The organism is Sphingomonas kyungheensis (assembly GCF_037120395.1).
Taxonomy (GTDB): Bacteria; Pseudomonadota; Alphaproteobacteria; order Sphingomonadales; family Sphingomonadaceae; genus Sphingomonas; species Sphingomonas kyungheensis.
In genome coordinates this window covers 55,217-170,559 of the sequence record NZ_JBBBDM010000001.1, presented here as the reverse complement: position 1 = coordinate 170,559, position 115,343 = coordinate 55,217, and the positions used below count along the sequence as shown (strand labels likewise).

Below are 115,343 nucleotides of genomic sequence, written 5' to 3'. Positions count from 1 at the left end.
TCGACCCGCGACGTGTCGGCCTGTGCGCTCAACAGCGCATCCACCACCTTCACCTGCGGCGGGTCGAGCAACACGCCTTATGGCACCTTCACCCCGCTCGCCGGTCCGGCCGCGGGACAGAAGCTGACCAACAGCATCGACGGCAGCCGCACCTGGGTTCCCTATGTCAGCTCCGTCTATGCCTATAATTACGCGCCGCTGAACTATATCCAGCGCGCCGACGACCGCTACAATGCCGGCGCCTTCCTGCACCTCAAGATCGCCCCCGCCGCAGAAATCTACGGCAGCTTCATGTATATGAAGGACAAGAGCTTCTCGCAGGTCGCTCCCTCGGCGCTCTATTTCGGGCAGACCTATACGGTCACCTGCAACAACCCGCTGCTCAGCGCCAGCCAGGCGCAGACGCTGTGCGGCACTGCCGCCGGCACCGCGGCGACGCAGAACACGCTGATCGGCTACCGGCTCAGCGGCACCGGCGCGCTGCCACGGCGCGACAGCCTGCAACATGAGGATTTCCGGTCGATGGTCGGCGTCCGCGGCGATCTCGGCAGCGGGTTCCATTATGACGCCAGCGTGCTGCGCTCGGTCGCGCATTACGACGAGACCTATCTGAACGACGTCAGCGTCGCCAAGGCGCAGCGCGCGCTGCTCGCCGTGCCCGACGGCAAGGGCGGTGCCGTCTGCCAGTCGGTGCTCGACGGAACGGATACGGCATGCGTTCCGGTCAACGTCTTCCAGGCCAATGCGATCACCAGCGCCGCGGCCAATTACCTCTACGCCCCCAAGTCGACGCAGGGCCGCTATGCGCTCAGCGTCATCTCGGGCAGCGTCACCGGCGATCTCGGCGAATTCGGTATCACCAGTCCGTTCGCGCATGACGGCGTCGGCATCGTCCTCGGCGGCGAGCACCGTCGCGAGACCTTGCTGTTCACCGGAGACGAACTGGCGTTGGCGGCCGGCACGCAGAATTCGGACGGCATCATCGCGGTCAACGAAGGCTTCGGCGAAATCGAATTGCCGCTGGTGCAGGATAAGCCGTTCATCCGCGGCCTGACGCTCAACGGCGGCTTCCGCTACTCGTCCTATAAGAACCGGCAGGATTCCACCGGCTTCCGGTCGAGCTACAACGCCTTCACCTACAAGGGCGAACTCAGCTGGCAGGTGGTCGAGCCGCTGCGCCTGCGCGCCAGCTACAACCGCGCGATCCGCGCCCCCAATATCACCGAATTGTTCTCCAACCTGTCGCTCGGCAATGCCAATGCCACCGATCCCTGCGCCGGCGCGGCCCCGACCGCCTCGCTCGCCGCGTGCCAGCTCACCGGCGTCACCGCGGCGCAGTACAACAATCGACTCGTCATCGAATGTCCGGCCGATCAGTGCACCGGCCAGTTCGGCGGCAACCGCAACCTGAAGCCCGAAAAGGCCGACACCTATACCGCCGGCGCCGTCTTCGCGCCGAACGGCGGCCGGACCCTGTCGGTCTCGCTCGATTATTATCACATCAAGGTGAAGGACTATATCGGCAGCATCGATCTCAACACGACGATCGGCCAATGCTTCTCGACCGGCAATCCCTTCTATTGCGGGCTGTTCCATCGCGACCCGCTGACCGGTTCGATCTTCGGCACCGGCTATGTCGTGTCGACGACGCTCAACACCGGCTATCTGCAGACCTCGGGCCTCGACGTCACCGGGACGGTCGTCATCCGCCTCGGCAAGTTCGGCAAGATCGCCACCGATTTCGTCGGCACCTATCTGCTCCAGCAGATCACGCAGCCGCTGCCCGGCGGCGGCACCTATGACTGCAAGGGGCTGTTCGGCTATTCGTGCGGCCAGCCCAATCCGACCTGGCGGCACAATCTGCGCGTCACCTGGAGCCCCGACGACACGGTCAGCCTGTCGGCCAACTGGCGCTACCTCGACGCCACCCGCCTGTCGTCGACGTCGAGCAACAGCTTCCTGACCGGTGATGCCGACCCGATCGACGCGCGCATCCCCGCCTACAGCTATTTCGATCTTACCGCGGCGGTCGCGATCAACGACAATCTGTCGCTGCGGCTGGGCGCGAACAATCTGCTCGACAAGAGCCCGCCGGCGCTGGCGTCGGGCGTGCTAAATCTCTTTGGCAACGGCAATACCTATCCCGGCGTCTATGATGTGTTGGGTCGGCGGATCTTCGCCGGCGCGACCATACGGTTCTAGGACGAAGGGCCCGGATGTCGATCACCCGCCTGCCCGCGCTCGGCGCGCTGTTCCTCCTCGCCGGGGCGGCACCGGCGGTGCCGGTCACGCCATTCGCGATCGGCGCGCTGCACGGTACGCTGCGCGCCGACACGCAGACGCTGGCGCAGCTCTCCCCCGCCGGCGAGCCGGCCTTCAGCTTCGTGCCGACCGCGCGCGAGGCGGAGCGGTCGGGGGATGGCTATAATTACGTCGGGGATCTCGACCTGCGGCTGCGCGTCGCGGGCGGGACGTGGCGCGACTTCGGCTCGGCGCATCGCCGCCGGCCGATCGTTGCGCTGCCGACGCCGCGCGGCACGATCGCCGCGGCGGACATCACCGCGACGATGGGCGACGGCATGCCGCTCCTCGTCGAGCGCCGCTGGCAGATCGATCGCGGCGCGCTCGCCCTGCGCTTCCGGCTAACCAACCGCAGCGCGGCCGCGGTCGAGATCGGCGGGCTCGGCATGCCGATGGCCTTCGACAATATCATCACCGGACGCGACCTCGATCAGGCGCATGCGCAGGCGAGCTTCGCCGATCCCTATATCGGCCGCGACGCCGGTTATCTCCAGGTGACCCGGCTCAACGGCCAGGGTCCGGCGCTGCTCGTCCTGCCCGGCCGCGATACGCCGTTCGAGGCCTATGCCCCGCTCGCCGATGCCGCGCATGCGCCGGCGGACGCGGTGTTCACCGAAAAGACGCGCCGCGAACAGACGTTCGAGGGCTTTTACGACTGGCTCGTCCACTCGCGCGGCTTCGCCGAACGCGAATGGCGCAACGCCGGTGGGCAATGGAATGCGCCGACCAGCCGCCTGCTCGCGCCGGGTGCTTCGCTGGAAATCGGCGTCCGCTTCGTCGCCGCGCCGACGATCCGCGGCATCGAACCGACGCTGATCGCGCAGCGCCGCCCGGTCGCGATCGGCCTGCCCGGCTATGTCGTGCCGACCGACCAGAGCGCCAGCCTGTTCGTCCGCGCGCCGTCGCGCCTCACCGGCTTCGACAGCAGCCCGGCGGACGCGCTCGCCGTCCGGCGCGCGGGCAGCATCCACGGCTGGACGCGGCTGGCGATCCGCAGCCATGGCTATGGCCCGGCGCGGCTGACGCTCCATTATGCCGACGGGCAGCAGCAGACGGTCAGCTATTACGTCACCCGGCCGCTCGACACGACGATGGCGGCGCTCGGCCGGTTTGCGACGACGCGGCAATGGTATGAGGGCAAAGGCGATCCGTTCGGCCGCTCGCCCGCGATCCTCACCTATGACCACGAGGCGCAGCGGATCGTCGATGTCGAACCGCGCGTGTGGATCGCCGGGATGAGCGACGAGGGCGGCGCGGGCAGCTGGGTCGCGGCGATGATGAAGCAGCTCGATCATCCCGATGCGGCCGAGGTCGCCAAGCTCGAGCGGCTCGTCGACGAGACGGTGGTCGGCCGCTTGCAGGTCGCCGACGGGCCGCATCGCGGCGGCGTGCGCAAGAGCCTGTTCTATTACGATCCCGCCCGCTTCCCGACGCTGTATCGCGATCCGGCGGCGTGGAAGAGCTGGACGGCGTGGGATGCCAAACAGGCCGGCGATCTCGGCCGATCGTACAATTATCCGCATGTCGCGATCGGCCATTGGGTGCTCTACCGGCTGGCGCGCAACCACGTCGGCCTCGTCACGCGGCATGACTGGCGCTGGTATCTCGACTGGGCGCAGACGACGATCGTCGCGATGATGCGCGACGCGCCTTATTATACGCAATTCGGCCAGATGGAGGGCAACGTCTTCCTCGACATCCTCGCCGATCTGCGCCGCGAGGGGATGACCGCCGAAGCCGATCGGATCGAGGCGCTGATGCGCGCGCGAACCGACCATTGGGCGGGCCTGCGCTATCCGTTCGGCAGCGAGATGGCTTGGGATTCGACCGGCCAGCCCGAGGTTTACGACTGGCTGCGCCATTTCGGCTATGGGCGGCAGGCGGTGCAGACGCGTGAGGTGATCCTCGGCTATGATCCGACGCTGCCGAGCTGGGGCTATAACGGCAATGCGCGCCGCTATTGGGACTTCCTCTACGGCGGCAAGACGGCGCGGATCGAGCGGCAGATCCACCATTACGGTTCGACCAACAATGCGCTGCCGCTGTTCGATTCATTCCGCCGCGACCCCACCGATCTGCATCTGCTGCGCGTCGCCTACGGAGGGCTGATGGGTGGGATCACCAACATCGATCGCGACGGTTTTGCCTCCGCCGCCTTCCATGCCTGGCCCGACCGGATGCAATGGGATGCGTATAGCGGCGACTATGGCATGGGCTATTTCGCGCATGCCTATGCGGTGGCGAGCTATCTGGTCGACGACCCGACCTTCGGCTGGCTCGGCTTCGGCGGCGAGGTGACACAGGCCGCCGGCAGCGTGACGATCCGGCCGCGCGACGGCGCCCGCACGCGGCTGTTCATCGCCCCCGCCGGCCAGTGGATCACGCTCGCTGCCGGTCGGATCGCCGCGGCGCGCTACGCGCCGAAGACGGGTGCGATCACGCTGACGCTCGATCCCGCCGATGCCGCCACGCCCGCCGCGCGGCTGTTCGTCGCACGCACCACGCCGGCCGGGCGGGACTATGCCGTCGCCGGCGGCACGGCGGAACGCGGCGGCGTCACGCTGCCGCTCGCAACGACGCCGGTCGAGGTGACGCTGCGCCCGCGCTGATCAACCGCCACGCAGCAACCGCATCACCAGATCGCGGATGCGGCTGCGGCTGGCCGGCTGACCATCGAGGATGCCATGTTTGGCAGGGGGCAGGAAATGCAGCGGATGCCGCTCCGGCCGGAAGACATAATGGTCGAACCATGCCCGCCACGCCGCCCGCTCCGCCGCGGGGCGTTCGGCGATCGCGAGCATCGCCAGCAGCATCGTCGTATAAGGCGCTTCGGGACCATCGGCGAAACCGTCCCACCAGTAATTGACCAGCACGTTGACCGGATCGGTCGCCTCGACCTGATGCCACCACAGTTTGGGGACATAGAGTGCATCCCCGGGTTCGAGATCGACCAGCTCGGCGCGATCCCGCCAGCGCTCGAAACGCGGGAAGCGGATATTGCCGGGCGGGCTGCCGACCGCGAGGCCGACCGGCTGGCCGGCCATCGTATGGTCTATTGGTCCGACATATAGATCGCCGATCGCTTCCGGCGGATAGAGCGTGAAGCGGCGGCGGCCCGCTGCGACGCAGGCGACATTGTCCATCGCATCGTAATGACAGGCGACGCTGGAGGCGTGCCCGATCCAAACCCGCGGCGAGACGTCGGCCGGTACGAACGGCAGCCGCACCGCCGCCGCGATCCCCGGCAGATAGGTCTCGGCCGGCAGCGAACCCATATACAGGCTCGGCCGGTCGGCCGCCTCGGCGGTCGCGACGATGCGGGTCAGCGCGTCGCGAAACGGCACCGTCTCGCGCGTGAAGTTGAACCCGGCGAGCGCCTCGTCATAGAAATAGCGCGCGCCGATCGCCGGGCGGCCGATGAACATTTCCGCCGACTGGCCGGCATCCGCCGCCAACAGTGCCGCGATCACCGCCTCTCGCCCGCCGGCGAGCATCGGCCAATGGCGTGCGACGCCGCGCAGCACGACCGGCGCCCCCGCCGCGACGACCTGCGACCGGAAGGCGGCGGGATCGGCGAGCGCCGCCGCCGGCGCCTCGGCGATCATTGCGCCGCCGCCAGCCGATCGTTGTGGATCCGCCCGAGCGTGCGCAGATGCCGCACCGAAGTGGTCTGCGCATAAGCGAGTTGCAGGTCACCCGCCCGGAACAGCGCCAGCACCGCCTCGTCGGGCAGCGCGTGCAGCGCATCGAGGCTGATGGTGTAGAGGCCGTCGAGTTGCACGCTCTGGCCATTGTCGAACTGCATCGCGACGTCGATCGGTTCGAGCAGCCAGTGATCGAGCAGCCGCCGGATGAAGGCGTCGGTCGCGGCAAGACCTTGGTCGAGCGTGTGCAGCGCCTGCTGGACGCGCTTGAGCGCAGGCGTCGCCTCGCCGGTCGCTTCGAACAGCGCGGCGCCCTCGTCCTTTGCGAACGCGGCATGCTCGCGATCGATCACGACCTGCCCCTCGGCGATGAAGAACCCCTGTCGCTCGAGGTCCGCCGGCCGATAGTCGCGGAGCGCGCCATCCGCGCTCAGCAGATTGCGCCCAGGCTCCAGCCCCATCACCACACCGGCATAAAAGGCGCCGGTCTCGGGGTGTTTGGTGAACAGGATCGGATAATAAGGCGCCGCCTTGAGGAATTCGTCCGCGACGATCTGGGCGAAGTGGCGCGGAGTGTCGATCCGGCGCGACAGGCGCAGCGCGGCATGATCCGCGCGGTTCAACATCTGCCAGTCCGGCATCGGCCCCTCCATCACCTTGCTTTTGATAGCGCTGCAATTCGCACGATCCGTCGCCGATGCAAAGCGACGATCACTCTTACAAATGCTTGCAAATCCACGGCGGCCCATTATTGTGAGCGCTACCGTTCGAGATGGTTCCTGGCGTCGTGCCGGCGAATCGCGAAAGAAATGAACACGCGCCCACGCCCCCGCCAGAAGGGGTCATGCGCATCAGAAGAGGGGATGCCTAATGTCTACGTCTACGCGCGCCCGTCGTGGAGCCCGCGGGTTCCGCCGGCTTCACGTTCTTGCCTGCGCCACCAGCCTCGCCGGTTTCGGCTGGGCTGCGCCCGCGCTGGCGCAGGACGGCAATCTGCAGAACAGCACGACCAGCCAGCCGGCCGCGCCGCAGCCTGCGGTGCCGTCGACCGCCAACACGACCACCGCGTCGGAGGCGGGCCAGCCTCAGGATGCCGCCACCGCGCAAGACGTGTCGCAGGGCAATAGCGCGGAAGGTCCCGGCGAGGATATCGTCGTCGTCGGTCTGCGCGGGTCGCTCCAGCGCAACCTCGACCTCAAGCGTACCTCGTCGGGCGTCGTCGACGTCATCTCCGCCGAGGACATCGGCAAATTCCCCGATTCGAACGTCGCCGCCTCGCTCCAGCGCCTGCCCGGCGTGTCGATCCAGCGCAACGGATCGCGCGGCGAGCCGACCGGCATCACCGTCCGCGGCTTCGGCGGCGACTTCAACACCACGCTGTACGACGGCCGCCGCATCTCGACCGCGACCGGCGGTCGCCAGATCGACTTCTCGACCGTCGGCGTCGATTTCATCGGCCAGCTCAGCGTGCTCAAGACTCCCGACGTCTCGCTCGCATCGAGCTCGATCGGCGCGACCGTCGACATCGCCTTCCCCAAGCCGTTCGACCATCCCGGCTTCCGCGTCGCCGCGACCGGTTCGGGATCGATCCAGGATCGTTCGGGCAAGATCGTGCCGACCGGCGGCCTGCTGATCAGCAGCACCAACAAGGACGAGACGTTCGGCGTCCTCGCCGACGTCATCTACACCAAGCGTGATACCGATACCAATCGTGTCTATGTGTCGGGTTGGCCCGGCGGCAACTACGCGCCCTGCCAGCTCGCCGGCTTCACCGGCACCTGCACGCCGACCGCGGACACCAATTCGGCCGCCTACGCCACCGCGAGCAACCGACAGAATCTTCCGGGCTGGTTCCCGCAGCAATATGGCGCCGAGCAGCAGCGCGTGCAGGACGAGCGTGTCGACGCGCGCATCGCCCTGCAATACCACCCCTCCGACGATCTGATGCTGACGATCGACAACAATTTCTCGCGCCAGAAAATCACGCAGGAGAATTATGCGTTCGGCGTGTGGTTCAGCCAGGGTTCGCTACGCAACGTTACGCTCGATTCGAACGGCACCGCGACCGATTTCACCCAGACCGGCACGCCGACCGACTTCACTGCCGCGCTCAACAAGCAGATCCTGCAGACCAACCAGACGGGCATGAACGTCAAATATGACGCGACCAGCAACCTGACGCTGGAAGGCGACGTCGCTTATGCCAAGAGCTGGCTCAACCCCGGCAACGTCATCGGCAGCGCCAATGGCGACATCGGTTATGGCAATGCGCTGAGCAACAACCTGCGCTTCAGCGTGCTCGGCGACAGCAAGGATGCCTTCCCGACGATCAGCGGCTACGGTCCGGCGGGCAATGCCGCCGGCTGGGCGGATCAGTCGCTGATCGGCAGCCACGTCACCGTCAACCAGACGCAGCACAATACCGACGAACTGGTCCAGTTCCGCGGCAACGCCACCTGGAAGCAGGACAATGTGACGCTGAAGGCCGGTGGCCAATATTATCAGGACACGTTCAACTTCCGCAACCAGAGCACCTTCACCAACAACTTCTGGCAGGCCTATGCGGGCTACGGCGCGCCGTCGGGCAGCACGACCGGCATCTCGCCGCTGCCGTCGAGCCTCTACCAGGGCTCGGTCAGCCTCAACGACTTCATCCCCGGCTTCAAGGGCAGCCTGCCGCCGTCGGTGTTCGTGTTCAGCCCGATCGCCTATCAGAATTACCTGACCGGCCTCGGCAATCCCTCGGCGACGCGGGTTCCCGGCTTCAATTACGGCAACGTCAACGGCTTCACCGGCACGTTCGACGAAGCGGTCGATCCCGGCAGCGTGCTGCGCGTCCGCGAGCGGACCTGGTCGCTGTACTTCAGCGCCAACTTCAAGACCGAGATCGGCAACCTGCCCTTCACGTTCAATGCCGGCATCCGCAATGAGGTGACCAATCTCGTCGCCACCGGCCAGGGCCGCCTGCCGACGTCGATCACCACCAGCACCGCCGACCCGACGCTGCTGAGCATCCCGACCTATACGGCGGTTCAGGGCGTCACCAACAACAGCTCCTATTCCTATCTGCTGCCGAGCCTGGATGCGAAACTGGAGCTGACCGACAACCTGATCCTGCGCGTCGATGCGTCGCGGACGCTGACGCGTCCGTCGCTCAGCCTGCTCAATCCGGTGCTCAACGTCGGCAACGGCCAGCGCGTCGGCGCCTTGTCGGCGAGCGGCGGCAATCCGAACCTCAAGCCCTATCTCGCCGACAATTTCGACCTCGGCGCCGAATGGTATTATCGCCGCAACTCCTATCTGGCGGTCAATTTCTTCCTCAAGAACGTCAGCAACTTCATCGTCGGCGGCGTGACGCGGCAGGCGATCAACGGGCTGATCGACCCGACCACCGGCACGTTGGCGAGCTTCGCCGTGTCGCAGCAGGTCAACGGCCCCGACGCCACCGTGCGCGGCGTCGAGCTCGCGCTGCAACAGGTATTCGGCGATACCGGCTTCGGCTTCCAGGCCAATGCCACCTTCGTCAACACCAACCGGCCGTATGACAGCACCAACATTAGCCAGACCGGCTTCGCCGTCACCGGCCTTGCCAATTCGGCGAACTTCGTCGGCTTCTATGACAAGGGCGGCTTCCAGTTCCGCACCGCGGTCAACTGGCGCGACAAATATCTGCTCCAGTTCGGTCAGAACCAGAACACCGGTTCGTTCGGGTCGGAGCCGACCTTCGTCAACCAGAGCTTCCAGATCGATCTGACGACGAGCTACGACATCAGCAAGAACTTCAGCGTCTTCGGTGAAGCGCTCAACGTCAACAACAACCAGCAGAGCACGCACGGCCGCTATTCCAACCAGCTGCTCGACGTGTTCGACTATGGCCGCCGCTATACGGTCGGCGCACGCTACCGGTTCTGATCCTCTCCCCTGGGCGGAGCGCAGCTCGACTTGCGCTCCGCCCGTTTTTTGCGAACATCAGGGTCATGCATCCGATCAGGAACATCGTCATCGTCGGCGGCGGCACCGCCGGGTGGCTCACCGCCGGGGTGATTGCGGCGCGTCATCAGGGCCAGCGGCCGCACGGCTTTACCGTCACGCTGGTCGAATCGCCGAACGTCCCGATCATCGGCGTCGGCGAAGGCACCTGGCCGACGCTGCGCACCACGCTCAAACGCATGGGCGTCTCCGAAACTGAATTCTTCCGCCAGTGCGACGCGTCGTTCAAACAGGGCGCGCGCTTCAACCGCTGGACGACCGGCGCCGTCGACGACGGCTATTACCATCCGCTGATGCTGCCGCAGCAATTCGGCAGCGTGAATCTTGCGCCGCACTGGCTCGCTGCGGGCGGGGACGACAGCTTCTGCGACATGGTCACGCCGCAGGGCCGGCTGTGCGACGAGGGCCTCGCCCCCAAGACGATGGCGACGCCCGAATATGAGGGGCAGGCGAATTATGCCTATCACCTCGACGCCGGCAAATTCTCCGCGTTTCTCCAGCGCCATTGCTGCGACACGCTCGGCGTCCGCCACGTCCTCGCCGACGTTACCGAGGTGCTCAAGGACGAGGGCGGCGACATAACCGGCCTGCGCACCGAACAGGGGATCGCCGTCGACGGGGATCTGTTCGTCGACTGCACCGGCTTTGCCGCATTGCTGATCGGCAAGGCGATGGACGTACCCTTCCGCAGCTGCGCCGACACCCTGTTCTGCGACACCGCGCTGGCGATCCAGGTCCCCTATGCGCAGGCGGACGATCCGATCGCCAGCCACACCCTCTCGACCGCGCAGTCCGCCGGCTGGATCTGGGACATCGGCCTGCCGACGCGGCGCGGCGTCGGCCATGTCTTCTCGAGCAGCCATATCGACGTCGATGCCGCCGAGCGTGAGCTGCGCGCCTATCTCGGCCCCGCCGGCGCCGATCTGCCGGTGCGCAGGCTGGCGATCCGTGCCGGTCATCGCGAACGGTTCTGGGAGCGCAACTGCGTCGCGGTCGGGCTGGCGGCGGGTTTCCTCGAACCGCTCGAAGCCTCGGCGATCGTGCTGATCGAATTGTCGGCGAAGATGATCGCCGAGCAACTGCCGCCGTGCCGCGAGGTGATGGACGTGGTCGCGCGCCGCTTCAACGAGACGACCCATTACCGCTGGGGCCGGATCATCGACTTCCTCAAGCTGCATTACGCCCTGACCCGGCGCACCGATACCGACTTCTGGCGCGACAATGCCCGGCCCGAGACGATCCCGGACCGGCTGCGCGGGCTGATGGAGCTGTGGCAGCATCAGTCGCCGTGGCTGCACGACGAATTCGACCGCGCCGAAGAGGTGTTCCCCTCGGCGAGCTATCAATATGTCCTCTACGGCATGGGCGCGCGCAGCGCGGTGCTGCCCGGCACGATCGAGGGTGAGGCGGAGCTGGCACGGCGCGCGCGGCGCGAGAATGCCATGCAGACGCAGCGCATGGTCGCCAGCCTGCCGCGCCACCGTGAGCTGATCGAGCGGATCGTCCGTCACGGCCTGCAACCCATCTGACCCCCGAAAGGCCCGCCATGCGTCTTCTCGCCTCCGCCTCGTGCCTGATGCTCGCGCTCGGTCTGGCCACTACTGCCGCCGCGGCACCGCGGCTCGACGGGGTGCTCGCCGACCATGCGGTGATCCAACGCGATCAGCCGATCGACCTCAGCGGCGATGCCGGCGCGGGCGAGACGGTGATGATCTCGCTCGCCGGCCATACCGTCACCGCCAAGGCGACGCGCGACGGGCGGTTCACCGCGCAGCTGCCGGCGCTGCCCGCCGGCGGCCCCTATGAACTGACCATCGCCGCGGCGAGCGGCGCGGCGGTGATCCGCGACATCCTGATCGGGGACGTCTACCTCTGCTCGGGCCAGAGCAACATGGAGCTCGCGGTTACCGATGCGCAGAAGCTGATCCCGGACGCGCATCCGCCGCTCGACGACCAGTTGCGGCTGCTCACCATCGCCAAGGTCGCCGCGCCCGCGCCGCTCGCCCGCCTGTCGCAGCCGCCGCGCTGGGTCGCCGCGGACAACACCAGCGCGCAGGGCTTTTCGGCGGCCTGTTTCTATATGGCGCAGGCGCTGCGCCGCACCGCCAAGGTGCCGATCGGTGCGATCCATTCGAGCTGGGGCGGATCGCGGATCAGCGCCTGGATGAGCGCGCCGGCCTTGCGCAGCGCCGGCATGGGCGCGGAGGCCGATCTGCTCGCGCTCTATGCTCGCGACCCCGCTGCCGCCGAACGTCGCGCCTCGGGCATCTGGGAGGATTGGTGGCGCGCCGGTTCGGGCGACGCGCGCGGCCGCGAACCGTGGCAGGCCGACGCCGCACTCGACTGGCAGCCGGTGCCGGCGATGACCAATTTCGAAACCTGGGGCATTCCTGCGCTCGCCGACTATAACGGCATGATCTGGTATCAGCGCACGATCGACGTCACCGCCGAACAGGCGCGCGGGGCGGCGACGCTGGTGCTCGGCATGGTCGACGATGCCGATCGGACCTGGGTCAACGGCGTCGGAGTCGGCGGCAGCAGCCTCGCCGCGCAGTCGCGTGTCTATGCGCTGCCCGCCGGCACGTTGAAGGCGGGGCGCAACGTCATCACCGTCAATGACGACGACGTCTATGCCTATGGCGGCATGACCGGCCCCGCGGACACGATGCGCGTCACCTTCGCCGATGGCTCCAGCGTGCCGATCGGCAGCGGCTGGCGCTATGCGATCGCCAAGCGTCTGCCCGGTGCCGCGCCGCGCGTGCCGTGGGACGACATCAATGGCGCCGGCACGCTGTACAATGCGATGATCGCGCCGCTGTCGCCGATGCATATCGCCGGCATCGCTTGGTATCAGGGCGAGTCCGACACCGGCATTCCCGGCTATGACCGGCGTCTCGCCGCGCTGATCGCCGACTGGCGCCGTCGCTTCGCCAGCCCGCGCGCCGCCGCGGGCATCGTCCAGCTCGCCTCCTACGGCACGCCGGAGATCGCGCCCTCCGACAGCGGCTGGGGTATCGTCCGCGACGCGCAACGCCGCGTCGCCGCCGCCGACCCGCTCGCCGGCATCGCGGTAGCGCTCGACATCGGCGACGTGCTCGACATCCATCCCGGCGAAAAGCACGAGGTCGGCCAGCGGCTCGCGCGGGTGATGCGTGCGACCGTCTATAAGGAAAGCATAGCCGCCTCCGGTCCGGCGATCGCCGGGGCGAGTGCGGCGGCGGGCGGTGGTGTCACGCTGCGCTTCGCCGGCGTCACCGGTGCGTTGCACGCGCGGGGCGCGGACCGCGCGATCGGCTTCCAGCTGTGCGACGCGGCGCCGGGCAGCTGCCGCTATGCGAGCGGCACCGTGTCGGGGATGACGGTGACGCTGCCGGGGGACGGCAAGCCGGTGACGCGCGTCCGCTACGCCTGGGCCGATTCACCGGCGACCAATCTCGCCGACGAGGCGCAATTGCCGGTCGGCACCTTCGAGGTGCCGGTAACACGATAAGCGGCAAATGCCGCGAGGGGAGAGACAATGAAGGCGATCACCATGCGGGCGACGGCCCTGGCCACGGCGGGCGTCGCGCTCGCCCTCACCCCGGCGCTGGCCCGCGAATCCACGACGCCCGCCCAGACGCCGGCGCCGGCCGCGGCGCAAGGCGACGAGGCGATCCGCCTCGCCACCGCGACGGTCGCGCGGATGACGATCGCCGAGAAGCTGCCGCAATTGCTCAACGTCGCGCCGGCGATCCCGCGGCTGCGCATCCCCGCCTATAATTGGTGGACGGAATCGCTCCACGGCGCCCTCGGCGCGCGCAACACCACCAACTTTCCCGAACCGATCGGCCTTGCCGCCAGCTTCGACGCGCCGCTCGTCCATGATGTCGCCGGCGCGATCTCGACCGAGGTGCGCGGCCTCCATACGCTCGCGCGCGAGACCGGCCGGGTCGGGCGGATCGGCACCGGACTCGACACCTGGTCGCCCAACATCAACATCTTTCGCGATCCGCGCTGGGGGCGTGGACAGGAGACCTATGGCGAGGACCCGTTCCTCACCGCGACGATGGGCGTCGCCTTCGTCCGCGGCATGCAGGGGCCGAACCCCGATCGCCCGCAGGTGATCGCCACGCCCAAGCATTTCGCGGTACACAGCGGCCCCGAGGGCACACGGCACGAGGCCAACGTCTTCGTGTCGCCGCACGATCTTGAGGACACCTATCTGCCCGCCTTCCGCGCCGCGATCGTCGACGGGCGTGCCGGATCGGTGATGTGCGCGTACAACCGTATCGATGGCCAGCCCGCCTGCGCGAGCGACCTGCTGCTCAAGGAGCATCTGCGCGGCGCCTGGGGTTTCACCGGCTATGTCGTCTCCGACTGCGACGCGGTGAAGGACATCGCCGACAATCACAAATACGCCCCCGACAGCGCCACCGCGGTCGCCGCGGCGCTGCGCACCGGTGTCGACAGCGAGTGCAACAACGCCTCGACCGCCGATATCGCCGGTCTGGAGACCCGCTATCGCGAGGCGCTCGACCGCGGCCTGATCAGCGAGGGGGATGTCGATCAGGCGCTGATCCGCCTGTTCGCCGCGCGCTACCGCAACGGCGATCTGCCCGGCCTGGCCGGCGCCCCCGCCGCGATCCCGACCGGCGCGATCGGCAGCCCGGCGCATCGCGCGCTCGCGCTCGCCGCCGCGGAACGATCGATGGTGCTGCTCAAGAACGACGGCGTGTTGCCGCTGCGCAGCGGCGTCAAGGTGGCGGTGGTCGGGCCGCTCGGCGATGCGACGCGCGTGCTGCGCGGCAATTATTCGTCGGGCCTGTCCGGGCCGCCGGTCTCGGTGCTCGAAGGCCTGCGCACCACGCTCGGCGCGAGCCAGGTGACGCTGGTGCCTTTCGGCGAGTCGATGACCGACGGTGACCGCGTGCCGACCAGCGCGTTGCGCACCCCCGACGGCAAGCCCGGCGTACTCGCCCGTTACTACAATCCGGCGACGCCGCTGCCGGCGCTGTTCGCCCCCGGGACGCGCGAGAAGACGATCGCCGCGGTCCGCTATCAGGCCAAGCCGGTGGTGACGCGGATCGAACCCGATGTCGGTGACCGCAACCTCGACCTCGCGCGCGTCGCCGACGTCCATCGCACGGTGTTCACCGGCTTCCTCGTCCCGCCTGCGACCGGCCGCTACCGCGTCGGCCTGTCGGGCTCGGGCGGGACGCTCGAGCTCGACGGGCGGATCGTCTCGGATCGGACCAAGGCGCGCTGGAACGATCTGCCCGGCATGACCACGATCGAGCTGACCGCGGGCAAGCGCTATCCGTTCACTGTCACCGGCGGCGGCGGCGACCTCGTCTGGAAGCGCGTCTCGGCGACGCCCGACGCCGATCTCAAGCGCGCCGCCGCCGCAGCCGACGTGCTCGTCGCGGTGGTCGGCCTGACCTCGGACCTCGAAGCGGAAGAGACCGGGGTGACGATGCCGGGCTTCTCCGGCGGCGACAAGACGACGCTCGACCTGCCTGCCGACCAGCTGGCGATGCTCGACCAGGCGCGCGCCACCGGCAAGCCGATCGTCCTCGTCGCGATGAACGGCAGCCCGATCAACCTCGCCTGGGCGAAGGATCATGCCGCCGCGGTGCTGGAGGCCTGGTATCCCGGCGAGGCGGGGGGGCTTGCCGCCGCCAATATCCTGACCGGCCGCACCAATCCATCGGGCCGGCTGCCGCTGACCTTCTACCGCAGCGTCGCCGACCTGCCGCCGTTCGGCGATTATGCGATGACCGGCCGGACCTATCGCTATTTCAAGGGCACGCCGGTCTATCCCTTCGGCCACGGCCTCAGCTACACGCGCTTCGCCTTCGCGCCGCTTACCGTCACCCCCGCGCCGGGCGGGGCCGAGACCGGTCTCAGCGTCGCCACCCGCATCACCAACAGCGGCGAGCGCGCCGGGGAAGAGGTGGCGCAGCTCTACCTCGACTTCCCGGACGCGCCCGGTGTGCCCCGCGTCGCGCTGCGCGGCTTCCAGCGCGTCGCGCTGCGCCCGGGCGAGGCGAAGGACCTACGGTTCGACCTGTCGCCGCGCGATCTCAGCGCGGTGACGCCCGACGGCCGGCGGATGGTGATGGCGGGGCGCTACCGCGTCACCGTCGGTGCCGGCCAGCCGGGGACCGGCGTTCCCGGCCAGTCGGCCGCCTTCACCGCCCGTCAGTCCGCGGAGCTGCCGAAATGATCCGCCGCCTCCTGCTCGCCGGCGCCGCGCTGGGGCTGTTCGCGACTCCGGCTCTCGCCGCCGATCCGCTCGCCGCCACCGGCCGATGGAGCGCCAATACCGACGGCAGCGCCCCGACGCCGCCGATGGGCTGGAACAGCTGGAATGCCTTCAACAGCGATGTCGACGAGGAGAAGGTGCTCGCCTCGGCCCAGGCGCTGCTCGACACCGGCCTCGTCAAGCTCGGCTATCGCTACGTCAACATCGACGACGGCTGGTGGCTCAAGCGTCGTCAGCCCGACGGGCGGATGCTGATCCGCACCGATCACTTCCCCTCCGCCGCGACGGGTCGCGACCCGAGCTTCCGCCCCTTCACCGACCGGCTGCACGCCATGGGGCTGAAGGCCGGCATCTATTCGGACATCGGCCGCAACAGCTGCGGCCAGATCTACACGCCCGATTTCAAGAACCAGCCCGAGGGCACCGTCGCCGAACGGGAGATCGGCCTGTACGGCCATATCGACCAGGACATCGCACTCTACTTCCGCGACTGGAACTTCGACTTCATCAAGGTCGATGCCTGCGGTATCCGCGGCCTGCCCGCCGATGCGCCGCGCGTCCGATCGGGCCTGTACCGGGCTCTGCCGCCGCTGGTCGACATGCAGTCGCTCGGCGGCTCCGACGTCGCCGGCATCCGCGGCCTGTACCAGCAGGTCGGCGGCGCGATCCGCCGTTATGCGGGGGACCGGCCCTATGTCTTCTCGCTATGCCTTTGGGGTGCGGGCGACGTGCGCGCCTGGGGCAAGGACGTCGGCAACAGCTCGCGGACCAGCGACGATATCCAGCCGATCTGGACGCGGATGCTGACCAATTTCGACACGGTGACGCATCGCGCGCTCTACGCGCACCCCGGTTCGTGGAATGATCCCGACATGCTGTTCGTCGGCACCGGCGACTTCGATACGGCGCATCCGGTCGAGGCACGCTCGCACTTCTCGCTCTGGGCGATGCTCAACGCGCCGCTGATCATCGGCTATGACCTGCGCAAGCTGACCCCCGAGCTGCTGACGATCTTCGGCAATGCCGATCTCGTCGCGCTCAACCAGGATGCGGCGGGCAATCAGGCGGTACTCGCCTATGATTCAGATGACGTGCAGATCTTCGCCAAGACGCTGGCGGACGGCAGCAAGGGCGTCGCGATCTTTAACCGCACCGCCGCCCCGACCAAGGCGGTGCTCACCGCCGACCACCTCAAGCTGCTCCCCTCGGCCGACGTGCGGCTGCATGACCTGTGGAGCAAGGCCGACAGCCGCTTCCGCGGCGAGACGACGCTGACGCTCGCCCCGCACGAGACGCGCGTGTTCCGCGCCAGCGGCACGCGGCGGCTGGCGAACGGCCTCTATCTTTCCGAACAGACCGGCCGGGTCAATCCGGCGGTCGACGGCGTGGCGACGCCACAGGCCGATCCCACCATCCATCATTCGCCGACGCCCTGGGGTGGCACCCGCGGCACCGGCGACCATCCGCAATATGGCGGCTGGGGCGGTGCCGAGGCGGATCGTGCGCCTTATGGCAAGCTGATGCGCGTCGCCGGGCGGGAGTATGACACCGGCATCGGCATCCTTGCCAATTCGCGGCTGGAGGTCCGCAACCAGGGCTTCACCCGCTTCAGCGCGCAGGTCGGCGTCAACGACTCCGGACAGAAGGCCGGCAAGATCACGTTCGAGATATGGGGTGACGGGCAGTTGCTCGGCCGCTCGCCGGCGATGGCGTTCGGCACGCCGGCCGCTCCCATGCAGGCCGACGTGCGCGGCGTGGCGATCGTCGAGCTGGTCGCGCGCGCCAGCGATGGCGCGATCCAGCCGGCAACCTGGGCCGAGGCCGCGCTGTCCCGCTAAGCACTATCCAATACCTTCCGCTTATTGACTTATCCTGTGATCCGCGCCTTGTCTGTCGGGTGGCCAGCGAAGATGAGACCGACGGGGCAGCCGTGCCCGCACCCGATCCGCGGACGCGGCGACCGGGCCGGCGTCTGCGCGGCGCGGTCGCCAACAAGCTCGGCATCGCCATCCTGTCGGGCGAGTATCGCCCCGGCGACGTGCTGACCGGCGAAATCGCCGCGGCGGAGGCGCTCGACGTCTCGCGCGGCGCCTATCGCGAGGCGGTGCAGGTGCTGACCGCCAAGGGGCTGGTCGAAAGCCGCCCCAAGACCGGCACGCACGTGCTGCCGCGCGAACGGTGGAACCTGCTCGACCCCGATGTGCTCGCCTGGGCCTTTGCCGGCGAGCCCGATCCACGGCTGATCCGCAGCCTGTTCGAACTGCGGCTGGTGGTCGAGCCCGCCGCCGCCGCGCTGGCCGCCGATCGCCGCACGCGCGCGGATCTCAGCCGGATGGGCGAGGCGCTCAAGGGCATGCGCCGCCACACGCTGGCGACCCCGGAGGGCCGCGCCGCGGATCGCGACTTCCATGATGCGCTGCTGCACGCGACCGGCAATGATGCGATGATCGTGCTCGGCGCGTCGATCGGCGCGGCGGTGGCGTGGACGACGCAGTTCAAGCAGCGCACCCGCGCGCTGCCGCGCGACCCCATCCCCGACCATGCGCGTGTCTATGACGCGGTCGCGGCCCGCGATATCGCCGGCGCGACCGCAGCGATGCAGGCGCTCGTCGACCTCGCGCTCAACGACACGCGCAGCGCGATGCCCGCCGAAACGCGGGTCTGACGGTCGTCAGGGGCGCACCGGCCCGGCCGGCGCCAGCTTCGACAGGGTGAAGTCGTCGACGTCGATCCAGCCCCGGCTCGGCGCGGCGTTATAGCAGAACAGCGCATATTGCTCGCCCTGGAAGGTGCCCGTCCGCCACGCGAAGGCGAGCGGCACGTCACCGCCGAGCGCGGTCCAGCGCCGCCCGTCGAGGCTGTAGGCGAAGCGGCTGCGATCGGTGGTGAAGTCCATGTCGGTGCGCAGCCACAGCGCCTCGCTGCGCGGCAGAGCGGCGCTCGCCTGTGTCGTCGTGACCGCGCCCTCGACGCGATCCTCCGTGGTTTCCGCCAGCAATGTGGTCCGGCCGGCGGCATCGCGCGTCACCGTCAGATTGCCGCTATACTGGCCGAGCGTCCCGAAGCCGCAGCGGTCGCCCGCGGCGAGATGGCGGATGTCGAGCTTGACCTCGCCACGGCTTGCCGGCCCCTGCCCCTTCTGGGTCAGCGTGTTGCGCGCCGACCAGAAGCGCGGCGCCAGCGTCGGGCGCAGCCGCAGCCAGCCCGGCCGCTCGGTCAGCGACCAGCGCGCGGGATCGGGATTGTGGTTCCACTGCCATTGCAGCCCGAGCCGCGGGGCGGTGAACGTATCTGAGGTGCCGGGCTCGGCGAAACGGCCGCCGGGAATCGGCTTGGCGGCGCGGCGCGGCACGCGGCCGGGCGCGGATGGCGTGCCCCAGACGGGCCAGCCGTCCTGCCAGAACACCGGGCTCATGTTGGTCATCCGCCCGATCGCGCCGCTGTCTTCCATGACGAAGCCGAACCAGCGCCCGTCGGGCAGATCGACCAGCGCACCCTGATGGCCGCCGGTCTTGTCGTCGATCTGGTCGCGCGTCTCCCACGGCCCGAACAGGCTGCGCGACCGCGACACGCTGAGCGCGAGCCGCGGCGGCAGCGCATTGAACAGATAATAATAGTCGCCGCGGCGGATGATCTTCGACCCTTCCGCCCCCTTGATATAGTGGATGCGCCGCGCGTCGGTGACATGCGCCAGCGCCGCATCGAGCGTCAGCAGCGTGATCGTGCCGTCGGCGGTGGAGGCGGTGGCGAGGTAGGCGCGGCCGTCGGGCTCGATGAACAGGCCGGGATCGAACGCCTCGCGCTCCAGCTCGTGATAGCGCCACGGCCCGCGCACGTCCTTGGCATACCAGATGCGCGTCTTCTGCCCGACCGGCGTGTTGGCGAGATAATAGGTGCCGGCATGATAGCGCAGGCTCGAGGCGAAGAGCCCCTTGCGATAGGCGTCGCCGCCCTGAAGATCGTATTGCGGCAGGCCTTCCAGCCGATCGACGAGATGCGAGACGATCGTCCAGTTGATCAGGTCGCGGCTGTGCAGGATGGTGATCCCCGGCACGTTGGCGAAGGTGGTGCTCGCCATATAATAATCAGAGCCGACGCGGATCACGTCGGGATCGGGATAGTCCGCGTAAAGCACCGGGTTGCGGAAGCTGCCGTCGCCCTGATCCGAACGCCACACCTGCGCCGACGCCGCGCCGGCGATCAGCAGCGCCGCACCCAGCAGGCCGAGCCTCATCGGCCGAACGCCAGCGCCCGGCCGAAGAAGGGCAGCATCGCCCCCTGCACCCGCCCGGCGACGCCGCTGACGTGATCGCCCGGATAGACGGTGAAGCTGTTGGCGATACCGTAGCGGTCGAGCCCATCGTGCAGCCGCGCGGCATCGTCCTTCAACCCGTCACGATCGCCGACGTCGATCCCGATCGCGGCATACCGTTTGAGATTGCCGGCATATTGGTCGAGCATCGCGAGCGGCGCATTCGCCGCCCAGCGGGCCAGCACGTCGGGCTGCGAGACGCCGTCCTTGACCGGCAGGTCGAGGAACAACGGCGGCGCCTTGGGATCGGGCGACCAGGCCGCCGCGGTGGCGAGCTGTGCCCGCAGCCCCCACGGCAGGCTCGCGCTGTCGGCGGGCGAGCGCAGCGCACGGATCGTCGCCTCGGCCGCCGCATCGGTCTGGCCGAGCGCGCGGGTGGAGAGACAGCACGGGCTCATCATGTAGAGCGCGCCGAACGTCTCGGGATGCTTCATGCCGATCCGGGCGGTGCCGTATCCGCCCATCGAATGACCGGCGAGACCGCGGCTGCGCCGGTCGGCGAGGGTGCGGTAATGGCCGTCGATATAGGCGACGAGATTGCGGGCGACGAACGTCTCGAAATCGCCGACCGTCACCGAACTCGAATAGAAGGAGCCGTTGTGCATCGTCTTGCTGTCGGGCAGCACGACGATCATCTCGCGCGTGCCTTGCGCAAAGGCGCCCTCGACCGTCTGCGGCACATGGATCTCCTTGACCCATTGCTCGACGCCGATCGAATAGCCGTGCAGCGCATAGACGACCGGATAGCGCTGCTTGGGATGGCTGCGATAGCCGGGCGGCAGCACCACCAGCACCGCGCGATCGGCGCTATTGCCTTCCAGATTGCCTTCGACGCTGGGCGCATGGACGGTGATCCGCTCGACCGTCACCGGCTTGGCGCCGGCGACCGGCGGCGGCGCGGGCGTCGCGACCTGCGCCGGGGCGGAGGCAGCGCCGAACAGCGCAAGCGCGGCGGCGAGCAGGGGAAGTCGGATCATGCGGAGTCCTCGGTTTGCGCTCATGGCCGTCGGAAGGTCCAGCGCCCGGCCGGGCTCGCCGGATCGAAGGCGGCGAGCGACGGCGTGCTCGCGCCGATCGCGACCAGCGCCAGGTCGCGGCGGCCGCCCGGCACCGTCTTGGGCTTGATGCGATAGCTGCCGTCGGTCAGTTGGTCGATCTGCCACAATTGCTCGGCCGCGCCGGTGAAGACGGGCACCGCCTCCACCTCGCCCGCGGCGGTCGCGGCCAGCGCCCGCGTCGTGCCGGCGATGGTCAGCCTGTAATAGGGTGCACCGAACCAGCCGCCCGCCCCGGCGACCGGCGTGATCGTCCAGAGCTGATGCGGCCGGACCATATAATCGGCGAGGTCGACGCGGACCCGCCCCTGCGGCCAGCCGGCGCTGTCCTGCGCGAGGCTCTGGTCGGGCAGCGGCGCGACGGGATCGCTCGGCTTGGCCATGAAGCTCGCCCGCGCGTCGAACGGGATGCGGACGAAATCGGTCGCGAGCCCCAACGCATAGCCGCTGCGCTCCGAGGCGATCTCATAGGTGCCGGGCACGACATTCTCGCCCGCCACCGGCCAGCCGTCGCGCCACAGCAGCGGCTGGATGCCGAGCACGCTGCGCCCGCTGCGATCCATGTCCGCTTCGTAATGCATCGAGAATTTCTCGACCCCGCCGTCGAGCTGGATGCGGCCGAAATGCCCCGGTCCGATCGACCGGCCGCGCGCGCTCACCACCAGCTTGCCGCCGCCGCGCAGCAACGGCACGCCCATATGATCGAGATACGGCCCGAGCGGACTGCGCGCCCGGCCGACGCGGATATGATAGGTGGAGTTCGGCCCGTCGCAGCAGGTGCCGTGCGTGCCGAGCAGATAATACCAGCCGTCGCGATACATCATCGCGGTCGCTTCCATGTCGATCGCGACATCGACCGGCTGGTTGCCGGCGACGCGCAGGCCGGTCTTCGGATCGAGCTCGACGATGCGGATTGGCCCGAAATAGGTGCCGTAGGTCAGCCACAGCCGCCCGTCGACGAGCAGGAAGGCGGGATCGATCGCATCCGCGGTCTCGACCCCGTCGCTCGACGCGACGACGCCGACGTCGTGATAGCCGAAGCGTGGCGATTTGGGGTCGAGCGACAGCGTCCACATGATCTTGACCTGGCTGGCATGGCCGCCCGACATGCCGCCGCCGCCGACCGCATAGGCGACGTAATAGCGCTCGCCAATCTTGATGACGTCAGGCGCGACGCCGCCGCCGGGGCGGACGGGCCCGCCATGCCACGTCCAGCCGTCGTCGGAGACGAGCCCGCCCTGCCGCGTCCCGAAGGTATACCAGCGGCCGTCCGACAGCGTGACGGTGGAAGGATCGTGGATGAACGGCTCGCCCGCCAGCTGCGCGGCGGCCGGAGTGGCAGATGCGAGCGCGAGCAGCAGGGCGGCGGAACGGATCATGGCGTCTCTCCCCGGATCAGCGCAGCACGGTGGACAGAGCGGTGATCGGCTTGCCGTCCGCATCGAGGAAGCGGAGGCAGAAGTCGCTCAGCCCCGGGCCGTTGATCACCGCGCCACGGATGACGTTGCGGCCCTTGCGCAGCGTCAGCCGGTCCGACAGCACGTCGTCCATCACCATCCTCCGGTCGTTGAACAGGCCGACCGCCTCCTTGCCGTTGAGCCACCAGATCGACGCGGCGTTGGACCCCACCGCCATCCGCACGTCGCGCATCTCGCGCGGGGAATCGACCACGGTATAGGCCCAGAAGATCACGCCATAGGTCGGCTTGCCGAGCCCCTGGGCGAGGTTGAACAGCTTGATGTCGAAGCTGTTCGAATCAAGCGCATGCCAGCGCAGCGGTTCGGCGGCGCGCACCGTATCGCCGTCGCGCGGCGTTGCGGTGAACTGGCCGGGGAAATAGTCGGTGGTGAGCGCGGTACGCACATAGCTGGCGGTGAAGCCGGCGTTGCTGCGATTGGGCTTGGCGATCGGTTCGAGCAACAGCCAGCGACGCAGGAAGCCGTCACCGTCCGGCGTCGCGGGGGCCGCGGCGGCGGGCGTGAAATAGGGTGCGATCCCGGCTGCCGGAGCCGCCTGTTGCCCGGCGGATGCAGGCGTCGCACCGATCAGCAGCGCCGCCGTCGCTGTCGTCAGCCAATGCGGCAGCGACGCACGCATCTGCGATCCCCGAAGGAACGAGAATCGCCAGCGGAAGCGGCGATTACTCCGAGCGTCACGGTCGATGGGCATCGCGGTCATCCCCTCCTGTCGTCACGCGGGCTGCAGTCTGCGATCGTCCGATCGCGCCGCCTCTGTCGTCCCGTGCGTGATGCGGAACCTATGCTGGTAACGCTATCGTGTCTATCGGCTGCGACGCTATTTCTTGGAGTAATAGCCTTTTACCCCGACGCACTTGCTGGCGCGCCGCCTTGGTAGCGGTATAACTCCCGCAACGGCCGACGCATCCGGCGTCAGGACGATCGGGAGAGACAAGGATGGCAAGACGAGCCATGATATTGGCGCTGGCGCTGGCCGGCAGCAGCGCGGCGATGGCAAGCGAGGCGCCGCGCTTCAGCCGCTTCACCTATCAGGGGCAATCGCAGGAGCAGGCGACACCGGCGGCAGGCGAATATCGCAACCCGATCCTGTCCGGCTATTATCCCGATCCGTCGGTGACGCGCGTCGGCGACGATTATTATCTGGTCAATTCATCCTTCGCGCACTTCCCCGGCCTGCCGGTCTTCCACTCGAAGGATCTCGTCCACTGGACGCAGATCGGCAATGCGATCGACCGCCCGGGCCAGCTCGACTTCACCGGCCGCCGCACCTCGGAAGCCGTCTTCGCGCCCGACATCACCTATCACGCCGGTACCTTCTACATCGTCAACACCTGCGTGTCGTGCAAAGGCAATTTCGTCATCACCGCGAAGAACCCGGCGGGGCCGTGGTCCGACCCGATCTGGCTGCCGTTCGAGGGGATCGATCCGTCGATCTATTGGGAGGGCGACCGCGCCTATATCGTCAACAACCGCGCCCCCGCCGAACCGCCGCGCTACGAAGGCCATCGCGCCATCTGGGTGCAGGAATATGACTGGCGCGCCGGCAAGATGGTCGGCGAGAGCACACAGCTGATCAACGGCGGCGTCGATATAGCCAAGAAGCCGGTGTGGATCGAAGGGCCGCACATCTTCCGCAAGGACGGCTATTATTATCTCACCGCGGCGGAGGGCGGCACCAGCGTCAACCATTCGCAGGTCGTGTTCCGCTCGCGGGAATTGCGCGGTCCGTATCAGCCGTTCGCGGGCAACCCGATCCTGACGCAGCGCGATCTCGATCCGGCCCGCCCCAATCCGATCACCTCGGTCGGTCATGCCGAGCTGGTGCAGACGCAGACCGGCGACTGGTGGGCGACCTTCCTCGCGGTGCGGCCCTATCAGGGCAATTACTATAATATCGGGCGCGAGACCTTCCTGCTGCCGGTGACGTGGCGCGACGGCTGGCCGATCATCCTGCCGCACGGCCAGACGATCCCCTTCACCGCCGCCGCACCCCGGCTGCCGCAGCAGCGCCCGCCGGCGCTGCCGACCAGCGGCGACTTCGCCTATACCGACACCTTCGCCGGACCGAAGCTGGCGATGCAGTGGATCGGCGTGCGCACGCCGCAGACGCCGGTCTATCATATCGACCGTCACGAACTGGTGCTCGACCGCGGCGCGGCGATGGGCGACCTCACCGGCGTGCCCGCCTTCGTCGCGCGCCGTCAGCAGCATCATAACGCGACGATCAGCACCACCGTCCGCTTCACCCCGGATGCCGATGGCGAACGCGCCGGCCTCGCGGCGATGCAGAGCGACCAGAACTTCCTGTTCTTCGGTATCACCCGCCTCGCCGGCAAGCCGATGGTCGCGCTCTATACCAGCGACAAGGGCGCCGAACGGCTCGTCGCCTCCGCCCCGCTCGCCGCGGCAGGCCCGGTGACGCTGACGATCCGCGCCACCGGCGGCACGATGGCCTTCGCCTATCAGGCGGGCGGCGCGACGCGGACGCTCGCCAGCGACGTCGACGCGCGCTTCCTCAGCACCGAAGCGGCGGGCGGGTTCGTCGGCACGCTGATCGGCCCCTACGCCTTCCGGCGCTGAAACGAAGAGGGGCGGCCCCGCAGGACCGCCCCCCCGTTCGTTGCGATGACCGGCGGATCAGCCCGCCATGTCCTCCAGTTCGCGACCCGCGGTTTCGTTGACCATCTTGCGGACGAAGAAGAACGACGCCGCCGCGAAGAAGGCGTAGCCGAAATAGGTCACCGACAGGCCCGGCGACACGGCCAGCGCCGGGAAGCTGACCGAGATCGCCGCATTGGCGATCCACTGCGCGAAGCCCGACACCGCAAGACCCGAGCCGCGGATCTGGTTCGGGAACATCTCGCCGAGCATCACCCACATCACCGGGCCCCAGCTGCCGTTGAAGAAGATCACGTAGAGGTTGGCGGCGATCAGCGCGATCATGCCGTTATGCCCCGGCAGCGAGACGGCGCCCGCCGCATCGGTGACCGCGGTCGAGAAGGCCCAGGCGACCACCGCCAGCGTCACCGCCATGCCCGCCGACCCGACGAGAAGCAGCGGCTTGCGGCCGATCTTGTCGACGGTCGCAATCGTGAACAGACACGCCGCGATCGACAGCACGCCCGACAGGATGTTGATCTGCAACGCATTGTCTTCGGTGAAGCCGACCGCTTCCCACAGCACCGCGCCATAATAGAAGACGACGTTGATGCCGACGAGCTGCTGGAAGATGGCAAGACCGATGCCCGCCCACAGGATGGGACGGATCTTGCCGGTGCGCTTGTCGCGCAGGTCCGACAGCTTGGGCTTGTGGTGATCGGCGGCGAGCGAGTTGCGGATCTCGCCGACCTTGCGATCGGCCTCGGCCTTGCCGAACAGGCGGGTGAGCACGGTGTGCGCCGCCTCCTCACGCCCCTTGGCCATCAGGAAGCGCGGGCTTTCCGGAATGACGAACAGCGCGACGAGGTAGATCGCCGCCGGGATCGCCTGCAGCCAGAACATCCAGCGCCACGCCGGATAGCCGAGCCAGAACGGCGCGGTCGAACCGCCGGCATAGCGGGCGAGGACGAAATTGGCGACGAACGCGCCGGTCAGGCCGGTGATGATCATCACCTGCTGCACGCTGGTCAGCCGGCCGCGGATCGAGGCGGGGGTGACTTCCGAGATGTAGACGGGCGAGATGACGCTCGCCGCACCGACGCCGAGGCCGCCGATGATGCGCGCGAAGATGAAGATTTCCGACCCGCTCGCCGCGCCGGCGAGCAGCGCGCTGACCAGGAACAGCAGGGCGGCGAGCATCATCACGTTGCGGCGGCCGATCGCATCGGCCATCCGCCCGGCGCCGAACGCGCCGATCGCCGAGCCGACCAGGATCGCGCCGACGTTGACGCCGATGCCGAGCCGGCCAAGCGCGAACGCTGCCTCCAGCCCCTTCTGGGTGCCGTTGATCACCCCCGAATCATAGCCGAACATGAAGCCGCCGATCGTCGCCACCGCGACGATCGCGGCGATGAAGCCGTGATTCGTGGCGGTCCCCCCCGCCCCCCTTGCCATATCCGTCATCGTCTCTCCTGTGCCGGTCACCGCCGGCGAATGAATGGACCTTAGTGGTTATGCCGTGGCGTACGCGCGGCGATACCCCGATATTTGAGTGCGAAGTCGAGGACGCCGCCCTGCCCGAGCTGGCCGGTCTTTTCCCGATACAGTTCCTCCCACGGCGTGTGGCTTTCGGCAATGGGGGGCGCATCACCGCCGCGCCGGATCGCGATCTCGGCCGCGTCGACCAGGGCGTCGCACCGTCCCGTATTGAGATCGACGCGGATCCTGTCGCCGGTCCGCAGCCAGGCGAGCCCGCTGCCGACCGCGCTTTCGGGGCTGGCGTTGAGGATCGACGGGCTGTCCGACGTGCCCGACTGCCGTCCGTCGCCGAGCGTCGGCAGCGTCAGGATACCGCGCTGGATGAGGTGATCGGGCGGCTGCATGTTCACCACCTCCGCCGATCCCGGCCAGCCGATCGGGCCGGCGCCTCGGATGACCAGCATCGAATTCTCGTCGATCCCGAGCGCGGGATCGTTGATGCGATGGTGGTAATCGTCCGATCCCTCGAACACCACCGCCTTCGCCTCGAAGACGTTCTCGCGCCCCGGCACGGTGAGATAGCGGTCGCGGAAGGCGGGGGAGATCACGCTGGTCTTCATGATCGCGAAGTCGAACAGATTGCCGGTCAGCACCAGGAACCCCGCCTGCTCCTTGAGCGGCTGGTCATAGGGCCGGATCACCTCGCGGTCGCTGGCAACGCGGCCGGCGCAATTCTCCGCGACGCTGCGGCCGGTGACGGTCAGGCAGTCGCCGTCGAGCTTGCCCGCGGCGAGCAACTCGCTCATCACCGCCGGCACGCCGCCGGCGCGGTGGAAGCGTTCGCCGAGGAACCGCCCTGCCGGCTGGACGTCGACGATCAGCGGCAGGTCGTAGCCATGATCCATCCAGTCGCTGGCGCGCACCTCGATCCCGGCATGCGCCGCCATCGCCTGGATATGCGGCTGCGCGTTGGACGATCCGCCGATCGCGGTGACCAGGCGGATCGCGTTGAGGAAGCTTTCACGGCTGAGGATGCGCGACGGGCGCAGATCCTCATAGGCCATGTCGACGATGCGACGGCCGGTCTCATAGGCGATCTGGCCGCGCTCGCGATACGGGGCGGGAATCGCGGCGCAGCCGGGCAGCGACAGGCCGAGCACCTCGGCGACCGCATTCATCGTCGAGGCGGTGCCCATCGTGTTGCAATGGCCCGCCGAGGGCGCGCTGTCGGTGGCACGCTGGAGGAACTCCTCCTCGTCGATCTCGCCCGCGGCGAGCTTCCGGCGCGAGCGCCAGATGACGGTGCCCGAACCGACCAGCTCGCCTTCATGCCAGCCGTCGAGCATCGGCCCGCCCGACAGGACGATCGCCGGAATGTCGACGGTGGCGGCGGCCATGATCCCCGACGGCGTCGTCTTGTCGCATCCGGTGGTCAGCACCACCGCGTCGATCGGATAGCCGTACAGCGTCTCGACCAGACCGAGATAGGCGAGGTTGCGGTCGAGCGCCGCGGTCGGCCGGCGGCAGTTTTCGAAGATCGGATGGACCGGAAATTCGAGCGGGATGCCGCCCGCGTCGCGGATGCCGTCGCGCACCCGCCGCGCCAGGTCGAGGTGGATGCGGTTGCACGGGCTGAGGTCGCTGCCCGACTGGGCGATGCCGATGATCGGCCGGCCCGAGCGCAGTTCCGCCGGCGTCAGGCCATAATTCATGAAGCGTTCGAGGTAGAGCGCGGTCATGTCGGCGCGGGCCGGGTCGGCGAACCAGTCGCGCGAGCGGAAGGGACGGACCGGTTGGCGTGACACGCTATACTCTCCACCTGGGCGATGCACTCGCTCACCCCTATTGGTATCGCTATCAGGCCAAGCCCGCACGTCAAGGCCGCAAACGGTCGTACCCGAGACGCCGACCTCCCCGCAACCGGCGCAATCCCGTTTCGATACGATCGATCGACGATCGATGCGCGGGCACCGCCTCCGACATCGAAATCCCCGGCCCGAACCGCTTGCGGAAAATCGATCGCCTGCATATGGTAGCGCTATCCCGCACTCGCGGCAGCTGCAGGCCTCGTCAGAAGGCCGTCATTAGGAAGGATCATCCGCCATGAGGCTTCGCCTCGCACTCTGCCTGACCGCCGCGACGATGGGCGCGACCGCCACGCTCGCCCTCGCGCAGGTCGCCAAGCCCGCCGCCAGCGAGCCACGCAGCCCGGACGGCAAGCGCTATACCGCACAGCCGCTGGTCAAGAACCTCTATTTCGCCGATCCGTCAGCGCACGTCTTCAACGGCAAGCTCTACGTCTATCCCAGCCATGATGTCGACGCGGGCATCCCCGACGACGATCTCGGCACGCAATATGCCATGCACGATTATCGCATCCTCAGCATGGATCGCCCCGGCGGCCCGGTGACGGTGCATCCGGTGGCGATCGACGTGAAGGACATCCCCTGGGCGACGAAGCAGACCTGGGCGCCCGACGCGGCCTATAAGAACGGCACCTATTATCTGTACATCCCGGCGCGCGACAAGGACGGCGTGTTCCGCATCGGCGTCGCCACCGGCAAGTCGCCGACCGGCCCGTTCAAGGCCGAACCGCAGCCGATCAAGGGCAGCTTCTCGATCGACCCGGCGGTGTTCACCGACAGCGACGGCCAGAGCTATATGTATTTCGGCGGCATCTGGGGCGGCCAGTTGCAGCGCTGGACCACCGGCCGGTTCGACCCCAATGCCGGCGACACCGACCTCAAGCAGGACGACAAGCCCGCGCTGTCGCCCAAGATCGCGCGCCTGACCCCCGACATGAAGCAGTTCGCCGAGGCGCCGCGCGACGTCGTCATCACCGACGAAGCCGGCAAGCCGGTGCTCGGCGGCGACCATGATCGCCGCTTCTTCGAGGCGTCGTGGACGTTCAAGCGCGGCGGCAAATATTATTTCACCTATTCGACCGGCGACACCCATTACCTCAATTACGCGATCGGCACGTCGCCCTACGGCCCGTTCCGTTATACCGGTCATTTCCTGATGCCGGTGCAGGGCTGGACCTCGCACCATTCGATCGTCGAGTTCAAGGGCAAGTGGTGGCTGTTCTATCACGACACGCAATTGTCGAATAAGAACTACCTCCGCTCGGCCAAGATGACCGAGCTGACGTTCAATAGCGACGGTACGATCCGTCCGATCAACCCGTTCAAGGACTAAGACCGGCATGTTCCTCGGCATCGATATCGGCACGTCCGGCGTCAAGGCGGTGGTGCTCGATACGCACGGCAGCGTCGTCGGTCAGGGTACCGCCGCGCTGACCGTGCAGCGGCCGCAGCCGCTCTGGTCCGAACAGGATCCGGACGCCTGGTGGCAGGCGACCACCGCCGCGGTCCAGGCGATCGACCCGGACGTGCGGCGCGCGGTACGCGGCATCGGCCTCGCCGGGCAGATGCACGGCGCGACGCTGCTCGACGCGGACGACCAGCCGCTGCGCCCGGCGATCCTGTGGAACGACGGCCGCTCCTTCGCCGAATGCGCCGAGCTCGAGGCGGCGACGCCCGATTTCCACACGGTGGGCGGCAACCTCGTCATGCCGGGCTTCACCGCGCCCAAGCTGCAATGGGTCCGCCATCACGAGCCCGAGCTGTTCGATTCCGTCGCCACCGTGCTGCTTCCCAAGGACTATGTCCGGTTGCAGATGACCGGCGACAAGGTCTCGGACCTGTCCGATTCGGCGGGCACTCTGTGGCTCGACGTCGCCGGGCGGCGCTGGAGCGAGACGCTGCTCGCCGCCACCGGCCTGACCGAGGCGCAGATGCCGACGCTGGTCGAGGGCAGCGCGGCGACCGGCCGGCTGCGACCCGAGATCGCCGAGCTGTGGGGCATGGCCGCGGTGCCGGTCGCCGGCGGCGGCGGCGACAATGCCGCGGGCGCGGCGGGCGTCGGCGCGGTGCGCGACGGCGATGCGTTGCTGTCGCTCGGCACGTCGGGCGTGATCTTCGTCGCCACCGATCGCTTCCGCCCCAATGTCGCGGGCGCGGTCCATGCCTTCTGCCACTGCCTGCCCGACATGTGGCACCAGATGGCCGTTCACCTGTCCGCCGCCTCGTGCATCGACTGGGTTGCCAGGATCACCGGCGCGGCGGGCGCCGCGGACCTGTTCGCGCGTGCCGAGCGCGCGGGGCCGGGTGCCGGACCGGAGCTGTTCCTCCCCTATCTCTCCGGTGAGCGCACCCCGCACAATGACGCGCAGGTCCGCGGCGCCTTCCTCCGGCTCGACAATGACACCGGTCCCGACCGGCTCGCGCAGGCGGTGCTGGAAGGCGTCGGCTTCGCGCTAGCCGACGGCCTGCGCGTGCTGCGCGACGCCGGCACGACGATCGAGCGCCTGTCGGTAATCGGCGGCGGCGCCCGCTCGCGCTACTGGGGCGAGACGCTCGCCGCGGCGATGGACGTCGAGCTCGTCTACCTCCAGGGTGGCGAGGTCGGGCCGGCACTCGGCGCCGCGCGCCTCGCCCAGCTCGCCGTCGACGGCGGCAATCCTGCCGAGGTCTGCGCCGCGCCGCCCGTCTCGCACGTCATCACGCCCCATCCGGCGCTCGTCGAGCGCCTTGCTCCCAAAGCCGCCGCCTTCCGCGACGCATACACCCGCATAAGGACCCTCTAATGGCCGACTTTTTCGCCGACATCCCGCAGATCCGGTACGAAGGACCGGACAGCGACAATGAACTCGCCTACCGCTTCTACGACAAGAACCGCGTCGTGCTCGGCAAGACGATGGAAGAGCATCTGCGCTTCGCCGCCTGCTTCTGGCACACCTTCTGCTGGCCGGGTTCCGACGTGTTCGGCGGCGGCACCTTCAACCGCCCGTGGCACCGTGGCGCCAACGACAGCGCCGCCGCGGCGGAGAAGCGCGAGGTCGCGTTCGACTTCTTCCAGAAGCTCGACGTGCCCTTCTATTGCTTCCACGACGTCGACGTGATGGCCGATGCCGCCAATGTCGGCGAGCATCGCCGCTATTTCGCCGAAGCGGTCGACCACCTCGAAAAGCTCCAGGCCTCGTCAGGCCGCAAGCTGCTCTGGGGCACCGCCAATCTATTCAGCCACCCGCGCTTCGCCGCCGGTGGCGCGACCAATCCCGATCCCGAAGTCTATGCCTTCGGCGCGATGCAGGTGCGCGACGCGCTCGAAGCGACGCATCGCCTCGGCGGCCAGAACTACGTCCTGTGGGGCGGCCGCGAGGGCTATGAGACGCTGCTCAACACCGACATGAAGCGCGAGCTCGACAATTTCGGCCGCTTCCTCAGCCTCGTCGTCGAGCACAAGCACAAGATCGGCTTCACCGGCACGATCCTGATCGAACCGAAGCCGCACGAGCCGACCAAGCATCAGTATGACTTCGACACCGCGACGGTCTACGGCTTCCTCAAGCGCTACGGCCTCGAGAACGAGGTGCGCGTCAACATCGAGGCGAACCACGCGACGCTGTCGGGCCACACCTTCGAGCATGAGATCGCCACCGCCGGCGCGCTCGGCATCTTCGGGTCGATCGACGCCAACCGCGGCGATCCGCAGAACGGCTGGGACACCGATCAATTCCCCAATTCGGTCGACGAGCTGACGTTGGCGATGATCGAGATCATCCGGGCGGGCGGCTTCACCACCGGCGGGTTCAACTTCGACGCCAAGGTGCGCCGCCAGTCGATCGACGCGGTCGATCTGTTCCACGGCCATGTCGGCGGCATCGACGTCGTCGCCAAGGGCCTGCTCAACGCCGCGGCGCTGATCGAGGACGGTCGTCTCGATGCCGCCAAGGAAGAGCGCTATGCCGGCTGGACGGGTGAGTTCGGCAACAAGATCGCCGGCCTCGACCTCGCCGGCATCGCCGATCTCGCGGTCGAGCAGAACATCGATCCGCAGCCGCGCTCGGGTCGTCAGGAGCGGCTGGAGAATCTGATCAACCGCTTCCGCTAAGAGAAGGGGGCGGGGCGTTCGTCGCCCTGCCCGCGCCGCTTATCCGTCAGGCCGGCCATGCCGCGCCTGACGGGCAAGCGCACCGAGGTCGCCGCCACGCCGATCAGCGGCGCACGCCCGCGGGACCGCATACCGACACCGGCGCCCCCAAGGGTCGCCATCCGGGACGCCGCAGACGGTGACCGGCGATTTGGGAGGATGACGATGCGCCGAGCCTTTGCCCTCGCCGCGCTGCTCGCGACCGCGCCGCTACCGGCGCAGGATCCCGCGCCGCAGCCGCCGCCGCACTATACCGCGATCCCGCTCTGGCCGGACGGTGCCCCCGGTGTCACCACGCGTCGCCGCGAGCCGGAGGTCGGCCGCGACTATTGGGTGCGCAACATCCACGATCCCTCGCTGATCGCCTTTCCTGCCGATGCGAAGAAGCGCAACGGCGCGGCGATCGTCATCATGCCCGGCGGCGGCCATAAATTGCTCGTCTGGACCAACGAGGGCACCAAGGTCGCCACCGCGCTCAACCGCATGGGCATCACCGCCTTCGTGCTCAAATACCGGCTCGCCAACGAACCGGGCTCGACCTATTCGGTCGAGGGCGACGCCGCCGACGATGCGCGCCGCGCGATCCGCTGGGTGCGCGCGCATGCCGCCGATTACGGCATCGACCCGGCACGCGTCGGCGCGATGGGCTTTTCCGCGGGCGGCGAGCTCGTCTCGCAGATCGCCGACAATCCCGAGCCCGCCGGTCGCCCGGTGCGCGACGCGATCGACCGGCTGCCCGCGCGGCCCGACTTCCAGGTGCTCGTCTTCCCGGGACCGCGCGGCATTCCCGCCAAGGCGATCGCCGCCGCGCCGCCCGCCTTCCTCGTCGCCGGCAGCCGCGATGCCTGCTGCGCCGCGCCGTCGGTCGCGCTGTACGAGCAGTTGCGCAAGGCCGGCGTCTCTGCCGAGCTGCACATGTACGCCGACAGCGATCACGCCTTCAATCTCGACGAGTCGGACCGGATCTCGATCCTGCACTGGCCCGACCGGTTGAACGACTGGCTCGCCGACAGCGGCTGGCTGTCGCCGCGCACCGCCAAATAATCCAAATCATCGGGAGAGAGACGCATGACGAAACGACTCCACGCCTTCGCCATCGCGCAATTGCTGCGCCCCCTCGCCATCGCCGGCTCCGCGTGCGCGGCCGCGACGCTGGTCGCCGCGCCCGCGGCAGCGCAGGACGACAAGATGGTGCCGATCGCCATTCCGGCGCAGCCCAACGCGATCACGCTCGCCACCGGCAAGCTGCCCGGCAATCCCGCGCCCGAGGCATGGCATCGCCAATATGGCAGCGTCTTTGCGCGCAACGTCACCGTCGCGACGCTCACCCCCTTCCTGCCCGATCCCGGCAAGGCGAGCGGGGCGGCGGTGATCGTCGCGCCCGGTGGCGGCTTCCGCACGCTGTCGATGGAGAATGAGGGCTGGGACGTGGCGCGCGCGCTCGCCGCCAAGGGCGTCGCCGCCTTCGTGCTCAAATACCGGCTCAACCCGACGCCGGCCGACATGCCCGGCTTCGAAAAGTCGATGACGGCGATGTTCACCCCCGGCGCCCGACCGCCGCGGCCCAACGCCGGCGCGATGGCGGCGACCCTCGCGCCGCAGATCGCCGATGCGCGCGCCGCCTTCGCGCTGGTCCGCCAGCGGGCCGGTGAGTGGCATGTCGATGCCGACCGGATCGGCATGATCGGCTTTTCCGCCGGCGCGATGCTGACGATGGCGACGACGCTCGACGGCGGCGACGCCAAGCCCGCCTTCATCGGCAACATCTACGGCCCGCTCGCCGCGGTCACCGTGCCCGCCGACGCGCCGCCGATGTTCGTCGCGCTCGCCGCCGACGATCCCTTCTTCGGCAACGGCGGCTTCGGCCTGATCGACAGCTGGCGCACCGCCAAGCGGCCGGTCGAATTCCATCTGTTCGAACAGGGCGGCCACGGCTTCGGCATGTATCCCAAGACGACGACGAGCACCGGCTGGTTCGACGAATTCGCCCGCTGGATGGATATGCACGGCTGGCTCAAGCCGCGCGGCTGAACGACGGCGGGGCGGATCGCATCCGCCCCGCCGGGCTGCAACGAAGACCCGCGACGGCCGGATAAAAGATGGTTAAGGATGCGCCCTTCGTGACGAGAGGGATCGCGGGTGCAGACCGGTGCAGTGTCCGTCGCCATGGCGACCTTCAATGGCGAGCGGTTCCTCGCCGAGCAATTGCGCTCGCTGGCGCAGCAGGATCACCTTCCCGCCGAACTCGTCATCTGTGACGATCAGTCGACCGATCGCACCGCGGCGATCATCGCGGACTTTGCGCGCACCGCCCCCTTCCCCGTCCGCTTCCATCGCAACGAGACGCGGCTGCGCTTCTCCGACAATTTCATGAAGGCGATCGCGCTGTGCGAGAGCGACCATATCGCCTTCTGCGATCAGGACGACGTCTGGCTGCCGGGCAAGATCGCCCGGTCGCTGGCAGCGATGACAGCGACGGGCGCGCTGATGTGCTCGCATCGCGTCGAGCTGATCGACGAAGCGGGCGCGCGGATCGGCACCTCGACCAACCTTTCGCGCCGTGCGCTGCTGGAGGGTGCGGGCTTCGAGCCGTGGGGCGTCTTCCTCGGCTTCACCTGCACGATCGATCGCCGGTTGCTGCATCTGATCGATCCGGCGATGCGGCCGCACGACCTGATCGAATATGAGCGGCCGATGTCGCACGATCGCTGGTTCTACCTCGTCGCCGGCCTGTTCGGCAGCCTCTGCTATATCGACGAGCCGCTCGCGCTCTATCGCCAGCATGGCGCCAATGTCTTCGGCCGCACCCGCACGACGAAACTCCATGGCCTCGCCAAGGCAGTGCGCAAATATCCGGCCTATATCCGGCAACGGGGGCGCATCGCCGCCGAGACCGCGAGCCTGCTGGCGCGGGTGCGCGATGCGATCGCCTCGCCCGAATTCGACGGCGCGGCGGAGCGCTGGTCGGGCGTCGCCGAATTCTATGCCGTGCGCGAGGCGGTCTTCAGCCAGCGGGCCCCGCTCACGCGGCTGCGGCGGCTGTTCGCCGCCTATCGGCGCCAGCTCTACAGCCGCGGCTGGGGACGCGGCGGGCGGTCGCTGATCGTGCAGGATGCCATCGCCGCGATCATCGCGCGTTAGCCCCGCCGGGTGGACGCGCCGGGCCGGGCACCCTAGGGGCGCGGCCATGATAGGCTTCTCCCAGGCGCGCCTCGCGCCGATCACGCGGCTGCTGTTCTGGGCCGCCCTCGTCTTCGCGCTGGTGATGGCGCTGTCGCCGAAGCCGCCGATCACCGTCACGGTGGTCGACAAATGGCAGCATATGGCGGCCTTCGGCACGCTGACGGTCTTCGCCTGCGCCGGCTGGCCGCAGGCGCGGCTGCTGCGCATCGCCGAGCGGCTGAGCTTCCTCGGCGCGATGATCGAACTGGTCCAGTCGATTCCGATGCTGCACCGCGACTGCGACATCATGGACTGGATCGCCGATACGGCAATCATCCTCGGCGTGGTCGCGGTGGTGGCGCTGGCGCGGCGCGGGCAGGCGCGGATTTTGTGAGAACACGATGGTGGGTCCGCCGGGGCTCGAACCCGGGACCTCTCGATTAAAAGTCGCTTGCTCTACCGACTGAGCTACGGACCCCCGCCATCGATCCGGCGCACCTAAGCGCGGGGGCGCGGTCGGTCAACTGCATGTGCCAATTGTCTTACGCTGCGCCCGACCGGCGGCACCCGCCAGTCGGGCGCGATCGCCGCCAGCGGCGCCAGCACGAAGCTGCGCGCAGCGAGCGCCTCGTGCGGCACGCGAAGCCGGGGTTCGCGCCAGACGCCGCCCGACCAGAGCAGGATATCGAGGTCGATCACCCGCGCCCCCCAGCGGCGGCCGCGTCGCCGCCCGAACGCCGCCTCGATCCGCTTGAGCCGGGCGAGCAGCACCGGCGGCGGCGCGTCGCTGGCGATCAGCACCGCGGCATTGGCGAATCGGCGGATCGACGGGCCGAGCGGCGCCGATGCGATCACCGGCGACACCGCGACGATGCCGCCGATCGCATCGATCGCCGCCGCCACCTCCGCTGCCGGGCCGCCGTGCCGCCCGCGCCGGTTCGACCCGATCCCGATCGCATAGATTGCCGTCGTCATGGCGGGGCTTTAGGCGAAAGCGATGACCTTCGATACGCTTGCCCCCGCCCCGCCGGCGCCCGCCCCGCTCGCCGCCGTCGAGCCGCCCTATGATTGCCCGCGCTGCCCGCGCCTCGTCGCCGCGCGCGAGGCGCTGCGGCGCGACAATCCGAGCTGGTGGAACGCCCCCGTCCCCGGTTTCGGCGATCCTGCGGCATGGCTGGCGATCGTCGGCCTCGCGCCGGGGCTGCACGGCGGCAATCGCACCGGGCGCGCCTTCACCGGCGATCATTCGGGCGCGCTGCTCTATGCGACGCTCGCCAAATTCGGCCTCGCCACCGGCAGCTTCGCCAACCGCGTCACCGACGATCTCGCGCTGACCGGCGCGATCATCGTCAACGCGGTCAAATGCCTGCCGCCCGCGAACAAGCCGACGCCGGAGGAGATCCGCACCTGCCGCCCGTTCCTGGAGAATGAGGTGGCGGCGCTGCCCAATCTGCAGATCGTCGTCGCGCTCGGGCAGGTCGCGCACCAGTCGGCGGTCAAGGTGATGGGCGGCCGCCTGCCCAAGGCGACCTTCGCCCATGGCGCCGAGCATCGCATGCCCGACGGCCGCATCCTGATCGATAGCTACCACCCGTCACGCTACAATCAGAACACCGGCCGCATCGACGATGCGATGTTCGAGGCCGTGTTCGCGCGCGCGGTCGCGCTGCGTCAGATGTCCTGAGTCAGCCGCCCGTAGAGTTCGGGCCGGCGATCGCGGAAGAAGCCGAAGGCGGCGCGGTGCCGCTTGACCCGGTCGAGGTCGAGCGTCGCGACGATCACGCCTTCCTCGTCCCGGCCGAGCTCGGCGAGAATGTCGCCGCGCTCGTCGGCGATGAAGCTGGTGCCGTAGAAGGTCTGGCCGTGCTCGACGCCGATCCGGTTGGCGGCGACCACCGGCACGACGTTCGACACCGCATGGCCGACCATCGCCCGCCGCCACAGCCGCGCGGTATCGAGGCTGGTGTCATGCGGCTCGCTGCCGATCGCGGTCGGGTAGAAGAGCACCTGCGCCCCCATCAGCATCAGCGCGCGGGCCGTCTCCGGATACCATTGGTCCCAGCAGACGCCGACGCCGAGCGTCCAGCCCGGCGCGGCGGCGGGCGCGGGCCATACCTTGAAGCCGGTATTGCCGGGGCGGAAGTAGAATTTCTCCTCATAGCCCGGCCCATCGGGGATATGGCTCTTGCGATAGACGCCCTGCACCTCGCCGTCCGGGCCGATCATCGCCAGGCTGTTGTAATGGTGCGGCCCGTCCGCCTCGAAGAAGCTGGTCGGGATGGTCACCTTGAGCGCCTCGGCGAGCGCCTGCATCGCCAGCACCGCCTTGTGCTCGCCGACCGGCGCCGCCTGGGCGAACAGCCCCTCGTCTTCGACGCGACAGAAATATTCGCCCTCGAACAATTCGGGTGGCAGGATCACCTGCGCGCCCCGCCCCGCCGCTTCGCGCACCAGGCGCGAGACGTTGGCGATATTGGCGTCGATATCGTCGGAGAAGGCGAGTTGCAGCGCGGCGACGGTGAGCTGGGTCATGCGCGCCACATAAGACGGCGCGGGCGAGTCGTCACCCCTTGCCGCGAATCCCGCCCTCCGCCCGGGGCAAGCTCAACGCGCTCTCACTCAACCGTTCGGGCTGAGCCTGTCGAAGCCCGAGCTCGCGATCGAAGCCCGCCCTTCGACAGGCTCAGGGCCAACGGAGGAGTAGGAGGGCGGACCCGACTTATCTGTCAGTCGCGGGCGCGGCCGGCACCTGCTGGCTGATGCAGTGGAAGCTGCCGCCGCCGGTCAGGATATGATCCGCGCGCAACCCCACCGCCTCGCGGTCGGGGAACAGCGCCTGTACCGCGCGCACCGCCGCCGCATCATTATCGGCGCCGTACAGCGGCACCACCACCGCGGCATTGCCGATGTAGAAGTTCATATAGCTCGCCGGCACGACCTCCTCGTCGCGCAGCACGCGCCCCGGCGAGGGGATCGTGACCACCTCCAGCCCCGCCGCGCGGGCATCGCGCAGCGCATGGCTGTAGACCTGCCAGTTGGGGTCGTTCTCCGCCGCCTCGGGCAGCGCCAATTTGCCCTCGCCGACGAAGCGGGCGAGATTGTCGACATGGCCGTCGGTATGGTCGTTGAGCAGCCCGTCGCCGAGCCACACCACCCGCGTCAGCCCGAGATCGCCGCGCAGCCGCACCTCGATTTGCGCCTGATCCATCGTCGGGTTGCGATTGGGGTTGAGCAGGCATTGCGTCGTCGTGACGACGGTGCCCGTCCCGTCGCCGTCGATCGCCCCGCCTTCGAGCACCCAGTTGCAATAGCCGACGCGCCGGCCGAGCCGCTGCGCCAGCCGCAGCCCGATCGTATCGTCACCGGGCAGATCATATTTGCCGCCCCAGCCGTTGAAGCCGAAATCGCACGCCTCGCCGTTGCCGAGCAGGATCGGCCCGGTATCGCGCAGCCAGATGTCGCCGAACGGCTCGACCACCACCTGGGCGAACGGCGCGAGCGCCTGTGCCGCGGTCGCCGCCTCGGCGTCGGCGGCGACGAGAATCACCGTCTCGCCGCGCCCGTCGGCATGGACCGCCCGCGCGAAGGCGGCGACTTCGGCGCGGGCGGGATCGAGGTCCTCCTGCCACAGATCGGGATGACTCGGGAAACCGATCCACACCGCGTCATGCTTGGCCCATTCGGCGGGCGGCGGCGGCACGAGGCTCATTTGGCGGCTCCCGCACCGGCGCGGCTCTTGTCGCGGATCGCTCGAAATTCGTCGCCCGGCAGCCAGTTGGGCCAGGTGCGCCCATCCGCCAGATCGCGGGCGATCATGTAATATAGGCCGACGTCCTGCTGCACGCCGCTCCAGTCCCAATTGGGATCATATTCGTCGGCGGGTGCGTGGTAGCGATGCTCCTCATAATCCTTCGCCGCCGCCTGCCCTGCGGCAAGCCCGCCCCTGACCAGATTCTGGCCGGTTTCGAAATAGACCATCGGCACGCCATGCTTGGCGAGGCTGAAGTGATCGGAGCGGTAGTAGAAACCCTTTTCCGGCGTCGGCTCCGGCGTCGCGGTCCGCCCCTGCCGCTTGAGCGCGGCGTTGAGATAGCCATCGAGTTCCGACTTGCCCGGGCCGATGACGATCACGTCCCTGGCGGGACCGTACATGGCGAGCGCATCCATATTGGCGCCGCCGACCGTCTGGCTGAGCGGATAGACCGGATTGTCGCCATAATAGGCCGAACCGAGCAGCCCCGATTCCTCGGCGGTCAGCGCGACGAACACCATCGAGCGGCGCGCCGGCCCCGCCTTGGCATTGGCCTGCGCCAGCGCGACCAGCGCCGCGACGCCATCGGCATTGTCGACCGCGCCGTTGCAGATGCCGTCGCCGTTGACCGGCGTGCAATGGCCGAGGTGATCCCAATGCGCCGAGAGCAGCACATATTCATTCGGCGCCTCACGTCCCGGCAGGATGCCGACGACATTGTGCGAAATCTGCTTCTTGATCTGATTGTCGAAGCTGACCGACGCCTTGACGCCGAGCGGCACCGCCTTGAAGCCCTTCACCTTGGCGGCGGCGGCGAGCTGGTCGAAATCCTTGCCCGCGCTCGCGAACAGCGCGTGCGCCTGGTCGAGCTGCATCCAGCCGTGCGCGGCGGTGTCGTCCATATGGCCGTTGGCGGCATCGGCGACATGCGCCGCGCCGGTGTTGCTCGATGCGACGACGTTCCAGCCATAGGCGGCCGGCTCGGTCTGGTGGACGATGATCACCGCCGCCGCGCCCTGCCGCGCCGCTTCCTCATATTTGTAGGTCCAGCGGCCATAATAGGTCATCGCCCGGCCGCCGAAATCGCCGGTCAGCCCCGGTGTCTGCCAGTCGGGGTCGTTGATCAGGACGATCACCGTCTTGCCCTTCACGTCGAGCCCGGCATAGTCGTTCCACCCCTTCTCGGGCGCGACGATGCCATAGCCGGCGAAGACGACGTCGCTGTTCCGGACGTCGATATGCGGCGTGACGCGATAGGTGCCGACCACCATGTCCTTGCCGTAGGCGAGGCTGAGCGGGGACGTGCCGCCGGTGAAGGTCAGCGGCGAGACGTTCTGCGCGGTGATCTCGACCAGCGGCACGTCCTGCAGCCAGCTGCCCTTGTTGCCCGGCTTGAGCCCCGCCTGCGCGAACGCGGTCTTGAGATAGGCGAGCGTCTTCTCCTCGCCGGCGCTGCCCGGCGCGCGACCTTCGAACGCATCGGACGACAGCGTCTTGGTGACCGTCTTCATCGTCTCGACGGAGATCGGTGGCGCGGATTGCGCCAGCGCCATCCCCGGCGTGGCGAGCAGGGCGGCAAGAATGAGACGACGCATCGATGACTCCGGAAGGCGACTGGCAGCGTGGCCGGTCTTTTGCCGCCGGCGCGCGGTCTTGTCCACGGTGGGGCGCGACGGTTTTGCGCGCAGAGGCGCAGAGGACGCAGAGGGGTTCGGCCCCGTGCGCCGGCCGAAGGCGCCTGTTCACTTGGCGCAAGCAGCGCCCGGCGTGCCGCGTCGCAGGGATGATTCACGCGAAGACGCGAAGCCGCGAGAAGACGGAGACCGGGCCTCGCCTGCTACGATCGGTCCCATCCCCCCAACACACCATCGTCGCGTCTTCGCGCGAATTATTCAATTGACCGCATCATCCTCCGCGTCCTCCGCGGCTCTGTGCGCAAACAAAAAGGGCGGCCCCGCAGGACCGCCCTTTTCGAACCTGAATACCTCAGGAAGATCAGCGCGAGTAGAACTCGACGACCAAGTTCGGTTCCATCTTCACCGGATAGGGCACTTCGTCGAGCGTCGGAACGCGGACGAAGGTGACCTTGGCATTGCCGTCCGGCGCGACGTAATCGGGGATGTCACGCTCGGCGAGGTTCTGCGCCTCGAGGATCAGCGCCATTTCCTTGGCCTTGGTGCCCAGCGTGATCTCGTCGCCGACGAAGCAGCGGCGCGACGCGATGTTGCACTTCACGCCGTTGACGCGGATGTGGCCGTGGCTGACGATCTGGCGCGCGGCGAAGATCGTCGGCGCGAACTTGGCGCGGTAGACGATCATGTCGAGACGCTGCTCGAGCAGGCCGATCAGGTTCTGGCTGGTGTCGCCCTTCATCCGGGCGGCTTCGGTGTAGCAGGCCTTGAACTGCTTTTCGGTGACGTCACCGTAATAGCCCTTGAGCTTCTGCTTGGCGCGCAGCTGGATGCCGAAGTCCGACACCTTGCCCTTGCGGCGCTGGCCGTGCTGGCCCGGGCCGTATTCGCGCTTGTTGACCGGGCTCTTCGGCCGGCCCCAGATGTTCTCGCCGAGACGACGGTCGAGCTTGTGCTTGGCGCTATGGCGCTTCGACATGATAATTCCTTGGCAACTGTAACGACGTGACCCCGCCCCATGGCAAGCCATCGGGCGGGCTGGTCCCGGTATCGCTCTGCTGATCCTTGCGGGGCAGGCCATCCGCTTCACCGGGGTGCGGGGGCTGTTGCGAAGGCGCGCGCCTAGCTGGCACGCCGTGTCATGTCAATCAGTTCCCGCTGCTGTTGCGCCGCGCGCCCACCGTCGATTCGACGTTGCGGGCATTGGCCGCGTCGATCTCCGTCCACTCCGACTTGGTGTGGCAGGTGTGCTTGGGCAGCGTCGATCCGGTCGGCACCTCGCTGCGGCAGATGCGCTTTTCCTTGACCGGCGGGGTCGGCGTGGCGGCGGCGTCGGGCGTCGCCTGCGGCGGGAGCGTGGCGAGGCCGAGCAGCAGTGAAACGATCATGACGCAATGTCCTTCGGTGGAAACACTTCAGCAACTATGACGTATTCCGCCGCACCGACAAGCCCCCGCCCCCTCGACTTGGCGGCAGCCCGCGTTAAGGACGGCGCATGTCCGACGCTCCGCTCCCCGGTCCGCTCTGTTCGACGATGCAGGAGGTGCGCGCCGGCGTCGACGCGCTCGACCGCGAGCTGGTCGCACTGCTTGCCCGCCGCTTCGCCTATATGGACGCCGCGGCGCGGATCAAAGCCGAGCGCGGCCACGTCCGCGACGAGGCGCGCAAGGCGGAGGTCATCGCCAACGCCCGCACCGCGGCGGAGGCGCTCGGCCTGCCGGGTGCGGTCATCGCCGATCTATGGGAACAGCTTGTCGAGGCGTCGATCGCCTACGAACTCTCCGCGTTCGATCGCCGCTGAGCCTCGACCCGGCGTTCCTTGGCGCCGTCGAGCGCCGACAGCACGCCGCGCAGCGTCCGCACCTCCTGCGACGACCAGCCCGGTTTGGTCAGCAAGGTGCGCAGCGTCCGCCGCGTCTGGAACACCTTGTCGGGCGGGAAGAAGAAGTTCGCCCGCTCGAGCATGTCGTCGAGCTGGAGGATCATGCCTTCCAGCTGCTCCTGCGACGCGGGCGGTTCGATCGGGTTGATCGACGGCTGCGCGAGCGCGACGCCCTTCGACCATTCATAGGCGACGAGGATCACCGCCTGCGCGAGGTTGAGGCTGCCGAATTCCGGGTTGATCGGCACGGTGACGATCGTCCGCGCCAGCGCGACGTCATCGGTCTCCAGCCCGGAGCGTTCCGGCCCGAACAGGATCGCCGATCGCTCGCCCGCCGCATGGATGTCGCGCGCCGCGACTTCGGGCGTCACGACGGGCTTGGTGATGCCGCGCTTGCGCACCGTCGTCGCATAGACATGCGCGCAATCCGCCACCGCCTCGGCGACGGTGTCGAACAGCTGCGCCTGGGCGAGCACGCTGTCGGCACCGCTCGCGGCCGGCCCGGCCTGCGGATTGGGCCAGCCGTCGCGCGGCGAGACCAGGCGCATGTCGGTCAGCCCGAAATTGAGCATCGCCCGCGCCGCCTTGCCGATATTCTCGCCGAGCTGCGGGCGGACGAGCACGATTGCCGGTTGCGGCCCGCTCATTCCGCGCGCCCCGCCTGCTCAACCGTGCCGGCGAACTCCTCGAAGTCGCGCGCCTCGCTGAAGTCGCGATAGACGCTGGCGAAGCGGATATAGGCGACCGAATCGAGGCCCTTGAGCCCGTCCATCACCATCTCGCCGATCCGCTTCGACGATACCTCGCTCTCGCCCTGCGTCTCGAGCTGGCGCTGGATGCCGCTGACCAGTTTCTCGATCCGCACCGGCTCGATCGGCCGCTTGCGCGTCGCGATCGATACCGAGCGCAGCAGTTTCTCGCGATCGAACGGTTCGCGCCGCACGCCGTCGCCGCCGGTGCTCTTGATCACCCACAGGTCGCGCAGCTGGATCCGCTCGAACGTCGTGAACCGCGCCGCGCAGCCTTCGCACTGGCGCCGACGCCGGATCGCCGCCCCGTCTTCGGTGGGGCGGCTGTCCTTTACCTGGCTGTCTTCATGGCCGCAGAACGGGCAGCGCATTCAGGCGATCACCCGTTGCGCTTGGCATAGGCGACGCTCGCGCCGACGATCGCGCCGAGCACCGGACCGACGAACGGCACGGGGATCGCCACCACCGCGCCGATCGCGCCATACTTGGCCATCTTCTTGCCGAGGCCGGGGGTGTTCTTGACGGTCGCCTGGACCTCTTCGATCTTCGACATGGTGTTATCCTTGGTAGATGGGGAAGCGTGCGCACAGCGCGCGCACCCGACCCCGAACGTTCGCCTCGACCTCGGGGTCCCCGTGTTCGCCCTTCTTCGCCAATCCGTCGAGCACGTCGGCGACCATATGGCCGATCTCGCGGAACTCGGCCGCACCGAAACCGCGCGTCGTGCCGGCAGGCGAGCCGACGCGGATGCCGCTGGTCTTGACCGGCGGCAGCGGGTCGTTGGGAATGCCGTTCTTGTTGCAGGTGATGCCGGCACGCTCCAGCGCCTCGTCGGCATCCTTGCCGGTGATGCCGAGCGGGGTGAGGTCGATCAGCGCGAGATGCGTGTCGGTGCCGCCCGAGACGACGTCGCTGCCCCGCTCCTTGAGCGTCGCGGCGAGCACCTTGGCATTCTCGACCACCGCGGCGACATAGCTCTTGTAGCCGGGCTGGAGCGCCTCGCCGAAGGCGACCGCCTTGGCGGCGATGACGTGCATCAGCGGCCCGCCCTGCAGGCCGGGAAAGACCGCCGAGTTGATCTTCTTCGCCAGCGCCTCGTCGTCGGTCATGATCATGCCGCCGCGCGGGCCCCGCAGCGTCTTGTGCGTCGTGGTGGTGACGACATGGGCGTGGCCGAACGGCGTCGGATGCAGGCCCGCGGCGACGATGCCGGCGAAATGCGCCATGTCGACCATGAAATAGGCGCCGACCTTGTCGGCGATGGCGCGGAAGCGGGCGAAGTCGATGACGCGCGGATAGGCGCTGCCGCCGGCGATGATCAATTTGGGCTGATGTTCGACCGCGAGCGCCTCGACCTGGTCATAGTCGATCAGATGGGTCACCGGGTCGACGCCATATTGCACGGCGTTGAACCACTTGCCGCTCATCGCCGCGCGCGCGCCATGGGTCAGGTGGCCGCCGGCGTCGAGGCTCATGCCGAGGATCGTCTCGCCCGGCTTGACCAGCGCGAGCATCACCGCGCCGTTCGCCTGCGCGCCCGAATGCGGCTGGACGTTGGCGAAGCCGCAGCCGAAGATCTGCTTGGCCCGCTCGATCGCGAGGCTCTCGACCACGTCCGACGGCGCGCAGCCCTGATAATAGCGCTTGCCGGGATAGCCTTCGGCATATTTGTTGGTGAACACCGATCCCTGCGCCTCGAGCACCGCCTTGGAGACGATATTCTCCGAGGCGATCAGTTCGATCTGCGTCTGCTCGCGGGTCAGTTCCTGCTCGATCCCCGCGAACACCGCGGGATCGGCCTCGGCGAGCGTTTCGCTGAAAAAGCCCGAATGGCGGATGTCGGAAAAGTCGGTCGGCTGGGTGCTCATGGGGTCAGTCCTTTCGCGCGAGCTTGTCGACGCGGTGCTGGTGACGGCCGCCCTCGAAGGGCGTGGCAAGGAAGGCTTCGAAACAGGCCTTGGCGAGATCGGGGCCGATCAGCCGCGCGCCCATCGCGAGGACGTTGGCGTCATTGTGCTGGCGCGCCAGCGTCGCCGACAGCGGTTCGCCGACGAGGGCGCAGCGGCAGGCGGGCTCGCGATTGACCGCGATCGATATGCCGATGCCGGAGCCGCACAAGGCGACGCCGCGCTCCGCCTCGCCCTCGGCGATCGCACGGGCGAGCTTGTAGCCGAAGTCCGGATAGTCGACCCGCGCCTCGCTGTCCGGGCCTAGGTCGACCACCGTGTGGCCCAAGGCCTCGGCATGCGCGACGAGCAGCGCCTTGAGCGCGACGGCGGCATGATCGGAGGCGAAGGCGATGCGCAAGGCGAGCGTCCCGAATGGCAATGGCCCGAAATGGCACGGGCGTCCGCGCGCCTTAGCCGGGCGCCGGGCCAAATGCCACACCTGTTGCGGAACGTTGCGCTTCCCTCGCGCGCTAAGCGGCTGGATAATGCAGGATACGAACATGCCTCAAGCCGCCCTTCCGGCCGGATGCCCGGCATGACCCCCTCACCACCGCCACGCGGCAAGGTCGGCGAATCACCGCTCATCCTCGGCTATGCCGGCCTGTTCCCGCAGGTCGCGGCGCTGGCGACCTGTTTCTTCGGGCGCGATACCGACGTCGGCCCGATGTTCGCCTTCGCCTATGCCGCGCTGATCCTCAGCTTCCTCGGCGGCATCTGGTGGGGATTCGCGATGAACAGCGGTCGCGACCAGGGCAGGATCGCGACGCTGGCGGTGATCCCGTCATTGTTCGGCGCACTGCTCATCCTGCTGTCGATCAGCCACATCCTGTCGCTCGGGTTCGCGCTGGTGCTGATGGGATCGGCGGTGATGATGACGCTGCTGATCGACCGCCGGCTGGTCGCGAACGATATCGCCCCGCGGGGCTGGATGGCCCTTCGCATCCCGCTGTCGATCGGGCTCGGCAGCCTCACCATCCTGTGCGGCGTGCTGTGCGCCCTGTCGGGGAGCTAGGCGCGGCTCAGGCGGCGCGGCGCAGTTCGAGCCGGCTCCAGATCTCGACCAGCGCATCGGTCAGTTCGCGCATCATCTCGGGCGTATGGCTCGGCCCCGGGGTGAAGCGCAGCCGCTCGGTGCCGCGCGGCACCGTCGGATAATTGATCGGCTGGACGTAGACGCCATATTCGGCGAGCAGGATGTCGCTGATCCGCTTCGCCTTGACCGGATCGCCGACCAGCACCGGGACGATATGCGTCTCGCCGAGCATCACCGGCAGCCCCGCCTTGCTCAGCATCGTCTTGAGCAACGCCGCCGACGTCTGCTGCCCCTCGCGCTCCGCGCTCGACGCCTTGAGGTGGCGGACGCTGGCGAGCACCCCGGCGACGAGCACCGGCGACAGCGAGGTGGTGAAGATGAAGCCGGGGGCATAGCTGCGGATCACGTCGATGATCGTCTGGTCCGCGGCGATATAGCCGCCCATCACCCCGAACGCCTTGCCGAGCGTGCCTTCGATGATCGTCAGCCGGTCGGCGACGCCTTCCTGCTCCGAGATCCCGCCGCCGCGCGCGCCATACATCCCGACGGCATGGACTTCGTCGAGATAGGTCAGCGCGTTATATTTGTCGGCGAGGTCGCAGATCGCCGCGATCGGCGCGACGTCCGCCTCCATCGAATAGACGCTCTCGAACGCGATCAGCTTGGGCACCGCCGGGTCCTCGGCGGCGAGCAGCTCTTCAAGATGGGCGAGATCGTTGTGGCGGAAGATGCGCTTCTCGCAACCGGCGTTGCGGATGCCGGCGATCATCGAGGCGTGGTTGAGTTCGTCCGAGAAGATCACGCAGCCCGGCAGGATCTTGGCGAGCGTCGACAGCGTCGCCTCGTTCGAGACATAGCCGCTGGTGAACAGCAAGGCGCCCTGCTTGCCGTGCAGGTCGGCCAGCTCCTGCTCGAGATCGATGTGATAATGCGTGTTGCCGCCGATGTTGCGGGTGCCGCCCGATCCGGCGCCGACGTCGTGGAGCGCATCCTCCATCGCCGCGATCACCTTGGGATGCTGGCCCATCGCGAGATAGTCGTTCGAGCACCAGACGGTGATCGGCTTGGGGCCGTTGTGCCCGGCGAAGCAGCGCGCATTGGGGAAGGCCCCCTTGTTGCGCAGGATGTCGATGAAGACCCGGTACCGGCCCTCGCTGTGCAGGCGATCGATCGCCTGGGTGAAGACGCGCGAATAATCCACGCGTACGTCCGTGCCGTCGCTGCTCATGACATCGTCATGTACCGATGCGGCGAGGCGCTTGCCAGCGAAGAAACGCGTTCAGCGTGATCGGCGGGCTGGACATTTTGTCCTACCCCGGCATGTCGCGGCAGCGATATGGGCTGCACGGGGGCGTCGCCCGACACTTCCGACGGGCAACAGCGAATCGCCCGCCGGCCGCCAGCGCGGGCGATCACAGCGACTCGATCACCCCGATACCATAGGCGGCCAGCGCCGGCGCGAGTGCGCGCTCCGCCTCCCCCAGCCGGGTGAAGACCGCGCGATGCGCCGGCACCGCCTCCGCCCAGGGCTGCCCCTCGGTGAGGAAGGCGATGCGCCGCGCGATCCCGGCGCCGCCGTCGACAAACTGCATGCCCGCCGGCGCGGCCGCGGCCAGTTCGTTGGCGACGAGCGGGAAATGCGTGCAGGCGTTGACGATGACATCGATCCGCTCGCCCTCCGGCTGATCGAACAGCCCGGCGAGCACCGCGCGATAGCGCGCCGGATCGGTCGCGATCCCGGCGAGCTTTGCCTCGGCGAGCCGCACCAGCTCGGCCGAGCCATGGCGCAGCACCACGCAATCACCGGCGAAGCGCGCCGCGAGATCGTCGACATAGGCCTGGCGCACCGTCGCATCGGTGCCGAGCACGCCGATCACGCGGCTGCGGCTCAGCGCCGCGGCGGGCTTGATCGCCGGCACCGTGCCGACCACCGGCAGGTCGAGCGCGGCGCGCACCACCGGCAGCGCGATCGTCGAGGCGGTGTTGCAGGCGATCACCACCAGCCGCGGCCGATAGCGTTCGACCAGCCGCCCGAGCAGCGCCGGCACGCGCGCGGCGATCTCCGCCTCGCTCTTGATGCCATAGGGAAATCCGGCCGAGTCGGCCGCATAGACGATCGGCGCGTGCGGCAGCAGCGCCTGCGTCGGCGCGACCACCGACAGCCCGCCGACCCCCGAATCGAAGAAGAGAAGCGGTGCGGAGGCCATGCCGCCTCCCATAATCAGCCCGACGCGGCGACGCCAATATTGATCGAGATCAGTCAGCACGCCATTGGCCAAGCGCGCGCGCAGCCGCTATGATCGTGACGGGAGGACGGGGCAGTCTTGCACACGGAGATACTCTGGTTCGCACCGGCGGCCGCGTTGCTGCTCGGCTATCTGCTCGGATCGATTCCGTTCGGCGTCATCCTTACCCGCGTCGCCGGCGCGGGCGATCTGCGCAGCATCGGTTCGGGCAATATCGGCGCCACCAACGTGCTGCGCACCGGCCGCAAGGGGCTGGCGGCGGCGACCTTGCTGCTCGATCTCGCCAAGGGCGCGGCGGCGGTGTGGCTGGTCGCCTGGCTGTTCCCCGGCAACGAACTGGCGGCAGCGGCGGCGGCGTTCGTCGGGCATTGCTATCCGGTCTGGCTGCGCTTCCGCGGCGGCAAGGGCGTCGCGACACTGATGGGGATCGTGCTCGCGCTGCACTGGCCGATGGGGCTGATCTACGCTGCGGTGTGGCTGGGACTGCTGGCGACGCTGCGCATCTCGTCGGTCGCCGGCATGGCGGCGGCGGTGAGCGCACCGGTCAGCGGCGCGCTGTTCGGCCGGTTCGACTATGTCATGCTGCTGCTCGCGCTCGCCGCGATCGTGCTGTGGAAGCATCGCGACAATATCGAACGGCTGCTCGCCGGCACCGAGCCGCGGATCGGCGGCGGCAAATCCGATCCGACGCGCGACGAAGCGGCCGCGGATGGCTGAACGCGCCATCGCGCGTCTCCGCCTGTTGCGTACCGCCGGAGTCGGCCCGGTCACCTACCGCCAATTGCTCGCCCGCTTCGGCTCCGCCGCGGCGGCGCTCGACATGCTGCCGACGCTCGCCCGGCGCGGCGGCGGCAGCGCGCCGCGCGTCGCCGAGCGTGGCGCCGTCGAGCGCGAGATGGCGGCGACCGCGGCGCTCGGCGCACGCTATCTGTTCCTCGGCGATCCCGACTATCCGCCGCTGCTCGCGCAGAGCGAGGCGGCACCGCCCGCGCTGATCGTACGCGGCGACGTGTCGATGTGCGCGGCGCTGACCATCGCCATCGTCGGCGCGCGCAACGCCTCCGCCGCCGCCTGCCGCCTCGCCCGCGGCTTCGCGCACGACCTCGCCGCACAGGGCGCGACGATCGTCTCGGGCCTCGCGCGCGGCATCGACACCGCGGCGCATGTCGGCGCGCTGCCGCGGACGGTCGGCGTCATCGCCAGCGGCATCGACATCGCCTTTCCGCCCGAGAATGCGCGGTTGCAGGAACAGCTCGCCAGCGAGTGCCTGGTGATCGCCGTACAGCCGCCCGGCGCGCAGCCGCTTGCCCGCCATTTCCCGTCGCGCAACCGCATCATCGCCGGCCTCGCGCTCGGCACTCTGGTGGTGGAGGCGGCGCCGCGCTCGGGATCGCTGATCACCGCGCGGCTCGCCGGCGAGCTGGGGCGCGAGGTGATGGCGGTGCCGGGCAGCCCGCTCGATCCGCGCGCGCAAGGGTGCAACCAGCTGATCCGCGACGGCGCGACGCTGGTGCAGAGCGCCGCCGACGTGCTCGAACAGCTCGGCCCGATCGATCCGCGCGCGCTGCGCACCCCGCCCGCGCCCTACGCCCCGCCGCCGCCCGCCGAGGCGAGCGACGCGGATCGCAGCCGCATCGCCGCGCTGCTCGGCCCGGTGCCGACGCCGGTCGACGAACTCGTCCGCCAGAGCAGCCTCACCCCGGCGATCGTCCAGACGGTGCTGCTCGAACTCGAGCTTGCCGGGCGGCTGGAGCGGCATGCCGGCGCGCGGGTGAGCCTGGTCGGCTGATCGCCGCCGCCCGTTGACCTTTTCGCCCCGGCCCCCGACTTGACGGCGACACCCGCCGCTCGCCACCCTCGCGCGTACACGTAAGGACGCTATTCAACCGCCATGCAGCTTGTCATCGTCGAATCGCCCGCCAAGGCGAAAACCATCGAAAAGTATCTGGGCTCGGACTTCCGCGTCCTCGCCTCCTACGGCCATGTCCGCGACCTGCCGGCGCGCGACGGTTCGGTGAACCCTGACGACGGCTTCGCGATGGAATGGGAGAATTACGCGGACAAGTCGAAGCAACTGAAGGCGATCGCCGATCTGTCCAAGACCGCCGACCGCCTGATCCTCGCCACCGACCCCGATCGCGAGGGCGAGGCGATCAGCTGGCACGTGCAGGAGGTGCTGCGCGGGCGCAAGGCGCTGCCCAAGGACGTGCAGCGCGTCACCTTCAACGCGATCACCAAGCCCGCCATCCTCGCCGCGATGAAGGCGCCCCGCGAGCTCGATACCGATCTGATCGATGCCTATCGCGCCCGTCGCGCGCTCGATTACCTGGTCGGCTTCACGCTGTCGCCGGTGCTGTGGCGCAAGCTGCCCGGCGCCAAGTCGGCGGGCCGCGTCCAGTCGGTCGCGCTGCGCCTGATCGTCGGCCGCGAGCGCGAGATCGAGGCATTCAAGGCGCAGGAATATTGGTCGGTCACCGCGCAGATGGAGCAGGACGGCACGCCCTTCCTCGCCCGCCTCGTCCAGTGGGACGGCAAGAAGCTCGACCGGCTGTCGATCGGCACCGAGGGCGACGCGCTCAAGGCCAAGGCGGCGGTCGAAGAGGGCCGCTTCTCGGTGCAGAGCGTCGAGACCAAGCCGGCGACGCGCAACCCGCCGCCGCCCTTCACCACCTCGACGCTGCAGCAGGAGGCGGCGCGCAAGCTCGGCTTCTCCGCCGATCATACGATGCGGATCGCGCAGGGGCTCTACGAGGACGGCGCGATCACCTATATGCGGACCGACGGCGTGCAGATGGACGGCAGCGCCATTTCCGCCGCGCGCCTCGCCATCGCCAACCGCTATGACGCGGGCTACGTCCCCGACTCGCCCCGCCAGTATCAGACCAAGGCGAAGAATGCGCAGGAAGCGCATGAGGCGATCCGCCCGACCGATTTCGGCAAGGACCGCGTCGGCGGCGGCGATCATGCCCGCCTGTACGACCTGATCTGGAAGCGCGCGCTCGCCAGCCAGATGGCGTCGGCGCGGATGGAGCGCACCACCGTCGAGATGGCGGACGGCACCGGGCGGCACGTGCTGCGCGCGACCGGGCAGGTCGTGCTCTTCCCCGGCTTCCTCGCGCTCTACGAGGAAGGATCGGACGATACGCAGGACGAGGAGGCGCGCCGCCTGCCGCGGCTGCGCGAAGGCGATGCCCCCGCCAGGAAGAGCGTCGATGCCGAACAGCATTTCACCCAGCCGCCGCCGCGCTTCTCCGAAGCGAGCCTCGTCAAGCGGATGGAGGAGCTGGGGATCGGCCGCCCGTCGACCTATGCCTCGATCATCAAGACGCTGAAGGACCGCGCCTATGTGCGCGTCGAGAAGAACCGCTTCTTCGCCGAGGAATCGGGCCGGCTGGTCACCGCCTTCCTCGAACGCTTCTTCGAGAAATATGTCGGCTTCGACTATACCGCCGAGCTGGAGGAAGAGCTCGACGACGTGTCGGGCGGGCGCGCGCAATGGCAGGCGGTGCTCGACGCCTTCTGGCGCGACTTCAAGCCGCGCACCAACGAGGTGATGGAGCAGCAGCCCTCGGCGATCACCGCCGAGCTCGACCAGTTCCTCGCCCCCTATCTCTTCCCCGACAAGGCGGACGGATCGGACCCGCGGCTCTGCCCCAAGTGCGAACAGGGCAAGCTCGCGCTGCGCGGCGGCAAGTTCGGCGCGTTCATCGCCTGCTCCAACTATCCCGAGTGCAAATACACCCGCCGCTTCGCCCAGCCCGGCGGCGAGGCGGGCGAGGACAGCGGCCCCGAGGGACTCGGCAAGGACCCGGCGACCGGGCTGGAGGTCGAGCGCAAGTCGGGGCGGTTCGGCCCGTACATCCAGCTCGGCGAGGGCAAGGAGGCGAAGCGCGCCTCGATCCCCAAGGACCTGCCCGGCGAGCTCGACCTCGAATGGGCGCTCAAGCTGCTCAGCCTGCCGCGCACGATCGGCACGCATCCCGAGACGGGCGAGCCGATCACCGCCTCGATCGGCCGCTACGGCCCCTATCTCGCCCACGCCGGCAAATACGCCCGGCTGCAATCGACCGCCGAGGTGTTCGAGACGGGGATGAACGCCGCGGTGGTCAAGCTCGCCGAGGCGGCGGCAGGCGGCGGCCGTCCGGCCCGCGGCGCGGCGCGCGCGCCGTTGCGCGAATTGGGCAAGCATCCGCGCACCGAGGCGGAGATCAAGCTGATGGAGGGGCGCTACGGCCCCTATGTCACCGATGGCGAAACCAATGCGACGCTGCCCAAGTCGATCACGCCGGAGGCGCTGACGCTGGAGGAAGCCGCCCAGCTGATCGACGACCGCGCCGCCGCCGCCCCCGCCAAGGGCAAGAAGAAGGCGCCGGCCAAGAAGGCCGCGGCGAAGAAGCCGGCAGCCAAGGCGCCCGCCAAGGCTGCGGCCAAACCGGCGGCGAAAAAGGCCCCGGCGAAGAAGCCGGCGGCCAAGAAGGCCGCGGCGGAATAAGACGGCGACCGGCCAGCACGCCGGTCGCCGCCCCCTGCCTCAGCGCGGCGCGATCATCGCCAGCAGCCGCTCCGCCGCCTCGGCGGACGAGGCCGGGTTCTGACCGGTGACGAGGCGGCCGTCGGCGACGACATAGGACTGCCAGTCGGCGCCGTGCCGATAATCCGCGCCATGGTCGCGCAGCATGGCCTCGACGAGGAACGGCACCACCTCGGTCAGGCCGACCGCGGCTTCCTCGCTGTTGGTGAAGCCGGTCACCGTCCGCCCGGCGACCAGCGGCGTGCCATCGGCCGCCTTGACGTGGCGCAGCGCACCCGGCGCATGGCAGACGAGCCCGACCGGCGTGTCCGCCGCCAGCGTCGCCTCGATCAGCCGGATCGACGTCGCGTCCTCCGCCAGATCCCACAGCGGACCGTGACCGCCGGGATAGAAGACGGCATCGAACTCGGCCGTGGAGACATCGGCGAGCGGCACCGTCGCGGCGAGCGCCGCCTGCGCCTCCGCATCGGCGAGGAAGCGCCGCGTCGCCTCGGTCTGCGCATCGGGCGCGTCGCTCTTCGGATCGAGCGGCGGCTGGCCGCCCTTGGGCGAGGCGAGCGTGATCGCGGCGCCGGCATCCTTGAAGACGTAATAGGGCGCGGCGAGCTCTTCGAGCCAGAAGCCCGTCGGCTTGCCGGTGTCGCCGAGCCGGTCGTGCGAGGTGAGGACGATCAGGATGTTCATGCGAGGCTCCGTGGGAAGGATTGTCGGCCGGTCATATGGTCACGGTCTTCGCCGGTTCCAGCCGGCGGCGGGGGCTTGCTGCGTCGGATCGCTTTACGGCGGCGGGAATCTGACTCGTTAGCGGCTGGGGGAGATGAGGATGCGCCTTACTGCCACGCCGTTTCCTGGCTAACGCTCGTTTGATTATTCTGGACAGCGCCGATCCAGCCATGATCCTGCTACTGTGACACGCTACGCAGGGAGAACCAACCGCGCGCAATAATGCAGGTCGGGCAGGCGTGACATAATCGTGTGACCGGGCAAGTTGGGATACGGGGGTAAATCGACCCTCAAAATAGTCCGATTACTCTCTCGCATATCTCTAACATTTTTAGGCCGTAGGCGGCTCAGGAACATCAGTGAGGGTCAATGTAAGTGAGCGTCCAAGCTGCTCTGTCTTTAGCGTCTCAACGAGGTGTCCGATATCGTAGAGGAGCCTGTCTCCCGCAATCCCCACCTTCTCCAACTGATTTAGAGTCACCGCCTTCAAGCTAGCGGGCACTGTGAACAGCCGTCTTCTATTATAGCTGTTGATGTCATTTTCCGTATGAAGCGTAAGCATACTATCCTGCGCCGTTGATCGAACGTTCTTTCCTACAGCATTGATAATGAATGGCTTGCTGCGATTAGCTGCGAAGGGGCTGATCGTAAGGGTATGGTGAGCTTTCTCAAACTGATTGATGCTCGTAATCCAAACGCAGCCGTCTTGGTCTACCATCGCTTTATCATCACAAGCAAAGAACAGCGCAATTAGTGGGCTAGTAGTCCAATCAAGCAGGGTAGTTGGCAATCCAAAGTGTTGCGCAAGTACCAGCCACTCGATGTCATCAGTAGGTGTTGGGGATGCAAATCTAGCTGCGCGCCACTTCCACTCATCGAGCCTATGCTGATTACCTATGCCAAGCCATCTTCCACGAAACCATGAGGGGATCGGCTCCCATTCATAGTTAGCTTGACCCCGGTATATCGCGTTCTTCTTACCCTCGAAGGCAAGGCGATCCATATAGTCGCGGATCAACTTCCAACCATCTGCCATGCTGGCCATGCTGCCGCCCCCTCCGCTATCTTAGCCCAGGGGTAACTCTCCACGCTTGTCACGGCTAGTACAAAGGCCTGATACAATCGTCCCGACGCTCTTTCAGAAAACTGCAGAAATCGGCCATTTTTGGTGCTAACCGTAAATCCTCTTCTGGGCATCAACCTGCATCTCAACCAATCTACCCAGACGCCACCCACGGCCAAGCCTCTCCCTTGAGGCCGCCCCGTCCGCGCGCCCCTTGCGTCCCCCACCCGAGCCTGCGACCAAGGCCACCGAAGCCCGCCAGTGGCGCCAAGGAGTCAAGGATGCACCCCCACCGCCCCGCCCGCCATGCGCGCGCCTGCGCCGTAGCCCTCGCCCTCGCCCTCGCCGCCTGCTCGGGCGGCGAGTCCGCCAACAATGAATCGAGCGGCGGCAGTGCCGCGGTCGAGCCGACGCCGACCAACCTGACCGACGATCCGCAGAACAGCGTCGTGCCGGTCGCCGCGCCCAGCCCCTCGCCGGTGGCGACGATCCCGGCCGGTTTCCAGGGGCATTGGGGGATGGTGGTCGAGGATTGCGACCGGGCGAGCGGCGCCGACAAGGGCGCGCTGACGATCACCGGCAACCGCCTCGCCTTCTTCGAATCACGCGGCGAGGCGACAGGCATCCGCCAGCTCCGCAGCGACCAGATCGCCTTCGACCTGCCGCTGAGCGGCGAGGGCATGACCTGGCAGGAGCCGACGACGCTGACGTTGCTCGATGCCGGCAAGACGCTGGTGCGCGAGGCCAAGGGCGGCCCCGATCGCGCCGGCTCGTTCCGCTACAGCCGCTGCCCGGCCTGATCCGCCGCCGCACGCCGCTCCTGCATGCGCCGCACCGCGCCGACCGCGGCGCACCAGGCCAGCGTCTCGATCCCGGCATAGCCGAGGCCGAGATGCGGCGGCCGCGCGCGCACCACGTCGCCGAGCCGCACCGCGCCCGATCGTAGTCCGGCGCGCCCGATCCGCGCCCAGCGCCGCGCCGTTTCCCAGCGGATCAGCTGGCGGCTTTCGGCATCGGGCCGCTCCTGCGCGAGGAAGGCGGTCTGCAAGGTGGTGATGCCGGCGCCGAGCCGTTGCAGCGTCGCGCGATCGGGCACCGGCACCCCGCCCATATTGTGCAGCACCAGCAGCCGCGCCAGCTCCTCCGCCGCGGCGACGCCGAGCACCGCGGCATGGCGCTCGGCGAGCACGCGCATCGCCGACTGGCGCATCGTCTCGGTAAAGCGCTGCGATGCACCGGCGGCATGCTGGCGATAGCGGAGCAGCGGCATGTCGAGCCGCGCGATCCGCCCGAACGCGCCGACGCGGTGATAGAGGTCGAAATCCTCGGCATAGAGGATCTCGGGCCGGGTGAAGGGATCGAGCGCGCGCGCCACCTCGCTGCGCACCATCACCGTCGACCAGACCAGCGGATTTTCGATCCAGCTCAGCCAGGCGATCAGATCGGGCGTGGTGTGCGGCGCATAATGCATCGCCGAGACGCGGCCGTCGCGCAATTGCTCGGCCTGCGCGCCGACCAGCACGACGTCGGGGTGCGCGTCGAGATAGGCGACCTGCCGCGCCAGCCGCTCGGGCAGGCAGAGATCGTCCTGGTCGAGCCCGGCGATGAACCGGCCGCGTGCCGCCGCGACGCCGCGGTTGCGGGTGCGCACCGGCCCGCCGTTGACGGCATTCTCGATCAGCCGCACGCGCGGATCGGCCCAGCCGCGCACCAGATCGCGCGTGCCGTCCGCCGAGCAATCGTCGACGACGATCGCCTCCCAGTCGGTCAGCGTCTGCGTGGCGAGCGACGCGAGCGTATCGGCGAGGAACGCCTCGCCATTATAGCCGGGGATGACGATCGAGACGATCGGCGCGGTCATGCCGCCTCCTGCGCCTCCCGTTCGAGCAGCTGGTCGACGATCATCTGGCCGACGTCGTTCTGCCACAGCCACAGGCCGTTGGCCTGGCCGCGGAAGCTCGCCTCGCCGCCGAGCCGGCCCCAGGGGACGAAGCCCGCCGACAGGCCGATGCCGAACGCGCCGGGCACCGGCCGGTCCTGCGCATCGAGCAGGCGGCAATGCCGGTCGACCATCGGCCGCCCCGCCTGATGGGCGAGCGCGAGCGGCGCCCCGTCGCTGCCGAACAGCGGCACCGCACGCGGGCGATAGCCGAGCGCGCCGATCACCAGATCGGCATCGGCGATGATCGCGCGCGCCGCGGCATCGTCGTCGCCGGCGATGCGGTGCGCGGCGACGCGCGGATCGGGCACCCGCCCGCCGAGCGACAGCATGCGCAGCACCAGCTCGCGCGATTCGAGCCTCAATCCGGCGAGCCGCAGCACGAAGCCGCTCACCGGGCAGATGTCGTCGTCGTCGAAATCGGTGAAGCCGTCGGCATGCGCCGCCGCGACATTCGGATAGAAGGGCTTGAGCGGCTGGCGATGCAGCAGCGTCACCGCGCCCGCGCCGAAGGCGAAGCCAGGCTGATGCTTGAGCAGCAGCACCGCCGCGGCGATCGCGCTGGTCGAGGCACCGATGATCGCGACGCGCGGCGCCGCCACGCCGCGCAGCCGCGCCTCCACCTGCCCGACGCCGCCGAGCCGCAGCAGCGCGTCCGACCGCATCAGCCGCTCGCCCGCCAGCGCGACCAGCGGCACGCCGGCGACGCGCTTGGCGGCGACCTGTTCGTCGGTCTGATAGCCGCCGGTCGCGATGACGACGTTGCGCGACACCAGGCTGCGCTCGCCGCCGTCCGCGTCCCGCACCGTCGTCTGCCAGCGGCCGTCGGGCGTGCGCTGGACGCGCTCCGCGCGATGGCCGGTGAGCACCGATCCGCCGTGGCGCGTCACGATCCCGGCCAGCCGGTCGGCGGTGACCGACAGCAGCGGCGCGGTATCGACCAGCGGCGCGCCGAGTTCGGCAACGTAACGGCCCATCAGCTGCCCGGCGGGATGATGCTCCAGCGCGGCGAGTTCGGGATGCGGATTGTTCTTCACCGCCGACAGGAAGGTTTCCGCGGTGGTGTCGGACCGGATGGCGTAGCAGCCGAGCTCGCCCGCCCCCATCCGCGCGCGCGATTCGACGATCGCGAACCCCGCCTCGACCAGGGGGGCGAGCTTGCCCTGCTTGCTCGCCGCGGTCAGCATCGCGGTGCCGGCGGGGCCGCCGCCGATCACCACCGTCGTCAGATCGTCCATCGCCGCTCCCTGCTGCTGCGATCCCTGCCGCCCGACCCGCGCCGTCTCCTGCGCCAGCACGCGCCGCAACCGCCCGGCGATCACCGGCCCATCCGCGGCCTGCATCGCATCGGTGATCGGCAGGCTCAACATCCGTCCGCCGATCGCGTCGGCGACCGGCGTCGGCTCGATCAGCGCGGTCTCGCGGAACAGCGGCTGCTGGCCGATATGCGGGCTGAAATACTGACCGACGCCGACCCCCTCCGCGGCCATCGCCGCGACGATCGCATCGCGGCGCGGCGCGAGCGCGGGCGGCAGCAGCACCGGCATGAACTGCGTCGCCTGCCGCCGGCCGCAGCTGCACTGCATCGTCAGCTCGGGCAGCGCGGCGCGATAGGCGGCGTCGATCCCGGCGCGATGCGCGCAGACCGTATCGATCTCGGCGAGCTTGGCGCGGGCCATCAGCGCGATCACCTCGGGCAGCTTGGCGTTGATGCCCGGCAGGGTCGCGCTGCGTCCCTGTTCGAAGCCGAAATTGACCATGCCGCGCATCTGATCGACCCGCGCGGCATCGCCGCTGTAGATCAGCCCGCCCTCGGCGACCGAAAAGGTCTTGGTCGCATGCATCGAATAGACGATCGCGAACGGCGCCCCGGTGCCGAAGCCGCGGCCCGCCGCATCGATCGTGCCGAGCGACGCCGCCGCATCGATCACCACGCCGACCCGATATCGCGTGGCGAGCCACGCATAGCGATCGAGGTCGATCGCGGTGCCGAAGGTCGCATAGGGCACGATGACGCCGATCCGCTCGCCGTAGCGGGCGAGCAGCGCCTCTTCCTGCCGCGGGTCGGCGGTCCAGCCGTCGGGCTCGATGTCGCAGATCAGCGGGGTCAGCCCCGCCCATAACGCCGCCTGCGCGGTCGCGGCGAAGGTGAGCGCCGGCATCAGCGCCAGGCTGTCCGCGCGCGGCCGCAGGCCCGCCGCCTGCCGCAGCGCCACCATCAGCCCGAGCGTCGCATTGCCCACCGCGAGACAGGCGCCGCTGCCGCCGAACAGCCGCTCGGTCGCCTCCGCCTCGAACGCGCGCACCTCGGGGCCGTTGTTGCTGAACACGCCCGACGCCTCGATCCGGCGCAGGCCGTCCGTCATGGCACTGAGTCGCGGCGGCTGCGGCGCGATTAACGGAAATTCCATATCGGCGTCCTGCGAAATCTACCCTTCAGCCTAGTCCAGCAGCCCTAAAAAGGAGTTAGCACCGAATCACGCCGACCGCCGCAGGATAAGACGCCGGAATGGCCGCGATGCGGCGCAGCGGAAAAATGCTGCATTGCGAAATAGTTCGTAACAAGCGATTGACTGCCGAGGCAACCATTGCCAAGGCAACCTTATGGCGCATTACTCCGAGCATAATTTCACGCCCGAAAATTCGATCGGCTATCTCGTCCGCCGGTCGGAGCAGCTCGGCACGATCGCGCTTGAACCGATCTTCAGCCGCGCCGGCATCACCAAGACGCAATGGAGCGCGCTGGTCTCCCTGCATTTCAACGGTGCGCAAAGCTGTGCGGAGATCGCCCGCGACCTGTGCCACGACAAGGGCGCGATCACCCGGCTGGTCGATACGCTCGAGGAGCGCGACTGGGTGCGGCGCGACCGCGAGAGCGGCGAGGATCGCCGCGTCATCCGCCTGATCCTGACCGAGGCGGGCGAGCAGATCGCCTGCGCCGTCCGGGACGAGGTCGTCCAGCTCTGGAACCACTGGCTGAAGGACTGGGACGCCGCCGATGTCGACCGGTTGACCGAGCTGCTGCGGCGGCTGCGCGACACCATCCAGAATGGCCCCGAACAAGGCACTCCAGCGTGACCACCAAGATCCTGCCGCCCGCGGCGCTCCTTCTTCTCGCCGGCTGCGCGGTGCCGGCCAGCCCGCCCGCGGTGCAGGCGGTCGCGCCTGCGTCGCTCGGCCTCACCGGCGCGCCGGCACCGGCGATCGCCGACAACTGGTGGACCGGCTTCGGCGACCCGCAGCTCGACCGGCTCGTCGCAGAGGCGACCGCGGGCAATCCGACGCTCGACGCCGCGCTCGCCCGTATCGCGCAGGCACAGGCGGTGCTGTCGAGCCGCCGCGCCGACACCGGCCCCGACGTCTCGCTCGACGCCAACGAACAGGTGCAGCGCCTGTCGGGCCGCTACATCATCCCGCCGCCCTATGGTGGGTCGGTGCGCTTCGTCGGGACGACGCAGGCCAATCTGAGCTGGAACCTCGATCTGTTCGGCCGGCAGAAGGCGGCGATCGCCGGTGCGCGCGCCTCGGCCGAGGCTGCGGCGCTCGATCTCGCCGCGGCGCGGCTGGCGATCGCCGGGTCGGTGGTGCAGACCTATATCGATCTCGCCCGCGCCGAGGCGGAGGCGACGATCGCCCGCCGCACCATCGCGACCCGGCAGCAATCGGTACGCCTCGTCGCCATCCGTATCCGCAACCGGCTGGCGAGCAATCTGCAGGCGACCGCCGCGCAGACGCTGCTCGCCCAGGCGCAGAGCGCGCTGGTGCGGGCGGAAGGCGCGCGGGCGCTGGCGGTGAATGCGCTCGCGGCGCTTGCCGGGCGCGGGCCGGACTATGCCGCAGCGATCGTCCCCACGACGGTGCAGCTCGACGCCGCTTTGCCGCTGCCCGCGCAGGTTCCCGCCGACCTGCTCGCCCGGCGGCCCGACATCGCCGCGGCGCAGGCGCGGATCGCCGCCGCCGCCGCCGGCCGGCAGGTCGCGCGGCGTGCCTTCTATCCCAACGTCAACCTCACCGCGCTCGCCGGCTTCCAGGCGATCGGACTCGGCAATCTCGTCAGCCTCGACGCCGGCACCGCCGGCGCCGGTCCGGCGATCCACCTGCCGCTGTTCGACAATGGCCGGTTGAAGGCGGACCTCGCCGGCGCGACCGCGGCGCTCGATCTCGCCACTGCCGATTATAATGATCGCGTCATCGGCGCGGTGCGCGACGCCGCCGATGCGATCGCGCTGGTCGCCAACCTCGCCGAACAGCGCGCCCGCACCGCCGAGGTGGTGCGCGGCTTCGGCGAGACCAACCGTCTCAATGCGATCCGTGTCGCCAGCGGCCTCGATAGCAAGCTCGACCTCGTCGACAACGACGTCCGCCTGCTCGATGCGCAACTGACCCAAGCCAATCTCGCCGCCGATGCGGCCCGCCAGCGCGTCGCGCTGGTGCTGGCGCTCGGCGGCGGCTTCTCTCCCCAGGAACCCCGCCGATGACCGATACGCAAGCGTCCGCGCCCCTCCCGCCCGCCGGCAAGCCGCAGGCCCGCCGCCGCGGGCTGCTGATCCTCGGCATCGTCGTGGCAATCGGGCTGATCGCCTGGGCGGTGTCGCACTTCCTGCTCGCCAAACCCGCCGAGGAGACCGACGACGCCTATGTCGCCGGCGACGTCGTCGCGATCACCGCGCGCGATCCCGGCCAGATCACCGCGATCCACGCCGACAATACGCAGACGGTCAAGGCCGGCGCGCCGCTGCTCGACCTCGACCCGGCGACCGCCGACGTCGCGCTCGCCTCGGCCGCAGCGGAGCTCGCCCGCGCGGTGCGCGCCACCCGCGCCGACATCAGCAAGGTCGGCGAAAGCGGCGCGGCGGTGGTGCAGGCCGAGGCGCAGCTCTCCGCCGCCACTGCCGATTATGCGCGCCGGCGCGGTGCCGCCGCCCAGGGCGCGATCTCGGGCGAGGAGCTCGCCCATGCCGCCGATGCGGTCAAGGTCGCGCGCGCCAACCTCAACCTCGCACGCAGCCAGCAGGCGCAGTCGCGCTCGACGGTGCAGGGCACCGATACCAGCACCAACCCCGCGGTGCTCGCCGCGGCCGCCGCCTATCGCCGTGCCGCAATCATGCGCAGCCACATGCACATCGTCGCGCCGATCGACGGCGTGGTCGCGCAGCGCACCGTGCAGATCGGCCAGCAGGTCGCCGCCGGCACGCCGCTGATGGCGGTGGTGCCGCTGTCCAAGGTGTGGGTCGACGCGAACTTTCGCGAGACGCAGCTTAAGGATCTGCGCATCGGCCAGCCCGCGACGGTGACCGCCGACATGTACGGCGACGACATCGTCTTCCACGGCAAGGTGATCGGCGTCGGCGCCGGATCGGGCAACGCCTTCGCGCTGCTGCCGCCGCAGAATGCCAGCGGCAACTGGATCAAGATCGTCCAGCGCGTGCCGGTGCGGATCGCGCTCGATCCGCGCGAGCTGAACGCCCATCCGCTGCGCGTCGGCCTGTCGGTCAATGCGACGGTGGATACCGCCAATCGCTCGGGCGCGCTGCTCGGCCAGCCCGCGGCGCAGGCCTATGCCGGCCGCGCCACCGACGGCAGCGATCCTGCGGTCGAGGCGCGCATCCGCCAGATCATCGCCGCCAATCGTTGATGTCGCCTCCGCTGTCCCCACCCTGTGCCGCCCCCGCTCCCGATCGGGAGCGGGACGTTGCCCGCCCGGCGCAGCCGGGTGGCAGGGGTGAGGACAGCAAGTCCGTCTGGAACATCCTGTAATGGCCACCCAAGCCCAAGGCCCCGCCCCGCTCGTCGGCGGCCAGCGCGCGCTGATCGCCTTCGCGCTCGCGCTCGGCACGTTCATGATGGTGCTCGACAGCACGATCGCCAACGTCTCGCTGCCGACGATCGCCGGCAATCTCGGCGTCTCCAGCGACAATTCGACCTGGGTGATCACCGCCTTCGCGGTGGCGAACGGCGTCGCGGTGCCGCTGACCGGCTGGCTGATGGGGCGGTTCGGCGTGGTGCGCACCTTCTGCACCGCGGTGGCGGCGTTCACCGTCGCCTCCTTCCTATGCGGCATCGCCTGGGACCTGCCCTCGCTGATCGCCTTCCGCATCCTGCAGGGCGCCTGTTCGGGGCCGATGATGCCGGGCAGCCAGGCATTGCTCATCTCGATCTTCCCTCCCGACAAACGCTCGACCGCGCTCGGCGTCTGGTCGATGACGACGCTGGTCGGGCCGGTGATGGGGCCGATCCTCGGCGGCTATATCAGCGACAATTACCATTGGAGCTGGATCTTCCTGATCAACCTGCCCTTCGGCCTGTTCACCACCCTGGTCTGCTGGAACGGCCTCAAGAGCCGCGAGACGCCGACGCGCAAGCTGCCGATCGATACGGTCGGGCTGATGCTGCTGGTGCTGTGGGTCGGTTCGCTGCAGATCATGCTCGATCTCGGCAAGAACGCCGACTGGTTCAACGATCCGGCGATCTGCGTGCTCGCGGTGGTCGCCGCGGTCGGCTTCGTCGCCTGGATCATCTGGGAGCTGACCGATGCCAACCCGGCAGTCGACCTGTCGCTGTTCGGCAACCGCAACTTCCTGATCGGCACGCTCGTCTTCTGCCTCGGCTATGCGGTGTTCTTCGCCAACACGCTGATTCTGCCGTTGTGGCTGCAGACGCAGCTCGGCTATACCGCGACCTGGGCGGGGCTGATCGCGGCGCCGAGCGGCGTCGTCGCTGTGGTGATCTCGCCGCTCGCCGCGCGGCTGTCGGGCAAGATCGATGCGCGGCTGCTCGCGACCATCTCGTTCGTCGCCTTCGCCGTCTCCTATTGGATGCGGTCGAATCTGGTCACCGGCGCGACCGTCTTCGACTTCATGCTGCCGCTGCTCGTCCAGGGAATCGGCATGAGCATCTTCTTCCTGGCGATGGTGACGATCCTGCTCGACGGCATCGCCCCGCCGCGCATCCCCTCGGCGACGGGCATCTCCAATTTCGGGCGGATCGTCGCAGGCTCCTTCTCCGCCTCGATCATCACCACCGCCTGGGACCGGCGCGAGGCGCTGCACCAGAGCCGCCTTGCCGAGGCGATCGGCAGCGGCATGCCGTTGCAGATGGCGACCGAGGCCCTGCAGCGGCTCGGCGCGAATGCGGTGCAGGCAAGCGCGATGATCACCCGCCAGATGGTCAATCAGGCGTATCTGCTCGCCTCGACCGACCTGTTCCGCCTGTCGGCGTGGCTGAGCGCGGCGATGATCGTCCTCGTCTGGTTCACGCGTCGGCCCAAGGGCGGGCACGGGCCGGTCGCGGCGGACTGAGCCAGCGCGAGGAACGGAAGGCCCGGCCGCGGTTGACCGCCCCGGCCGGTGTGCCTACCTCTCGCGGTCATGACCGCCCCCACCATCCTCCTGGTAGAGGACGATCCCGCCCTCCGCACGCTGACCACCAGAGCGTTGCAGGAAAACGGTTATCTCGTCCGCCCCGCATCCGCCGCGCCCGAGATGTGGCTGGCCCTGGAGGCCGGGCCGGTCGATCTCATCCTGCTCGACATTATGCTGCCGGGGACGAGCGGCATCGATCTGTGCCGCGCGCTGCGCCAGAAGAGCGAGGTGCCGATCATCTTCATCAGCGCCAAGGGCAGCGAGACCGACCGCGTCGTCGGCCTCGAACTCGGCGCCGACGATTATATCGCCAAGCCGTTCGGCAGCCGCGAGCTGATCGCGCGCATCCGCGCGGTGCTGCGCCGCGGCTCGCTGGAACGCAGCCCCGGCGAGCGCGAGGAGGGCGTGCTGACCTTCGACGGCTGGCAGGTGACACTGCCGCGCCGCGAGCTCACCTCGCCGACCGGCGCGGTGGTCGACCTGACCGGCGCCGAGTTCGATCTGCTCGTCAGCCTCGCCGATCACGCCGGCCGGGTGATCGCCCGCGAACGGCTGATCGAGCTGTCGCGCACGCGGTTGGGCGACAGTTCGGATCGCAGCATCGACGTGCTGATCAGCCGCCTGCGTCGCAAATTGTCGAGCGCCGGCAAGGATGCGCCGATCATCACCGTCCGCGGCGTCGGCTATATGCTCAACACCGAGGTGACGCGCCGGTGACGGCGGGGGTGCCGGCCCGACATCCTGCGTTCGCTCTGCGTCTGTCTGTGAGCGGGTTGGCGCCCATCTCCGCCTCGCCTGTGCCACGATGGGCTTCGACAGGCTCAGCGCGAGCGGTGGCGGCCCGGCGGCCTCGACCCGCCGCCCCCTGCCCCGCCGCCCCCTGCCCCGCCGCCCCCTGCCCCGCCCGAGGCCGATGACCCGCTTCGTCCGCCCCTCGATCGGCCTGATCGGGCAGATCGTCGCGATCCTGCTGCTGACGATGGTGATCGAATTCGGCGTCAGCACGATCCTCTACGAGCGCGCCAGCCAGTTCGCGGTGCGCGACGACGAGGCGCGGCGGCTCGCCGAGCATCTCGTCATCGCACGTCGGCTCGTCGCCGAACAGCCGCCGGCGCGGCGCGATGCGATGGCGGAGGATCTCACCACCGAACGCTATGCGCTGCACTGGCGGCGCGATCTGCCGCCGCCGCCGCCGATCGCCCCCGCGCTCGACAGCATGCGGCATCAGGTGATCGAATGGGAGCCGACGCTCGCCGCCACCGACCTGCGGCTCAAGCTGACCTCGCCGGGGCGCAGCTCGGTCGTCACCGGCGGGTTACGGCTGCCCGACGGCAGCTGGCTGTATTTCCGCACGCTCGAACGGCTGCACAATATGGAGCTGGCGACCGAGCGCATCCTGCTCGCGCTGATCCCGGCGCTCGGCCTGATGCTGATGGGCGGGCTGCTGATCCGCCGCGCGCTGCGGCCGATGCGCCAGCTCGCGATCGCCGCCGATACGCTGGGCGATGCAGAGCATGACCCGATCCCGGAGGCCGGCCCCGGCGAGGTGCGCCGCGTCGTCGCCGCATTCAACCGGATGGCGGCGCGCATCCAGCGGCTGATCGTCGACCGCACCCAGGCGCTCGCCGCGGTCGGCCATGATCTGCGCACGCCGCTCCACCGGCTGCGGCTGCGCGCCGATGCGGTGGGCGACGAGGCGACGCGCGCCGCGATCCAGCGCGACATCGGCGAGATGGAGGCGATGGTCAATTCGCTGCTCGCCTTCCTCGGCGGCGGCAGCGATCCCGAGACGCCGGTGCTGATCGATCTTGCCGTGCTCTGCGCGACGCTGATCGACGAGGTCGAGGACCGCGGCCTGCCCGGTCGCTACGAAGGTCCGGCGCATTGCGAGGTGGTAGTCCGCCCGCTCGCGCTCAAGCGCGCGCTCGGCAATCTGATCGACAATGCGCTCCATTATGCGGGCAACGTGACGCTGCGGCTGGACAGCGAGCCCGCCGGCGTGACGATGATCGTCGAGGATGACGGCGCCGGCATCCCGGAGGATCAGTTGCGCAGCGTGCTCGAACCCTTCGTCCGGCTCGATACGGCGCGGCCGCGCGACACCGTCGGCTTCGGCCTCGGCCTGCCGATCGTCGGCCGGATCGTCGAGGCGGAAGGCGGTACGCTGACGTTGTCCAACCGGCGCGAAGGGGGCCTGCGCGCGGCGATCATGCTGCCGCGCTGATCCAGGTTGGCGCGAAAGCCGGCCAAACGATCCCCCGGCAACATAATAAAACATCCCCGCTGCGGAGCGGCAAGCCGCGCGCGCTATCGCTCGTCGATCAACTGCGGCGCCCGCCGCAGGTTCGGGAGCAACCAGCGTGAACGAAGTCATCGGCCGCGTCCTCAGTTTCGAAAAGAAGGTCTTCCAAAACCAGCAGGCGCTCTATTCGACGCTGGCGCATGACGGCCAGTTTCCGAAGGCGCTGATGATCTCCTGCGCCGATTCGCGCATCGTCCCCGAACATATTATGCAGGCACAGCCCGGCGATCTGTTCGTCTGCCGCAACGCCGGCAATATCGTCCCGCCCTTCTCGGCGCATACCGGCGGCGTGTCGGCGACGGTCGAATATGCCATTTCGGTGCTCGGCGTGCGCGACGTCATCGTCTGCGGCCATTCGGACTGCGGCGCGATGAAGGGCCTGTCGGGCGATCCCGCCGCGCTCGCCGCGGTGCCGACCGTCGCCCACTGGCTCAAGCATGGCGCCGCCGCGCGGCAGGTCGTCGACCAGAGCTATCCCGACCTCACCGACGGCGAGCGCATCCGCGCGCTCAGCCTCGAGAACGTCGTGTCGCAGCTCGCCCATCTGCGCACCCATCCCTCCGTCGCGGCGGGGATCGCGCAGGGGCATATCACGCTGCACGGCTGGTTCGTCGACATCCATGAAGGCGTCGTGCTCGGCCTCGACGGCATCAGCGGCCGGTTCGTGCCGATCCGCGAGGGCGATGCCTTCCCGGTCGCGCTCCACGCCGCGCCGCGCCGCGCCTCCGACGTCGCCTTCGCGGATGCGGCGGAATGAACCGGCTGCGCGCGCTGCTGCCGAACGGGCCGACGGTCACACGTGACCTCACCGCCTCGATCGTCGTCTTCCTCGTCGCCATGCCCCTGTGCATGGGCATCGCCGTCGCCTCGGGCGTTCCCGCCGAAAAGGGCCTGATCACCGGCATCATCGGCGGCATCGTCGTCGGCGCGCTCGCCGGATCGCCGTTGCAGGTCAGCGGCCCCGCCGCCGGCCTCGCCGTCGTCGTCTTCGAGCTGGTCCGCGATCAGGGCCTGTCGGCCCTGGGGCCGATCCTCGTCCTTGCCGGGCTGATCCAGGTCGTCGCCGGCATCGCCCGGCTCGGCGGCTGGTTCCGCGCCATCTCGCCCGCGGTGGTGCACGGCATGCTCGCCGGCATCGGCGTGCTGATCGTCGTCGGCCAGTTCCACGTCCTGTTCGACGCCAAGCCGCTGCCGAGCGGCCTGCAGAACCTCGCCGCCGCGCCCGGCCGGCTGTTCGGCCTGTCGCCGAGCAACATCGCCGCGACCGAGATCGCCTTCGGGGTCGGCATGCTGACCATCGCCGCGATGCTCGGCTGGGAGAAGTTCCGCCCCGCGTCGCTGCGCCTCGTTCCCGGCGCGCTGGTCGGCGTGCTCACCGGCACCTTCGTTGCGCTTGCCTTCGGGCTCGACGTCGCCCGCGTCAACGTGCCCGAATCGATCGCCGGCGCGGTCGCCTTCCCCGGCGTCGGCCTGTTCGCCAAATGGGCCGATCCGTCGATCATCACCGCGGCGCTCGCCATCGCCTTCATCGCCAGCGCCGAGACCTTGCTCTCCGCCGCCGCCGTCGATCGCATGCACGACGGCGTCCGCACCAATTACAACAAGGAGCTGCGCGCGCAGGGCATCGGCAATCTGCTCTGCGGCCTTGCCGGCGCACTGCCGATGACCGGGGTCATCGTCCGCTCCTCGGCGAACGTCCAGGCCGGCGCGACCACCCGCCTGTCGACGATGTTCCACGGCTTCTGGATCCTCGGCTTCGTCGCACTGCTGCCCTGGGTGCTGCGCGAGATCCCGATGGCCGCGCTGGGCGCGATCCTCGTCATCACCGGCTGGCGGCTGGTCAGCCTCGCCCATGCCCGCCACCTCTTCTCGCATTACGGGCCGCTGCCGGCGCTGATCTGGCTGGCGACGCTGGTCACCGTCGTCGTCGCGGACCTGCTCACCGGCGTGCTGGTCGGCATCGGCCTGTCGATGCTCGAGCTGGTGCCGCACCTGCGTCGCCTTGGCCTCAAGGTGTCGGAAGGCGCACAGGGCGGCGCGCATGCGATCAACCTGTCGGGGTCGGCGACCTTCGTCTCGCTGCCCAAGCTCTCCGACACGCTGGAGCGCGCGCCGGCGGGCACGCCGGTCCGCCTCGACGTCACCGGCCTGTCGACGGTCGACCATACCTGCGCCGAGCTGATCAAGGACTGGTTCCAGCGCCGGCGCGCCGCAGGCGACACGATCGAGGTGTTCGGCGCGCGTGGCAAGACTGCCGCACTCGCCCACTGATCCCCGCCCAGCAATGTTTCGTTACAGGAAAGCAGCTTTTTGGCCATAATGCCGCGGTAGCGAAAGGGCGTCCGAGCAAGACCGGTGCCCCTTCGCATCCCGCGAGGCGAGCGCGCCGGCGGCGCGGACGCAGGAGGGACCTCCATCCACTCGAAAGGGGTCCCATGAAGTATCTTCTCCTCGCGGCTACCACGCTCGCTGCCGTGACTTCGATGCCCGCCGCGGCGCAGGACACCGCGCCGCCCAAGGCGGTCACCGTCTCCGGCAACGTCGCGCTCGTCTCCGACTATCGGCTGCGCGGCGTGTCGCAGACCGACAAGGAAGGCGCGGTCCAGGGCGGCATCACCATCGCGCACGAAAGCGGCGTCTACGTCGGCACCTGGGCGTCCAACCTCGCCGGCTGGGGCACGTTCGGCGGCTCCAACATGGAGCTCGACCTGATCGGCGGCTACAAACATGCGATCAGCGGCGGCGCGATCGATGTCGGCCTGACCTGGTATATGTATCCGGGCGGCGCGTCGAAGACCGACTTCGCCGAACCCTATGCCAAGCTGTCGGGCACGATCGGCCCGGTCAATCTGCTCGCCGGCGTCGCTTACGCGCCCAAGCAGGAGGCGCTCGGCAAATGGTATAACAGCGGCGCGGACTATGCGACCGGCGTGCCCAACCGTCCGGGCAAGAAGAACGACAATCTCTACCTGTGGGGGGATTTTGCCAGCGCGATCCCGACGACGCCGTTCACCGCCAAGGCGCATATCGGCTATTCGAAGGGCAATTCGGGCCTCGGCCCCAACGGCACCTCGGTGGCGCCGACCGGCGAATATTGGGACTGGCTGCTCGGCGCCGATTACGCGATCAAGGGCACGCCGCTGACGCTCGGCGTCGCCTATGTCGATACCGACATCACCAAGCGCCAGGCGGCCTATCTCCAGCCGAACTTCTCCTCGACCAAGAACGGCAGCAGCATCGCCGCCAGCCAGGTCGTGTTCGCGCTGACCGCGGCGTTCTGACGTCTCCCGTCATTCCTCCCCGCTCGCGGGGAGGTGGCACGCCGAAGGCGTGACGGAGGGGGGCTTCCGCAGGCGATACGGCGGTTGGCGAGCTCTCGCCCAGCGGACCGCTTGAGGAAGCCCCCCTCCGTCACCGCTTCGCGGTGCCACCTCCCCGTGCCGGGGAGGATTTTGGCGATGGAACCACTCCCTCGCCGCCGCGCTGTCGCCGTCATGCATGACGCCCTGATCTTCACCCCCGACGATGTCGATCTGACCCGGTCGCCGCTACGCCGCGGCATCGCCGAACCGACCTATGTGCTCGGCGCGTTCAACCCCGGCTTCACCCGCCTGCCGAACGGCAATCTGCTGCTGATGGTCCGCGTCGCCGAGGCGCTGCGCGAGCCGGTGCGCGACGGCCACGTCCATGCGATCCGCTGGACGCCCGAAGGCTATGTCACCGACGCCTGGCCGCTCGACGCGGTCGACATGACCGATCCGCGCCAGTTCGAGGTCAAGGGCAGCCGTCACCGCATCCTCGCCCTTACGTCGCTGTCGTGGCTGCTGCCGGTCGAGCTCGATCCCGCCGGCGAGCGGATCGTCGCGATCCATTACGACGCGGCGATCGAGCCCGCCGCCGGCTACCAATGCTATGGCGTCGAGGATGCGCGCATCACCCGGATCGGCGACACCTGGTACATGACGACCTGTTCGGTCGGCGCCGAGCGGCACAGCACGACGCTGCACAGCGCGCGCGACGGCCTCCACTACCGGCTCGACGGCATCGTCCTCGATCACCAGAACAAGGACATGATCCTGTTCGAAGGTCTGGTCGGCGGCCGCTTCATGGCGCTGACCCGGCCGCTCGGCGAGGTCTATTTCGCCTATCCGCCCGACAGCCCCTATGTCGGCGGCCCGTCGATCAACTTCGCGCAGAGCCCCGACGCGCTGCACTGGAAGCCGCTCGACGCGCCCGGCCTGCGCGCGCGCAAGGGATCGCAGGCGGCGATGAAGATCGGCGGCGGCACCCAGCCGGTGCTGACCCGCGACGGCTGGATGATGATCTATCACGGCGTCGAGGCACGCGAGAGCGTCGGCATCTATCGCAGCTTCTGGGCCTTGCTCGACCGCGACGATCCCGCCCGCATCCTGCGCGTCGAGGATGAGGTGCCGTTGCTGGAAGCCAACCCCGCGCTCACCGCGCGGATCGCGCATCAGATGTACCTGCCCACCCCCGTGGTCTTCTCGACCGGGCTGGTCGACATGGGCGACGACTATCTGGTCGCGAGCGGCGAGGCGGACCTCGCCTGCCGGATGACCCGGCTGGCCAAGGAGCGGTTCGCATGACGTGGTGGCGGTCGGGGACGATCTACCAGATCTATCCGCGCTCGTTCCAGGACAGCGACGGGGACGGCGTCGGCGACCTCCAGGGGATCGAGGCGCGGCTCGACCATCTCGTCATGCTCGGCGTCGAGGCGATCTGGATCTCGCCGATCTTCCCGTCGCCGATGCGCGATTTCGGCTATGACGTCGCCGATTATTGCGGGATCGATCCGCGCTTCGGCACGCTCGCCGATTTCGACAGCCTGCTCGCCGCGGCGCATGATCGCGGGCTCAAGCTGCTGCTCGACTTCGTCCCCAACCACAGCTCGACCGATCATCCCTGGTTCCAGGAGAGCCGCGCGTCGCGCGACAATCCCAGGCGCGACTGGTATATCTGGCGCGATCCCGCCCCCGATGGCGGACCGCCCAACAACTGGATCAGCGACTTCGGCGGATCGGCGTGGGAATATGACGCCGCGACCGGACAATATTACTATCACGCCTTCCTCAAGGAACAGGCCGACCTCAACTGGCGCAACCCCGATCTGCGCCGCGCGATGATGGAGGCGCTGCGCTTCTGGTTCGATCGCGGCGTCGACGGGTTCCGCATCGACGTGCTGTGGCACATGGTCAAGCACGCCGACTTCCCCGACAATCCCGCCAACCCCGACTATCACCCGGCGATGGGAGGGATGCATGCCGTGCTCCAGCAGCATTCGACCGACCAGCCCGAGGTGCACGGCATCGCCGCCGAGATGCGCGCGATCGCCGATTCCTACCCCGGCGACCGCGTGCTGATCGGCGAGATCTACCTGCCGGTCGAGCGGCTGATGCACTATTACGGCCTCGACGCGCCCGAGGTGCATCTGCCCTTCAACTTCCAGCTGATCGATGCGGCGTGGGACGCGCGCCACCTCGCCGGGCTGATCGCCGACTATGAGGCGGCACTGCCTGCCGACGGCTGGCCCAATTGGGTGCTCGGCAACCATGACCGGCCGCGGATCGCCAGCCGCGTCGGCGCCGCGCAGGCGCGCAACGCCGCGGTCCTGCTGCTGACGCTGCGCGGCACGCCGACGCTCTATTATGGCGACGAACTGGGCCTGACCGATGTCGCGATTCCGGCGGAGCGCGTGCAGGACCCGCGCGAGCTGCGCGAGCCCGGGCTCGGCCTCGGCCGCGATCCGGTGCGCACGCCGATGCCGTGGAATGCGAGCGCCCACGCCGGCTTCTCCACCGCCGAGCCGTGGCTGCCGCTCAACCCCGACTGGCCGACGCGCAACGTCGCCGCGCAGGCGGCCGATCCGGTATCGATGCTCGCGCTGCACCGCGACCTGCTGCGGCTGCGGCGCAAGCACGCGGCGCTGGCGGTCGGCGACTTCCGCCTGATCGCCGCGGAGGGCGACGTGCTCGCCTATGAGCGCAGCCACGGTGACGAGCGGATCGTCGTCGCGCTCAATCTCGGCGCGACGCCGCAGCCGGTCGAGCTGCCCGCCGGTACGCTGCTGCTGTCGACGTTGGGCGGCACCGCCGATCCGGCGACGCTGCGCGGCGACGACGCTATCATCCTGCGCGTAACCCGCTAAGCGAGCGTCATGAAAATCGCGATGCTCGCCCCCATCTCGTGGCGCACCCCGCCGCGCCATTACGGCCCGTGGGAACTCGTCACCAGCCTGCTGACCGAGGCGCTGGTCGCGCGCGGCGTCGACGTCACGCTGTTCGCGACGCAGGACAGCCTCACCGCCGGTACGCTCGCCGCCGTCGTCCCCGCGCCCTATTCGGAAGACCCGAGCGTCGATGCCAAAGTGTGGGAGTTCCGCCACCTCGCGCATCTGTTCGAACGCGCCGGCGAGTTCGACCTGATCCACAATCAGGCGGATTTCCCCGCCCATGCCTTCGCGCATCTGGTCGATACGCCGATGGTGACGACGATCCACGGCTTCTCGTCGGACCGCATCCTGCCGATGTACCAGCCCTATCAGGACCGCGTGCACTATGTCGCGATCAGCGACGCGGACCGCTCGCCGCAGCTGCGCTATGCCGCGACGATCCACCATGGCATCGTCCTCGACGACTTCCCCTTCGATGCGCAGGGCAGCGACGCCTTGCTGTTCTTCGGCCGCATGCATCCCGACAAGGGCGCCGCCGAGGCGATCGCGGTGGCGCAGGCGACGGGCCGCGAACTCGCGATGTACGGCATCGTCCAGGATCAGGGCTATTACGAGCGCGCGGTGGTGCCGCATCTCGGGGCCCAAATCCGCCACCCCGGCGCGGTCGGCGGCGCGGAACGGACTGCCGCGCTCGGCCAGGCCGCGGCGCTGCTCCACCTCATCAACTTCGACGAGCCGTTCGGCCTGTCGGTGATCGAGGCGATGGCCTGCGGCACGCCGGTGATCGCGATCAACCGCGGATCGATGCCCGAGCTGATCGACGACGGCGTCACCGGCTTCCTCGTCGACAGCGTCGAGGCGGCGATCGCCGCGGTCGCGCGCCTGCCCGAGATCGACCGCGCCGCCTGCCGCGCGGCGGTCGCCGAACGTTTTACCGTGGAGCGCATGGCCGACCGCTATATCGCTTTGTATCGCGACATCTTAGGTGGTTGAACCGGCCGCGGCGATCGGGCCATAACGGGAATATGATCGCCCGCCTGCGCCGTTTCCTGTCCGAAGAAGACTGGACGTTCGCGCCGCAGGAAGTGCCGGTGCTGCCCGGCTCACCCGGCACGGTCGAGCATCGCACGCGCCATCGCATCGCTTATGGCGTCATCGCGGTGCTGCTCGGCCTGACCGGCGGCTTCGGCAATGCGCTGATCTCCGCCAACACCTATACGCTGCAAGGCGCGCTCGGCCTCGATCCGGCGGAGATCGCCTGGCTGCCGACCGTCTATGTGATGACCAACGTCAGCATCAACCTGCTGCTGATCAAGTTCCGCGCGCAATTCGGCCTGCGCCCGTTCGCGATGATCTTCCTCGGCCTCTACGTGCTCTTCACGCTCGGCCATCTGTTCGTGCGCGAATTCGATACCGCGATCCTGGTGCGCGCGGCGAGCGGCATGGCGGGCGCGGCGGTCTCCAGCCTGTGCCTCTATTACATGATGCAGGCGCTGCCGACCAAATGGCGGCTGAAGGCGGTGGTGGTCGGCATCGGCATTCCGCAATGCGCGACGCCGCTCGCCCGGCTGTTCTCGCCCGATCTGCTCGCCATGTCGCAATGGCGCACGCTGTACCTGTTCGAGCTGGGCCTCGCCTTGCTCAGCCTCGCCGCGGTCGCGCTGCTCCGCCTGCCGCCGACGACGCGGTCCAAGGCGTTCGAGCCGCTCGATTTCGTCACCTTCGTCCTGTTCGCGGGCGCGATGGCGCTGTTCGCCGCGGTGCTCGGCGAGGGGCGGATCGTCTGGTGGGCGAATGCGCGGTGGATCGGCTGGGCGTTGATCGCGGCGATCCCGATGCTCGCCGCGGCGCTGGCGATCGAGCATCACCGCGTCAATCCGTTGCTCAACACGCGCTGGCTCGGCAGCGCCGATATCGTCCGCTTCACCGTCGTCACGATCATGGCGCGCATCGTCCTGTCGGAACAGACCTATGCCGCGGTCGGCCTGCTCACCGTGCTCGGCCAGAACAACGACCAGCTCATCACCTTCTTCTCGATCATTTTCCTCGCCTCGTTCGCCGGCGTGGTGATGAGCGCAGTGACGCTCGACGTCGAGCGGCTGGCGCATCCGATCATGCTGGCGATCGGCCTCGTCGCGATCGCCGCTTATGCCGACAGCCACGCGACCAGCCTGACCCGCGCGCCGCAGCTCTACGCCAGCCAGGCGCTGATCGCCTTCGCCGCCACTTATTTCCTCGGGCCGGCGCTGCTGTTCGGCATGACCCGCGCGCTGAAGGCCGGGTCGGGCCATATCATCAGCTTCATCGCGCTGTTCGGCATGATCAACTCGATCGGCGGCCTTGCCGGGACCGCGCTGCTCGGCAGCTATCAGCAGATCCGCGAAAAGGCGAACAGCGCCGCTCTGGTGCAGGGCATCGACCCGACCGATCCGATCGTCACCCAGCGGTTGCAGGCGGGCGGCGCGGCGGTCGCCCGCGTCGTCGGCGATCCCGGCCTGCGCAGTGCCGAGGGCGCGGCGATCCTGTCGCAGACCGCGACGCGCGAGGCCAATGTCCTCGCCTATGACGACGTGTTCCGGCTGATCGCGCTGCTCGCCGCGCTCACCTTCTGTTATCTCCTCTTCCTCATCATCCGCCGGGCGCATCGCGAACGCCGCGCCGCGTCCAGCCAGAGTGCCGCATGACCGATAGCCGCAGCCCCGTCGATCCCACCCCCGCGACCGAGGAGGCGCAGGCCGCCGCCGCGCCTGCCGCTGCCGCTGCCGCTGCCGCCGCGCCCGTCGGCTCGGGCTGGAAGCCGCAGCCGCCGAGCCGCACCGCGCTCGTCGTCATCGCCGCGCTGGCGGTCGGCGGCGTGCTCGCGGTGCTCGCGGCGTGGCGGCTGCCGCCCTTCGCCACCGCCTATCAATCGACCGACAATGCCTATGTCCGTGGCCGCACCACGGTGATCGCGCCGCAGGTGTCGGGCTATGTCACCACCGTCTTCGTCCGCGACTTCGCCGACGTGAAGGCGGGCCAGCCGCTCGTCCGGATCGACGATCGCATCTATCGCCAGCGCGTCGACCAGGCGCAGGCGCAGGTCGATGCGCAGGCGGCGACGCTCGCCAACGCCAACCAGACCGAGCGCAGCCGGACCGCCAGCCTCGCCGCGCAGACCGCCGCGGTCGCCAATGCCGAGGCGCAGCTGATGCGCGCGCAGGCGGACATGAACCGCGTCAACGACCTCGTCACCGACGGCTCGGTCTCGTTGCGCGAACGCGACCAGACGCTCGCCGCGCTGCGCCAGGCGCAGGCGGCGGTGCAGCAGGCACGCGCGGCACGCGAGATCGCGCAACAGGACATCCGCACCGTCCAGGTCGGCCGCGGCGGCCAGCGGGCCGGCGTATCGGGCGCCGAGGCGGCGCTGCGCCTCGCCCAGATCGATCTCGCCAACACCGTGATCCGCGCGCCGGAGAGCGGCCGGCTGAGCGAGGTCGGCGTCCGCGTCGGCCAATATGTCACCGCGGGATCGCAGCTGATGTTCCTCGTGCCGCCCGAAACCTGGGTGATCGCCAATTTCAAGGAAGCGCAGACCGCACGGATGACGGTCGGCCAGCCGGCGAGCTTCACCGTCGACGGTCTCGCCAATGCGCGCCTGACCGGACATATCGAGCGCATCTCGCCCGCCGCCGGCTCCGAATTCGCGGTGCTCAAGGCGGACAATGCCACCGGCAATTTCACCAAGGTGCCGCAGCGGATCGCGGTCCGCATCCGCGTCGACCCGGGCCAGTCGCTCGCCGCGCGCCTGCGCCCCGGCATGTCGGTACAGGCGCGCGTCGATACGGCGAACGGGCCGGTGGTGAAGTGATGATCCGCGTGAGGGCGCGAAGCCGCGTCGAGGGTGCGCCTGCCGCGCCAGCGGCTCTCCCGTTGCTGCTCGATCGAAGCGTCGGCCTCGCCATAAAGGCCACCTCTTCGCGCCTTCGCGTCTTCGCGTGCACAACCCTTTTCGCCAACGATGCAGGGTTCACGCGGAGGCGCGAAGGCGCGGAGGGCGTGCGCCGAGGATGGAACGCCCGCTCCTCCCCCTCTCGTGATCGGGAGGGCCGCTGCGCGGCGGATCAGCCCTGCGCGTCCTCTGCGCCGCTACGCGCACCCTATTCAGCGGCCCTTCTCTGCCTCGCCCTCAGCGCCTGCATCGGCCCGCGGCCCGACGCGCCCGCGGCAAGCGCGGTGGTGCCCCCGCCGGCGTGGCGGACGGCGCTCGGCGAGGGCAGTCCGATCCGCGCCGACTGGTGGAGCGCGTTCGGCGATCCGGTGCTGACCAGCCTCGTCTCGCGTGCGCTCGGCAGCAACGTCGATCTCGCCGCCGCGGTCGCGCGGATCGACGAGGCGCGCGCCGCCGCCCGCCTCGCCCGCGCCCAGCAGACGCCGACGCTCGGCGGCGCGGTGCCGGGCACCACCGGCCAGACGGTGAGCCCCTTCGGCACGCCGAGCGACGCCTTCGGCGCGCAGCCCGCGCTCACCGCCAGCTACGACCTCGACCTGTTCGGCCGCCTGCGCGCCGCAAGCCGCGCCGCCCAGGCGCAGGCGCTGGCGAGCGAGGGTGCGCGCGACACCGTCCGCCTCGCCATCGCCAGCGGCGTTGCGAGCAATTACATCACGTTGCGCGCGCTCGACCAACGGCTCGCCGTCGCCCAGCAGACGCTGGCGGCGCGCGCCGAGGCGCTGCGCATCGCCCGCCGCCGCGCCGAGACCGGCTATACCTCCAACCTCGAACTGCATCAGGCCGAGGCCGAATATCGCGCGACGCAGCAGCTCGTCCCCGCCGCGGAGCTGGCGATCAGCCGTCAGGAAAATGCGCTCAGCCTCTTGCTCGGCGCCAGTCCCGGGCCGATCCCGCGCGGCCTGCCGCTCGACCGGCTGCTGTCGCCGGCGATTCCCGACGGGCTGCCCGCCGATCTGCTCCGCCGCCGTCCGGACCTGTTCCAGGCCGAACAGACATTGGTCGCCGCCGACCGCACGCTCGACAGCGCGCGCGCGGCGATGCTGCCCAATCTCGCGCTTACCGGCTCGGCGGGCGTCGTGCTGTCGACCGCGCTCGCCAATCCGATCGGCGTCTTTTCCATCGGCGCGAGCGTGCTGTCGCCGATCTTCGACGGCGGCCGGCTACGCGCGCAGAACGACGTCGCGGTCGCCCGCCGCGATCAGGCCGCTTATGCCTATCGCCGTACCGCGCTCGTCGCGTTCCAGGAGGTCGACAATGCGCTCGCCGGGGTGCAGCGATCGGGCGAGCAGGCGGTGGCGCTGGAGCGGCAGGTCGATGCCCTCGCCGCCGCGCTGCGCAACGCCAGCAACCGGTATCGGGCCGGCTATACTTCTTATATCGAACAGCTCGATGCGCAGCGCGGCCTGCTCACCGCCGAACTCGCGCTGGTCCAGGCGCGCGCCGACCGGATCACCGCCTATGTCGCGCTCTATCAGGCGATGGGCGGCGGCTGGTCGCCGGCGGATGTGACCGCGACGCAACGGTAACGTCAGTATTGCATCGCAATATGCCGACGGCCCGGATCGCTCTCAGATCCGATGCGTTTTGGCGAGCCCCCCCTTAACCTCTAGAAGCCTACCGTCGCTTATGCCCGAATCGACCAAGATCGCAGAGACGAGCAGCGTCGGCAGCTGGGATTGGGACGTCGTCGCCGACCGCGTCACCGCCGATGCCGATTTCGCCCGCCTCTACGGCGTCGATCCGGAGGAGGCGCAGCAGGGCGCGGCACTCGCGCGCTTCTTCACCAGGATGCATCCGGACGATGCGCCGCGCGTCCAGGCGGAGATCGCCGAGGCGCTCGCCAGCGGCGAACCGTTCGAGAGCGAATACCGGCTGCAACAGCCCGACGGTCGCGCGCGCTGGGTCGCGGCGCGCGGCCGGGTCAGCTACGACGAGGCCGGCCGTGCGGTGCGTTTCCCCGGCATCAGCTTCGACATCGACGCGCGCAAATCGGCCGAACTGCGCTTGCAGGCGCTGGTCCGGCTCAACGACCGGCTGCGTGGCGCCGGCGATCCCGAGGATCTCGCCTTCGCCACCGTCGAGACGCTCGGCCGGCTATTCGACGTCAGCCGCTGCGGCTATGGCACGATCGACCGCGAGGCGGAGACGATCGTGACGACGCGGCCGTGGTGCGCGCCGGGGATCGATCCGCTGCCCGAGATCCTCCACTTCCGCGACTATGGCTCCTATATCGAGGACCTCAAGCGCGGCGAGACGGTGGCGATCGGCGACGTCCACCACGATCCGCGCACCGCCAGCACCGCCGAGGGGCTGAAGAGCCTCGCCGCCTTGTCGTTCATCAACATGCCGGTCACCGAACAGGGCGGGTTCGTCGCGCTGCTCTACCTCAACAATGCGCAGCCGCGCGCCTGGCAGCCCGAGGAGATCGCCTTCGTCCGCGACGTCGCCGAACGCACCCGCGACGCGGTCGAGCGGCGGCGCGCCGAACAGGCGCTTGCCGCGCTCACCGCCTCGCTCGAGGAACAGGTCGAGGAGCGGACGCGCGCGCTGATGACCGCCGAGGCGCATCTGCGTCAGGCGCAGAAGATGGAGGCGGTCGGCCAGCTCACCGGCGGGCTGGCGCATGACTTCAACAATATGCTCACCGGCATCTCCGGCGCGATCGAGATGATGCAGGTGCGCGTGCGGCAGGGCCGGTTCGACGAGCTCGACCGTTATGCCAATGCCGCCCAGGGTGCGGCGCGGCGCGCGGCGGCGCTGACGCATCGCCTGCTCGCCTTCTCGCGGCGGCAGACGCTCGATCCCAAGCCGACCGACATCAACCGGCTGATCGACGGGCTGCGCGAGCTGATCCAGCGCACCGTCGGGCCCAATGTTTCGATCGAGACGGTCGGCGCGGGCGGGCTCTGGCCCGCGATGGTCGATCCCAACCAGCTCGAGAATGCACTGCTCAACCTGTGCATCAATGCGCGCGACGCGATGCCCGACGGCGGCCGCATCACGATCGAAACCGCCAACCGCTGGCTCGACGACCGCGCCGCGCGCGAACGCGACCTCGAACCCGGCCAGTATCTGTCCCTCTGCGTCACCGACACCGGCACCGGCATGACCCCCGAGGTGCAGGCGCGCGCCTTCGACCCCTTCTACACCACCAAGCCGATGGGCGAGGGCACCGGGCTCGGCCTGTCGATGATCTACGGTTTCGCCCGCCAGTCGGGCGGGCAGGTCCGCATCTATTCGGAGGTCGGCCAGGGCACGACGATGTGCATCTACCTGCCGCGCCATTACGGCGACGCCGATCCGCATGGCGACACCGCCGTATCGTCCGCGATGCCGGCGGTGACCGAGGGCCGCCATACCGTGCTGGTGGTCGATGACGAGCCGACGATCCGCATGCTCGTCGTCGAGATCCTGCGCGAGATGGGCCATAACGTGCTCGAAGCCGGCGACGGCGCGACCGCGCTGCGGCTGCTCGGCACCGGCGCGCAGGTCGATCTGCTGATCACCGACGTCGGCCTGCCCGGCCATATGAACGGCCGTCAGGTCGCCGATGCCGCGCTGACCCTGCTGCCGGCGCTCAAGGTGCTGTTCATCACCGGCTATGCCGAGAATGCGGTGATCGGCAACGGCCCGCTCGGCGCCAATATGGCGCTGCTCACCAAGCCCTTCGCGATGGACGTGATCACCGACCGCATCCACACGATCCTCGACAGCTAGGCAGAGCAGCAGCGCTGGCCTTAGGCGCTCGCGAGCAGCCGCTCCGCCTCGGCGAGATGCAGGCGCTCGATCATCGCGCCGTCGAGCTGGATCGCGCCCTGCCCCGCCGCCTCGGGCGCGGCGAAGGCGGTGACGACCGCGCGCGCCCAGGCAAGCTGCTCCGCGCTCGGGCCGAAGGCGGCGTTGGCGGCATCGATCTGGCTCGGGTGGATCAGCGTCTTGCCGTCGAAGCCGAGCATCGCGCCCTGCGCACATTCCGCAGCAAGCCGCGCCTCGTCGCCGATCGCGTTGCAGACGCCGTCGAGCACGGTGAGGCCGCCGGCACGCGCCGCGATGACGAGGTGGCTCAGCGCCGGCAGCAGCGGCGTGCGCGCCGCATCGGGGCGGCAGCGCATCTCCTTGGCGAGATCGTTGGTGCCGGCGATCAGCAGCTCGGTCCGCGTCGCCGCCGCCGCCGCGACGATCTGGCCGAGGGCGAGGATCGCGCCGCAGGTCTCGATCATCGCCCAGATCGGCGGGCCGCCGGCGCCGACCGCCGCGCGCACCGCGATCAGGTCGTCGGCGCGCGCGACCTTGGGCACCACCACCGCCATCGCCCCGCCCACGGCTGCGGCATCGTCGCGGCCCCATGGCGTGTCGAGCGCGTTGATCCGCACCGCGCAGGCGCGCGCGCCCGCCGCCGCCGCGACCGCCGCCTCGCGCGCCGTCGCTTTCGCTGTCGGCGCGACCGCATCCTCAAGGTCGAGGATCACCGCATCGCAGGCGAGCGACGGCGCCTTGGCGAGCGCACGCGGATTGGAGGCGGGCATGAACAGCACGCTGCGGCGGCGGAACGACACATCACTCATCCGCAGCATCCTAGAGCAGCGATCAGGCGCTCACCAGCCGGGCAAGGTCGATCAGCGCGCGCGGCATCGCCGCACCGGAGGGGGTCGCGATATAGCGCGACACCCATATCGGCCCGAACTTCGCCTTGAACGCGCGCAGCCCGGCGAAACCGTAGAGCCGCTCGCCATTGGCGAACAGCGCATGGCCCAGCCGCGCCCATACCGGCGCCAGCCGCCCGCTCGGCATCCCCGACAGCGGCGCCATGCCGAGGTTGAACCGCTCATAGCCGGCGTCGCGCGCCCATTCGATCAGCCGGACGAGCAGCATCTCCATCGTGCCATAAGGCGCATCGGGATGATGGCGCATCAGGTCGACCGACACCTCGTCGCCGTCGCCCGAGGTCCAGATATTGGCGAAGGCGACGATCTCCCCCGCGACCCGCACCACCGCGACCGGGAAGCGGGTCAGATAGGCGGGCTCGAACGCGCCGAGGCTGAAGCGCTTCTCCTGCCCCGCCTTGCCGGCGAGCCATGCCGCCGACACGCGTTCGAGCGCGGGAAGCAGATCGGGTACCGCCTCTGCCGGCTCGACCGCGAAGACCGCGCCCGCCGCCTCGGTGCGCCGCACCGCGTGGCGCAGCGACTTGCCGCGCGGCCCGGCGGTAGTGAAATCGGCGAGCACGACATGCGCCTCCTCGCCATATTTGATCGCCTGCAGGCCCAGCTCGACGAACAGCGGCAGCATCCGTTCGCTCGCCTGGTAGAAGCACAGACGCCCGGCGCGCGCGTCGCAGGCGCGGCGGATGCTCCATACCAATTCGCTCCATGCCGCCGCCGGGCCGACCGGATCGCCCATCACCACCCAGCTACGGCCCTGCACGCGATACATCAGAAAGGCATCGCCCGCCGCCGAGACGATGAAGCTCTTGTCGCCGGTAAAGGCGAGCGCGGCGTCGGTACGCGGGCAGTGCGGCAGGGCGGCGGCGAGCACCGCCGGCGGCGGCAGAGCGTCGGGCATCGCGCGCGTCCGGCTCGCGGTGAGCAATTGCCACGCCGATACCGCGGTCAGCATCACCCCCGCCGCGAAGCTCGCGCGCAGGAAGCGCGGCGCGTTGCCGTCGAGCGCGAAGCGCCACCACAGATCGTCGCTGTACGGCGTCCGCTTATAGGCGAAGAAGCCCGCCCAGATGCTCAACGCCAGCGCCGCGGCGGCGGCGACCAGCCACGGCCAGCGCGGCCGGTCGGTGAGGATGCCGCCTTCGCGATAGAAGCTCGCCTGGCAATATTGCAGCACCGCCGCGACGATCAGCTGGAGCAGCGCCTCTTCGTAATCAAGACCCTTGAGCAGCGAGAAGAGCGCGCCACCGATCAGCAGGAGGCGCGCCGCCGCCCAGCCCGAGCGCAGCCGCGCGGTCAGCGCCGGCGCGACGAGCAGCATCGCGGTGCCGATCAGGCTGCCCGCCATGTGCGATCCCTCGATGAACGGCAGCGGCACGAGGTCGGTCAGCTCGGTCAGCCGCCCCTTCACGCCGGGCAGGGCGCCGGACACCAGCATCACGAAGCCGGCGACGAACACCAGCGCGGTCACCGCGCTCGGCGCGAGCAGTTGCCCGGCGCGATCGACATAGCCGAGGCCGCGGCGGATCGGGTGGCGCAGCCGCCAGCCCTCGCTCGCGGCAATGCCGATCGCCGCGATCAGCAGCGGCAGCAGATAATAGATCAGCCGGTAGAGCAGCAAGGCCGCGAACAATGTCGGCCGGTCGCCCGGCACCGTCGCCAGCACCACCGTCTCGAACACGCCGAGCCCGCCCGGCACGTGCAGCAGCAGCGCGACGACCACCGCCACCGCATAAGCGACGACGAAGCCGGGAAAGGCCTCCGGCGCCGCGCCCGGCACCAGCACGAACAGCGCCGCCGACGCCATCGTCAGATCGGCGAGCGACAGGCCGGCGAGCGCCGCCATCTGCCGCAGGCTCGGCAGCGCGATGCCGAACCGCGCCGGGCCGAGCGTCGTCGCGCCGCGCAGCCGCAGCAGCGGCAGCACCGTCAGCAGCGCGAGCAGCGCGGCGCCGAGCGATCGCGCGGCGACGGCGGACAGCGTCACCGGGCCGAGCGTCATGCCGTCGCCCGCGATCAGCCCGATCCCCGCCGCGCCGGCGACACCTGCCCAGAAGGCGAGCGCGCAGATGCCCGCGACCTGCGCGATCTCCCCGAAGGCGAGCCCCGCCGCGCCGTAGAGGCGCAGCCGCGCCGATCCGCCGGTGATCAGCGACAGGCCGAGATTGTGGCTGAGCGTATAACTGGTGAACGACCCCGCCGCCGCGATCCGCCACGGCAGCGGTCGACCGACCGCCCGCAACGCCACCCAGTCGAGCCCGGTCAGCAGCAGATAGCTCGCCGCGGTCAGCGCCAGGCTGGCGGCGATGCGCGTATCGGGAATGGCGCGCAGCGCGGCGCGCACGTCGCTGAGATGCACCTCGCGCAGCACCAGCCGCAGCGCGGCGAAGCCGATCGCCGCGACGAGCAGCACCGCGGCGACCGTCAGGCTGCGGCGGTGCTGCTGCGCATAGGCGATCACCGCATCCAGACGGCCGACCGTCACGCCACCCGGTGCCAGACCTGCGACTTGCACAGCAAGCCGGCGACGACGCAGCCCGAGATGGTCAGCGTCGCCGGCGTCTCCTGGCGGATGCGCGACGAGAAGGTGCGGCGCATGTCGGGGACGAACACCCGCCCGACCCAGATGCCGGCGCGGTTGCGGTGATAACCGCGCAGCAATTGCGTTCCGACCAGATCGGGCAGGCCGGCGTTGCGCGCCTCGGCGCGCGCCTGCGGGCTCGCCCAGACGATCCGGCCGCACAGCGTACCGTCGGCGCAACGCCCGGTCTGCACCGCCAGCGTATTGCGCGGATTGGCCCAGCGGCCGATCACCGCCGGCGGCCTGGCCGGCACGTTGGCCTGCGCCACGGTCGCGCCGGTCAGGCCTGCGAGCACGAGCGCCCATCGCGTCATGGTCATGATCGTCTCCCCCACCATCCTACGATCATAGACGGCACAGGCCGCGCATTGCCGCACCATTGCGTCGAATCATCGCGCGGCTTCCCCGGGTGCCGCGCGGTGGATCGCCGTCAGCACGCGGTCCGCCAGCGCGGCATAATCGTCGTCGAGGAAATGGCCGCCCGGCATCGCGATCACCGTCGCGCGCGTACCGCGCAGCATCGGGCAGGCGCTGTCCGGCTCGGCGATGCCGTAGATGCAGGTCAGCGACGTCCAGCCGAGCCGCGGCAGCGTCAGGCGCGCGAGGCTGTCGGCGGTGCCGCGATAGGCTATACCGGACGGATCGGCGCGGAAATACACCGTCTCCCCCGGCACGATCAGCACCACCCCGGCGATCCGCGCCCGCTGATCGGCGGGCAGTGCGGCAAGGCCGGTCTGCAACACGTCGGCGCCATAGGATTGGCCGACCAGCATCAGCCGCGCCGCCCCGGTCCGGGCGAGCGAGGTGCGCACCGCATCGGCGATGATCGCATCGACCGTGCCGCGGTCGCGTCGTCGGCCGAACAGCGCCGGCGTGCTCCACGCCGCGACCGGCAGGCCGGCGGCCGCGAGCGCCGCGACGGTGTGCGGATTGGGCCCGTAGCGCAGCCCCATGTCGCCCGACAGATAGAGGACGCCGATCCGCTGTGCCGGGCCGCGCGGGCGGACGAGGTGCAGCGGATCGCGATCGAAGAAGCCCGCCGAGGCGGCGACCCCGGCGATGATCGCCAGCACCACCGCCGCAACGCCGCCGACGCGGACGAGCCGCCGGCGCGACGATCGGATGCGGGACGCGGCCATCCTCCGGTCCTGCACCCGCGTCGCTGTCCGGACGAGGACGGGCCGATGAACTTTTCGTCACCCGTCGCACCGCGAGCTGCTAGCATGTCCCTATAAAAATAAGAGGATGCTTATGACACCGATGCTGCTGCCGCTGTTCGCCGCCCAGGCCGCGCTCGCTCCGCCGGCGACGCTCGGCGCCACCGACCAGCGCGTCGACCAGCCGATTGCCGCACCGGCGCGCGCGCCCGACGTCGCCGACGAATTCACCGGCCCGGCGATCGACGCGCGGCTGTGGCGCTTCGACATCGCCAATAACAAGCAGGGCTGGTTCAACCATGAAAAGCAATATTACGGCCCCGACAACGCCCGTATCCGCGACGGCGCGCTGGTGATCGAGGCGCGCGCCGAACGCCCGACCGCGGCGGACAGCGGCGGCCAATCCTATACCTCCGCCAAGCTCGTCAGCCGCCGCGCCTTCGGCTACGGCTTCTACGAGGTGCGCGCGAAGCTGCCCTGCGGGCGCGGCACCTGGCCGGCGATCTGGCTGCTGCCCTCGTCGGGGACGTGGCCGGCGATGGGCGAGATCGACGTGATGGAGATGGTCGGCTGGGACCCCAATGTCGTCCATGCGACGGTGCACAGCGCGCTCTACAATCACGTCAAGGGCACGCAGCGCGGCGCGCAGGTCACGGTGCCGAGCGCCTGCACCGCCTTCCACCGCTATCAGCTCGACTGGCGGCCCGACGCGATCCTGATCGGCATCGACGACCGCGCCTATATGCGCGTCGCCAACGATCGGCCCGGCGGCACCGGCGCCTGGCCGTTCATCCGCCCCTATCAGCTGATCCTCAACCTCGCGATCGGCGGCGACTGGGGCGGCAGCAAGGGCATCGACGACGCCGCGCTGCCGCAGCGGATGGCGGTCGACTATGTCCGCTTCTGGCAGCGGCCATAGACGTCAGCGCCAGCTGCGCACGCCGAGCATGGCGAGCCCGCCGGCGACGGTCAGCCCGGCGAGCAGCAGCATCACCGCGCCGAAATCCTGCGGCGTCGCCAGCCACCAGGCGAGCGGCGGGCCGAGCAGCGACGGCACAGTGTTGGCGAGGTTGAGCAGCCCGAGGTCGCGCCCGCGATGGTCGGGGTTCGGCAGCAATTGCATCGCGAACGCCGCCTGCAGCGCGACGAACACCGACGCACCGGTGGTGTAGACGATGAAGGCGATCGCGCCCGCCGTCCAGCCGCTCGCCCCCGCCATGCCGACCAGCCCCGCCGCCGCGACCGCGCTGGCGAGCAGCAGGAACGGCTTGCGCCGCCGCGCCCGGTCCGACAGCCGGCCGAGCAGCAGCGCGATCGGCAGCGGCACGACGAAGGCCAGCGTCATCAGATGCCCGACCCGCGCCGGCAACAGGCCATGCCCCGCCGGCGCGACGATGCTTTCGAAATAGAAGAGCAGATAGCCCTGCGTCACCACGCTCGCGATCTGGAACAACAGGCGCGACACGCCGGCGACGATCAGGTCGCGGCGCGGCGGCAGCGCGAGCGCCGCCTGATCCGCGGCGACCGGCGCGGCGCGGCCGTGGACGAGCAGCAGCGGCACGATGCAGACCAGTACCACCGCCGGCACCAGCGCCAGCCGCATCTCGGCGGGCAGCAACGCCTCGCCGACCAGCCATGCCGAAAAGGCCGAGGCGGTCGGCGGCCCGAGCGAAAGCAGCCCGCCGGCGACGCCCTTGTCGCCGTCGGCGATCTCTTCCGCCATGATCGCCATCAGCGGCGCGAGCATCGCATTGACCACGACCTGGAAGAAGGCGATCGCCGCGATCAGCGCCGCCGGCGTCGTCGCCAGCGCCACCGCCGCATAGCTCGCTGCGGTGGCGACGCCGCCGCCCGCGATCCATCGCCGCCGCCCGCCGCCGCGCTGTCGCGACCGGTCGCTCAGCCAGCCGAAGACGACGTTGGACAGGCTCGCCGCCACCGCCCCGGCGGTGACGCAAGCGGCGGACAGGCCGATCCGCCCCGCCCCGCTCAGCGCCTCAATCTTGAGCGGCAGCAGCAAGGTGAGCAGCGGCAGATAGGCGATCACCCCGCCGACATAGGCGAGCGCGACGATCGCCAGGAACAGGCGCGGACGGGGATTGGCGGACTGGATCATCGTCGGCCCGATCCTGCCCGCGATCCGGCCGGCAGGCAATGCGGGGCGCCCCCGGATAAGCGCGTCCGTCGCGCGACTTACGGCTTCATCGTCGCCCCCCGCAGCGTCGCGCTCGCCACCGTCGAACGATCGCCCGCATCATGCGCGAGCGCGACGCGATGGCGCCTTGCGGCGATCCGCCCGCCGGGCAGCGCACTATCGTGATCGGCGACGACGCGCGGCTCCGCGGCCAGCGTCACGCGCCGCGTCTCGCCGGAATGCACCGTCACGCGGGTGAGGCCGGCGAGGCACGTCGGCGCCGGCGCGCCCGCCGGTGTCGGTCACGTCGAAGCTGACGCGCAGGCGGCACCCGCCGGTCACCACCGGGTTGCGATGGGCGAAGGCGGTGTAGCTCAGCCCGTGGCCGAAGCGGAACAGCAGCGTCAGCCCCTGTTTCTCATACCAGCGATAGCCGTCATCGGCGTCCTCGACATGATCGACCGGAAAGCTCTCCAGCGTCTTGCCTGCGCCCGCTTAGCCGACGAGCCTGCCACGCCGTATCGTCGTCGCCGGGGACCGGCACCGTCGGCGTATCGACAGCGTCCGCCCGCCGATGCCCTGTACCCGCGCGATGGCACATGACGCCGGCTGGCAGTGGCGCATACCGCTCCGGCATCGCGTCGCCGACACCATCGTCTCGTGCAGCCGCCATCTCGACCATGATGCCGCGCTCGCCCGCCTGCTCGGCGACGTCGATTGCGAGTTGCGCAGCGCGCCCAACCGGCTGCGCTTCGTTACCGGCACGCGGCGGCGGCCATGGCATCGCAACCGCATCGCCCGGGCCTTGCCGGCGACTTCATGGAGCTGCTCGAATCGACCAGCAACAGCTCGATAGGGTGCAGACCCGCGACGTCCTGATCCTTCCCTACAAGGTCACCGAACGGCGCGACGGCTGCTGGCGATACGGCGCGGCAATGCCGATCCCCGACAGTCGCGCGCAGAAGATCGAGCTGTTCCGCGAGACCCGCCGCGCCTTCCGCCGCAATGAGGAGTTGTTCGCGGAGAAGAGCTGGGTACAGGTGATGATGGGTCAGGGGATCATGCCGCGCAGCCACCATCCGATCGCGGCCAATTCGAGCGACGCCGACCTCGCCCGGCTGCTCGACACGCTGCGCCGCACCGTAGCCGCGGCGGTGCGCGGCCTGCCCGACCATGCCAGCTATGTCGCGCATCATGGCGGCATCGCCCGCGACGCCGGCTGACCGATGGCCCGCCGTCGCCAGGCCGTCACCATCCGCCACGTCGCCGCCGATGCCGGCGTATCGTTGCAGACGGTGAGCCGCGTCATCAACAAGGAACCCAACGTCCGGCCCGAGATGATGCAGCGCGTGCAGGAGTCGATCGCCCGGCTCGGCTACGTGCCCTCGATCGCGGCGCAGCGGATGAGCGGATCGCGCTCCTATCTGATCCTCGCGCTCAACGATCGCGAGCGGACCATCGCCGACTGGCGCAGCCGTCAGGGCGCCGACTGGGTCGACCAGATGCTGCTCGGCGGCATGCTGACCTGCGCCGAGCACGGCTATCGATTGATCATCGAGCTGGTCGACACGCACAGCGACCATATCGAGCGCGAATTGGCGGGCGCGATCGCCGCCTTGCAGCCGGACGGCGTCATCCTCACCCCGCCGCATTCGGAGAACGCGCTGATCACCGGACTACTCGACCGGCACGGCATCAGCTATGCGCGGATCGGCTCGCTGGCGCCGGGCGGCTTCGCGCTGACCATGGACGACGACAATGCCGCACGGCTCGCCACCGAGCATCTCGTCGCGCTCGGCCACCGGCGGATCGGATTCATCGCCGGGCCGTCCGACTATGAGCTGAGCGGCTGGCGCGTCACCGGCTGGCGGCGGGCGATGGCGGCGGCAGGCCTTGCCACCGACGACCTGCTCGCCGAGGGTGACTTCAGCTTCGCCTCGGGCCGCGACGCGGCGCAGCGGCTGCTCGACTCGCCCGCGCCGCCGAGCGCGATCATCGCCAGCAACGACCAGATGGCGCTGGCAACGCTCGCGCTGCTGCGTACGCGCGGCCTCGACGTGCCGCGCGATGTGTCGCTGGTCAGCTTCGACGATACGCCGATCGTCCGCTTCACCCATCCGGCGCTGACCGCGATCGTCCAGCCGATCGCCGAGGTCGCGGCCCGGGCGGTCGAACTGATCATCGCCGAACGCGCCGGGCGCGCGACGCCCGACGGACCCACCGTGGTTCCCGCCGGACTCGTCGTCCGCGGCTCGACCGCGCCGCCGCGCGACGCCATGGTGGTGGAAGAGGAGAGAGGATGATGTCGCTTCGAATGACCGCCGCCTTCAGCATGATCGCCCTGCTGCTCGCCGGATGCGGCAGCGGGGGCGCCCGCGACGATGCCGGCGAGACTGCCGCCGCCGCGGCCCCTGCCCCCCGCCCCGCCGGACCCAGCCCCGCCGCGGCCAGCCCCGCCGCGACCGCGCCTGCCGCCGCCCCTGCCGCTGCTGCCGAAACCGTGTCGCGACCGGCGGCACCGCGCGCATCCCCGCTCGCCTGCGCCGCCGAGATCGGCACCGCCGCGGCGGCGAAGCGCGTCGCCATCTGCCGCAACGTCTCGCCCGCCACGCACCCGCCGTGCAACGCCGTCAACAGCTGTGCGATGATCGACGACGAGATCGCACGCAGCTGCGCGCTGTTCGACGGCAAGGGCGCGCCGATCGCCGGCTGCACGCCCGCGCCGAAGAGTCCGGCCGCCGCCGCCGCGGTGGTGCGGCTCTATTATGCCGCGCTCAACGCGGGTGACTATGACACCGCCTGGCAGCAATGGGGCGACGGCGGCAAGGCCGGCCAGACGTTCGCCGCCTTCACACGCGGCTTCGCGCAGACCCGCGCGACACAGGTGACGATCGGCACGCTGCCGCCGGCGGAGGGCGCGGCGGGATCCCTCTACCAGACCGTACCGGTGACGGTCGCCGCGACGCTTGCCGATGGCCGTCGCCAGCGTTTCGCCGGCCGCTATGTCGTGCGCCGCGTCAATGACGTCGATGGCGCGACGCCGGGGCAATTGCGCTGGCACCTCGATTCGGCGCAGCTCAAGCCGGTCGGCTGACCCGCCGCTGTCATCAAGCGGTCACCGATACCGCGCATCGCAACAGCTTGGCAGGCGCAGGATCGAGGCGATGGTGACGACGACAGGACCGGCGCTGACCCGGCGCGCGATGATCGGCGGATCGGCGGCGCTGCTGTCGGTCGGCGCACGCGGTGCCGTGCCGCTGCCCGCCGGCCTGTTTTCGCTCGGCGTCGCCTCGGGCGATCCGCTGCCCGATTCGGTGATCCTGTGGACGCGGCTCGCGCCGGTGCCGCTCGATGCCGCGGGCGGCATGCCGCCGGTCGCCGTACCGGTGCGCTGGCAGGTGGCGAGCGACGAAGGCTTCACCCGGATCGTCCGCGAGGGCGAGGCGCGCGCCGAACCGCGCTGGGGCCATGCGGTGCATGTCGACGTGCGCGGCCTGCGCCCCGCGTCGCGCTATTTCTACCGCTTCCTCGCCGCGGGGGAGACCAGCGCCACCGGTCGCACCCGCACCGCGCCGGCGGCGGGCGCCGCGGTGGAGCGGCTGCGCATCGCCTATGGCTCGTGCCAGAAATATGAATCGGGCTTCTACGCAGCCTATCGCCATCTCGTCGCCGACGATCCCGATATCGTCCTGTTCCTCGGCGACTATATCTATGAGGGCGCACCCACCGCCAAGGATGCGGTGCGGCTGCACCAGAATCCCGAGCCGGTCGATCTCGCCGGCTATCGCGTCCGCTACGCCACCTACAAGAGCGATCCGCTGTTGCGGGCGGCGCATCAGGCGGCGCCCTGGGTGCTGACCTGGGACGATCACGAGGTCGCCAATGATTATGCCGACGCGCTCGACCAGAACAACACCGACCCCGCCGTCTTCCTGCGCCGCCGCGCCGCCGCCTATCAGGCGTGGTACGAGCACCAGCCGGTGCGCGCCGCGCCGCCGCTCGGGCCGGCGATGCGCATCTATCATCTGCTCGACTGGGGGCGGCTCGCGCAATTCCAGATCGTCGATGACCGGCAGTATCGCGGCCCCCGCGCCTGCCAGCCCGCCGGCCTCGTCGCCGCGCACCAGCGCTATCGGACGCTGATCCAGCCCTGCCCCGATCTCTCCGCGCCACGGACGATGCTCGGCGCGGCGCAGGAACGCTGGCTGTCGCAGGCGCTCGGCGACAGCCGGGCGCAATGGAATCTGCTCGCGCAACAGACGCTGATGCACCAGCAGGGGCGGATCGACGCCGAGCATCCCGAGCGCGGCGTGCAATATTCGGCGGACAATTGGTCGGGCTATCCCGCCGCCCGCGACGCCATCTACCGCCGCTGGCTCGCCGCCCGCACCTCCAACCCGATCGCGCTCGGCGGCGACATCCATGCCTTTGCCGCCGCCGACATCCACGATCCCGACCGCCCCGACGCCGCGCCGATCGCCGCCGAATTCGTCGGCGGATCGATCACCTCGCTGTTCCACGACGCGAGCTTCAAGCAGCAGGCGGCGGCGAACGGCCTCGTCTTCGCCGAGAATGAGGTGCGCGGCTACGGGCTGGTGGACCTGACGCCGCAGGGCGGCAGGATCGCCTTCCGCGGGCTGCGCGATGCGCGCGACCCGCAGTCCGGCATCCGCGACCTCGTCCGCTTCACCCTCGAACCCGACCGGCCGGGCATCCGCGATCAGCAATCCGTCACCGACCTGTAGCGCCGGTGTAACCGACCGTCCCTAGCGTCGACCGACACGATCGGGGGATTGCTGACATGACCGGGATTTTCGACCTGCGCCGTCGCGGGATGGCGCGCGCCTGGCTGACGACGACCGCGCTGCTGATCGCCGCACCGGTGCACGCGCAGACCGCCGATCCGGTCGACCCCGGCACCGCCTCCGCGCAAATCGACGGCGAGGATCATGAGATCACCGTCGTCGCGCGCAAGACCAGCGAAAATGCGCAGCGCGTGCCGATCCCGATCACGGTCATCCCGTCGGCGACGCTGGTCCGGCAGAACCTCACCAACTTCACCAATTTCCAGACCAAGCTGCCCGCCTTCTCGGTCTATCTGACCAATCCCAAACAGCTCAACCTCGGCATCCGCGGCATCGGCAACAACGGCTTCAACACCGACGGGATCGACGGATCGGTCGGCGTGTTCGTCGATGGCGTCTACACCGGGCGGCAGGGGATGGTGTCGAACGACTTCAACGACCTCGCCGATGTCGAGGTGCTGCGCGGACCGCAGGGTACGCTGTTCGGCAAGAACACCACCGCCGGCGCGGTGCTGATCAACACGCTCAAGCCGAGCTTCACGCCGACCGGCACCGCCGAGGCGAGCACCGGCAATTTCGGGCTGACCGAGGTCAAGAGCAGCGTCTCCGGCCCGCTGATCGCCGACCGCCTCGCCGTCCGCCTGTCGAGCTTCTACAGCGATCGTGGCGGCACTTATAAGAACCTCTACAACAACCAATATCAGAATGCGCGCCAGGGCATCGGGGTGCGCGGCCAATTGCTCGCAACGCCGACCGACGATCTCTCGATCCGGCTGATCGGCACGCATGCCCGGCAATATTTCCCGACCATCTCGCCGGTGATCCTGTCGGTCTACAATCCGGCGGCGTTGCAGGCGCGGATGACCGCCGCGGGCTACCGGCTGCTGACCAGCAACGCGCGCGACCGCTACGTCAATATCGACGGCCGGCTCGATGCGCGCACCCAGCTCGATAGCGCAAGCGGCCAGATCGACTGGTCGCCCGCGGATTACGGCACGTTCACCGCAATCACCGGCTGGCAGCGATGGAGCTGCTTCACCAACAACGACAATGACTATACGCAGCTCGACGCGATCAGCGATTACGGCTCGTGCAACGTCGAGCGACAGGTGTCGCAGGAGCTGCGCTGGGCGAGCGCGCGCGACCGGCCGATCGCGGCGACCGTCGGCGGCTTCCTCAGCCGTCAGCGGCTGCAGGTCGATTCACGCGTCCGCTTCGGGCGGCAATATTATATCTGGGCGGCCAATCCGTCGGCGAGCGCCTTCCCCAGCACCGGTGGGCGCAGCTGGGCGCAGGGCGCTTATGCGGCGCGCGTCGCCGGCTTCGGCATCCGCAGCCAGGCGGTATTCCATACCGACACCGATGCGCTGTTCGGCAACCTCACCTGGCATCCCGACGCAGATCGCCGCATCGCCTTCGACCTCGGCCTGCGCCAGACGTGGGAGCGGCGCGACCAACGCTACGACGGAACCGTCGCGAGCAATGTCGGCGCGCTCAACACGGCGCAGATCAACGCTTTGTCTGCCGCGGGCGCCAATGCGCAGCTCGGCCATGTCGATGCGGCGCTGAAGGACAGCGCGCTGTCCGGCGAGCTTGGCGTCAATTATCGCGTCACGCCCGACATCTTCCTCTACGCCAAATATGCGCGCGGCAACAAATCGGCCGGCTTCAACCTGCTGCCGTTCGACGCCGGCGCGGCGCTGCCGCCGGGCACCGGCCAGACGGTGAAGGGCGAGACCGCCGACAATATCGAGGCGGGGATCAAATCGACCGTCCTCGACCATCGCATCCTGTTCAATCTCACCGCCTTCCACACCGTGGTCCGCAACTATCAGGCGAACCAGTCGGTCGGTGTCGGCAATACCGCGATCAAATTCCTCGCCAACGTCGGTTCGCTGACCTCGCGCGGGATCGAGCTGGAGAATGAGACGTGGCTGCTGCCCGGCCTGCACAGCAAGGGCTTCATCGCCTATAATCGCGCGACCTATTCGTCCTTCGCCAATTCGGTCTGCCCGGGACAGATCAGCGCGCTCACCTGCAACCTGACTGGGCGACAGGTCGCCTGGGCGCCGGTGTGGACCAGCGATCTCACCGTCGATTACACGCAGCGGCTCGACGCGACGACCAAGGCCTACGGTCTGGTCGACGTCAATTGGCGCTCGACACAGAATACGACGATCACGCTCGATCCCTCGGCGCAGATCCCCGCCTATGCGCTGGCGAGCGCGCGCGCCGGACTGCTGCTCGACCACGAGCGGCTGGAGTTCCAGCTGTGGGTCGAGAATGTGTTCGACAAGGCCTATTACATCAACCTGCTCGGCTACACCAAGTCGACAGGCATCGTGCAGGGCTATACCGGCAATCCGCGTACCTATGGCGGCACGGTGCGCGTCCGCTTCTGAGCGGACGCCGCTGCGGCGACCGGCGTCGAGCGCCACGAACTCAGGCCATTTGAAGAGGTTCGCGCGGAGGCGCGGAGGGCGCGGAGGTGTTCCGGATCGGGGGACGTCGTCTCCTTAATCCCGGCACCGGCGCAGGCCGCCACGCATACGCCGAGCGCACCCCCTCTGCGTCCTCCGCGCCTCCGCGCGAACCCATCACACTATCGCTAATCCCAGCCGCGCGATGCCGTCCTCCAACCCTGCGCTCACTCGCTCCCCGTCGCGGTCGCCTTGCTCGCCTTGTCGGGTGTCGTTCCCGCGCCGGTGAAGGGCGTCAGGCGGAAGGCGACACGCGTGGGAGCGAGCGATACGCGATATTGCGGCAGCGGCTTGCCGACCGAACTCCATTGCGTGTCGCCGCCGACGCCCCATTGCGCCGAATCGATCAGCAGCGTCACCTGATCGTGCGGCACGACATCGGTCGATTTCCACGTTCCCGGCGCATGGCGGTCGAGGTCGGCATAAGGGAAAGCGAGCGCGTTCATCATCAGCGGCGTCGCGCCCTGTACGCGCACGCCGCGGCCCGCGCCCGACAGCTCCATCCAGCGCACGTCGACCTTGTTGCCGGTCTCCTGCGGGCGGATGTAATCGTGGTTCTGCTCGGCGATCGCGCCGCGCCACAGGCCGATCGGCGCCGAGGTCTTGCGATCGACATAGCTTTCGTGCGGACCGCGGCCATACCATTCGACCGTCGTCACGTCGGTCGGCATCGCGAAGGCAAGCCCGACACGGAACGGCGGCGGCAGATCGGTCCTGACCGGCGTCAGCATTCCCGTCACCGCGACCGATCCGTCACCCGCCATCGCATAACTGGTGGTGAAGGTCGCGGCGTCGTCGCCGAGCGCATAATCGACGGTGACGCTCGCGCCGTCGTCGGTGCGGCGGCTGCGCACCGCGGTGACGCGGCGGGTGTCGCTCATCGTCTTCCACATCTTGAGCTGTTCGGCGGTGCCGATGCCGAGGTCGTTGTCGGTGACCGCTCGCCAGAAATGCGGCGTGCCGCCGGTGGCGAGGTCGCGGCCGTCGGCGGTGTACCGGCGTACCAGCCCGGTGGTGCGATCGATCTCGAGCCGCGCCGTGCCGGCCGACAGCGTGATCGCGCCGTCAGACTGGCGCAGATCGACAGCCCCTGCCGGCGCGGCGGGCAGCGCCGGCGCGCCGCCGAGCGCGAATTGCTCGAAGCCGACCGTTGCGCCCTCCGCCACCGCGGGCACCGCCCCCGCCCTGGCGCGGACGCGGACCGTCACATAATATTCGGTATCGGGCCGGCGGGCATAATGTGTCACCGGCAGCGTGATCGCCGTCGCGGCGCGCGGGCCGACCGCCGGGGTCGGCAGATCGCCGTGCGCGACCGCGACGCCATCCTCGAGCAGCGTCCAGTCGAAGGCGAAGCCCGAAAGATCGCGGAAGTCGTGCCGGTTGCGCACCGTCACCCGCCCGCTGGCGGGATCGAAGCCGTCGAACTGCACCGGCGCATAGACCTTTTTCAGCTCGAACAGTTGCGGATTGGGCGTCCGGTCGGACTGCAGCAACCCGTCGCCGAATTCGATGTCGCCGCCCGGATTGGGGCCATATTCGCCGCCGTCCCCCCAATAGCGCCGCCCATCCTTGGTATAGCGGTACATCGACTGGTCGACCCAGTCCCAGGCGAAGCCGCCCTGCAATTTGTCGGGATGGGCGTAGATCGTATCCCAATATTCCTTCAGGTCACCGCCCGAATTGCCCATCATATGGGCATATTCGCACTGGATGACCGGCTGTTTGTAGTTCCAGTTGATGGCGTAATCCGCGAGCTTGACCGCGGGATCGTACATCGGCGCGTAGATGTCGGCATAATCATTGGGGCGATGATCGCCGATCCCATCCCACGTTCCCCAGCCGAGATAGCTGATCAGCCGGCCGGGATCGCGCGCCCGCGCCGCCGCGGCGGCTGCCGCGAAATTAGGGCCGATCCCCGCCTCGTTGCCGAGCGACCAGAAGATCACCGAGGGATGGTTCTTATCGCGCTCGACCATGTTGACGACGCGGCTGACGTGCGCCTTCTGCCACGCCGGATCGAAGCCGACCTGATATTTCGCGCGCTCGCGCGGCCGCCGGTTGGCATAATCCATATAGGCGTGGCTCTCGATATTCGCCTCGTCCATCACATACAGGCCATAACGATCGGCGAGTTCGTAGAGATACGGATCGTTGGGATAATGCGAGGTGCGGATCGCATTGATGTTGTTCTGCTTCATCAGCTGGATATCGCGCTCCATCGACGCGCGGCTGACGACGTGGAAGGTTTCGGGATCATGTTCGTGGCGATTGACGCCGCGAATCGTGATCGGCTTGCCGTTGACGGTGACCTGGCCGCCGAGCATCGCGACGGTGCGGAAACCGATCGCGCGCGCGGTCGATTGCAGCAGCGCGCCGCGCGCGTCGAGCACCTCGGTGACCAGCGTGTAGAGTTGGGGCGTCTCCGCGGTCCACGGCCGCACCGCCGGCACCGTGCCGCGCAGCGTCACCGGGCGCTCGCGGGTCGAGGCCGCCAGCGGCTGCGTCTGCGTCAGCACCGGCCGCTCCCCGTCGAGCAGCACCATCCGCACACTCGCCGCGTTCCCCGGCGTCACCGCGACCTCGACGGCGAGCAGGCCGTCGCGATAGGCCGCGTCGAGCCCGGCATGGACGAAGACGTCGCGCGCGCGCAGCTTGAGCGCCGCGACCAGATAGACCGAGCGCTCGATCCCCGAGACTCGCCAGAAGTCCTGATCCTCCAGATAGCTGCCGTCCGACCAGCGGATCACCTGGATCGCCACGACATTCTTGCCGGGCCGGATCCAGCGGGTGACGTCGAAGTCGCTCGGCAGCTTGCTGTCTTCCGAATAGCCGACCTTCTCGCCATTGACCCAGACCGTATAGGCGGAGCCCGCCGCGCCGATATGGAGGATGACGTCCTGCCCGCTCCACGCCGCCGGCACGGTGACGTCGCGGCGATACGATCCGACCGGATCGGTGGCGTGCGGAATCAGCGGGCGGTTGGCGGGAAACGGATAGGTGATGTTGTTGTAGCGCGGCTGGTCATAGCCCTGCGTCTGCCAGTCGGCCGGCACCGGGATCTGCTTCCAGCCCGATACGTCATAGTCGGGCTTCTCGAACCCCGCCGGCAGACGGTCGGCATCGGGGGAGAAGGCGAAATGCCACAGCCCGTCGAGCGGCACGAAGCGCGCCGACGCCGCCTCGTCGCCGGCGAGCGCCTTGGCGCGCGATTCGAACGGAAAGCCGGTGGCGCTCGCCGGCAGCTTGCCGCGCGCGAACACCGCGGGGTTTTCCCAATCGGGGCGGGTGGGGTCGATCTGCACCGGCTGCACCTGCGGCGCGCCGTCCTGCGCCCAGGCGGCGCTCGCCACCACGCTGCCGATGATCCCCGCCCAAAGCCATGACGCCCGCATGTTGCCGCTCCCCCACGTTATCATGTCAGACATATCGTATACGAAGCGTCGTGCAAGCCATCTTGATCGCCAGTGTTCCCGGCCCGGGCGGAGACGGTGCTTGCGCCCTCCGTCGGCCGCTGCAATTCTACTCCGACATAAGGACTTGAAGCGAGAGGAAGCAGGATGAGCCATGTCAGCCGCAGGGGCGTCACGCGCCGGACGCTGCTCGCCGGCGCCAGCGCGCTGGTCGTCGCCGGGCGGGCAAGCGCCGCCCTGCCCGCCGATCGGATCACCAAGGTCGCGCCGGTGCCGATGCGCGACGTGACGCTCAAGCCGTCGCCCTTCGCCGACGCCTTCGCTGCCAACCGCCGCTATCTGCTGTCGCTCGATCCGGAACGGCTGCTGCACAATTTCTACGTCTCCGCCGGGCTGCCCGCGCCCCGGCCGGTCTATGCCGGCTGGGAGGCGCAGGGGATCGCCGGCCATTCGCTCGGCCACTGGCTGTCCGCCTGCTCCCTCGTCGTCGCCAATACCGGCGATGCCGCGGTCGCCGCGCGGCTCGACCATGCGCTCGCCGAGATGGCGCGCATCCAGGCTGCGCATGGCGACGGCTATTGCGGCGGCACCACCGTCGATCGCGACGGCAAGACGGTCGACGGCAAGATCGTCTTCGAGGAGGTGCGGCGCGGCGACATCCGCACCGGCGGCTTCGATCTCAACGGCGGCTGGGTGCCGCTCTACACCTGGCACAAGGTCCATGCCGGATTGCTCGACGCGCATCGCCTCGCCGGCAATCGCCGCGCGCTGCCGATCACGCTCGGCCTCGCCGGCTATCTCGCCGGCGTGCTCGAGCCGTTGAGCGAGGCGCAGATGCAGCAGGTGCTGCGCGCCGAACATGGCGGTCTTAACGAGGCTTATGCCGATACCTATGCGCTGACCGGCGATCCGCGCTGGCTGCGCATGGCGGAGAAGATCCGCCACCGCGCGGTGCTCGACCCGCTCACCGCGGGGCGCGACCAGCTCGCCGGGCTGCACGCCAATACGCAGATCCCCAAGCTGATCGGCCTCGCCCGGCTGTACGAGCTGACCGAAACGCCGCAGCATGCCGCGGCGGCGCGCTTCTTCCACGATCGCGTCGTCCGCCATCACAGCTATGTCATCGGCGGCAATTCCGAACGCGAACATTTCGGTCAGCCCGACCAATTGTCGAAGCGGATCACCGAGGCGACGTGCGAGGCGTGCAACAGCTACAATATGCTGAAACTGACCCGGCACCTCTATGCGTGGCAGCCGTGCGCCGACTGGTTCGACACCTATGAACGGATCCAGCTCAACCATATCCTCGCGCACCAGCGCCCGGATACCGGCCAATTCGTCTATTTCATGCCGCTCGCGCCCGGCGCCCGGCGCAGCTATTCGACCGCGGAGGAAAGCTTCTGGTGCTGCGTCGGCTCGGGGATGGAGAGCCACGCCAAACATGCCGATTCGATCTTCTGGCACGATGTCGCCCCGGCCGGTGCGCTCTACGTCAATCTCTACATCGCCAGCCGCCTCGACTGGCGGGACCGCGGCCTCGCGCTCGATCTCGACACGCGGATGCCGGCGGAGGGCGAGGCGACGCTCACCATCCGCCGCGCGCCGCGCGCCGTGCAGCGGATCGCGCTGCGCATGCCGGGCTGGGCGGCGGGCGCGACCGTCGCGCTCAACGGCCGGCCCGCCGCGGCGACGATGCGCGACGGTTACGCCGTGATCGAGCGGCGCTGGCGCGCGGGCGACCGGTTGCGCGTCGTGCTGCCGATGCGGTTGCGCGCCGAGCCGGTCGCCGACGATCCGTCGCTGGTCGCCTTCGCGCACGGGCCGCTGGTGCTCGCCGCCGATTGCGGCCCGGCGTCGGCGGCCTATGACGGCATGGGTCCGGCGCTCGCCGTCGACGGACCGGCGGTGGCGGCGCTGCGCGCGGACGATGCGGCGGACGTCCATCGCTTCACCGCGCGGGGTGCGCTCGGCGAACCGCTGACGCTCAGCCCCTTCTACGCGCAATATGACCGGCGCACCGCGGTCTATTTCCCGACCTTCACCACCGCCGCCTGGGTCATGGCCAAGCCCGGCTATCTGCGCGCGCAGGCCGAGCGGCAGGCGCTCGCCCGCCGCACCGTCGACGTCGCCTATCTCGGCGAGATGCAGCCCGAGCGCGATCACCTGTTCACCGCGAGCAAGCCCGAGACGGTGCAGCTGCACGGCCGCTCCGCCCGCAAGCTGCGCGCCGGCGAGACGATCACGCTGACGCTGCGCCGCCGCCCCGGCGCGGCGGTGCTGCGCGTCGTCTATTGGGGCGATCAGGTGAAGGACCGCGCGCTGACGATCCGCGTCGACGGCACCCCGGTCGCGACCGAACGCCGCGAGGGGCCGGCGCAGGAGGGGTTCGTCGCGATCGACTATCCGCTCCGCGCCGCGGGTGAACAGGGCAAGAGCGCGGCGGTCGTGCAATTCGCTGGCGAGACGGGCGAGATCGACCTGTACGAGGTGCGCATGATGAGCGCGGTGGAGGCGGAGTCCCCGTCGTTGACCTGATCGCCGGCGTCCGCACGCGGCCGCAACCTCGTCATCGGATCAAGAGATATAGGCTCTGGCGGCGGGGCAGACCTGATCATCCAGCCGGAATCGGGCGATTTGATCGGTCATCTGGCGGGTGACGACATGAAGCGAGGTGGTGGCGCTGGTGACCTCGGCCACCATGGCAGCATTGCTTTGCGTCATCGCGTCCATCTGGCCGACCGCGTCATTGACCTCGCCGAGGCCGACCGCCTGCTCGCCATTGGCGCGGGTGATCGCCGCGACGAGGTCGACGGCGCGGACCATAGTCGTCCGGATCCGGTCGAGCCCCCGCCCCGCCTCGCCGACGAGCGCCATGCCCGAATCGACCTGCCCGATCGACACGGTGATCCTGCCCTTGACGTCCTGCGCGGCCTCTGCCGATCGCTGCGCAAGCGCGCGCACTTCGCTGGCGACGACGGCAAAGCCCCTGCCCGCCTCGCCGGCGCGGGCGGCCTCGATACCGGCATTGAGCGCGAGGAGGCTGGTCTGGAACGCGAAGCCGTCGATCACGCTGATGATCTCGGTGATTTCGGCGGAGGAGCGATCGATCGCGTCCATGGCGGCGATCATCTGGCGTACCGTCAGGTCGAGCTGTGTCGCATCGTCATGGGCTTGCGTCACCATCGCATCGGCGAGCTTGGCGCTGTGCGCGGTATCGCGCACCGTCTGGGTAATTTGGTGCATCGCCGCCGCCGTATGCTTGAGCGCAGCATTCTGCTGCTCGGTACGGCCGGCGAGGTCGTGCGAGGCGTCGAGGATCGCGCCCGCCTGACCCACGATCTCGCGCGCGCTCCCGTGCAGGAGCGACAGGGTAGCGGCGAGCGCGACCAGCGCGTTGTTGCAATCGACCTTGAGTTTGGCGAATTCCCCGGCGACGTCGCCCTCGACGCGGGTCGTGAGATCGCCATGCGCCAGGGCGTCGAGCGACCGGCCGATGCCATCGACGATCTGCTGGGCCTGTTGACGCTTCGATTCGTCGGCGATGCGGAGTTGGTCGCGCAACTCGGCCAGCGAATGCGCCATCTGACCGATTTCGTCCGCGCGATTAAGATGCGGAATGACGAGTCGGTCGGCACCGGCGGCAAGGCCGTACATACTGGCGCGCAGCACCTGCAGCGGCAGGATGACGCTCTGCCGCGTGATCAGCAAGCCGGCCACAAGCCCGCCCGCCGTCAGGATGATCACCGCGCACAGGAAGGTGAACAACGCGGCCGATTCTGTCGCCGTCTTGATGCTCTCCAACGCGGCGACACGTGCGCGCAGCAGATCGATCTGATGATCGGCGACCTTGGAGGCGAACCGTTCAGCGGGACGGACCACATGCTGGAAATGATGCAACGCCCCGGCGCGGTCGCCGCCGCTGGCGTGCGCGGCGACCGTGAGCAAGGCTCTGACCACGCGGTAGGAGTCCGTGAAATAAGCGCCCGGCAAGTCGCCTCGGTTGGCCAGATGCTCGAGCTTGCCGAGCTCGCTGCGCATCGCGCGGGATCGTGTGCGGATTTTGCCCGTCACCGTCTCACGCTCTGCCGGATCGTCCTCCGTGATCAGATTGAGCGCGTCACGCTGCAGCGACCGACTGAGCGAGCGTATCTCGCTCAACGCCCACACCCGATCCTGCGCCGTGACCACCGCGGCCGTGGCTGCGTTGACGTTATGGGCGGCATGAAGCGTCACCAGCGCCAAGACCCATAGGAGCGCGATCGCCCCGACCAACGGCGCCATGAGCCGGGCAGTGACACTGCCGTGAAGCCAATCGAACCTTTTGATAAAGAACGGCTTTTGCAGGTCACTATAGGACGGCAGCACAGTAACTGTCACAAAACCCCCGCGCCTATCGGACAAATGCCTTGAGGAAGATTGGCAGCTGACCGGCACTCTAGTAAGCTTGCGATGCGTTGATATTGTTACAGCAACGACGAATGGAATATCAGTGACATCTGCCGAGTTCCCGCTGTCCTTGAAGCGAATCGTCGCGATGCTGGCCGATCGCGTTCCGATCGTCCGCGGTGCGAGTCGGCGGGTCATCGCAGGCCTTGCCGTAGTCGGTGCGACCACCGCCGCGACCCCCGCGCCGATCGCCTTGCGGACCGTCACCGTGACGCTGCGGCCGGCGATCGATCGCCCGTCGACGCGGTTCGAGGGCTGGGGCACCGCGCTGGCCTGGTTCGCCAACGTCACCGGCGGCTGGCCGGAGGCGGACCGCAGCCGCCTTGCCGACCTCTTCTACGGCGCGAAGGGGCTGGGCTGGACGATCGCGCGCTACAATATCGGCGGCGGCGGCGCGGCGGATGCCAAGCCCTATCTGCGCACCGGCGCGGCGGTGCCCGGCTTCTGGCGGCTCCCGCCGGGCGTCGCCGGCACGGACTGGCGCGCCGACGATCCGTTGATGTGGGACTGGACGCAGGACGCCAACCAGCGCTGGTGGCTCGATGCCGTGCGGGATCGCGTGCCGGGTGCGATCTTCGAGGCTTTCTCCAACTCGCCGCCATGGTTCATGACCGTCTCGGGCCGCGTCTCGGGTGCCGAGCGGCGCACCGACGACAATCTGCTGCCCGGCCGCGAGCCGCTGTTCGCCGCCTATCTCGCGCGCAGCGTCGCCGAATTGCAGCGCCGCCACCATATCCGCTTCCGCACGCTGTCGCCGATCAACGAGCCCAACACCGATTATTGGTATGCCGCCAATACGCAGGAAGGCGCGCACTGGAGCCCGGCGCGACAGGCGGCGATGATCGACGCCGCCGACACCGCGCTCAAGGCCGAGCGGCTGACCACCGTGATCGCCGCGCCCGACGAGACCAATGCGCGGCTGTTCCTCGCCGACCTCGCCGCCTATCCGCCGGAGACGCTGGCGCGGATCGGCCAGCTCAACGTGCACAGTTACGGCACGCTGTATCAGACGGGGGTGCGCGATGCGGCGCGCGCCGCCGGCATCCGGCTGTGGATGAGCGAGAATGACACGCCGCTCGACGGCGACCGCGAGAATTTCGACAGCATGCCCTCGGCGCTCGCCTTCGCCGATCATGTCGTCGCCGATCTCAAGCGGCTCGAGCCCGCCGCCTGGATATTCTGGCAGGCGGTCGAGAACCTGTCCGGCGGCAACGGCAAGCCGACCTCCAACTGGGGGCTGATCAAGGCCGATCTCGCCGCGCCGGCCGCCGGGCCGCATGCGATCCACGTCACCCGCAAATATTGGGCGATGGCGCAGTTCAGCCGCTACATCCGTCCCGGCTACCGACTGGTCGCGGTCGACGACATGGACAGTGCCGCGGCGCTGTCGCCCGATGGTGCGACGCTGGTGCTGGTCCATGTCAACGGCGGCATCGCGCCGCGCCGGCTCGCTGTGCCCGCCGGCTGGCGCGTGCAGGCGGTGCGCACCGATGCGACGCATGACGCGCGCTGCGTCGCCGGGCTGATCGCGCCGCCGCAGTCCGTAACGACGCTGATCCTCACCCGCGGCGGCGCGCGCACCACCTGTGCGTAGCGCGCGGTGCACATTGGGCGACACACGAAGGCATATGTAGGACAACACCGGAGCGAAAAGCGGCGGCGAGAGTGCCTCAACCGCCGCGCATCGCCTGTTCGGTATCCTTGCGCGCCTGGTCGATCAGCGCGGTGGTGGCCGCATGCGCCGCCGCCGGATCGCCGCGGGCGACCGTCTCGAACAGCAGCTGATGCTGCGGGATCGAATCGACATATTCGGCGACGACGCGATATTTGAAGAAGGTCGTCCAGCGCACCGCCGACGAGATGCTGCTCGACAGGCTGGCGAGCAATTCATTGGCGGTCGCCTCGAGCAGGACCTGATGGAACTGCTCGTCCGCCGCCTGTCCCGCGACGCTCTCCAGCCCGTGCTGCGTCATCAGTTCGAGCGCATGGCCGAGCCGCGCCAATTGCCGCGCCGTCCGGTTGGTCGCGGCGAGCGCCGCCGCGGCCGGCTCGACGATCAGCCGCAGCTCGAACAGGCTGCGCACGAAATTGACCGGCGGCGCGCCTTCGAACATCCAGCCGAGCATCTCGGTGTCGAGCAGGTTCCAGTCGGCCCGTTCGCGCACCCGCGTCCCCGTCTTGCGACGACTTTCGATCAACCCCTTGGCGGTGAGCATGCGCAGCGCCTCGCGGATGACGTTGCGTGCGACACCGAATCGATCGGCGAGGTCGAACTCGCCGGGAATGGTCTGCCCGGGGTGATAGTCGCCGGTGACGATGGCGACACCCAATGTCCGGGCGATGGTGACATGGGCCGGCCTGATCCGCTCGCGCTTCGCCAATTGTGTGAACCTTCCCAACGATATGACCCCGGATCGTCGCGCCTTCCGACGACCGCGGCAAGCCATGCCGAAAATTTCAATTTGTAGGGCATTTTAGTCGTAGTTGCCCGATCCCCGCTTGCACGGGTGAAGCAAGTCCTCATACATGAAAGCTTGAGCGGACAGAGAGTTGGTCCGGGGGAGAGAGATATGATCAAGCCGACCGGGGTGATGCGCAGCATCGCGATCACCAAGCGCCTGCTCGCCGCCGGCGCGTCGCTTGCCGCGCTTGCCGCGCTGCCCGCCGCCGCCGACCCGCTCGCGATCGTCGATCGCAACGGCGGCATCGTCTCCATCGAACCCTATGCGCCCAATATCGTCCGCGTGACGATCGCGCTCGACAAGGCGCTGGCCGTCGCACCACCGGGCGAAGGCCCCAACGCCAAGCCCGACGCGAGCGGCTGGACCCACCGCACCGACGCGAGCGGCGACGTCTTCGCCTCGCCCGCGCTGACGCTCACCGTCGCGGCGCAGCCCTGGCCCGGCGCGCCGACGCAGATGCAGCGCTATTTCGCGCCGTCGCTGCCGCCGGTGGCCATCTCGGTGCGCGGTGCCGACGGCCGCACCCTACTCGACATGACCGGCTGGGAAATGGCGCCGCATACCGTCAACGACGAGAAGACCTTCCGCGTCGGCGCCAGCTTCGCGGTGCAGCCGGGCGAACATTATTACGGGCTCGGCCAGAATCAGGAGGGCGTGCTCGACCTCAAGGGCCGGACGATCGACTGCCGCCACAATTACGATGCGCCGGCGGGCGAGAGCGTCTGCGTACCCTTCATGGTCACCAACAAGGGCTATGGCATCGTCTGGGACAATCCGTCGGCGACCATCGTCTCGCCCGGCCTCAACAATGCCACCCACTGGCAGTCCAACGTCGGCGAGCGCGTCTCCTTCTTCGTCATCACCGGCGACACCACCGACCAGCTCTACGCCGGCTATGCCAGGCTGACCGGCGCGACGCCGCTGCCGCCCAAGGCGGCGTTCGGGCTGATCCAGTCGAAGGCGCGCTACGAGACGCAGAAGGAATTGCTCGACGTCGCGCAGGGCTATCGCCAGCGCAACCTGCCGCTCGACGTGATGGTGCTCGACTGGTTCTACTGGACGCGGATGGGGCAGCTCGACATCGATCGGACCTATTTCCCCGATCCCAAGGGCATGAACGACACGCTGCACCGTCTCGGCATGCATTCGATCATCAGCGTCTGGCCGCGGTTCGAGCGGGAGTCGCGCTATTACGACTTCCTCGGCGCCAAGGGCTGGCTGCTCCATGACAGGGACGGCAGCGTCGTCGACGGCCTGCCGATCCGTGCCGATCGCGCCGGCGCGCTGATCGATTCGACCAATCCGGAGGCGCGCCAGTGGTTCTGGGGCAAGATCCGCGACAATATCGCCAGCCAGGGCTTCGACTGGTTCTGGCTCGACGAGACCGAGCCCGATCTGGTGCCCGATGGCCATCAATTCTCGATCGGCTCGGGTGACCGCTACCACAATCTCTATCCGCTGGTGCATACCAGCAGCGTCGCGGAGGGCTCGGCGAAGGACCGGCCCGACATGCGCAACCTGATCCTCGCGCGCGCCGCCTATCTCGGCACGCAGCGCAACGGCGCATTGTTCTGGTCGTCGGACGTCCAGTCGACGTGGGAGGCGCTGCGCCGCCAGGTGCCCGCCGGGCTCGGCTTCACCGCGACGGGCATGGCCTATTGGAGCAGCGATACCGGCGGCTGGCAATATCCCGCCGGGCCGAAGGCGGAACGACCGCCGCTGCTCGATCCCGCCGGGGCGACCGCGATGGCGCCGAGCTATGCCGACTATCCCGAGTTGTTCACGCGCTGGTTCGCCTATAACAGCTTCACCCCGACGCTGCGCATCCACGGCCAGCGGCCGGCGACCGCGCTATGGGACTATGGCACCGCGGCCGAGCCGGTGCTCGCCAACTTCCTGCGGCTGCGCTACGCGCTGATCCCCTATCTCTACGCGCTCGGTCATCGGACCGCGGAGACCGGTGCGCCGTTCATGCGCGCGCTGTTCATGGACTTCCCCAACGATCCCGCGGTGGCGACGATCGGCGACGAATATATGTTCGGCCCCGCCTTCCTCGTCGCGCCGGTGACCGATCAGGGCGTGACCAGCCGCAAGGTTTATCTGCCCGCCGGCGCGGACTGGTATGACTATTGGACCGACAAACGCTACACCGGCGGCCAGACGGTCGATGCCGCCGCGCCGATCGACAAGATCCCGCTGTTCGTCCGCGCCGGATCGATCGTACCGATGGGCGTGCAGGTGCCGAGCACCGCGACCGCCCAGCCGCTGGAGAGCATCCGCGTCTATCCCGGCCGCGACGCCAGCTTCACGCTGTACGACGACGACGGCGTGACCAACGCCTATCGCAAGACCGGCGGCAAGACCGCGACGCTGCGCTGGAGCGAGGCGAGCGGCAAGCTCAGCGCCTCGGGCCGGCTGCCGACCGGCCAGGACGTGGGCGGACTGGTCCGCGTCGTCGCCGCCAAATAGGCCGTGCCACCTTCCCCGTCGAATACGGGGAAGGTGTGGCTTTCCAGACACGTACATTCACGAAGCCGACACAATCGGGTCTTAGCGCGAACCTCCGTCGGGGGGCGGGCACCACTATCACCGGCCGGCTGCACGGATCAATTCCGGCGCCGGTCGGGCGGGCCGCCCCCCTCTTCTTCAGGGGGACCATTCGTGACCAAGACGTTCAAGACCTTGCTGCTGCTCGGCGCCGCCGGCCTCGCCGCGCCCGCGCTCGCCCAGACCGCGACGCCCGCGACCGATGCTGCCGCCACCGACACCACCGCCACGCCCGACGCCGCCGCCGATCTCGGCGACATCGTCGTCACCGCCGAACGCCGCTCGGAGAATCTGCAGCGCGTGCCGCTGTCGGTCGCGGTCGTCGGCGGCAGCGATCTGCGCGCCTTCCAGGCGGGCGGCGAGGACATCCTCGCGCTGTCGGGCCGCGTGCCCGGCCTCTATATCGAGACGACCACCGGCCGCATCTTCCCGCGCTTCTACATCCGTGGCCTCGGCAATATCGATTTCTACCTCGGCGCGAGCCAGCCGGTGTCGATCATCCAGGACGATGTCGTCCTCGAACATGTCGCGCTCAAGTCCAACCCGGTGTTCGACGTCAATCAGGTCGAGGTGCTGCGCGGCCCGCAGGGCTCGCTGTTCGGCCGCAACACGACCGCGGGCATCATCAAGTTCGACACGATCCGCCCGAGCCAGACGTGGCAGGGCCGCGTCGCCGCCTCGGCGGGCAGCCTCGGCACCTTCACCTATGACGCCGGCGTCGGCGGCCCGCTCGTGCAGGACAAGGTGGCGATCCGCCTGTCGGGCCTGCTCCAGCACCGCAACGACTGGGTCGACAACAGCTTCGCCGGCACCAGCCAGGACGGTACGCGCACGCCGCAGAAGAACGCCATGGGCGGCTTCGACGAGCGCGACGTGCGCTTGCAGGTGCTGCTGACCCCGAGCGACGCCTTCTCGGTCAACGTCTCGGGGCACGCCCGCGGCTATCACGGCACCTCGACGATCTTCCACCGCGCCGCGCTGCGCAAGGGCTCGAACTCGGTCTCGGCCGAGCCGCGCGACCGCATCGCGCTCGACGAGGGCAACAACAACCCGCAGGATTACGACACCTACGGCACCTCGGTGAACGCGGCCTATGACTTCGGCCCGGTCACGCTGACCTCGATCAGCGCCTATGAGACCACCTCCGGCTACAGCCGCGGCGATACCGATGGCGGCGCCGGCGCCAACTTCCCGGTCAACGGCGTCGCCAACGGCTTCGGCCAGAGCCAGGGCAACATCCGCGCGCTCGGCCAATATACGCAGGAGGTGCGGCTCGCCTCGCAGGCCGGCCAGCGCTTCACCTGGCAGGTCGGCGGCTTCTACTTCCGCCAGAACGACACGACCGACTTCTACCAGCGCAGCTATTTCCTCACCACGGCGGCGCGCAATCCCAACAATTGGGTGCGCCTGCGCGACATCAACACCAGCTGGGCGGCCTTCGGTCAGGCGAGCTTCAAGGTGACCGACGCGTTCACGATCACCGGCGGCGCACGCTATACGCAGGACATCAAGCGCACCACGCTGGTCAAGCCGGTGTTCAACGTCGCCGGCACGGTCAACCAGTTCCGCCTGATCAACCCGACCGCGCCGACGTCGGTGCGGCTGGAAGGCAAGGAGCCGAGCTGGGACGTGTCGGCGCTCTACACGATCGATCCGTCGAGCAGCGTCTACGCCCGCGTCGCGCGCGGCTTCCGCGGCCCGACGATCCAGGGCCGCTCGGCGGTGTTCAACTCGCCCTTCACCACCGCGTCGAGCGAGACGATCACCTCCTATGAGGTCGGCGCCAAGGGCATCTTCCTCGACGGCCGGCTGCGGCTCAATTCGTCGCTGTTCACCTATACGGTCCACGACATCCAGCTCAACGGCAACGACGTCAACGGCAATGGCGTGCTGTTCAACGCCGACAAGGCGCGCGCCTGGGGTGTTGAGATCGACAGCGAGTTCCGCCCGGTCCGCAACCTCACGCTGACGCTCGGCGCCAGCGCGCTCAAGTCGAAGATCGAGGACAAGCGCGTCTATGCGCAGGTCTGCATCCTCAACGGCGTGGTGGTCTGCACGGTGCAGGATCCGACGATCAAGGTCGGTGCCAACACCTTCGCGCAGATCGACGGCAATCCGCTGCCCAATGCGCCGCGCTGGAACCTCGACGCCACCGCCCGCTACGACCTGCCGCTGTCGAACGACGGCAAGCTGTTCGTCGCCACCGACTGGAACATCCAGGGCTATACCAACTTCGTCCTCTACAAGACCAAGGAGTTCTACGCCGACGGTAACTTCGAAGGCGGCGTGAAGGTCGGCTACACCTCGCCCGACAACAATTACGAGATCGCGGCGTTTGCGCGCAACATCACCAACGAGAAGAACCTCAAGGGCGTGATCGAGAATTACATGGCGGCGGTGTTCAACGAACCGCGCGTGATCGGCGTCTCGCTGAGCGGCCGGTTCCGGTAATCCGGGGGGTGCGCTTCGGTCTGCCGGGGCGCACCTGTCGGTCTTTTCCGGAGACACCGGCACGCGTCAGACGTGACGGATCGCTTTCGGCGATATTCCGCAAGAGCGATCTTCCCGCGAAAAGCACCACCTCACCCCCCTGACGCGCCACCCCGGCGAAGGCCGGGGTCCAGATGGGTGACGGTAGGCATTATCCAATGGCGTTTTCCCAACTGGGCCACGCCTCCGCCGGGGCGGTCCGTGAAAACCGCTGACGCCTTACGCCGCCGGGAGTATAGCAGCTGCGCAGAACAGAAGTGCACTGCTCCCTGTCTCTGGGCGGCCTCCAGCGCGGGAGCACCAGACACCGCACGCTTCCCGAACAAAGCAGAGACAAAAAAGGCCGGTGGATCGCTCCACCGGCCTGTCTTCATTGCAGCGACTGGGTTACGCCGCCTGCTTCGCCCGGCTGGCGCGCTTGCGCTCGTTCGGGTCGAGGAAGCGCTTGCGCAGGCGGATCGTCTTCGGCGTGACTTCGACCATCTCGTCGTCGTCGATATAGGCGATCGCCTGTTCCAGCGTCATCTTCTTCGGCGGGGTGAGGCGGATCGCATCGTCCTTGCCGCCGCTGGCGCGGAAGTTGGTCAGCTGCTTCGCCTTCATCGGATTGACCTCGAGGTCATCCGTCTTGGCGTTCTCGCCGATGATCATGCCCTCGTAGAGCGCCTCGCCATGGCCGACGAACAGCACGCCGCGATCCTCGAGCGGGCCGAGCGCATAGCCCTGCGCCTCGCCGGCCCCGTTGGAGATCAGCACGCCGTTCTTGCGGCCTTCGATCGTGCCCTTGTGCGGACCGTATTTCTCGAACAGCCGGTTCATGATGCCAGTGCCGCGCGTGTCCGACAGGAACTCGCCGTGATAGCCAATCATGCCGCGCGACGGCGCCGAGAAGGTGATGCGCGTCTTGCCGCCGGTCGACGGACGCATGTCGGTCAGCTCCGCCTTCCGCAGGTTCATCTTCTCGACGACGGTGCCCGAATGCTCCTCGTCGACGTCGATGATGACGGTCTCATACGGCTCGGTCTTCTTGCCGTTCTCGTCCTCGCCGAACAGCACGCGCGGGCGGCTGATGCCGAGCTCGAAGCCCTCGCGGCGCATCGTCTCGATCAGCACGCCGAGCTGAAGCTCGCCACGGCCGGCGACTTCGAAGCTGTCGCGGTCGGCGGCTTCGGTCACCTTGATCGCGACGTTCGATTCGGCTTCGCGCAGCAGGCGATCGCGGATCATGCGGCTGGTCACCTTGGTGCCCTCGCGACCCGCCATCGGCGAATCGTTGACCGCGAAGCGCATCGACAGCGTCGGCGGATCGATCGGCTGCGCGTGCAGCGGCTCGGTAACGGTCGTGTCGGCGATCGTATTGGCGACGGTGGCGACGGCGAGGCCGGCGAGGCTGATGATGTCACCCGCCTTGGCTTCCTCGACCGGCACGCGGTCGAGGCCGCGGAACGACAGGATCTTCGACGCGCGGCCCGTCTCGATGATGTTGCCGTCGTTGTCGAGCGCGTGGATCGGCTGGTTGAGCTTCACCGTGCCCGAATTCACGCGCCCGGTGAGGATGCGGCCGAGGAAATTGTCGCGGTCGAGCAGCGTCACCAGGAAGGTGAACGGCACGTCCTCCACTTCCACCTTGGGGGCGGGGACGTGATTGACGATCGTCTCGAACATCGGGATCAGCGTGCCTTCGCGCGCGTCCATGTCGGTCGAGGCATAGCCGTTGCGGCCCGAGGCGTAGAGCACCGGGAAGTCGAGCTGCTCGTCATTGGCGTCGAGCGACACGAACAGGTCGAACACCTCGTCGAGCACTTCCTGGATGCGCGCGTCGGGACGGTCGACCTTGTTGACGACGACGATCGGCTTGAGGCCGAGCGCCAGCGCCTTGCCGGTGACGAACTTGGTCTGCGGCATCGCGCCTTCCGACGAATCGACCAGCAGGACGACACCGTCGACCATGCTGAGGATGCGCTCCACCTCGCCGCCGAAATCGGCGTGGCCGGGCGTGTCGACGATATTGATCCGCACCGTCTCGCCGCCGCCCGGAGGCGCCCAGTCGACCGAGGTCGGCTTGGCGAGAATGGTGATCCCACGCTCCTTTTCGAGGTCGTTCGAATCCATGGCGCGCTCTTCGACACGCTGGTTGTCGCGGAAGGTGCCGGACTGGCGGAAGAGCTGGTCGACCAGCGTCGTCTTGCCGTGATCGACGTGCGCGATGATCGCCACGTTGCGGAGGCTCATGGGAATTCCTGAATCAATGGAGCTTGGATTGCGCGCCCCCATAGACGAAATGTTGCGCCGCGGGAAGGGGAGGCGTTCGGGGCCCCTCCCCGCCCGGCCATTGCGCAGCACCGCCTGCGCGTATTACAGCTCCAACACACTTGCCGTCGCGCGCGAACGCGACCATTTTGCGCAAAGCTGGTTGGGAGACGAATGGCATGGCGACAAATCTGGACACGCCCGAACGCGACCTGGTGCTGACGCCGCCCGATCCGGTGCCGACCGTCGCCGCCGAGCGCGCCGCCGGGCTGGTGCCGATCGACGATGCCAAGAAGACGCAGCTCGAACAGCGCGTCGACGCCTTCGTCGCCGATCTCGTTGCCGAGGACGTCAACAGCCCCGAATTCGGCAAGCGCGTCGATGCGATCACCGCGATGGGCGCCAAGGAGATCCGCGAGGCGGCCGGCCAGTCCAACCGCTTCCTCGACCGGCCGATCCGCGCGATGGATAAGGACAGCGGCGTCGGCGCCGATCTCGCCCAATTGCGCCGCGTCATCGAAGAGCTCGATCCCGGCCGCAAGGGCGCGCTGTCCGGCCCCAAGAAGATCTTCGGCATCATCCCCTTCGGGTCGAAGATGCGTGATTATTTCGAAAGCTACCAATCGTCGCAGACGCATATCAGCGCGATCCTCAAGAACCTCGCCGCCGGCAAGGACGAGCTGCTGATGGACAATGCCGCGATCGATACCGAGCGCGCCAATCTGTGGAGTGCGATGGGCCGGCTCGAACAGATGATCCACCTCAGCAAGGCGATGGACGCCAGGCTTGAGGACAAGGCGAACGAGCTCGACGCGACCGATCCCGCCAAGGCCAAGGCGATCCGCGAAACCGCGCTCTTCTACACCCGCCAGCGCACGCAGGACCTGCTCACCCAGATGGCGGTGACGGTGCAGGGCTATCTCGCGCTCGATCTGGTCAAGAAGAACAACGTCGAGCTGGTCAAGGGCGTCGACCGCGCCTCGACCACCACCGTGTCGGCGCTGCGCACCGCGGTGACGGTCGCGCAGGCGCTGACCAACCAGAAGCTGGTGCTGGAGAGCATCACCCAGCTCAACACCACCACCGCCAACATCATCGATTCGACCGGCAAGCTGCTGCGCTCGAACACCGCAGCGATCCACGAACAGGCCGCCGCATCGACCATCCCGCTGGAAACGCTGCAGCGCGCCTTCCAGAACATCTACGACACGATGGATGCGATCGACACGTTCAAGCTCAAGGCACTCGATTCGATGAAGACCACCGTCACCACGCTCGGCAACGAGGTCGAGAAGTCGAAAGGCTATATCGCCCGTGCCGAGGGCGCGAACCAGGCCGCGCTCAAGGGGCCGGGCGCGACCGATACCTTTCGGCTCGAGGCGGTGTAAGCGATGACCGAGGTCGACCAGCAGATCGAGCGCGCCCGCGCGGTGATGGCGCGGATCAGCGAGGATTATCGCGGTCAGGCCGGCGCCGCCTATCGCGCGCACGGCAAGCGGATCAAGCGCCGCGCGACCAGCGTCGGTCGGCGGCTGGCGCTGATCTGCGCGGTCGATGCGCTGATCCTGATCGCCGCCGCGGTGATCGGCATGATCGTCCCGCTCGGCCTGTTCGGCGCGCTCGCCGTGCTGCTGCTGATGGCGGCGGTGACGATCGGCATCGCGCTCGCGCCCGTCGCCCGCGCCCCCAGCGAGAAGGTGCTGCGCGAGGCGGACATCAAGGCGCTGCCCGCCAAGACCGAACGCTGGCTGGAAGCACAGCGCCCCGCTCTGCCCGCCCCGGCGCGCGGGCTGGTCGACCAGATCGGCGTGCGGCTCGAGACGCTGTCGCCGCAGCTCGGCCGGCTCGACGGCAAGGAGGAGGCCGCCTATGAGGTGCGCCGGCTGATCGGCGAGCAGCTCCCCGCCTTCGTCAACGATTATGCCCGCGTCCCCGAACCGCTCCGCCGCGTCGAGCGCAACGGCCGCACGCCGGACGCCGAGCTGATCGCCGGCCTGCAACTGATCGAGCGCGAGATCGCCGACATGACCGCGCGGCTCGCGCAGAGTGACCTCGACAGCCTGTCGACCCGCGGCCGCTATCTGGAGATCAAATACCGCGACGAGGGGCATGGCGCGGGGTGATGGTGGGCGATGACGGGCTCGAACCGCCGACATTCTCGGTGTAAACGAGACGCTCTACCAACTGAGCTAATCGCCCCCTCTGGGGAGAACCCGCGTCATACCGTCATTTTCGGGACGGGCAAGCGGCGGATCGCCTCCCGCCCGATCAATCCGCCAGCGGCGCATCCGGCAGATAACCGACCTTGCTGATCGCGGTGCCGTC

Annotated in this window: 88 protein-coding genes and 2 tRNA genes (2 of these 90 running past the window's edge); 52 read left to right on the top strand and 38 right to left on the bottom strand. The window is 68.9% G+C overall.

Annotated elements, in window-relative coordinates; genetic code table 11:
* A protein-coding gene (locus V8201_RS00740; protein ID WP_336544238.1) for a TonB-dependent receptor domain-containing protein crosses the window boundary here: on the top strand, positions 1-2,202 show its 3' portion. The gene continues 771 nt to the left of window position 1, outside the view; 2,202 of the gene's 2,973 nt are visible here — the last part of the coding sequence; its start codon lies beyond the left edge, outside the window; the stop codon is at positions 2,200-2,202.
* A gap of 14 nt (positions 2,203-2,216) precedes the next feature.
* Complete coding sequence (locus tag V8201_RS00735; protein WP_336544237.1) at positions 2,217-4,910, top strand: DUF5695 domain-containing protein; 2,694 nt, start codon at positions 2,217-2,219, stop codon at positions 4,908-4,910.
* Here V8201_RS00735 and V8201_RS00730 read toward each other — a convergent pair whose 3' ends face one another.
* Together V8201_RS00730 and V8201_RS00725 are read right to left on the bottom strand one after the other, a co-directional pair.
* Complete coding sequence (locus V8201_RS00730; RefSeq protein WP_336544236.1) at positions 4,911-5,906, bottom strand: cupin-like domain-containing protein; 996 nt, start codon at positions 5,904-5,906, stop codon at positions 4,911-4,913.
* The gene (locus tag V8201_RS00725; RefSeq protein WP_336544235.1) at positions 5,903-6,598 is read right to left on the bottom strand and encodes a SapC family protein; all 696 of its coding nucleotides are present in this window, start codon (positions 6,596-6,598) and stop codon (positions 5,903-5,905) included. The genes V8201_RS00730 and V8201_RS00725 overlap by 4 nt, the downstream gene beginning before the upstream one ends.
* Before the next feature lie 217 nt (positions 6,599-6,815).
* Here V8201_RS00725 and V8201_RS00720 point away from each other — a divergent pair, with 217 nt between their 5' ends.
* The 6 genes from V8201_RS00720 (at position 6,816) to V8201_RS00695 (ending at position 18,844) form a co-directional block, all read left to right on the top strand.
* On the top strand, positions 6,816-9,857 hold the full coding sequence (locus V8201_RS00720) for a TonB-dependent receptor (protein WP_336544234.1): 3,042 nt from the start codon (positions 6,816-6,818) through the stop codon (positions 9,855-9,857).
* Positions 9,858-9,922: 65 nt separating this feature from the next.
* A complete protein-coding gene (locus tag V8201_RS00715; protein WP_037535529.1) occupies positions 9,923-11,464 on the top strand; it encodes a tryptophan halogenase family protein in 1,542 nt (513 codons plus the stop codon).
* 17 nt (positions 11,465-11,481) lie between these two features.
* Positions 11,482-13,425 carry a sialate O-acetylesterase gene (locus V8201_RS00710; protein WP_336544233.1) on the top strand — a complete coding sequence of 648 codons (1,944 nt, stop codon included), beginning with the start codon at positions 11,482-11,484 and terminating at the stop codon, positions 13,423-13,425.
* A gap of 27 nt (positions 13,426-13,452) precedes the next feature.
* On the top strand, positions 13,453-16,140 hold the full coding sequence (locus V8201_RS00705) for a glycoside hydrolase family 3 C-terminal domain-containing protein (RefSeq protein WP_336544232.1): 2,688 nt from the start codon (positions 13,453-13,455) through the stop codon (positions 16,138-16,140).
* Positions 16,137-18,017: an NPCBM/NEW2 domain-containing protein gene (locus V8201_RS00700; RefSeq protein ID WP_336544231.1), complete on the top strand. Its 1,881-nt coding sequence runs from the start codon at positions 16,137-16,139 to the stop codon at positions 18,015-18,017. Before V8201_RS00705 ends, V8201_RS00700 begins: the two co-directional genes overlap by 4 nt.
* A gap of 92 nt (positions 18,018-18,109) precedes the next feature.
* On the top strand, positions 18,110-18,844 hold the full coding sequence (locus tag V8201_RS00695; protein ID WP_336544230.1) for a FadR/GntR family transcriptional regulator: 735 nt from the start codon (positions 18,110-18,112) through the stop codon (positions 18,842-18,844).
* A gap of 6 nt (positions 18,845-18,850) precedes the next feature.
* Here V8201_RS00695 and V8201_RS00690 read toward each other — a convergent pair whose 3' ends face one another.
* The 4 genes from V8201_RS00690 to V8201_RS00675 are packed head-to-tail and all read right to left on the bottom strand — an operon-like array spanning position 18,851 to position 23,643.
* Positions 18,851-20,413 carry a glycoside hydrolase family 43 protein gene (locus V8201_RS00690; protein WP_336544229.1) on the bottom strand — a complete coding sequence of 521 codons (1,563 nt, stop codon included), beginning with the start codon at positions 20,411-20,413 and terminating at the stop codon, positions 18,851-18,853.
* Positions 20,410-21,468, bottom strand: coding sequence for an alpha/beta hydrolase (locus V8201_RS00685; protein WP_336544228.1), 1,059 nt, complete (start codon positions 21,466-21,468; stop codon positions 20,410-20,412). Before V8201_RS00685 ends, V8201_RS00690 begins: the two co-directional genes overlap by 4 nt.
* Positions 21,469-21,488: 20 nt before the next feature.
* Positions 21,489-22,925, bottom strand: coding sequence for an arabinan endo-1,5-alpha-L-arabinosidase (locus V8201_RS00680; protein ID WP_336544227.1), 1,437 nt, complete (start codon positions 22,923-22,925; stop codon positions 21,489-21,491).
* Positions 22,926-22,941: 16 nt separating this feature from the next.
* Entirely contained in the window at positions 22,942-23,643 is a 702-nt protein-coding gene (locus V8201_RS00675) for an acetylxylan esterase (RefSeq protein ID WP_336544226.1), read from the bottom strand.
* 317 nt (positions 23,644-23,960) lie between these two features.
* On the opposite strand from V8201_RS00675, the gene V8201_RS00670 reads away from it, so the two are divergent.
* Entirely contained in the window at positions 23,961-25,604 is a 1,644-nt protein-coding gene (locus V8201_RS00670; protein WP_336544225.1) for a glycoside hydrolase family 43 protein, read from the top strand.
* Positions 25,605-25,661: 57 nt separating this feature from the next.
* Here V8201_RS00670 and V8201_RS00665 read toward each other — a convergent pair whose 3' ends face one another.
* Together V8201_RS00665 and V8201_RS00660 are read right to left on the bottom strand one after the other, a co-directional pair.
* Positions 25,662-27,086, bottom strand: coding sequence for a sugar porter family MFS transporter (locus V8201_RS00665; RefSeq protein WP_373276437.1), 1,425 nt, complete (start codon positions 27,084-27,086; stop codon positions 25,662-25,664).
* Positions 27,087-27,127: 41 nt separating this feature from the next.
* Positions 27,128-28,906 carry an IlvD/Edd family dehydratase gene (locus V8201_RS00660; protein WP_037535545.1) on the bottom strand — a complete coding sequence of 593 codons (1,779 nt, stop codon included), beginning with the start codon at positions 28,904-28,906 and terminating at the stop codon, positions 27,128-27,130.
* A gap of 337 nt (positions 28,907-29,243) precedes the next feature.
* Between V8201_RS00660 and V8201_RS00655 the strand changes: the two genes are divergently transcribed.
* From V8201_RS00655 to V8201_RS00625, 7 genes are all read left to right on the top strand, one after another.
* A complete protein-coding gene (locus V8201_RS00655) occupies positions 29,244-30,299 on the top strand; it encodes a glycoside hydrolase family 43 protein (protein WP_336544524.1) in 1,056 nt (351 codons plus the stop codon).
* Positions 30,300-30,306: 7 nt separating this feature from the next.
* Positions 30,307-31,749 (top strand): xylulokinase, encoded by a 1,443-nt coding sequence (gene xylB / locus V8201_RS00650; protein ID WP_336544224.1) that lies wholly within the window; start codon positions 30,307-30,309, stop codon positions 31,747-31,749.
* Positions 31,749-33,056 (top strand): xylose isomerase, encoded by a 1,308-nt coding sequence (gene xylA / locus V8201_RS00645; protein ID WP_037535551.1) that lies wholly within the window; start codon positions 31,749-31,751, stop codon positions 33,054-33,056. The genes xylB and xylA overlap by 1 nt, the downstream gene beginning before the upstream one ends.
* Before the next feature lie 198 nt (positions 33,057-33,254).
* On the top strand, positions 33,255-34,139 hold the full coding sequence (locus tag V8201_RS00640; protein WP_271299572.1) for an alpha/beta hydrolase: 885 nt from the start codon (positions 33,255-33,257) through the stop codon (positions 34,137-34,139).
* A 24-nt stretch (positions 34,140-34,163) separates the two neighbouring features.
* Positions 34,164-35,126, top strand: a complete 963-nt coding sequence (locus V8201_RS00635; protein ID WP_336544223.1) for an alpha/beta hydrolase — start codon at positions 34,164-34,166, stop codon at positions 35,124-35,126.
* A 135-nt stretch (positions 35,127-35,261) separates the two neighbouring features.
* Positions 35,262-36,236: a glycosyltransferase gene (locus V8201_RS00630; protein ID WP_051583560.1), complete on the top strand. Its 975-nt coding sequence runs from the start codon at positions 35,262-35,264 to the stop codon at positions 36,234-36,236.
* Between the two features lie 46 nt (positions 36,237-36,282).
* Positions 36,283-36,651: a VanZ family protein gene (locus tag V8201_RS00625; protein ID WP_336544222.1), complete on the top strand. Its 369-nt coding sequence runs from the start codon at positions 36,283-36,285 to the stop codon at positions 36,649-36,651.
* 8 nt (positions 36,652-36,659) lie between these two features.
* On the opposite strand, the gene V8201_RS00620 is transcribed toward V8201_RS00625, so the two are convergent.
* Positions 36,660-36,735: transfer RNA gene (locus V8201_RS00620), tRNA-Lys, on the bottom strand.
* Between the two features lie 20 nt (positions 36,736-36,755).
* Entirely contained in the window at positions 36,756-37,232 is a 477-nt protein-coding gene (gene folK, locus V8201_RS00615) for a 2-amino-4-hydroxy-6-hydroxymethyldihydropteridine diphosphokinase (protein WP_271299576.1), read from the bottom strand.
* Between the two features lie 22 nt (positions 37,233-37,254).
* Here folK and V8201_RS00610 point away from each other — a divergent pair, with 22 nt between their 5' ends.
* Positions 37,255-37,941 carry a uracil-DNA glycosylase gene (locus tag V8201_RS00610; protein ID WP_271299577.1) on the top strand — a complete coding sequence of 229 codons (687 nt, stop codon included), beginning with the start codon at positions 37,255-37,257 and terminating at the stop codon, positions 37,939-37,941.
* On the opposite strand, the gene aguB is transcribed toward V8201_RS00610, so the two are convergent.
* The 5 genes from aguB to V8201_RS00585 form a co-directional block, all read right to left on the bottom strand.
* Positions 37,929-38,789, bottom strand: a complete 861-nt coding sequence (gene aguB, locus V8201_RS00605) for an N-carbamoylputrescine amidase (RefSeq protein WP_037535447.1) — start codon at positions 38,787-38,789, stop codon at positions 37,929-37,931. The genes V8201_RS00610 and aguB overlap by 13 nt on opposite strands.
* 187 nt (positions 38,790-38,976) lie before the next feature.
* On the bottom strand, positions 38,977-39,966 hold the full coding sequence (locus V8201_RS00600) for an agmatine deiminase family protein (RefSeq protein ID WP_336544221.1): 990 nt from the start codon (positions 39,964-39,966) through the stop codon (positions 38,977-38,979).
* Positions 39,963-41,603: a M28 family metallopeptidase gene (locus tag V8201_RS00595; RefSeq protein ID WP_336544220.1), complete on the bottom strand. Its 1,641-nt coding sequence runs from the start codon at positions 41,601-41,603 to the stop codon at positions 39,963-39,965. The genes V8201_RS00600 and V8201_RS00595 overlap by 4 nt, the downstream gene beginning before the upstream one ends.
* A gap of 400 nt (positions 41,604-42,003) precedes the next feature.
* Positions 42,004-42,618, bottom strand: a complete 615-nt coding sequence (gene rpsD, locus V8201_RS00590; RefSeq protein ID WP_037535444.1) for a 30S ribosomal protein S4 — start codon at positions 42,616-42,618, stop codon at positions 42,004-42,006.
* Between the two features lie 169 nt (positions 42,619-42,787).
* Entirely contained in the window at positions 42,788-43,027 is a 240-nt protein-coding gene (locus tag V8201_RS00585) for a hypothetical protein (protein ID WP_336544219.1), read from the bottom strand.
* 107 nt (positions 43,028-43,134) lie between these two features.
* On the opposite strand from V8201_RS00585, the gene V8201_RS00580 reads away from it, so the two are divergent.
* The gene (locus V8201_RS00580) at positions 43,135-43,440 is read left to right on the top strand and encodes a chorismate mutase (protein WP_336544218.1); all 306 of its coding nucleotides are present in this window, start codon (positions 43,135-43,137) and stop codon (positions 43,438-43,440) included.
* Here V8201_RS00580 and V8201_RS00575 read toward each other — a convergent pair.
* From V8201_RS00575 to rpiB, 5 genes are read right to left on the bottom strand one after another with little or no spacing between them, the layout of a single operon-like run.
* Positions 43,410-44,168: an RNA methyltransferase gene (locus V8201_RS00575; protein ID WP_271299581.1), complete on the bottom strand. Its 759-nt coding sequence runs from the start codon at positions 44,166-44,168 to the stop codon at positions 43,410-43,412. The two genes, V8201_RS00580 and V8201_RS00575, sit on opposite strands and share 31 nt — an antisense overlap.
* Positions 44,165-44,641: a transcriptional regulator NrdR gene (gene nrdR / locus V8201_RS00570; protein ID WP_037535440.1), complete on the bottom strand. Its 477-nt coding sequence runs from the start codon at positions 44,639-44,641 to the stop codon at positions 44,165-44,167. Before nrdR ends, V8201_RS00575 begins: the two co-directional genes overlap by 4 nt.
* A gap of 8 nt (positions 44,642-44,649) precedes the next feature.
* Entirely contained in the window at positions 44,650-44,823 is a 174-nt protein-coding gene (locus V8201_RS00565; protein ID WP_271299583.1) for a hypothetical protein, read from the bottom strand.
* 4 nt (positions 44,824-44,827) lie between these two features.
* Positions 44,828-46,138 carry a serine hydroxymethyltransferase gene (glyA, locus tag V8201_RS00560; protein ID WP_037535439.1) on the bottom strand — a complete coding sequence of 437 codons (1,311 nt, stop codon included), beginning with the start codon at positions 46,136-46,138 and terminating at the stop codon, positions 44,828-44,830.
* 4 nt (positions 46,139-46,142) lie between these two features.
* The gene (gene rpiB / locus V8201_RS00555) at positions 46,143-46,577 is read right to left on the bottom strand and encodes a ribose 5-phosphate isomerase B (RefSeq protein WP_336544217.1); all 435 of its coding nucleotides are present in this window, start codon (positions 46,575-46,577) and stop codon (positions 46,143-46,145) included.
* Between the two features lie 177 nt (positions 46,578-46,754).
* On the opposite strand from rpiB, the gene V8201_RS00550 reads away from it, so the two are divergent.
* On the top strand, positions 46,755-47,231 hold the full coding sequence (locus V8201_RS00550) for a DUF3429 domain-containing protein (RefSeq protein WP_336544216.1): 477 nt from the start codon (positions 46,755-46,757) through the stop codon (positions 47,229-47,231).
* 7 nt (positions 47,232-47,238) lie between these two features.
* On the opposite strand, the gene hemA is transcribed toward V8201_RS00550, so the two are convergent.
* Positions 47,239-48,480 carry a 5-aminolevulinate synthase gene (gene hemA, locus V8201_RS00545; RefSeq protein WP_336544215.1) on the bottom strand — a complete coding sequence of 414 codons (1,242 nt, stop codon included), beginning with the start codon at positions 48,478-48,480 and terminating at the stop codon, positions 47,239-47,241.
* Positions 48,481-48,664: 184 nt separating this feature from the next.
* A complete protein-coding gene (gene murI, locus V8201_RS00540; RefSeq protein ID WP_336544214.1) occupies positions 48,665-49,459 on the bottom strand; it encodes a glutamate racemase in 795 nt (264 codons plus the stop codon).
* A gap of 117 nt (positions 49,460-49,576) precedes the next feature.
* On the opposite strand from murI, the gene plsY reads away from it, so the two are divergent.
* From plsY to topA, 3 genes are all read left to right on the top strand, one after another.
* Positions 49,577-50,215: a glycerol-3-phosphate 1-O-acyltransferase PlsY gene (gene plsY, locus V8201_RS00535; protein ID WP_336544213.1), complete on the top strand. Its 639-nt coding sequence runs from the start codon at positions 49,577-49,579 to the stop codon at positions 50,213-50,215.
* Positions 50,208-51,287 carry a DNA-processing protein DprA gene (gene dprA, locus V8201_RS00530; RefSeq protein WP_336544212.1) on the top strand — a complete coding sequence of 360 codons (1,080 nt, stop codon included), beginning with the start codon at positions 50,208-50,210 and terminating at the stop codon, positions 51,285-51,287. The genes plsY and dprA overlap by 8 nt, the downstream gene beginning before the upstream one ends.
* 102 nt (positions 51,288-51,389) lie before the next feature.
* On the top strand, positions 51,390-53,990 hold the full coding sequence (topA, locus tag V8201_RS00525) for a type I DNA topoisomerase (RefSeq protein ID WP_037534984.1): 2,601 nt from the start codon (positions 51,390-51,392) through the stop codon (positions 53,988-53,990).
* 39 nt (positions 53,991-54,029) lie between these two features.
* Here topA and V8201_RS00520 read toward each other — a convergent pair whose 3' ends face one another.
* Positions 54,030-54,713 carry a type 1 glutamine amidotransferase domain-containing protein gene (locus V8201_RS00520; RefSeq protein WP_271299589.1) on the bottom strand — a complete coding sequence of 228 codons (684 nt, stop codon included), beginning with the start codon at positions 54,711-54,713 and terminating at the stop codon, positions 54,030-54,032.
* Positions 54,714-55,083: 370 nt separating this feature from the next.
* Entirely contained in the window at positions 55,084-55,797 is a 714-nt protein-coding gene (locus V8201_RS00515) for an FRG domain-containing protein (protein WP_336544211.1), read from the bottom strand.
* Positions 55,798-56,096: 299 nt separating this feature from the next.
* On the opposite strand from V8201_RS00515, the gene V8201_RS00510 reads away from it, so the two are divergent.
* Positions 56,097-56,615, top strand: a complete 519-nt coding sequence (locus V8201_RS00510) for a hypothetical protein (protein ID WP_336544210.1) — start codon at positions 56,097-56,099, stop codon at positions 56,613-56,615.
* On the opposite strand, the gene V8201_RS00505 is transcribed toward V8201_RS00510, so the two are convergent.
* Positions 56,594-57,676 (bottom strand): glycosyltransferase family 2 protein, encoded by a 1,083-nt coding sequence (locus V8201_RS00505; protein ID WP_336544209.1) that lies wholly within the window; start codon positions 57,674-57,676, stop codon positions 56,594-56,596. The genes V8201_RS00510 and V8201_RS00505 overlap by 22 nt on opposite strands.
* Complete coding sequence (locus V8201_RS00500; protein WP_336544208.1) at positions 57,673-60,165, bottom strand: DegT/DnrJ/EryC1/StrS family aminotransferase; 2,493 nt, start codon at positions 60,163-60,165, stop codon at positions 57,673-57,675. The genes V8201_RS00505 and V8201_RS00500 overlap by 4 nt, the downstream gene beginning before the upstream one ends.
* Before the next feature lie 193 nt (positions 60,166-60,358).
* Here V8201_RS00500 and V8201_RS00495 point away from each other — a divergent pair, with 193 nt between their 5' ends.
* From V8201_RS00495 to V8201_RS00420, 16 genes are all read left to right on the top strand, one after another.
* Positions 60,359-60,832 carry a MarR family winged helix-turn-helix transcriptional regulator gene (locus V8201_RS00495; protein WP_271299594.1) on the top strand — a complete coding sequence of 158 codons (474 nt, stop codon included), beginning with the start codon at positions 60,359-60,361 and terminating at the stop codon, positions 60,830-60,832.
* Positions 60,829-62,232 carry an efflux transporter outer membrane subunit gene (locus V8201_RS00490; protein ID WP_336544207.1) on the top strand — a complete coding sequence of 468 codons (1,404 nt, stop codon included), beginning with the start codon at positions 60,829-60,831 and terminating at the stop codon, positions 62,230-62,232. Before V8201_RS00495 ends, V8201_RS00490 begins: the two co-directional genes overlap by 4 nt.
* Entirely contained in the window at positions 62,229-63,389 is a 1,161-nt protein-coding gene (locus V8201_RS00485; protein WP_037534978.1) for an HlyD family secretion protein, read from the top strand. The genes V8201_RS00490 and V8201_RS00485 overlap by 4 nt, the downstream gene beginning before the upstream one ends.
* A 121-nt stretch (positions 63,390-63,510) precedes the next feature.
* On the top strand, positions 63,511-65,052 hold the full coding sequence (locus V8201_RS00480; protein WP_336544206.1) for a DHA2 family efflux MFS transporter permease subunit: 1,542 nt from the start codon (positions 63,511-63,513) through the stop codon (positions 65,050-65,052).
* A 69-nt stretch (positions 65,053-65,121) separates the two neighbouring features.
* Positions 65,122-65,832: a response regulator gene (locus tag V8201_RS00475; RefSeq protein ID WP_037534976.1), complete on the top strand. Its 711-nt coding sequence runs from the start codon at positions 65,122-65,124 to the stop codon at positions 65,830-65,832.
* 196 nt (positions 65,833-66,028) lie between these two features.
* Entirely contained in the window at positions 66,029-67,339 is a 1,311-nt protein-coding gene (locus V8201_RS00470) for an ATP-binding protein (RefSeq protein ID WP_037534975.1), read from the top strand.
* A 136-nt stretch (positions 67,340-67,475) separates the two neighbouring features.
* Positions 67,476-68,174, top strand: coding sequence for a carbonic anhydrase (locus V8201_RS00465; RefSeq protein ID WP_336544205.1), 699 nt, complete (start codon positions 67,476-67,478; stop codon positions 68,172-68,174).
* Complete coding sequence (locus V8201_RS00460) at positions 68,171-69,688, top strand: SulP family inorganic anion transporter (RefSeq protein ID WP_336544204.1); 1,518 nt, start codon at positions 68,171-68,173, stop codon at positions 69,686-69,688. Before V8201_RS00465 ends, V8201_RS00460 begins: the two co-directional genes overlap by 4 nt.
* A gap of 164 nt (positions 69,689-69,852) precedes the next feature.
* Complete coding sequence (locus V8201_RS00455; protein WP_271299600.1) at positions 69,853-70,698, top strand: TorF family putative porin; 846 nt, start codon at positions 69,853-69,855, stop codon at positions 70,696-70,698.
* A gap of 213 nt (positions 70,699-70,911) precedes the next feature.
* The gene (locus V8201_RS00450; protein WP_271299601.1) at positions 70,912-72,024 is read left to right on the top strand and encodes a glycoside hydrolase family 130 protein; all 1,113 of its coding nucleotides are present in this window, start codon (positions 70,912-70,914) and stop codon (positions 72,022-72,024) included.
* A complete protein-coding gene (locus V8201_RS00445) occupies positions 72,021-73,583 on the top strand; it encodes an alpha-amylase family glycosyl hydrolase (protein ID WP_336544203.1) in 1,563 nt (520 codons plus the stop codon). The genes V8201_RS00450 and V8201_RS00445 overlap by 4 nt, the downstream gene beginning before the upstream one ends.
* Positions 73,584-73,592: 9 nt before the next feature.
* Positions 73,593-74,600: a glycosyltransferase family 4 protein gene (locus V8201_RS00440; RefSeq protein ID WP_336544202.1), complete on the top strand. Its 1,008-nt coding sequence runs from the start codon at positions 73,593-73,595 to the stop codon at positions 74,598-74,600.
* Positions 74,601-74,632: 32 nt separating this feature from the next.
* Positions 74,633-76,291, top strand: a complete 1,659-nt coding sequence (locus V8201_RS00435; RefSeq protein ID WP_336544201.1) for an MFS transporter — start codon at positions 74,633-74,635, stop codon at positions 76,289-76,291.
* The gene (locus tag V8201_RS00430) at positions 76,288-77,454 is read left to right on the top strand and encodes an HlyD family secretion protein (RefSeq protein ID WP_037534967.1); all 1,167 of its coding nucleotides are present in this window, start codon (positions 76,288-76,290) and stop codon (positions 77,452-77,454) included. Before V8201_RS00435 ends, V8201_RS00430 begins: the two co-directional genes overlap by 4 nt.
* A 329-nt stretch (positions 77,455-77,783) precedes the next feature.
* Positions 77,784-79,121, top strand: a complete 1,338-nt coding sequence (locus tag V8201_RS00425) for an efflux transporter outer membrane subunit (RefSeq protein ID WP_336544523.1) — start codon at positions 77,784-77,786, stop codon at positions 79,119-79,121.
* Positions 79,122-79,221: 100 nt separating this feature from the next.
* The gene (locus V8201_RS00420) at positions 79,222-81,312 is read left to right on the top strand and encodes an ATP-binding protein (RefSeq protein WP_336544200.1); all 2,091 of its coding nucleotides are present in this window, start codon (positions 79,222-79,224) and stop codon (positions 81,310-81,312) included.
* 20 nt (positions 81,313-81,332) lie between these two features.
* On the opposite strand, the gene V8201_RS00415 is transcribed toward V8201_RS00420, so the two are convergent.
* From V8201_RS00415 to V8201_RS00400, 4 genes are all read right to left on the bottom strand, one after another.
* The gene (locus V8201_RS00415; RefSeq protein ID WP_336544199.1) at positions 81,333-82,160 is read right to left on the bottom strand and encodes an HpcH/HpaI aldolase/citrate lyase family protein; all 828 of its coding nucleotides are present in this window, start codon (positions 82,158-82,160) and stop codon (positions 81,333-81,335) included.
* Positions 82,161-82,182: 22 nt separating this feature from the next.
* The gene (gene mprF, locus V8201_RS00410) at positions 82,183-84,741 is read right to left on the bottom strand and encodes a bifunctional lysylphosphatidylglycerol flippase/synthetase MprF (protein ID WP_336544198.1); all 2,559 of its coding nucleotides are present in this window, start codon (positions 84,739-84,741) and stop codon (positions 82,183-82,185) included.
* The gene (locus V8201_RS00405; protein ID WP_081793089.1) at positions 84,738-85,157 is read right to left on the bottom strand and encodes a DUF2147 domain-containing protein; all 420 of its coding nucleotides are present in this window, start codon (positions 85,155-85,157) and stop codon (positions 84,738-84,740) included. The genes mprF and V8201_RS00405 overlap by 4 nt, the downstream gene beginning before the upstream one ends.
* Positions 85,158-85,226: 69 nt before the next feature.
* Positions 85,227-85,976, bottom strand: coding sequence for an AcvB/VirJ family lysyl-phosphatidylglycerol hydrolase (locus V8201_RS00400; protein ID WP_037534964.1), 750 nt, complete (start codon positions 85,974-85,976; stop codon positions 85,227-85,229).
* 112 nt (positions 85,977-86,088) lie between these two features.
* Between V8201_RS00400 and V8201_RS00395 the strand changes: the two genes are divergently transcribed.
* Entirely contained in the window at positions 86,089-86,913 is an 825-nt protein-coding gene (locus tag V8201_RS00395; RefSeq protein WP_336544197.1) for a glycoside hydrolase family 16 protein, read from the top strand.
* Between the two features lie 3 nt (positions 86,914-86,916).
* Here the strand turns inward: V8201_RS00395 and V8201_RS00390 are convergent, their stop codons facing one another.
* Together V8201_RS00390 and V8201_RS00385 are read right to left on the bottom strand one after the other, a co-directional pair.
* Entirely contained in the window at positions 86,917-88,110 is a 1,194-nt protein-coding gene (locus tag V8201_RS00390; RefSeq protein ID WP_037534962.1) for an MFS transporter, read from the bottom strand.
* Positions 88,111-88,187: 77 nt separating this feature from the next.
* Entirely contained in the window at positions 88,188-88,379 is a 192-nt protein-coding gene (locus V8201_RS00385; protein ID WP_336544196.1) for a hypothetical protein, read from the bottom strand.
* Between the two features lie 341 nt (positions 88,380-88,720).
* Between V8201_RS00385 and V8201_RS00380 the strand changes: the two genes are divergently transcribed.
* The 6 genes from V8201_RS00380 (at position 88,721) to V8201_RS00355 (ending at position 95,335) form a co-directional block, all read left to right on the top strand.
* On the top strand, positions 88,721-88,984 hold the full coding sequence (locus V8201_RS00380) for a tryptophan 7-halogenase (RefSeq protein ID WP_336544195.1): 264 nt from the start codon (positions 88,721-88,723) through the stop codon (positions 88,982-88,984).
* Between the two features lies 1 nt (position 88,985).
* Positions 88,986-89,351 (top strand): tryptophan 7-halogenase, encoded by a 366-nt coding sequence (locus V8201_RS00375; RefSeq protein ID WP_271299611.1) that lies wholly within the window; start codon positions 88,986-88,988, stop codon positions 89,349-89,351.
* Positions 89,352-89,354: 3 nt separating this feature from the next.
* Positions 89,355-90,431, top strand: a complete 1,077-nt coding sequence (locus V8201_RS00370; RefSeq protein ID WP_336544194.1) for a LacI family DNA-binding transcriptional regulator — start codon at positions 89,355-89,357, stop codon at positions 90,429-90,431.
* The gene (locus V8201_RS00365; protein WP_336544193.1) at positions 90,428-91,222 is read left to right on the top strand and encodes a hypothetical protein; all 795 of its coding nucleotides are present in this window, start codon (positions 90,428-90,430) and stop codon (positions 91,220-91,222) included. The genes V8201_RS00370 and V8201_RS00365 overlap by 4 nt, the downstream gene beginning before the upstream one ends.
* Positions 91,223-91,292: 70 nt before the next feature.
* Positions 91,293-92,873: an alkaline phosphatase D family protein gene (locus tag V8201_RS00360; protein WP_336544192.1), complete on the top strand. Its 1,581-nt coding sequence runs from the start codon at positions 91,293-91,295 to the stop codon at positions 92,871-92,873.
* A gap of 56 nt (positions 92,874-92,929) precedes the next feature.
* Positions 92,930-95,335 (top strand): TonB-dependent receptor, encoded by a 2,406-nt coding sequence (locus V8201_RS00355; RefSeq protein WP_336544191.1) that lies wholly within the window; start codon positions 92,930-92,932, stop codon positions 95,333-95,335.
* 245 nt (positions 95,336-95,580) lie between these two features.
* On the opposite strand, the gene V8201_RS00350 is transcribed toward V8201_RS00355, so the two are convergent.
* A complete protein-coding gene (locus V8201_RS00350) occupies positions 95,581-98,805 on the bottom strand; it encodes a glycoside hydrolase family 2 TIM barrel-domain containing protein (protein ID WP_336544190.1) in 3,225 nt (1,074 codons plus the stop codon).
* 165 nt (positions 98,806-98,970) lie between these two features.
* Between V8201_RS00350 and V8201_RS00345 the strand changes: the two genes are divergently transcribed.
* On the top strand, positions 98,971-101,358 hold the full coding sequence (locus tag V8201_RS00345) for a beta-L-arabinofuranosidase domain-containing protein (RefSeq protein ID WP_336544189.1): 2,388 nt from the start codon (positions 98,971-98,973) through the stop codon (positions 101,356-101,358).
* Positions 101,359-101,397: 39 nt separating this feature from the next.
* On the opposite strand, the gene V8201_RS00340 is transcribed toward V8201_RS00345, so the two are convergent.
* Positions 101,398-103,188: a methyl-accepting chemotaxis protein gene (locus V8201_RS00340; RefSeq protein WP_336544188.1), complete on the bottom strand. Its 1,791-nt coding sequence runs from the start codon at positions 103,186-103,188 to the stop codon at positions 101,398-101,400.
* A 124-nt stretch (positions 103,189-103,312) separates the two neighbouring features.
* On the opposite strand from V8201_RS00340, the gene V8201_RS00335 reads away from it, so the two are divergent.
* Positions 103,313-104,863, top strand: a complete 1,551-nt coding sequence (locus V8201_RS00335; protein ID WP_336544187.1) for a glycoside hydrolase — start codon at positions 103,313-103,315, stop codon at positions 104,861-104,863.
* A gap of 76 nt (positions 104,864-104,939) precedes the next feature.
* On the opposite strand, the gene V8201_RS00330 is transcribed toward V8201_RS00335, so the two are convergent.
* On the bottom strand, positions 104,940-105,650 hold the full coding sequence (locus V8201_RS00330) for a FadR/GntR family transcriptional regulator (RefSeq protein WP_037535138.1): 711 nt from the start codon (positions 105,648-105,650) through the stop codon (positions 104,940-104,942).
* Between the two features lie 189 nt (positions 105,651-105,839).
* Here V8201_RS00330 and V8201_RS00325 point away from each other — a divergent pair, with 189 nt between their 5' ends.
* Together V8201_RS00325 and V8201_RS00320 are read left to right on the top strand one after the other, a co-directional pair.
* A complete protein-coding gene (locus V8201_RS00325) occupies positions 105,840-108,200 on the top strand; it encodes a glycoside hydrolase family 31 protein (protein WP_373276435.1) in 2,361 nt (786 codons plus the stop codon).
* A gap of 192 nt (positions 108,201-108,392) precedes the next feature.
* Positions 108,393-110,729: a TonB-dependent receptor gene (locus V8201_RS00320; protein WP_336544186.1), complete on the top strand. Its 2,337-nt coding sequence runs from the start codon at positions 108,393-108,395 to the stop codon at positions 110,727-110,729.
* Positions 110,730-111,155: 426 nt separating this feature from the next.
* Here the strand turns inward: V8201_RS00320 and typA are convergent, their stop codons facing one another.
* Positions 111,156-113,000, bottom strand: a complete 1,845-nt coding sequence (typA, locus tag V8201_RS00315) for a translational GTPase TypA (protein WP_037535140.1) — start codon at positions 112,998-113,000, stop codon at positions 111,156-111,158.
* Positions 113,001-113,197: 197 nt separating this feature from the next.
* Here typA and V8201_RS00310 point away from each other — a divergent pair, with 197 nt between their 5' ends.
* Together V8201_RS00310 and V8201_RS00305 are read left to right on the top strand one after the other, a co-directional pair.
* A complete protein-coding gene (locus V8201_RS00310) occupies positions 113,198-114,406 on the top strand; it encodes a toxic anion resistance protein (protein WP_037535141.1) in 1,209 nt (402 codons plus the stop codon).
* A gap of 3 nt (positions 114,407-114,409) precedes the next feature.
* Positions 114,410-115,141: a hypothetical protein gene (locus tag V8201_RS00305; protein ID WP_037535142.1), complete on the top strand. Its 732-nt coding sequence runs from the start codon at positions 114,410-114,412 to the stop codon at positions 115,139-115,141.
* On the opposite strand, the gene V8201_RS00300 is transcribed toward V8201_RS00305, so the two are convergent.
* Both V8201_RS00300 and V8201_RS00295 read right to left on the bottom strand, forming a co-directional pair.
* Positions 115,142-115,217: transfer RNA gene (locus tag V8201_RS00300), tRNA-Val, on the bottom strand. It abuts the gene before it with no gap.
* A 69-nt stretch (positions 115,218-115,286) separates the two neighbouring features.
* On the bottom strand, positions 115,287-115,343 hold the 3' end of the coding sequence (locus V8201_RS00295; protein WP_271299618.1) for a hypothetical protein. The gene runs 513 nt beyond the window's last position; only the last 57 of its 570 coding nucleotides appear in the window; the start codon falls outside the window, past its right edge; the stop codon is at positions 115,287-115,289.

Bases quoted from the DNA above. Each gene is read 5' to 3' on its own strand.
- V8201_RS00680 (WP_336544227.1), bottom strand. From the start codon at position 22,925: ATGATCCGTTCCGCCGCCCTGCTGCTCGCGCTCGCATCTGCCACTCCG.
- V8201_RS00585 (WP_336544219.1), bottom strand. From the start codon at position 43,027: ATGATCGTTTCACTGCTGCTCGGCCTCGCCACGCTCCCGCCGCAGGCG.
- V8201_RS00730 (WP_336544236.1), bottom strand. From the start codon at position 5,906: ATGATCGCCGAGGCGCCGGCGGCGGCGCTCGCCGATCCCGCCGCCTTC.
- V8201_RS00725 (WP_336544235.1), bottom strand. From the start codon at position 6,598: ATGGAGGGGCCGATGCCGGACTGGCAGATGTTGAACCGCGCGGATCAT.
- V8201_RS00520 (WP_271299589.1), bottom strand. From the start codon at position 54,713: ATGAACATCCTGATCGTCCTCACCTCGCACGACCGGCTCGGCGACACC.
- V8201_RS00690 (WP_336544229.1), bottom strand. From the start codon at position 20,413: ATGAGGCTCGGCCTGCTGGGTGCGGCGCTGCTGATCGCCGGCGCGGCG.
- nrdR (WP_037535440.1), bottom strand. From the start codon at position 44,641: ATGCGCTGCCCGTTCTGCGGCCATGAAGACAGCCAGGTAAAGGACAGC.
- V8201_RS00565 (WP_271299583.1), bottom strand. From the start codon at position 44,823: ATGTCGAAGATCGAAGAGGTCCAGGCGACCGTCAAGAACACCCCCGGC.
- xylB (WP_336544224.1), top strand. From the start codon at position 30,307: ATGTTCCTCGGCATCGATATCGGCACGTCCGGCGTCAAGGCGGTGGTG.
- V8201_RS00440 (WP_336544202.1), top strand. From the start codon at position 73,593: ATGAAAATCGCGATGCTCGCCCCCATCTCGTGGCGCACCCCGCCGCGC.
- xylA (WP_037535551.1), top strand. From the start codon at position 31,749: ATGGCCGACTTTTTCGCCGACATCCCGCAGATCCGGTACGAAGGACCG.
- V8201_RS00415 (WP_336544199.1), bottom strand. From the start codon at position 82,160: ATGAGTGATGTGTCGTTCCGCCGCCGCAGCGTGCTGTTCATGCCCGCC.
- hemA (WP_336544215.1), bottom strand. From the start codon at position 48,480: ATGAGCAGCGACGGCACGGACGTACGCGTGGATTATTCGCGCGTCTTC.
- V8201_RS00460 (WP_336544204.1), top strand. From the start codon at position 68,171: ATGAACCGGCTGCGCGCGCTGCTGCCGAACGGGCCGACGGTCACACGT.
- V8201_RS00665 (WP_373276437.1), bottom strand. From the start codon at position 27,086: ATGACGGATATGGCAAGGGGGGCGGGGGGGACCGCCACGAATCACGGC.
- V8201_RS00430 (WP_037534967.1), top strand. From the start codon at position 76,288: ATGACCGATAGCCGCAGCCCCGTCGATCCCACCCCCGCGACCGAGGAG.
- V8201_RS00395 (WP_336544197.1), top strand. From the start codon at position 86,089: ATGACACCGATGCTGCTGCCGCTGTTCGCCGCCCAGGCCGCGCTCGCT.
- V8201_RS00675 (WP_336544226.1), bottom strand. From the start codon at position 23,643: ATGCGTGCGTCGCTGCCGCATTGGCTGACGACAGCGACGGCGGCGCTG.
- murI (WP_336544214.1), bottom strand. From the start codon at position 49,459: ATGGCCTCCGCACCGCTTCTCTTCTTCGATTCGGGGGTCGGCGGGCTG.
- typA (WP_037535140.1), bottom strand. From the start codon at position 113,000: ATGAGCCTCCGCAACGTGGCGATCATCGCGCACGTCGATCACGGCAAG.
- V8201_RS00580 (WP_336544218.1), top strand. From the start codon at position 43,135: ATGTCCGACGCTCCGCTCCCCGGTCCGCTCTGTTCGACGATGCAGGAG.
- V8201_RS00345 (WP_336544189.1), top strand. From the start codon at position 98,971: ATGAGCCATGTCAGCCGCAGGGGCGTCACGCGCCGGACGCTGCTCGCC.
- V8201_RS00455 (WP_271299600.1), top strand. From the start codon at position 69,853: ATGAAGTATCTTCTCCTCGCGGCTACCACGCTCGCTGCCGTGACTTCG.
- V8201_RS00400 (WP_037534964.1), bottom strand. From the start codon at position 85,976: ATGGCCGCGTCCCGCATCCGATCGTCGCGCCGGCGGCTCGTCCGCGTC.
- V8201_RS00390 (WP_037534962.1), bottom strand. From the start codon at position 88,110: ATGATCCAGTCCGCCAATCCCCGTCCGCGCCTGTTCCTGGCGATCGTC.
- V8201_RS00435 (WP_336544201.1), top strand. From the start codon at position 74,633: ATGATCGCCCGCCTGCGCCGTTTCCTGTCCGAAGAAGACTGGACGTTC.
- V8201_RS00705 (WP_336544232.1), top strand. From the start codon at position 13,453: ATGAAGGCGATCACCATGCGGGCGACGGCCCTGGCCACGGCGGGCGTC.
- V8201_RS00405 (WP_081793089.1), bottom strand. From the start codon at position 85,157: ATGACCATGACGCGATGGGCGCTCGTGCTCGCAGGCCTGACCGGCGCG.
- V8201_RS00445 (WP_336544203.1), top strand. From the start codon at position 72,021: ATGACGTGGTGGCGGTCGGGGACGATCTACCAGATCTATCCGCGCTCG.
- V8201_RS00625 (WP_336544222.1), top strand. From the start codon at position 36,283: ATGATAGGCTTCTCCCAGGCGCGCCTCGCGCCGATCACGCGGCTGCTG.
- V8201_RS00470 (WP_037534975.1), top strand. From the start codon at position 66,029: ATGACCCGCTTCGTCCGCCCCTCGATCGGCCTGATCGGGCAGATCGTC.
- V8201_RS00310 (WP_037535141.1), top strand. From the start codon at position 113,198: ATGGCGACAAATCTGGACACGCCCGAACGCGACCTGGTGCTGACGCCG.
- V8201_RS00365 (WP_336544193.1), top strand. From the start codon at position 90,428: ATGATGTCGCTTCGAATGACCGCCGCCTTCAGCATGATCGCCCTGCTG.
- V8201_RS00350 (WP_336544190.1), bottom strand. From the start codon at position 98,805: ATGCGGGCGTCATGGCTTTGGGCGGGGATCATCGGCAGCGTGGTGGCG.
- V8201_RS00640 (WP_271299572.1), top strand. From the start codon at position 33,255: ATGACGATGCGCCGAGCCTTTGCCCTCGCCGCGCTGCTCGCGACCGCG.
- V8201_RS00420 (WP_336544200.1), top strand. From the start codon at position 79,222: ATGCCCGAATCGACCAAGATCGCAGAGACGAGCAGCGTCGGCAGCTGG.
- V8201_RS00495 (WP_271299594.1), top strand. From the start codon at position 60,359: ATGGCGCATTACTCCGAGCATAATTTCACGCCCGAAAATTCGATCGGC.
- V8201_RS00515 (WP_336544211.1), bottom strand. From the start codon at position 55,797: ATGGCCAGCATGGCAGATGGTTGGAAGTTGATCCGCGACTATATGGAT.
- folK (WP_271299576.1), bottom strand. From the start codon at position 37,232: ATGACGACGGCAATCTATGCGATCGGGATCGGGTCGAACCGGCGCGGG.
- V8201_RS00635 (WP_336544223.1), top strand. From the start codon at position 34,164: ATGACGAAACGACTCCACGCCTTCGCCATCGCGCAATTGCTGCGCCCC.
- topA (WP_037534984.1), top strand. From the start codon at position 51,390: ATGCAGCTTGTCATCGTCGAATCGCCCGCCAAGGCGAAAACCATCGAA.
- V8201_RS00575 (WP_271299581.1), bottom strand. From the start codon at position 44,168: ATGAGCGGGCCGCAACCGGCAATCGTGCTCGTCCGCCCGCAGCTCGGC.
- V8201_RS00510 (WP_336544210.1), top strand. From the start codon at position 56,097: ATGCACCCCCACCGCCCCGCCCGCCATGCGCGCGCCTGCGCCGTAGCC.
- V8201_RS00370 (WP_336544194.1), top strand. From the start codon at position 89,355: ATGGCCCGCCGTCGCCAGGCCGTCACCATCCGCCACGTCGCCGCCGAT.
- V8201_RS00475 (WP_037534976.1), top strand. From the start codon at position 65,122: ATGACCGCCCCCACCATCCTCCTGGTAGAGGACGATCCCGCCCTCCGC.
- V8201_RS00550 (WP_336544216.1), top strand. From the start codon at position 46,755: ATGACCCCCTCACCACCGCCACGCGGCAAGGTCGGCGAATCACCGCTC.
- V8201_RS00685 (WP_336544228.1), bottom strand. From the start codon at position 21,468: ATGATCCGACTTCCCCTGCTCGCCGCCGCGCTTGCGCTGTTCGGCGCT.
- V8201_RS00360 (WP_336544192.1), top strand. From the start codon at position 91,293: ATGGTGACGACGACAGGACCGGCGCTGACCCGGCGCGCGATGATCGGC.
- V8201_RS00700 (WP_336544231.1), top strand. From the start codon at position 16,137: ATGATCCGCCGCCTCCTGCTCGCCGGCGCCGCGCTGGGGCTGTTCGCG.
- V8201_RS00710 (WP_336544233.1), top strand. From the start codon at position 11,482: ATGCGTCTTCTCGCCTCCGCCTCGTGCCTGATGCTCGCGCTCGGTCTG.
- V8201_RS00480 (WP_336544206.1), top strand. From the start codon at position 63,511: ATGGCCACCCAAGCCCAAGGCCCCGCCCCGCTCGTCGGCGGCCAGCGC.
- V8201_RS00485 (WP_037534978.1), top strand. From the start codon at position 62,229: ATGACCGATACGCAAGCGTCCGCGCCCCTCCCGCCCGCCGGCAAGCCG.
- V8201_RS00305 (WP_037535142.1), top strand. From the start codon at position 114,410: ATGACCGAGGTCGACCAGCAGATCGAGCGCGCCCGCGCGGTGATGGCG.
- glyA (WP_037535439.1), bottom strand. From the start codon at position 46,138: ATGAGCACCCAGCCGACCGACTTTTCCGACATCCGCCATTCGGGCTTT.
- V8201_RS00505 (WP_336544209.1), bottom strand. From the start codon at position 57,676: ATGACCGCGCCGATCGTCTCGATCGTCATCCCCGGCTATAATGGCGAG.
- V8201_RS00610 (WP_271299577.1), top strand. From the start codon at position 37,255: ATGACCTTCGATACGCTTGCCCCCGCCCCGCCGGCGCCCGCCCCGCTC.
- V8201_RS00500 (WP_336544208.1), bottom strand. From the start codon at position 60,165: ATGGAATTTCCGTTAATCGCGCCGCAGCCGCCGCGACTCAGTGCCATG.
- V8201_RS00450 (WP_271299601.1), top strand. From the start codon at position 70,912: ATGCATGACGCCCTGATCTTCACCCCCGACGATGTCGATCTGACCCGG.
- V8201_RS00355 (WP_336544191.1), top strand. From the start codon at position 92,930: ATGACCGGGATTTTCGACCTGCGCCGTCGCGGGATGGCGCGCGCCTGG.
- V8201_RS00720 (WP_336544234.1), top strand. From the start codon at position 6,816: ATGTCTACGTCTACGCGCGCCCGTCGTGGAGCCCGCGGGTTCCGCCGG.
- V8201_RS00715 (WP_037535529.1), top strand. From the start codon at position 9,923: ATGCATCCGATCAGGAACATCGTCATCGTCGGCGGCGGCACCGCCGGG.
- dprA (WP_336544212.1), top strand. From the start codon at position 50,208: ATGGCTGAACGCGCCATCGCGCGTCTCCGCCTGTTGCGTACCGCCGGA.
- V8201_RS00595 (WP_336544220.1), bottom strand. From the start codon at position 41,603: ATGCGTCGTCTCATTCTTGCCGCCCTGCTCGCCACGCCGGGGATGGCG.
- V8201_RS00630 (WP_051583560.1), top strand. From the start codon at position 35,262: ATGGCGACCTTCAATGGCGAGCGGTTCCTCGCCGAGCAATTGCGCTCG.
- V8201_RS00670 (WP_336544225.1), top strand. From the start codon at position 23,961: ATGGCAAGACGAGCCATGATATTGGCGCTGGCGCTGGCCGGCAGCAGC.
- V8201_RS00380 (WP_336544195.1), top strand. From the start codon at position 88,721: ATGGCACATGACGCCGGCTGGCAGTGGCGCATACCGCTCCGGCATCGC.
- V8201_RS00325 (WP_373276435.1), top strand. From the start codon at position 105,840: ATGATCAAGCCGACCGGGGTGATGCGCAGCATCGCGATCACCAAGCGC.
- V8201_RS00600 (WP_336544221.1), bottom strand. From the start codon at position 39,966: ATGAGCCTCGTGCCGCCGCCGCCCGCCGAATGGGCCAAGCATGACGCG.
- aguB (WP_037535447.1), bottom strand. From the start codon at position 38,789: ATGACCCAGCTCACCGTCGCCGCGCTGCAACTCGCCTTCTCCGACGAT.
- V8201_RS00655 (WP_336544524.1), top strand. From the start codon at position 29,244: ATGGGCGCGACCGCCACGCTCGCCCTCGCGCAGGTCGCCAAGCCCGCC.
- rpsD (WP_037535444.1), bottom strand. From the start codon at position 42,618: ATGTCGAAGCGCCATAGCGCCAAGCACAAGCTCGACCGTCGTCTCGGC.
- V8201_RS00735 (WP_336544237.1), top strand. From the start codon at position 2,217: ATGTCGATCACCCGCCTGCCCGCGCTCGGCGCGCTGTTCCTCCTCGCC.